The organism is Pseudarthrobacter sp. Pseusp20, assembly GCF_059492155.1.
This window is the reverse complement of record NZ_CP168521.1, coordinates 1,975,999-2,091,341: the sequence shown is the minus strand read 5'-3', so window position 1 is coordinate 2,091,341 and position 115,343 is coordinate 1,975,999. Positions and strand designations below refer to the sequence as shown.

The 115,343-nt window shown below is 67.4% G+C and carries 95 protein-coding genes and 1 pseudogene (2 of these 96 only partly in view); 33 read left to right on the top strand and 63 right to left on the bottom strand.

Going from position 1 to position 115,343, the window contains the following annotated elements; translation table 11 throughout:
- The 7 genes from ACEN9K_RS09655 to ACEN9K_RS09625 form a co-directional block, all read left to right on the top strand.
- Positions 1-693, top strand: the 3' portion of a protein-coding gene (locus tag ACEN9K_RS09655; protein WP_018770754.1) for a DUF6421 family protein. 675 nt of this gene lie to the left of the window's left edge; the window shows 693 of its 1,368 coding nt (coding positions 676-1,368); its start codon lies beyond the left edge, outside the window; it ends in the stop codon at positions 691-693.
- Complete coding sequence (locus tag ACEN9K_RS09650; RefSeq protein WP_495635598.1) at positions 690-1,436, top strand: SDR family NAD(P)-dependent oxidoreductase; 747 nt, start codon at positions 690-692, stop codon at positions 1,434-1,436. The genes ACEN9K_RS09655 and ACEN9K_RS09650 overlap by 4 nt, the downstream gene beginning before the upstream one ends.
- 58 nt (positions 1,437-1,494) lie before the next feature.
- Positions 1,495-2,592 (top strand): threonine aldolase family protein, encoded by a 1,098-nt coding sequence (locus tag ACEN9K_RS09645; RefSeq protein WP_018770752.1) that lies wholly within the window; start codon positions 1,495-1,497, stop codon positions 2,590-2,592.
- 58 nt (positions 2,593-2,650) lie between these two features.
- Positions 2,651-3,343 carry a DUF3000 domain-containing protein gene (locus tag ACEN9K_RS09640; RefSeq protein WP_056393644.1) on the top strand — a complete coding sequence of 231 codons (693 nt, stop codon included), beginning with the start codon at positions 2,651-2,653 and terminating at the stop codon, positions 3,341-3,343.
- A gap of 12 nt (positions 3,344-3,355) precedes the next feature.
- Complete coding sequence (locus tag ACEN9K_RS09635; protein WP_144599647.1) at positions 3,356-4,690, top strand: HRDC domain-containing protein; 1,335 nt, start codon at positions 3,356-3,358, stop codon at positions 4,688-4,690.
- 119 nt (positions 4,691-4,809) lie between these two features.
- Positions 4,810-6,084, top strand: coding sequence for a thiolase family protein (locus ACEN9K_RS09630; RefSeq protein ID WP_478221997.1), 1,275 nt, complete (start codon positions 4,810-4,812; stop codon positions 6,082-6,084).
- Positions 6,081-8,243: a 3-hydroxyacyl-CoA dehydrogenase NAD-binding domain-containing protein gene (locus ACEN9K_RS09625; protein WP_495635597.1), complete on the top strand. Its 2,163-nt coding sequence runs from the start codon at positions 6,081-6,083 to the stop codon at positions 8,241-8,243. The genes ACEN9K_RS09630 and ACEN9K_RS09625 overlap by 4 nt, the downstream gene beginning before the upstream one ends.
- Positions 8,244-8,283: 40 nt before the next feature.
- Here the strand turns inward: ACEN9K_RS09625 and ACEN9K_RS09620 are convergent, their stop codons facing one another.
- The 11 genes from ACEN9K_RS09620 to ACEN9K_RS09570 all read right to left on the bottom strand — a co-directional run bounded on the left by ACEN9K_RS09620 (position 8,284) and on the right by ACEN9K_RS09570 (position 23,484).
- Positions 8,284-9,975, bottom strand: coding sequence for an ABC transporter ATP-binding protein (locus ACEN9K_RS09620; protein ID WP_495635596.1), 1,692 nt, complete (start codon positions 9,973-9,975; stop codon positions 8,284-8,286).
- Positions 9,968-10,756, bottom strand: a complete 789-nt coding sequence (locus tag ACEN9K_RS09615; protein WP_495635595.1) for an energy-coupling factor transporter transmembrane component T — start codon at positions 10,754-10,756, stop codon at positions 9,968-9,970. The genes ACEN9K_RS09620 and ACEN9K_RS09615 overlap by 8 nt, the downstream gene beginning before the upstream one ends.
- A 10-nt stretch (positions 10,757-10,766) precedes the next feature.
- The gene (locus ACEN9K_RS09610) at positions 10,767-11,654 is read right to left on the bottom strand and encodes an ECF transporter S component (protein WP_134164364.1); all 888 of its coding nucleotides are present in this window, start codon (positions 11,652-11,654) and stop codon (positions 10,767-10,769) included.
- Between the two features lie 185 nt (positions 11,655-11,839).
- Positions 11,840-12,865: a nucleoside hydrolase gene (locus tag ACEN9K_RS09605; protein WP_134164365.1), complete on the bottom strand. Its 1,026-nt coding sequence runs from the start codon at positions 12,863-12,865 to the stop codon at positions 11,840-11,842.
- A 6-nt stretch (positions 12,866-12,871) separates the two neighbouring features.
- Complete coding sequence (locus ACEN9K_RS09600) at positions 12,872-13,849, bottom strand: aldo/keto reductase (protein ID WP_223994818.1); 978 nt, start codon at positions 13,847-13,849, stop codon at positions 12,872-12,874.
- 9 nt (positions 13,850-13,858) lie between these two features.
- Positions 13,859-14,419, bottom strand: coding sequence for a hypothetical protein (locus tag ACEN9K_RS09595; RefSeq protein WP_223994816.1), 561 nt, complete (start codon positions 14,417-14,419; stop codon positions 13,859-13,861).
- Positions 14,416-15,033, bottom strand: coding sequence for a DUF402 domain-containing protein (locus ACEN9K_RS09590; protein WP_495635594.1), 618 nt, complete (start codon positions 15,031-15,033; stop codon positions 14,416-14,418). Before ACEN9K_RS09590 ends, ACEN9K_RS09595 begins: the two co-directional genes overlap by 4 nt.
- Entirely contained in the window at positions 15,030-17,003 is a 1,974-nt protein-coding gene (gene dxs / locus ACEN9K_RS09585) for a 1-deoxy-D-xylulose-5-phosphate synthase (RefSeq protein ID WP_495635593.1), read from the bottom strand. Before dxs ends, ACEN9K_RS09590 begins: the two co-directional genes overlap by 4 nt.
- Positions 17,004-17,131: 128 nt before the next feature.
- On the bottom strand, positions 17,132-19,957 hold the full coding sequence (locus tag ACEN9K_RS09580; protein WP_056393627.1) for an aconitate hydratase: 2,826 nt from the start codon (positions 19,955-19,957) through the stop codon (positions 17,132-17,134).
- Between the two features lie 165 nt (positions 19,958-20,122).
- On the bottom strand, positions 20,123-21,511 hold the full coding sequence (locus tag ACEN9K_RS09575) for a class I SAM-dependent RNA methyltransferase (RefSeq protein WP_495635592.1): 1,389 nt from the start codon (positions 21,509-21,511) through the stop codon (positions 20,123-20,125).
- Positions 21,508-23,484, bottom strand: coding sequence for an APC family permease (locus ACEN9K_RS09570; protein ID WP_043425214.1), 1,977 nt, complete (start codon positions 23,482-23,484; stop codon positions 21,508-21,510). Before ACEN9K_RS09570 ends, ACEN9K_RS09575 begins: the two co-directional genes overlap by 4 nt.
- Positions 23,485-23,602: 118 nt before the next feature.
- On the opposite strand from ACEN9K_RS09570, the gene ACEN9K_RS09565 reads away from it, so the two are divergent.
- Complete coding sequence (locus tag ACEN9K_RS09565) at positions 23,603-24,277, top strand: potassium channel family protein (RefSeq protein ID WP_018770736.1); 675 nt, start codon at positions 23,603-23,605, stop codon at positions 24,275-24,277.
- Complete coding sequence (locus ACEN9K_RS09560) at positions 24,274-25,047, top strand: potassium channel family protein (protein ID WP_495635591.1); 774 nt, start codon at positions 24,274-24,276, stop codon at positions 25,045-25,047. Before ACEN9K_RS09565 ends, ACEN9K_RS09560 begins: the two co-directional genes overlap by 4 nt.
- A 78-nt stretch (positions 25,048-25,125) precedes the next feature.
- Here the strand turns inward: ACEN9K_RS09560 and ACEN9K_RS09555 are convergent, their stop codons facing one another.
- From ACEN9K_RS09555 to dut, 4 genes and pseudogenes are all read right to left on the bottom strand, one after another.
- Positions 25,126-25,893, bottom strand: a complete 768-nt coding sequence (locus ACEN9K_RS09555) for a DUF3159 domain-containing protein (RefSeq protein ID WP_018770734.1) — start codon at positions 25,891-25,893, stop codon at positions 25,126-25,128.
- Entirely contained in the window at positions 25,890-26,144 is a 255-nt protein-coding gene (locus ACEN9K_RS09550; protein WP_346656251.1) for a single stranded DNA-binding domain-containing protein, read from the bottom strand. Before ACEN9K_RS09550 ends, ACEN9K_RS09555 begins: the two co-directional genes overlap by 4 nt.
- Positions 26,145-26,244: 100 nt before the next feature.
- Positions 26,245-26,957 (bottom strand): annotated as a pseudogene (locus tag ACEN9K_RS09545) (DUF3710 domain-containing protein).
- Between the two features lie 107 nt (positions 26,958-27,064).
- Positions 27,065-27,583, bottom strand: coding sequence for a dUTP diphosphatase (gene dut, locus ACEN9K_RS09540; protein WP_018770731.1), 519 nt, complete (start codon positions 27,581-27,583; stop codon positions 27,065-27,067).
- A gap of 103 nt (positions 27,584-27,686) precedes the next feature.
- Here dut and ACEN9K_RS09535 point away from each other — a divergent pair, with 103 nt between their 5' ends.
- The 3 genes from ACEN9K_RS09535 to ACEN9K_RS09525 all read left to right on the top strand — a co-directional run bounded on the left by ACEN9K_RS09535 (position 27,687) and on the right by ACEN9K_RS09525 (position 30,363).
- Positions 27,687-28,175 carry a DUF3093 domain-containing protein gene (locus ACEN9K_RS09535; RefSeq protein ID WP_018770730.1) on the top strand — a complete coding sequence of 163 codons (489 nt, stop codon included), beginning with the start codon at positions 27,687-27,689 and terminating at the stop codon, positions 28,173-28,175.
- A gap of 150 nt (positions 28,176-28,325) precedes the next feature.
- Positions 28,326-29,648 carry a septation protein SepH gene (gene sepH, locus ACEN9K_RS09530; RefSeq protein ID WP_134164373.1) on the top strand — a complete coding sequence of 441 codons (1,323 nt, stop codon included), beginning with the start codon at positions 28,326-28,328 and terminating at the stop codon, positions 29,646-29,648.
- A 109-nt stretch (positions 29,649-29,757) separates the two neighbouring features.
- A complete protein-coding gene (locus tag ACEN9K_RS09525) occupies positions 29,758-30,363 on the top strand; it encodes a dihydrofolate reductase family protein (RefSeq protein WP_026265995.1) in 606 nt (201 codons plus the stop codon).
- A 39-nt stretch (positions 30,364-30,402) separates the two neighbouring features.
- Here ACEN9K_RS09525 and ACEN9K_RS09520 read toward each other — a convergent pair whose 3' ends face one another.
- The 5 genes from ACEN9K_RS09520 to ACEN9K_RS09500 all read right to left on the bottom strand — a co-directional run bounded on the left by ACEN9K_RS09520 (position 30,403) and on the right by ACEN9K_RS09500 (position 37,445).
- Entirely contained in the window at positions 30,403-31,914 is a 1,512-nt protein-coding gene (locus ACEN9K_RS09520; protein WP_495635590.1) for an HNH endonuclease signature motif containing protein, read from the bottom strand.
- Between the two features lie 97 nt (positions 31,915-32,011).
- Positions 32,012-32,743, bottom strand: a complete 732-nt coding sequence (locus ACEN9K_RS09515; RefSeq protein WP_018769693.1) for a thymidine kinase — start codon at positions 32,741-32,743, stop codon at positions 32,012-32,014.
- A complete protein-coding gene (locus ACEN9K_RS09510) occupies positions 32,736-33,974 on the bottom strand; it encodes an alkaline phosphatase family protein (protein WP_495635589.1) in 1,239 nt (412 codons plus the stop codon). Before ACEN9K_RS09510 ends, ACEN9K_RS09515 begins: the two co-directional genes overlap by 8 nt.
- Position 33,975: 1 nt before the next feature.
- Positions 33,976-34,719: a DUF5998 family protein gene (locus ACEN9K_RS09505; RefSeq protein WP_018769691.1), complete on the bottom strand. Its 744-nt coding sequence runs from the start codon at positions 34,717-34,719 to the stop codon at positions 33,976-33,978.
- A 41-nt stretch (positions 34,720-34,760) separates the two neighbouring features.
- On the bottom strand, positions 34,761-37,445 hold the full coding sequence (locus tag ACEN9K_RS09500) for a bifunctional acetate--CoA ligase family protein/GNAT family N-acetyltransferase (RefSeq protein ID WP_223994792.1): 2,685 nt from the start codon (positions 37,443-37,445) through the stop codon (positions 34,761-34,763).
- 77 nt (positions 37,446-37,522) lie between these two features.
- Between ACEN9K_RS09500 and ACEN9K_RS09495 the strand changes: the two genes are divergently transcribed.
- A complete protein-coding gene (locus tag ACEN9K_RS09495) occupies positions 37,523-40,042 on the top strand; it encodes a DNA gyrase/topoisomerase IV subunit A (protein ID WP_495635588.1) in 2,520 nt (839 codons plus the stop codon).
- 34 nt (positions 40,043-40,076) lie between these two features.
- Here the strand turns inward: ACEN9K_RS09495 and ACEN9K_RS09490 are convergent, their stop codons facing one another.
- Both ACEN9K_RS09490 and ACEN9K_RS09485 read right to left on the bottom strand, forming a co-directional pair.
- Positions 40,077-40,877, bottom strand: a complete 801-nt coding sequence (locus ACEN9K_RS09490; RefSeq protein WP_134164378.1) for an ABC transporter permease subunit — start codon at positions 40,875-40,877, stop codon at positions 40,077-40,079.
- Positions 40,867-41,847: an ABC transporter ATP-binding protein gene (locus tag ACEN9K_RS09485; protein ID WP_495635587.1), complete on the bottom strand. Its 981-nt coding sequence runs from the start codon at positions 41,845-41,847 to the stop codon at positions 40,867-40,869. The genes ACEN9K_RS09490 and ACEN9K_RS09485 overlap by 11 nt, the downstream gene beginning before the upstream one ends.
- A 67-nt stretch (positions 41,848-41,914) precedes the next feature.
- Here ACEN9K_RS09485 and ACEN9K_RS09480 point away from each other — a divergent pair, with 67 nt between their 5' ends.
- The gene (locus ACEN9K_RS09480; RefSeq protein ID WP_018769686.1) at positions 41,915-42,433 is read left to right on the top strand and encodes a DinB family protein; all 519 of its coding nucleotides are present in this window, start codon (positions 41,915-41,917) and stop codon (positions 42,431-42,433) included.
- Between the two features lie 30 nt (positions 42,434-42,463).
- Here ACEN9K_RS09480 and cydD read toward each other — a convergent pair whose 3' ends face one another.
- Genes cydD through ACEN9K_RS09465 form a run of 3 tightly spaced genes read right to left on the bottom strand, consistent with a single transcriptional unit; the run spans position 42,464 to position 48,596 of the window.
- Positions 42,464-45,913: a thiol reductant ABC exporter subunit CydD gene (gene cydD / locus ACEN9K_RS09475; RefSeq protein ID WP_495635586.1), complete on the bottom strand. Its 3,450-nt coding sequence runs from the start codon at positions 45,911-45,913 to the stop codon at positions 42,464-42,466.
- 1 nt (position 45,914) lies between these two features.
- Positions 45,915-46,964: a cytochrome d ubiquinol oxidase subunit II gene (cydB, locus tag ACEN9K_RS09470; RefSeq protein WP_495635585.1), complete on the bottom strand. Its 1,050-nt coding sequence runs from the start codon at positions 46,962-46,964 to the stop codon at positions 45,915-45,917.
- Positions 46,965-46,991: 27 nt separating this feature from the next.
- Positions 46,992-48,596: a cytochrome ubiquinol oxidase subunit I gene (locus ACEN9K_RS09465; protein ID WP_018769683.1), complete on the bottom strand. Its 1,605-nt coding sequence runs from the start codon at positions 48,594-48,596 to the stop codon at positions 46,992-46,994.
- Between the two features lie 263 nt (positions 48,597-48,859).
- On the opposite strand from ACEN9K_RS09465, the gene ACEN9K_RS09460 reads away from it, so the two are divergent.
- Positions 48,860-49,243, top strand: coding sequence for a BlaI/MecI/CopY family transcriptional regulator (locus tag ACEN9K_RS09460; protein WP_018769682.1), 384 nt, complete (start codon positions 48,860-48,862; stop codon positions 49,241-49,243).
- Between the two features lie 6 nt (positions 49,244-49,249).
- Positions 49,250-50,242, top strand: a complete 993-nt coding sequence (locus ACEN9K_RS09455; RefSeq protein WP_026265832.1) for a M56 family metallopeptidase — start codon at positions 49,250-49,252, stop codon at positions 50,240-50,242.
- A 90-nt stretch (positions 50,243-50,332) separates the two neighbouring features.
- Here the strand turns inward: ACEN9K_RS09455 and ACEN9K_RS09450 are convergent, their stop codons facing one another.
- Positions 50,333-52,441, bottom strand: a complete 2,109-nt coding sequence (locus ACEN9K_RS09450) for a DNA gyrase/topoisomerase IV subunit B (RefSeq protein ID WP_056389822.1) — start codon at positions 52,439-52,441, stop codon at positions 50,333-50,335.
- Positions 52,442-52,697: 256 nt separating this feature from the next.
- Here ACEN9K_RS09450 and ACEN9K_RS09445 point away from each other — a divergent pair, with 256 nt between their 5' ends.
- The gene (locus ACEN9K_RS09445; protein WP_018769678.1) at positions 52,698-52,919 is read left to right on the top strand and encodes a DUF7455 domain-containing protein; all 222 of its coding nucleotides are present in this window, start codon (positions 52,698-52,700) and stop codon (positions 52,917-52,919) included.
- 182 nt (positions 52,920-53,101) lie between these two features.
- Here ACEN9K_RS09445 and ACEN9K_RS09440 read toward each other — a convergent pair whose 3' ends face one another.
- The 4 genes from ACEN9K_RS09440 to ACEN9K_RS09425 form a co-directional block, all read right to left on the bottom strand.
- Positions 53,102-54,418 carry an RNA polymerase sigma factor gene (locus ACEN9K_RS09440; RefSeq protein ID WP_018769677.1) on the bottom strand — a complete coding sequence of 439 codons (1,317 nt, stop codon included), beginning with the start codon at positions 54,416-54,418 and terminating at the stop codon, positions 53,102-53,104.
- A 313-nt stretch (positions 54,419-54,731) separates the two neighbouring features.
- Positions 54,732-55,982 carry a DUF4192 domain-containing protein gene (locus ACEN9K_RS09435; RefSeq protein WP_026265831.1) on the bottom strand — a complete coding sequence of 417 codons (1,251 nt, stop codon included), beginning with the start codon at positions 55,980-55,982 and terminating at the stop codon, positions 54,732-54,734.
- A 107-nt stretch (positions 55,983-56,089) separates the two neighbouring features.
- Entirely contained in the window at positions 56,090-57,436 is a 1,347-nt protein-coding gene (locus tag ACEN9K_RS09430; RefSeq protein WP_495635584.1) for an MFS transporter, read from the bottom strand.
- A 51-nt stretch (positions 57,437-57,487) separates the two neighbouring features.
- On the bottom strand, positions 57,488-58,426 hold the full coding sequence (locus ACEN9K_RS09425) for a proteasome assembly chaperone family protein (protein ID WP_018769674.1): 939 nt from the start codon (positions 58,424-58,426) through the stop codon (positions 57,488-57,490).
- Positions 58,427-58,682: 256 nt separating this feature from the next.
- Between ACEN9K_RS09425 and ACEN9K_RS09420 the strand changes: the two genes are divergently transcribed.
- The 5 genes from ACEN9K_RS09420 to ACEN9K_RS09400 all read left to right on the top strand — a co-directional run bounded on the left by ACEN9K_RS09420 (position 58,683) and on the right by ACEN9K_RS09400 (position 64,814).
- Entirely contained in the window at positions 58,683-60,206 is a 1,524-nt protein-coding gene (locus ACEN9K_RS09420; RefSeq protein WP_495635583.1) for a leucyl aminopeptidase, read from the top strand.
- A gap of 268 nt (positions 60,207-60,474) precedes the next feature.
- The gene (gene lpdA, locus ACEN9K_RS09415; RefSeq protein WP_018769672.1) at positions 60,475-61,857 is read left to right on the top strand and encodes a dihydrolipoyl dehydrogenase; all 1,383 of its coding nucleotides are present in this window, start codon (positions 60,475-60,477) and stop codon (positions 61,855-61,857) included.
- 114 nt (positions 61,858-61,971) lie between these two features.
- Positions 61,972-63,732 carry a 2-oxoglutarate dehydrogenase, E2 component, dihydrolipoamide succinyltransferase gene (gene sucB / locus ACEN9K_RS09410; RefSeq protein WP_495635582.1) on the top strand — a complete coding sequence of 587 codons (1,761 nt, stop codon included), beginning with the start codon at positions 61,972-61,974 and terminating at the stop codon, positions 63,730-63,732.
- A 159-nt stretch (positions 63,733-63,891) separates the two neighbouring features.
- A complete protein-coding gene (locus ACEN9K_RS09405) occupies positions 63,892-64,245 on the top strand; it encodes a hypothetical protein (protein ID WP_134164385.1) in 354 nt (117 codons plus the stop codon).
- A gap of 140 nt (positions 64,246-64,385) precedes the next feature.
- Positions 64,386-64,814 carry an OsmC family protein gene (locus ACEN9K_RS09400; RefSeq protein ID WP_018769669.1) on the top strand — a complete coding sequence of 143 codons (429 nt, stop codon included), beginning with the start codon at positions 64,386-64,388 and terminating at the stop codon, positions 64,812-64,814.
- Positions 64,815-64,924: 110 nt separating this feature from the next.
- Here the strand turns inward: ACEN9K_RS09400 and ACEN9K_RS09395 are convergent, their stop codons facing one another.
- Positions 64,925-68,467, bottom strand: a complete 3,543-nt coding sequence (locus tag ACEN9K_RS09395) for a S41 family peptidase (RefSeq protein WP_134164386.1) — start codon at positions 68,465-68,467, stop codon at positions 64,925-64,927.
- A gap of 73 nt (positions 68,468-68,540) precedes the next feature.
- On the opposite strand from ACEN9K_RS09395, the gene ACEN9K_RS09390 reads away from it, so the two are divergent.
- Entirely contained in the window at positions 68,541-69,443 is a 903-nt protein-coding gene (locus ACEN9K_RS09390) for a TIGR01777 family oxidoreductase (protein WP_018769667.1), read from the top strand.
- Here ACEN9K_RS09390 and ACEN9K_RS09385 read toward each other — a convergent pair.
- A complete protein-coding gene (locus ACEN9K_RS09385) occupies positions 69,440-71,134 on the bottom strand; it encodes a serine/threonine-protein kinase (protein WP_495635581.1) in 1,695 nt (564 codons plus the stop codon). The genes ACEN9K_RS09390 and ACEN9K_RS09385 overlap by 4 nt on opposite strands.
- 127 nt (positions 71,135-71,261) lie before the next feature.
- Between ACEN9K_RS09385 and lipB the strand changes: the two genes are divergently transcribed.
- From lipB to ACEN9K_RS09360, 5 genes are all read left to right on the top strand, one after another.
- Complete coding sequence (gene lipB, locus ACEN9K_RS09380; RefSeq protein ID WP_495635695.1) at positions 71,262-71,939, top strand: lipoyl(octanoyl) transferase LipB; 678 nt, start codon at positions 71,262-71,264, stop codon at positions 71,937-71,939.
- A complete protein-coding gene (lipA, locus tag ACEN9K_RS09375; protein WP_134164389.1) occupies positions 71,936-72,955 on the top strand; it encodes a lipoyl synthase in 1,020 nt (339 codons plus the stop codon). Before lipB ends, lipA begins: the two co-directional genes overlap by 4 nt.
- Positions 72,956-73,041: 86 nt before the next feature.
- Positions 73,042-73,794 (top strand): DUF4191 domain-containing protein, encoded by a 753-nt coding sequence (locus ACEN9K_RS09370; RefSeq protein WP_018771547.1) that lies wholly within the window; start codon positions 73,042-73,044, stop codon positions 73,792-73,794.
- A gap of 160 nt (positions 73,795-73,954) precedes the next feature.
- Complete coding sequence (locus ACEN9K_RS09365) at positions 73,955-74,308, top strand: DUF3817 domain-containing protein (protein ID WP_018771546.1); 354 nt, start codon at positions 73,955-73,957, stop codon at positions 74,306-74,308.
- A gap of 102 nt (positions 74,309-74,410) precedes the next feature.
- Positions 74,411-75,301 carry a DMT family transporter gene (locus ACEN9K_RS09360; protein ID WP_134164390.1) on the top strand — a complete coding sequence of 297 codons (891 nt, stop codon included), beginning with the start codon at positions 74,411-74,413 and terminating at the stop codon, positions 75,299-75,301.
- 44 nt (positions 75,302-75,345) lie between these two features.
- Here the strand turns inward: ACEN9K_RS09360 and ACEN9K_RS09355 are convergent, their stop codons facing one another.
- Complete coding sequence (locus ACEN9K_RS09355) at positions 75,346-75,783, bottom strand: RDD family protein (protein WP_488314771.1); 438 nt, start codon at positions 75,781-75,783, stop codon at positions 75,346-75,348.
- A gap of 283 nt (positions 75,784-76,066) precedes the next feature.
- Here ACEN9K_RS09355 and glnA (ACEN9K_RS09350) point away from each other — a divergent pair, with 283 nt between their 5' ends.
- Positions 76,067-77,491 (top strand): type I glutamate--ammonia ligase, encoded by a 1,425-nt coding sequence (glnA, locus tag ACEN9K_RS09350; protein ID WP_018771543.1) that lies wholly within the window; start codon positions 76,067-76,069, stop codon positions 77,489-77,491.
- A gap of 275 nt (positions 77,492-77,766) precedes the next feature.
- On the opposite strand, the gene ACEN9K_RS09345 is transcribed toward glnA (ACEN9K_RS09350), so the two are convergent.
- From ACEN9K_RS09345 to glnA (ACEN9K_RS09335), 3 genes are read right to left on the bottom strand one after another with little or no spacing between them, the layout of a single operon-like run.
- Positions 77,767-78,312 (bottom strand): GNAT family N-acetyltransferase, encoded by a 546-nt coding sequence (locus ACEN9K_RS09345; RefSeq protein ID WP_268002929.1) that lies wholly within the window; start codon positions 78,310-78,312, stop codon positions 77,767-77,769.
- Positions 78,302-81,313 carry a bifunctional [glutamine synthetase] adenylyltransferase/[glutamine synthetase]-adenylyl-L-tyrosine phosphorylase gene (locus ACEN9K_RS09340; RefSeq protein ID WP_488314772.1) on the bottom strand — a complete coding sequence of 1,004 codons (3,012 nt, stop codon included), beginning with the start codon at positions 81,311-81,313 and terminating at the stop codon, positions 78,302-78,304. Before ACEN9K_RS09340 ends, ACEN9K_RS09345 begins: the two co-directional genes overlap by 11 nt.
- Before the next feature lie 9 nt (positions 81,314-81,322).
- Positions 81,323-82,663, bottom strand: coding sequence for a type I glutamate--ammonia ligase (glnA, locus tag ACEN9K_RS09335; protein ID WP_026266112.1), 1,341 nt, complete (start codon positions 82,661-82,663; stop codon positions 81,323-81,325).
- 276 nt (positions 82,664-82,939) lie between these two features.
- Here glnA (ACEN9K_RS09335) and panB point away from each other — a divergent pair, with 276 nt between their 5' ends.
- Positions 82,940-83,854, top strand: a complete 915-nt coding sequence (gene panB, locus ACEN9K_RS09330) for a 3-methyl-2-oxobutanoate hydroxymethyltransferase (RefSeq protein ID WP_495635580.1) — start codon at positions 82,940-82,942, stop codon at positions 83,852-83,854.
- 48 nt (positions 83,855-83,902) lie between these two features.
- Here the strand turns inward: panB and ACEN9K_RS09325 are convergent, their stop codons facing one another.
- Positions 83,903-84,067: a hypothetical protein gene (locus ACEN9K_RS09325; RefSeq protein WP_018771538.1), complete on the bottom strand. Its 165-nt coding sequence runs from the start codon at positions 84,065-84,067 to the stop codon at positions 83,903-83,905.
- Positions 84,068-84,189: 122 nt separating this feature from the next.
- Here ACEN9K_RS09325 and map point away from each other — a divergent pair, with 122 nt between their 5' ends.
- Positions 84,190-85,068 carry a type I methionyl aminopeptidase gene (map, locus tag ACEN9K_RS09320; protein WP_018771537.1) on the top strand — a complete coding sequence of 293 codons (879 nt, stop codon included), beginning with the start codon at positions 84,190-84,192 and terminating at the stop codon, positions 85,066-85,068.
- 108 nt (positions 85,069-85,176) lie between these two features.
- Positions 85,177-85,980 (top strand): polyphosphate--glucose phosphotransferase, encoded by an 804-nt coding sequence (gene ppgK / locus ACEN9K_RS09315; RefSeq protein WP_018771536.1) that lies wholly within the window; start codon positions 85,177-85,179, stop codon positions 85,978-85,980.
- A 51-nt stretch (positions 85,981-86,031) separates the two neighbouring features.
- On the opposite strand, the gene nrdR is transcribed toward ppgK, so the two are convergent.
- The 3 genes from nrdR to ACEN9K_RS09300 form a co-directional block, all read right to left on the bottom strand.
- Positions 86,032-86,535: a transcriptional regulator NrdR gene (nrdR, locus tag ACEN9K_RS09310; RefSeq protein ID WP_018771535.1), complete on the bottom strand. Its 504-nt coding sequence runs from the start codon at positions 86,533-86,535 to the stop codon at positions 86,032-86,034.
- A gap of 139 nt (positions 86,536-86,674) precedes the next feature.
- Complete coding sequence (gene hisD / locus ACEN9K_RS09305; RefSeq protein ID WP_495635579.1) at positions 86,675-88,048, bottom strand: histidinol dehydrogenase; 1,374 nt, start codon at positions 88,046-88,048, stop codon at positions 86,675-86,677.
- 4 nt (positions 88,049-88,052) lie between these two features.
- Complete coding sequence (locus tag ACEN9K_RS09300; protein WP_056389783.1) at positions 88,053-88,574, bottom strand: hypothetical protein; 522 nt, start codon at positions 88,572-88,574, stop codon at positions 88,053-88,055.
- A 126-nt stretch (positions 88,575-88,700) separates the two neighbouring features.
- Between ACEN9K_RS09300 and ACEN9K_RS09295 the strand changes: the two genes are divergently transcribed.
- On the top strand, positions 88,701-89,201 hold the full coding sequence (locus ACEN9K_RS09295; RefSeq protein ID WP_018771532.1) for a flavin reductase family protein: 501 nt from the start codon (positions 88,701-88,703) through the stop codon (positions 89,199-89,201).
- Positions 89,202-89,311: 110 nt separating this feature from the next.
- Here the strand turns inward: ACEN9K_RS09295 and dnaE are convergent, their stop codons facing one another.
- The 23 genes from dnaE to dinB all read right to left on the bottom strand — a co-directional run.
- Positions 89,312-92,872, bottom strand: a complete 3,561-nt coding sequence (dnaE, locus tag ACEN9K_RS09290; RefSeq protein WP_018771531.1) for a DNA polymerase III subunit alpha — start codon at positions 92,870-92,872, stop codon at positions 89,312-89,314.
- Between the two features lie 49 nt (positions 92,873-92,921).
- Positions 92,922-93,848: an RluA family pseudouridine synthase gene (locus tag ACEN9K_RS09285; RefSeq protein ID WP_495635578.1), complete on the bottom strand. Its 927-nt coding sequence runs from the start codon at positions 93,846-93,848 to the stop codon at positions 92,922-92,924.
- A complete protein-coding gene (gene lspA, locus ACEN9K_RS09280; RefSeq protein ID WP_495635577.1) occupies positions 93,841-94,413 on the bottom strand; it encodes a signal peptidase II in 573 nt (190 codons plus the stop codon). Before lspA ends, ACEN9K_RS09285 begins: the two co-directional genes overlap by 8 nt.
- A gap of 93 nt (positions 94,414-94,506) precedes the next feature.
- The gene (locus ACEN9K_RS09275) at positions 94,507-95,190 is read right to left on the bottom strand and encodes a DivIVA domain-containing protein (protein ID WP_056389772.1); all 684 of its coding nucleotides are present in this window, start codon (positions 95,188-95,190) and stop codon (positions 94,507-94,509) included.
- 176 nt (positions 95,191-95,366) lie between these two features.
- Positions 95,367-95,654, bottom strand: a complete 288-nt coding sequence (locus ACEN9K_RS09270; RefSeq protein WP_018771527.1) for a YggT family protein — start codon at positions 95,652-95,654, stop codon at positions 95,367-95,369.
- A gap of 134 nt (positions 95,655-95,788) precedes the next feature.
- Entirely contained in the window at positions 95,789-96,319 is a 531-nt protein-coding gene (locus ACEN9K_RS09265) for a cell division protein SepF (protein ID WP_018771526.1), read from the bottom strand.
- A gap of 90 nt (positions 96,320-96,409) precedes the next feature.
- Positions 96,410-97,162 carry a YggS family pyridoxal phosphate-dependent enzyme gene (locus ACEN9K_RS09260; protein WP_018771525.1) on the bottom strand — a complete coding sequence of 251 codons (753 nt, stop codon included), beginning with the start codon at positions 97,160-97,162 and terminating at the stop codon, positions 96,410-96,412.
- Complete coding sequence (gene pgeF / locus ACEN9K_RS09255; protein WP_495635576.1) at positions 97,155-97,844, bottom strand: peptidoglycan editing factor PgeF; 690 nt, start codon at positions 97,842-97,844, stop codon at positions 97,155-97,157. The genes ACEN9K_RS09260 and pgeF overlap by 8 nt, the downstream gene beginning before the upstream one ends.
- An 8-nt stretch (positions 97,845-97,852) precedes the next feature.
- A complete protein-coding gene (ftsZ, locus tag ACEN9K_RS09250) occupies positions 97,853-99,106 on the bottom strand; it encodes a cell division protein FtsZ (RefSeq protein WP_018771523.1) in 1,254 nt (417 codons plus the stop codon).
- Positions 99,107-99,290: 184 nt separating this feature from the next.
- Positions 99,291-100,238 (bottom strand): cell division protein FtsQ/DivIB, encoded by a 948-nt coding sequence (locus ACEN9K_RS09245; RefSeq protein ID WP_495635575.1) that lies wholly within the window; start codon positions 100,236-100,238, stop codon positions 99,291-99,293.
- Positions 100,231-101,607 (bottom strand): UDP-N-acetylmuramate--L-alanine ligase, encoded by a 1,377-nt coding sequence (gene murC / locus ACEN9K_RS09240; RefSeq protein WP_488314780.1) that lies wholly within the window; start codon positions 101,605-101,607, stop codon positions 100,231-100,233. The genes ACEN9K_RS09245 and murC overlap by 8 nt, the downstream gene beginning before the upstream one ends.
- Positions 101,604-102,704, bottom strand: a complete 1,101-nt coding sequence (murG, locus tag ACEN9K_RS09235; RefSeq protein ID WP_056389759.1) for an undecaprenyldiphospho-muramoylpentapeptide beta-N-acetylglucosaminyltransferase — start codon at positions 102,702-102,704, stop codon at positions 101,604-101,606. The genes murC and murG overlap by 4 nt, the downstream gene beginning before the upstream one ends.
- A 6-nt stretch (positions 102,705-102,710) precedes the next feature.
- Positions 102,711-104,045, bottom strand: a complete 1,335-nt coding sequence (gene ftsW / locus ACEN9K_RS09230; RefSeq protein WP_495635574.1) for a putative lipid II flippase FtsW — start codon at positions 104,043-104,045, stop codon at positions 102,711-102,713.
- Between the two features lie 2 nt (positions 104,046-104,047).
- Positions 104,048-105,625 (bottom strand): UDP-N-acetylmuramoyl-L-alanine--D-glutamate ligase, encoded by a 1,578-nt coding sequence (gene murD / locus ACEN9K_RS09225; RefSeq protein ID WP_495635573.1) that lies wholly within the window; start codon positions 105,623-105,625, stop codon positions 104,048-104,050.
- On the bottom strand, positions 105,607-106,716 hold the full coding sequence (gene mraY / locus ACEN9K_RS09220; protein ID WP_018771517.1) for a phospho-N-acetylmuramoyl-pentapeptide-transferase: 1,110 nt from the start codon (positions 106,714-106,716) through the stop codon (positions 105,607-105,609). Before mraY ends, murD begins: the two co-directional genes overlap by 19 nt.
- On the bottom strand, positions 106,713-108,176 hold the full coding sequence (locus ACEN9K_RS09215; protein WP_268002920.1) for a UDP-N-acetylmuramoyl-tripeptide--D-alanyl-D-alanine ligase: 1,464 nt from the start codon (positions 108,174-108,176) through the stop codon (positions 106,713-106,715). Before ACEN9K_RS09215 ends, mraY begins: the two co-directional genes overlap by 4 nt.
- Before the next feature lie 6 nt (positions 108,177-108,182).
- Positions 108,183-109,814: a UDP-N-acetylmuramoyl-L-alanyl-D-glutamate--2,6-diaminopimelate ligase gene (locus tag ACEN9K_RS09210; RefSeq protein ID WP_495635572.1), complete on the bottom strand. Its 1,632-nt coding sequence runs from the start codon at positions 109,812-109,814 to the stop codon at positions 108,183-108,185.
- A 96-nt stretch (positions 109,815-109,910) separates the two neighbouring features.
- Positions 109,911-111,716, bottom strand: a complete 1,806-nt coding sequence (locus tag ACEN9K_RS09205) for a peptidoglycan D,D-transpeptidase FtsI family protein (RefSeq protein ID WP_018771514.1) — start codon at positions 111,714-111,716, stop codon at positions 109,911-109,913.
- A 48-nt stretch (positions 111,717-111,764) separates the two neighbouring features.
- A complete protein-coding gene (gene ftsL, locus ACEN9K_RS09200) occupies positions 111,765-112,469 on the bottom strand; it encodes a cell division protein FtsL (protein WP_223994738.1) in 705 nt (234 codons plus the stop codon).
- Complete coding sequence (gene rsmH / locus ACEN9K_RS09195; RefSeq protein WP_018771512.1) at positions 112,466-113,458, bottom strand: 16S rRNA (cytosine(1402)-N(4))-methyltransferase RsmH; 993 nt, start codon at positions 113,456-113,458, stop codon at positions 112,466-112,468. The genes ftsL and rsmH overlap by 4 nt, the downstream gene beginning before the upstream one ends.
- Positions 113,459-113,625: 167 nt before the next feature.
- Positions 113,626-114,054, bottom strand: coding sequence for a division/cell wall cluster transcriptional repressor MraZ (gene mraZ, locus ACEN9K_RS09190; RefSeq protein ID WP_495635571.1), 429 nt, complete (start codon positions 114,052-114,054; stop codon positions 113,626-113,628).
- A gap of 343 nt (positions 114,055-114,397) precedes the next feature.
- Positions 114,398-114,769: an SCO2097 family morphological protein gene (locus ACEN9K_RS09185; RefSeq protein ID WP_018771511.1), complete on the bottom strand. Its 372-nt coding sequence runs from the start codon at positions 114,767-114,769 to the stop codon at positions 114,398-114,400.
- Between the two features lie 266 nt (positions 114,770-115,035).
- Positions 115,036-115,343, bottom strand: the 3' end of a protein-coding gene (gene dinB / locus ACEN9K_RS09180; RefSeq protein WP_051081447.1) for a DNA polymerase IV. It continues 949 nt past the right edge of the window; the window shows 308 of its 1,257 coding nt (coding positions 950-1,257); the start codon falls outside the window, past its right edge — the gene reads right to left on this strand; it ends in the stop codon at positions 115,036-115,038.

The following is a 115,343-nucleotide window of genomic DNA, read 5'->3' as shown; positions in this document are numbered from 1 at the left end:
GACCAGGACCTCACCGAGGCCACCTTCGTGATGTGGGACCTGATCCACGACCGGACGCATATGCGCGGGGACCTGCCGTTCGATCCGTTCATGATCAAGCAGCGGATGCCCTACTTCCTGTATTCGCTGGAAGAACTGCGCTGCGACCTCACGGCCTTCCGCGAATCGGTGCGGATCGAAAGGGACGACGACGCCGACCCCGACGCACGGCGGCACGCGAAGCTCGTACAGTACGCAATCATCTTCGACCGCATTTTCCGCTTCGCCATCACCGGCAGCCGGGTCCGCAACTACGATGGCCTGGGCGGCCAGCTCCTCTTTGCCTGGCTGCACCAGCACCACGTGCTGCACTGGACGGATACCCGGCTTACCATCGACTGGGATGAGGTGGCGGACGCCGTGATCGCCCTGGGTGCCAGCATCGACGAACTCTACTGGCGGTCCATTGACCGTCCCAAGACCGCCCACTGGCTGGCGGCCTACCAACTGGTTTCGGCCACCGTCACGCCCAACCCCGCCTCCGTCTGGGCCAAGGGCCCGGACGCGCTGCCGTTGGCGGGGACGCCCCGCGGACTCACGGACCAGGTGCTGGACGACGAGTTCCCGCTGTCCATGTTCTACGAGGCACTGGAGAAGAAGATGCGCCCAGTCATTGAGTCCACCGCCGGGATCACCGGCCGCTCCGCGCTGTGAGCAGCGCCGGTCCGGCCGGGGGCGCGCCCTCCGCCCGGCCGCTCACTGTCCTGGTGGCCGGCGGCAGCGGCGCGTCGGGAATCGCCGTGGCGCGGGCACTGGCCGCCGCGGGGCACCGGGTGGCCACGGCGGGCTCCGACCAGGCCCGGATCACGGAGGCAGCGCGGAAAGCGGGCGACGGCGTCAGTCCCTTTGCGTGCGACCTGGCGGTTTTGGCGGACGTCCGGCGGCTTCGCGACGACGTCACCGGCGCCTTGGGGGCGGTGGACGGCGTGATCCACCTGGTGGGCGGCTGGCGCGGGGCCAAGGGCATCGCGGACCAGTCCGACGACGACTGGGATTTCCTGGAACGCGGCGCCATCACCACGCTGCGCAACGTGTCACGCGTCTTTTTCGACGACATCGCCGCCTCCACGTCGGGAAGGTTTGCGATGGTTTCATCCACTGCCCTGGATCAGCCCGCCGCAGCGGTCGCCAGCTACGTGGCGGCGAAGGCCGCCGCGGAAACCTGGACCATGGCCATGGCCGATGGCTTCCGCCAGGCCTCAGGGAGCAGCGGGAGCCCGGCGGCCGCCACCATCCTGGTGGTCAAGGCGCTGGTGGACGATGACCTGCGCCGCGCCCATCCCGAGCGGAAATTCCCGGGGGCAACGGACGTAACTGACCTGGCTGCCGCCGTCGTCCGGCTTTTCACCACTCCGTCCGCCGAACTCAACGCCGCCCGGCTCCGGCTGGCGGACTGACCGCCTGTCTGGCTTTACCTGGCGTGGCAGTACCTAAACTGAAAGCGTGAGCAACCCTATGACCACCACAGCAGAAACCCGTGCGGCGCTGCGGCTGCATGATCCCAACGTGCGCGGATTTGCCTCCGACAACTACTCCGGGGTCCACCCGGAAGTCCTGGCAGCCCTTGCCGCAGCCAATGGCGGACACCAGGTCTCCTACGGCGAAGACGACTACACCGCGCGGCTGCAGGAACTGATGGTTGACCACTTCGGCCCAGGCATCGAATGCTTCCCCGTCTTCAACGGCACCGGCGCCAACGTCCTGTCGCTGCAGTCCCTGCTCCCCCGCTGGGGTGCCGTGGTATGCGCCTCCACCGCCCACATCAACATGGACGAGAACGGGGCACCGGAACGCATCGGCGGCCTCAAACTCCTGCACGTGCCCACGCCGGACGGGAAACTGACTCCTGAACTGATCGACCGGGAGGCCTGGGGCTGGGGTGACGAGCACCGAGCCCAGCCGCTCGCCGTCTCCATCACCCAGACCACGGAACTGGGCACCTGCTACACGCCGGAAGAAGTCCGTGCCATCGCCGACCACGCGCACGCCAGGGGCATGAAGCTGCACATGGACGGGGCGCGGCTGGCCAACGCGGCAGCCCACCTGGGCGTGCCCCTGCGCGCATTCACCCGGGACGCCGGCGTCGATATCCTCTCCTTCGGCGGCACCAAGAACGGGCTGCTCTTCGGCGAAGTAGTGGTGGCACTGAACCCGGAAGCCGCCCACGGCCTGGTCTACCTGCGCAAGATGGACATGCAGCTGGCCTCCAAGATGCGTTTCATGTCCGCCCAGTTCATCGCCCTCCTGGAAGGCGACCTGTGGCTGCGCTCGGCCGCACACGCCAACGCCATGGCCACCCGGCTGCGTGCCGCCGTCGACACCATTGAGGGCGTCCGGCCCACCCAGGAAACCGAATCCAACGGAGTCTTCGCCATCCTTCCCCCCGGTACGGCGGACCGTCTGCGGAAGTCCTTCCGGTTCTACGACTGGGATGAGGCGAAAGGGGAAGTCCGGTGGATGTGTTCCTTTGACACCACGGAGGAGGACGTCGATACCTTTGCTGCCGCGATCCGCCATGAGCTCCGGGAATACCGCGCCGGCCAGGCCGGGTGAGCGGCCGCCGACGGCGAGCCTTCCTGCCCCGGCCCGTCCCGCCCCGTAATCTGCCAAGGTGAACGCACTGGACCAGGTTCCCCCGGATTTTCTCCACGCCTTGGGAACCCTCAGGAAAGCCCGCTGCCGGAAGGAACTTCGCCTCGCGGAGATCCCAGCCCCCGCGCGGCTGGCACCCTTCGCCGTCGCGCTGGGCGCAGAGGTGATGGCACCGGGCGCCGCAACCCCGGCCACGCCGGTCCACGGACCTGCGGCCATGGCGTTTGCCGCCGCATCCGGAACGGCCGCCCCGGGACCGGCGGACGAGGACGAAACGGAGCTGGCCACCGGACGCTTCATCCTGCTGCACGATCCGGATGGCTCGGCGGTCTGGGACGGCGAGTTCCGGATTGTCACCTACATCCGTGCAGAGCTGGAACCGGAAATGGGCAACGACCAGATGCTGGGAACCGTGGCGTGGACCTGGCTGGTGGAGGCGTTGGAAAACCACAAGGCGGCATACCGGGCAGCCGGCGGCACCGCCACCCGCGTCCTCTCCGAAAGCTTCGGGACACTGGCCGGGCGGCCCGGGTCCATCGACATCGAACTCCGGGCCTCCTGGACGCCCGCTTCCTCCGACGTCCAGGCCCACCTTGAGGCCTGGTCCGACATGGTGTGCACGTTCGCCGGCCTGCCGCCGCTCCCCGACGGCGTCACCGCACTCCCACCCCGTCGGCGAAGCCAGCAGAACGGTTATGGGGCAGCCCGGTAAACTGGGGGCATCATGACCCCAAACATTCCGGAAAACACCACGGCCGGCGTCCCGGCTGCTGCTGCCGCATCCCACATCACGGTGGAGGGCTTTGACAGCCCCATCCCCGAAATCATCGACCTTGACTCCCCCCGGGACGGCGTTCCGCTGGTCATCGAAACTGCGTCCGGCCTGGAGCGGTGTGCCGCGGCCATTGCCGCCGGCACCGGACCCGCCGGCGTGGACGCCGAGCGCGCATCAGGTTTCCGCTACGGACAGCGCGCCTTCCTGGTCCAGATCCGCCGCGAGGGCGCCGGAACCTGGCTGATCGATCCCGAACCGTTCGAGAACCTGGACATCATCAACGACGCCCTGCGGGGCGTCGAATGGATCCTGCACGCCGCCACCCAGGACCTGCCCTGCCTTTCCGAGCTCGGGATGTGGCCGGACAAGCTCTTTGACACCGAACTCGCCGCGCGCCTGGCCGGGCTGCCCCGGGTAGGCCTGGCCGCCGTCATCGAGCAGCTGCTGGGATTCGGGCTTGCCAAGGAACACTCCGCGGCCGACTGGTCCACCCGGCCCCTGCCGGAGCCCTGGCTGCGCTATGCCGCCCTGGACGTGGAAGTCCTGACCGAACTGCGTGAGGAACTTATCGAGCTGCTGGAGGCGGACGGGAAACTGGAGTACGCCCAGCAGGAATTTGCGGCAATCCTCGCAGCGGGCATCGCTCCCCCGCGCGTTGACCCGTGGCGGAAGACCTCGGGCCTGCACCAGATCCGGGACCGCCGCCAGCTGGCCGCAGTCCGCGAACTGTGGCTGGAACGCGACTCGCTGGCGCAAAAACGCGATGTGGCACCGGGCCGGCTGCTCCCCGACTCGGCCCTCGTCGCCGCGGCGAAGGCCATGCCCGCCACCGTCCCACAGCTGCTCACCACCAAGGGGTTCCACGGGCGCGCTGCCCAGCGCGAAGCGCCGCGGTGGCTGCGCTGCATCGCGGCCGCCCGGGACCTGGAGGACCTGCCACCCCTGCACCTGGCCACCAACGCCCCGCCGCCGCCGCGGGTCTGGGCCGACCGCGATCCGGAAGCCGCTGCCCGCCTGGCCACGGCCCGGCCCCTGCTCCAGGCGAAAGCCGAGGAATTGAACCTCCCGCTGGAGAACCTCCTGACGCCCGACTACCTCCGGCGCGTGGCCTGGCGGCCGCCCGCGGACGTCACTGAAGACTCGATTTCCGCGGAATTGCGGACCCTGGGCGCCCGCCCGTGGCAGGTGGAACTCACGGCTCCGCTGATCTCCGCCGCCTTCCTGGACCCGCAGCCGCTTCCACCCAAGGAACCCAAACAGGCCGCTGCGGCGGCCGGCCAATAACCTTTTCGCGTCAGCCCTTGCAGGCTAAGTTACTCACGAGTAACATCGGTGTGACCGACGCCAGGTGAGTGCCGCACTCCGGCATGCGCCCGGCGCTACGTCTCGATGAGGAGTTACACGTGAGCCAGCACGGAAGCGGCGCATCCCCGCGCACTGTCCGCGACGTCGTCTTTGTGGACGGCATCCGCACACCCTTCGGCAGGGCCGGCGAGAAAGGAATTTACGCCGGAACCCGGGCCGACGACCTGATCGTGAAGTGCATCCGCGGCCTCCTTCGCCGCAACCCGTCCCTGCCTTCGGAGCGGATCGATGAGGTGGCCATTGCCGCCACCACCCAGACCGGCGACCAGGGCCTCACCCTGGGCCGGACCGCCGCGCTGCTGGCCGGTCTCCCCCGGACGGTCCCCGGCTTCGCCATCGACCGGATGTGCGCCGGTGCCATGACGGCCGTCACCACCACGGCCGGCGGCATCGGATTCGGCGCCTACGACGTGGTGGTTGCCGGCGGAGTGGAACACATGGGCCACCACCCCATGGGCTCCGGCGCCGACCCCAACCCCCGGTTCATGTCCGAGCGGCTGGTGGACCCGGCAGCCCTGAACATGGGAAACACGGCCGAGAACCTGCACGACCGCTTCCCCGCCATCACCAAGCAGCGCACCGATGCCTACGCGGTGGCCTCGCAGGACAAGCTGGCAGCCGCCTACCGGGACGGCAGGATCCAGCCGGACCTGGTTCCCGTTGCCGCCCGGAAGCCGGGCGAGGGCTGGACCGTCCACAGCAAGGACGAACCGCCGCGCCCGGGCACCACCATGGACGACCTGGCCGCCCTGCGCACGCCGTTCCGGGCCCACGGCCGGGTTACTGCCGGAAACGCCGCCGGGCTGAACGACGGCGCAACCGCCGCTGTCCTTGCCTCCTCCGAGGCCGCCGCAGAGCTGGGGCTGCCCGTGAAGATGCGGCTGGTGAGCTACGCCTATGCGGGGGTGGAGCCCGAGGTGATGGGCATCGGCCCCGTCCCGGCCACCGAGAAAGCACTGAAGAACGCCGGGCTGACCATCGGGGACATCGGCCTGTTCGAGATCAACGAGGCGTTCGCCGTCCAGGTCCTGAGCTTCCTTGACCACTACGGCATCGCCGACGACGACCCCCGGGTCAACCGGTACGGCGGCGCCATCGCCGTGGGGCACCCCCTTGCCTCCTCCGGTGTCCGGCTGATGATCCAGCTGGCCCGCCAGTTCGAAGAGGACCCCTCCGTGCGGTACGGGATCACCACCATGTGCGTGGGCCTTGGCATGGGCGGCACCGTGATCTGGGAGAACCCGCACCACCCCGACTACAGCGGAACCCCCTCCGGGAAGACCGCCGCCGTTTCCGAAGGAGCCATGGCATGAGCGCCGCAGATTACCGCAAGTTGGCGGACCTTTTCCCCAACGAAACCGTGACCCACTCCTATGTGCAGGACATCGCCCTGCCAGGCACGGCGGGCAGGCCCAGCCCGGGCACCTTTGCCCTCGTCACCCTGGACAACGACCTGGACCACACCAAACCCACCACCCTGGGCCCCAACACCCTGGTGGAGCTCGGCACCGTCCTGGAGGGCCTGCGCGACCGTGCGGCCCGTGGCGAGATTGTGGGCGTCGGTGTGACCGGCAAGCCGCATTACCTGGTGGCGGGCGCGGACCTCTCCGCCGTGAAGTCGCTGGAAAAGCGTGAGCACGGGCTGTGGATGGCACAGCTGGGCCACGACGTCTATGCAACCCTGGCAAACCTTGGCGTCCCCAGCTTCGCCTTCATCAACGGCGCCGCGCTGGGCGGCGGCCTGGAAATCGCCCTGCAGTCCACCTACCGCACGGTGTCCACGGGGGCGGGTGCCCTGGCGCTTCCGGAAGCCTTCCTTGGCCTGGTGCCCGGCTGGGGCGGCGTCTACATCCTTCCCCGCCTGGTGGGCCCGGAAAATGCCGTAAAGGTCATGATCGAAAACCCGCTCAGCAACAACCGCCCCCTCACCGGTGCGCAGGCATTCGGCATGGGCATCGCCGACGCCCTCTTCGAGCCTGCCGACTTCCTGGAACAGTCGCTGGCCTGGGCGGCCGGTGTCATCTCCGGTGAGGTGGTCCCGGAGCGGGCCAACGCCGTCGACCCTTCCTCCCCTGACGCGGCAACCCGCTGGGCCGCCGCGGTGGACGCGGGGCGGGCCTTCGTCGAGGCCAAGACCTCCAACGCCTCCCCAGCCCCAGCCAAGGTCCTGGACATCCTCGAGGCAAACCGCACCATGATAGCGGCGGAGTCCGCCGCGCTGGAATGCGACACACTGGCCGGGCTGATGCAGACGGATGAGTTCCGCTCTACCGTCTACGCCTTCCTCGACCTGGTGCAGAAGCGTGCCAAACGCCCGGCCGGCGCCCCTGACCGCAAGCTGGCCCGGCCCGTCACCAAGGTGGGCGTGGTGGGCGCCGGACTGATGGCCGGCCAACTGGCCCTGCTTTTTGCCCGCCAGCTGAAGGTGCCCGTGGTCCTGACCGACATCGACCAGGCGCGCGTGGACAAAGGCGTTGCGTACGTCCACGCCCAGGTGGACAAGCTGCTGGCCAAGCAGCGCCTAAGCCAGGACGCGGCCAACCGGACCAAGGCGCTGGTGACGGGCTCGGTGTCAAAGGACGCCTTCGCTGACGCCGACTTCGTGATCGAGGCCGTCTTCGAGGAACTGCACATCAAGAAGCAGGTCTTCGTCGAGCTGGAAGGCATCGTGGCGCCGGAGTGCATCCTGGCCACGAACACGTCCTCGCTCTCCGTGACGGAAATGGCCGCGGACCTGCAGCATCCCGAACGGCTGGTGGGCTTCCACTTCTTCAATCCCGTGGCTGTGATGCCGCTGCTGGAAATCGTGCGCGCCCCGCGCACGGACGATGCCGTGCTGGCCACCGCCTTCGAACTGGCCAAGGCGCTGAAGAAGAACGGCGTGCTGGTCAAGGATGCGGCCGCGTTCGTGGTCAACCGCATCCTGCTGAGACTCATGGGGGAAGTCACGGCGGCCTTCGACGAGGGCACCCCGGCGGAGGTGGCGGACGCCGCGTTGCGGCCCATGGGGCTGCCCATGACGCCGTTCACGCTGCTGGCCATGGTGGGCCTGCCCGTTGCGCAGCATGTCCAGGAGTCCCTGAACGCCGCCTTCGGCGACCGCTTCCCGGTCTCCGATAACCTCAAGAAGCTCATCGACAACAACGTCAAAGCACTGTGGGAGACCGCCCCGGACGGTTCGCGGACCATCCCCCAGTCCACGATTGAGCTGCTGTCCTTTGGCTCCAGCCCGTCCACGGCGGAGCAGGTGCTGCACCGCGTCCAGGATGCCCTGGCTGAGGAAATCGGCCTCATGCTGGACGAGGGCGTCGTCGCCGGACCCGAGGACATCGACCTGTGCATGATCCTGGGCGCGGGCTGGCCCATGTTCCTGGGTGGCATCACGCCGTACCTGGACCGGGTGGGGGCCGCGGAGCGGGTCAACGGCAGGCGTTTCCTGGCACCGGGCGTCGCGTCCCCCGCCGCAGGGTAACCGGCACCAGGCCGGCAGCCAGGACGGTGGGTGCTGCCTGTCAGGCCGGGGTCAGCCGGCCGCCGTCGAGCGTCAGGAGCCGGTGCGCCGCCGTCCGTGCGTAGCCCAGGTCATGGGTGACCAGCACGACGGCGGCGCCCGCCGCTGCTGCCGATCCGACGGCGGCGTCCAGCAGGGCCAGCCCGTCCCCGTCCAGTGCCACGGTAGGTTCGTCCAGCGCCAGGACGGCGGGCCTGCGCGCCAGGACGGTGGCCAGCGCCAGGAGGCGCCGGGCGGACGCCGGCAGCTCGGCGGGGTGCTCGTCGGCGGCCTCCGCCAGCCCCACGGCCTGAAGCGCCGCGGCGGCGCGGCCGGCAACCATGTCCCGGCCCACCAATCGCTCCAGCCCGAAGCTGACCTCCCGCAGTACGGTCCGTTCAAACAGCTGGTCGCGGGGCTGCTGGAACAACAGGCCCACGGATGCAGCGGTCCGTCCGACGGGGTCGCTTGAGATGTCGCTGCCGCTGACCAGGACAGTTCCCGCGGTGGGTCGCAGCAGCCCGTTGAAGTGCCGCAGGAGCGTCGATTTTCCGGCGCCGTTGGGCCCGGTGACCGCCACGATCTCCCCCGGGTGGACCTGCAGGCTGATGTCCTGCAGCACTGGGGTGCCTGTGTTCAGGCCGCCCGCCGGTGCCGCCCTGCCCCATCTTCTGCGGCTTTCTTTTCCGCGAACCTGCGGGTCCGGGTACGCGAAGGAGACGCCGCGGAGCTGCAGGGCAGCCGGCCCCGCCTGCCGGGCTGCAGGCCGCCTTGGCGGTACCGCGGACTCCGGCACGGCAGGACGCCTGATTGCCCGGGGCAGCACTGGCGGGACACCGCCATCGTTGGCATGCCCCGCTCCCATACCGGCGGGATGCCCCGCTGCCGTGACCATGCCCCCAGCCAGTACCACCCATGTGTCTGCGTCCAGGAGCAGGGGGTCGACCACCTGGCTGAGGATTACGATGGCGGTACCCCGCTTCAGCAGGTCCAGGACCAGGGTGGCAAGACCCTCCGCCCCTGCCGCGTCCAGGGAGGCGAAGGGCTCGTCCATGACCAGCACAGGAGGTCCGGCGATGATGGCGCAGCCGATGGCCAGCCGGCGGAGCTGGCCACCGGAAAGCGTCCCGGGGTCCTGGTCCAGCAGGCCCTGAAGTCCCAGCAGCCCGGCCGTGCGCTGCACCGCCGCCTGCATGTCACCACGCCCCGTACCGGCATTCTCCAGTCCAAACGCGAGTTCCTCCGCCACCGTGGCGCGGACGGTGGACAGCACGGCGCCGGGGTCCTGGGGGACAAAGCCCACGTGGCGGCCCCACTGGGCGGGATCGATCCGCGGGTCCCCCGCGCCGCCGGCAAACTCAAGGCGCGTGCCGGACAACTCAAGGAACCCTGCCAGCGATCCGTGGCCGCCCGGAGGCAGCCAACCGGCCAGCAGGCGGCCCAGGGTGGACTTCCCGCTTCCGGAGGCGCCCAGGATGGCCGTGAAAGAGCCCGGTGCAAGAGATATGGCGACATCCTGCAGGGCCGGGACCTGCCCGTCGTGGAAGGTGAAGTGCCGGATCCCGGCGGCCAGCACCGGCCTGCCTGACGTTGCCGCATCGCCGGCATTGCTGTCATTGCCCGCATTACTGTCATTGCCCGCATTACTGGCATTACTGGCATTGCCCGCATCACTGGCATTGCTTTGGCCGCGGGACACCATGGGCTCAGCCACCTGCGCCCGCCTGCACTACCCGGAGAACCACTGCCGCCAGGGCAGCGAGCACCAGCACGATGCGTACTGTCCGCTGCCGGCCGGAATCAGCCACCTCGCGGTAGCTGGTCCGCGGCCCGGTGTTGTTGAGTCCCCGGGCTTCCAGGGCGGCAGCACGGGTGCCGGCATCATCGATCAGGGAGAGGACCAGCGGAACGGCCTGCAGCCGGAACGCGCCCAGCCTGGACACCAGGCTGCGGGAGACCACCAGGCCGCGTGATTCCTGGGCCTGCCGGATCCGCTGCGCCCGGGCGGCGATGGCCGGCAGCAGGGTCAGGGTGGACGCCAGGACGAAGGCGAACCGGCCCTGTACGCCGCGGGCGGACAAGGCCGCCACGAGGTCGGGCACGCGGACGCTGAAGGAGAACAGCAGGAGGGCCAGGACCACGGCCGCCAGCTGCAGGAACCGCTGCCCGGCGAAGGCCAGGCCCTCCTGGGTGATACGGGCAGGTCCCCACTCTGCCAGGACGGTCCTGCCCTCCGGGAAGAACAGTCCGTGCAGCCACAGCAGCGACAGGCCAAGCGGGACCAGGACTGCCGCAGCCGCCGGGAGCACCCGCCGGGCCGTGCCGCCCGCCACGGACAGGCCAAGGCAGGCGGCAACCACGGCGAGGGACAGCGGCCAGGTGCCGGCCGCCGTCGTAATGGCCGCCGTGGCCGCGGCAGCCGTCAGCGACGTCAGCGGGTTAAGGCGTTCCCGCCTGGCCGGCGCTGCCGTCCTGCCTGCCGATGGTGCCGTCACAGCGTTGCGGTCAGCCCTTCCGTGCAGAATCCGGGGAGGTGCCCTGCGCGGGACCGTGCCCGGGCCCCTGTGCGGGAGCGTCAGCCGCGGCCTCCACGGGGGTGTTGCCGGCCAGGACCCGGTGGCGCCGCACGAAAGGGAACTGCAGGCGTGCCCTGCGGGGCAGCGCATAGACCAGGATGGCCACGACTGTGAACACGATGGCCTTGTCCATAGGGTCGGAGATCAGTGCCTGCTTGGTGATCGCGGCCAGGAGGGTGTCCCCCATGGCCCGGAAGGCGCTGACGATGGCCCCCGTGGCCACGCCGGAGGTGCCCCCGAAGACGAAGGCGGCCACCGGGGCGGACACCACGCCGGCGATGATTCCGGTGGCGAAACCGGCCACGGGAGCCAGGTAGAAGCGGCGGAAGAGGCCGTAGCGTGCTGCCAGCCCGGCCAGGCAGCCAATGAGCGCGGCGCCGGCTGCGAACGGAAGCACCGTGGGGTTGAAGAAGGACCAGACGATGCTGCTGAGCGCTCCGGTAGCGGCACCGGCGGCCGGGCCGGCCAGGACCGCGATCAACACCGTGCCGATGGCGTCGAGGTAGAAGGGAACCAGGGTGCTGCCAACGAACTGGCCGAGCACGATGTTCAGGACCAGGGCCACCGGAATGAGCACCAGGGTGGACGCGGGCAGCGTGGGCAGGAAGGCGACGATCAGCAGGACTGCGCCTGCCAGGAAGCCGGTGAGGGCGATCAGGGCCGATGCGCTGCCCGGACCTCCGGTGATGTCTGCCGGCTGGTTGAGCACCAGGTAGACATAGGTGGCCGCGATGGCCAGGGCGCCGAGGATCTCCAGCAGCCGGCGGCGGGCCGCCGGGCGTTCCTGGGACGGAAGCGTCAAAGAGGGCGATGACATGGGGAATGTTCCTTTGGGTGCAGGCAGTGGCCCGGCAGCGCCGGGCCGGAGTGTGGCTGCCTATGTCACCTCGGCAGCAGCCGACGGCAACTGCGCCGGGCCGGTCCGTGGCCCATTCTACCGGCCATCGTCCGGCAGCGTCCCGTGCCGGGTGGCCCGGTCATGACGGGTCCGCCCCTGCCCTGTCAGCCAACCCGGCGGGCCAGGCTTCCGATGGCGGACACGAGTTCGCGGAACGCCTGCTCCGGGTTGTTGCTGTCGACAATCCTGGCGTTTGGGGGTGTGCCCCAGAGCCCGCGGAAGTCGGCCACAGTGGTTCCCGCCAGGAGCGGCGAATCCGTTTCGACGTCCACGGTGGCGGTCCGCGCCGTGTACTCGAGCGTGCCTGCCGCGACTCCTGCGGCGAAGAAGTCGTGGACGTGGGCCAGGTATCCCTGGTCGTAGAGCCGGTGGAATTCAAAGTAGAACCGCAGGGCATCTGAAAGGTGCCTGATGAGGGTGTTGTCGGAGGTGCTGCGCCGCCCTTCCGGCTGTTCCGGGAGCAGCAGTTCGGGAACGCCGGCACCCGCGGCCCGGGCCAGCGCCGTGACGTGGGCCGGGTGCAGTTCCATGCGTTCGGTGGTGTCGAGGGAGCAGACGATGGGGAGTTTCTCCAGCGGCCTTCCCCGGTACGCGGCGTAGACCTCCTTGGCGGCGTGCGGATCCACGTGCGTGTTCCACTCGGCGGTGGGGGTGGTGTTGCCCTGGTGGTAGAAGGCGCCGCCCATGATTACTGCCTTGGCCAGTAGGTTGGGCAGTTCCGGTTCCTTGCGCAGGGCCAGGGCGAAGTTGGTCAGCGGTGCGGTGATGAGCGCGGTGAGCTCGCCTGGCCTGGCCCTGGCATGTTCGATCCAGAGGTCCACGGCGTCCCGGTCGCAGAGCCGCCCGGCGGGTTCGGGCAGCACGGCGTACCCGATCCCTTGCGGTCCGTGGGTCTCAGGGGTGGTGAGCAGCGGGATGGACAGGGGCTGGCGGGCACCAACCGCCACCTGGACCCCGGACCTGCCGCACAGTTCCAGCAGGGCCAGGGTGTTGCGGGCAACCTGGTCCGCGTCCACGTTGCCGGGAGAGGCCGTGACCGCCACGATCTCCGTGTCCGGGAGGGCGGCCAGGTAGGCAAGGGCCAGGGCGTCGTCGATCCCGGTGTCAACATCCAGGAGGTAGGCGGGCACGGCGGCCTAGAAGAGCGCGACCTTGGGCACTGCCGGGAAGATCCCGTCCAGGTCAGCCAGGTCTTCGGGCGTGGGGACCCAGTTCGCCGCTTCCGCGTTCTGCCTGACCTGCTCCGGCCTGGTGGCCCCTGCGATGACGCTGGCCACCGAGGGCTGGGCGGCAAGCCAGGAGAAGGCCACCTCGATTTCAGTCAGCCCGCGTTCCTTCGCGAAGGCGCTGAACCGGCCCAACTGGTCCCAGTCGGCGTCGTCCACCATGTTGGTGCGGGTGTGGCTGAGCCGGGACCCCTGCGGGGCATGGCCCGGTGAGTACTTGCCGGTGAGGAGTCCGTTGGCCAGCGGGAAATACGGCAGGACACCGAGCCCGAACTCCTCCGCGGCGGGCGTCACCTCAAGCTCGGCACGGCGGTCCAGGAGGTTGTAGTGGTTCTGGGTGGAGATGAAGCGGGCCGTGCCCAGTTCGCGGGCCACGTACTCCGCCTGGGCGATCTGCCAGCCGGAACGGTTGGAGTGGCCGATGTAGCGGACCTTGCCGCTGCGGACCAGGGTGTCCAGCGCCGCGAGGGTCTCATCGATGGGGGTCAGCGGATCCGGGGTGTGGAACTGGTAGAGGTCGATCCAGTCCGTGCCGAGGCGCCGCAGCGAGGCCTCCACCGCCTGGATGATGTAGCGCCGCGACCCGCGGGCGCCGAAGTCCGGCCCGCTGCCGCCCTTCATGTCCATGCCGAACTTGGTGGCCAGGACGACGCCGGAGCGCTTGTTTCCGAGGGCCTTGCCGAGCATGGTTTCGCTCAATCCGGGCTCCCGCCCATAGGTGTCGGCAACGTCGAAGAGGGTGATGCCGGCATCCACCGCTGCGTGGACGACGGCGTCCGTGGCGTCCTGCGTCTCGGTGGCGGTATTGGCGCGGCCAAGGTTGTTGCAGCCAAGGCCCACGGTGGAGACGGTCAGGCCGGATTTTCCAACGCGGCGGTAACTGGTCAAGGACGCCTCCTAGAGGGTGAAGTTGCTGGCGGGCTTGGCTGAGTGCTTGAGTTTGAAGTGGCCAGGGTCGCCGTAGGGGGCGGCGCCGATGCTGAGCTTGGTGAAGTCAAGGTCCTCGCCGCGGGCGCAGACTTTGATGGCGTTGACGGCCTTGTTCACGTCCGGGCAGAGGCAGAAGATGTTGAGCTTGTAGTCAGTGAATTCGGACCGCTCCACCGTGCCCAGGCCGCGCCAGGCGAGGTGGCTGATCAGGGCGTCCGTGGCCTTCTGCTCCAGGTAGCGGTCCCGGTCGGTGCCCTCCTTGGTCTTGAGCGCGAACTGCGCCACCACCCAGAACTGTTCCTCGGTGGGGATCTCGGCGTAGCCGTCCTCCGCGCACTGGGCTGCGAAGGCGTCCAGGAGGCCCTCCGCGGCAGCAGCATCCGGGACGTCGGTTTCCTCGGTTTTGCTCTGGTGCCCCACGGCGCCGAAGTTCATGACGAACTGGGAGTACTCCTCGTCGAACCAGGCCTCCCGGAAGTGGAGGGTGCCCTCGTCGTCGCGCTTGTAGACCCTGACAATGCCGCTCATTTACGTCCTTCTGTAAACCATTCGACGTCGGTGCCGTCGAATGGCGCCTGCTGTGCCTTCACGGCGTGGTAAAGCCCGTCCGCTGCGGCCTGGATGTCCTCAATCAGTTGCTGCGGGTAGCGCATGGAGACGCTGTGTTCGGCGAACTCGTCCTGGTCGTCGATGAAGACGCCGCGGTCAGCCGTCCGGATGACGTCCAGGTCCATGTCGATCACGTGGAACTCGGTCACCGCCGGCCGGATGTGTGTCCATTCGTGGCCCACCGCCAGGTCGATGTAGACCCGTACTCCCGCCGGATGCGCGGAGTCGTAGAACGTGGCCACCCAGTCACCCTCGCGCGGCACCAGCAGGACGGCGTCGGAGCGCGTGTAGAACGCGGCGCCGGGGCGGGAGCAGAACTCGTTGGTGCCCTGGAAGATCCACCACCCGTGCCGGTCTTCGCCCAGGTACCGGCCCGGCACCACCCAGTGGGCCTCGCCGTTCCACTTCCGGTTCCGGGAGACCACCAGCTGTCCCGGCTTTAGGCCGTTGGGAACGCGCGTGGTGGTGGTGTGCAGGACCGGTCCGGACTCCCCGGCGGGGCCGGGATACTTCAGCTCGTCCTCGTCCCTCACAGGATCGGGAGGCTGCCGGTGGTGGGGTGCTGCTGCCCGGGCAGGGGCCGCGCAAACGGAACCTTGGTTCCCAGGACCTGCGCAACGACGTCGTGAGTGATCTGCTGGGCGGTCAGCCCAACGCGCTCCAGCACCTGGTTGCGGGTGCCATGCTCCAGGAACTCGACGGGCAGGCCAACCTCGTTCAGGGCGGTGTCCACGCCTGCCGCCCGCATCTCCTGCCGGATGCGCGATCCCACGCCACCGGCGCGGACGCCGTCTTCGATGCAGATCACCAGCCGGTGGTGCGAGGCCAGCGCGATGATGGAATGGCGGACCGGGAGGACCCAGCGCGGATCCACTACGGTGGTGCTGATGCCCTGCGCCCCGAGCCGGTTGGAAACGTCGAGGGCCAGCTCGGACATCGCGCCGACGCTGACGATCAGGACGTCGTTCTCGGTGGAGCCGGAGGGGCGGCGGGCAAGGATGTCCACGCCGTCGCTCAGCCGCTCCAGCGCCTCGACCGCCGGACCAACAGAGCCCTTGGAGAAGCGGACCACGCTGGGGGCGTCGCTGATGGCCACCGCTTCGCGCAGTTCCTCCCGGAGCCGGGTGGCGTCGCGGGGCGCGGCCAGGTGGAGGCCGGGGACGATCTGGACCATGGCCATGTCCCACATGCCGTGGTGGCTGGCACCGTCCGGGCCGGTGACCCCCGCGCGGTCCAGGACAATGGTGACGCCTGCCTTGTGCAGGGCGACGTCCATCAGCAGTTGGTCGAAGGCGCGGTTCAGGAAAGTGGCATAGACGGCAACCACCGGATGCAGCCCGCCAAAGGCCATGCCGGCGGCCGCGGTGAGCGCATGCTGTTCGGCGATCCCGACGTCGATGACGCGCTCGGGGTGCTTGGCCGCAAATTTGTGCAGGCCCACCGGGATCAGCATGGCGCCGGTGATGCCGACAATGTCCTCGCGCTCGTCGGCGATGGCGGCGATCTCATCGGCGAAGACGGAGGTCCAGGACTGGGCGCCCCCACTGCCGGTTGGTTCGCCGGTCTCGGGGTCGATGATGCCGACGGCGTGGAACTGGTCTGCTTCATGGGCCCGGGCAGGAGCGTAGCCGTGGCCCTTCTCCGTCATGGCGTGGACGATGACAGGGCCGCCGTAGTTCCTGGCGGTGGAGAGCGCGTGTTCCATGGCCTGGAGGTTGTGCCCGTCCACCGGACCGATGTATTTCATGCCCAGGTCCTCGAACATGCCCTGCGGGGCCCACCAGTCCTTGATGCCCTTCTTCATGGCATGCAGGCTCTTGTAGGTGAACTGGCCCACCGGGCCGCCGTTCTGGAGTTTCTTCTTCCACCAGTCCAGTGCGCCCTCATACGCCGGCGCGGCGCGGAAGGAGTCGATGGTGGGGCGCAGGGAGGCAAGGTAGTCGGCGAATCCGCCGACGGTGGGTGCGTAGGAGCGGCCGTTGTCGTTGACCACGATGACCACGCGGCGCTTCTTGTCCGCGGCGATGTTGTTGATGGCTTCCCAGGCCATCCCGCCGGTGAGGGCGCCGTCGCCCACGATGGCGACGACGTGCCTGTCGCCTTCTCCCGTGAGCTGGCGGGCGCGGGAGATGCCGTCGGCCCAGGACAGGGAGGAGGATGCGTGGGAGCTTTCGACGATGTCGTGCTCCGATTCGGCCCGCGCGGGGTAGCCGGAGAGTCCGCCTTCCTGGCGAAGGGTGCTGAAGTCCTGGCGTCCGGTCAGCAGCTTATGGACGTAGGACTGGTGGCCCGTGTCGAAGACGATGCTGTCGCGGGGCGATTCGAAAATGCGGTGCACGGCCAGCGTCAGCTCCACGACGCCGAGGTTGGGTCCGAGGTGGCCGCCCGTCTGGGAAACGTTAGTGATCAGGAATTCCCTGATCTCCGAGGCCAGCTGTTCCAGCTGTTTCTCGGTCAACTCGTTCAGGTCCTGCGGATTCCGGATGGTGTCCAAGATTCCCAATGACCCCTCCTTCGGGTGGTAGACGTGCCGTTTAACTCTAACGCCTTGGCTTGGCTGCAAAGCCGAAGCCCCGGCTGGTCGGTGACCGGCCGGGGCTTCGGGAGGATGGTGCCTGCTGGCAGTTACCGCTAGTTGGCGGAGATCTGGCGCAGCACGTACTGCAGGATGCCGCCGTTGCGGTAGTAGTCCGCTTCACCCGGCGTATCGATGCGCAGGACGGCGTCGAACGACTTCGAGGAGCCGTCCTCGGCGGTGGCGGTGACCTTCAGGGTCTTGGGCGTGGTGCCCTCGTTCAGGGCAGTGACGCCCTCCACCGAGAAGGTTTCCGTGCCGGTCAGGCCCAGGCTGGCAGCGTTCTCCCCGGCCGGGAACTGCAGCGGCAGGACGCCCATGCCGATCAGGTTGGAGCGGTGGATGCGCTCGTAGCTTTCGGCGATGACAGCCTTGACACCCAGCAGGGCGGTACCCTTGGCGGCCCAGTCACGGGACGAACCGGAGCCGTACTCCTTGCCGGCCAGGACCACCAGCGGGGTGCCGGCTGCCTGGTAGTTCTGCGCGGCGTCGTAGACGTAGGCCTGCGGGCCGTCAGCCTGGGTGAAGTCGCGGGTGAAGCCACCCTCAACACCGTCCAGGAGCTGGTTCTTGATGCGGATGTTCGCGAACGTACCGCGGATCATCACCTCGTGGTTGCCACGGCGCGAGCCGTAGGAGTTGAAGTCCTTGCGCTCCACGCCGTTGGCCAGCAGGTACTGGCCGGCGGGGGTGTCGGACTTGAACGAACCGGCCGGTGAGATGTGGTCGGTGGTGACGGAGTCGCCGAGCTTCAGCAGCACGCGGGCGCCGGTGATGTCCTTGACCGGTTCCGGCGTCGCCTGCATGCCCTCGAAGTACGGGGGCTTCCGGACGTAGGTGGAGTTCGGATCCCAGGCGAAGGTGTCGCCAGCCGGGGTGTCCAGTGCCTTCCAGCGGTCGTCGCCGTCGAAGACGCCCTCGTAGCCCTTGGCAAACATTTCCTTGTCGATCGAGGAATCGATGACCTGCTGGACCTCAACGGGGTTGGGCCAGATGTCCTTCAGGAAGACGTCGTTGCCGGCCTCGTCCTTGCCGAGCGCGTCGGTCTCGAAGTCGAAGTCCATGGAACCGGCCAGGGCGTAGGCGATGACCAGCGGCGGGGACGCCAGGTAGTTCATCTTGACGTCCGGGTTGATCCGGCCTTCGAAGTTGCGGTTGCCCGACAGGACGGCGCTGACGGCGAGGTCGTTGGCCTGGATGGCCTCGGAGATCTCGGGTTCCAGCGGGCCGGAGTTGCCGATGCAGGTGGCGCAGCCGTAGCCCACGATGTAGAAGCCGAGCTTCTCCAGGTAGGGGGTCAGGCCGGACTTTTCGTAGTAGTCGGTGACAACCTTCGAACCCGGGGCGACTGAGGTCTTGACCCACGGCTTGGCGGTGAGGCCCTTTTCGACGGCGTTGCGCGCCAGGACGGCGGCGGCCAGCATGACCGAGGGGTTGGACGTGTTGGTGCAGGACGTGATGGACGCGATGGTGACCGCGCCGTGGTCCAGCTCGAACTCGCGTCCGTCAGCCATCTTCACGGGAACCGGGCTGGTGATCCGCCCGGCGCCGCCGTGGGCCGCCGAATACTTCGGCGGTTCGCGGTCGGTGTCGGAGACGTGGGTTCCGCCGGAGGTGAAGGACGGGGCGTCGGAGGCCGGGAAGCTCTCTTCGAGGGACTCGTCCAGGGTGCCCGCGTTGGCGTCATGGGACACGTAGTTCTTGAGGTCGTGGCGGAACTCGTCCTTGGCCTCGGTCAACTCGATGCGGTCCTGCGGGCGCTTGGGGCCTGCAATGGACGGGACAACGGTGGACAGGTCCAGCTCCAGGTACTCGGAGAACTTGATGTCGCGCGACGCGTCGTGCCACAGGCCCTGTTCCTTCGCGTACGCCTCCACGAGGGCGACGTTCTGCTCGGAGCGGCCGGTGAGGCGCAGGTAGTCCAGGGTGACGTCGTCGATCGGGAACATGGCAGCCGTGGAGCCGAACTCCGGGCTCATGTTGCCGATGGTGGCGCGGTTGGCCAGCGGCACCGCTGCGACACCCTCGCCGTAGAACTCCACGAACTTGCCCACCACGCCGTGCTTGCGGAGCATCTCGGTGATGGTCAACACTACGTCGGTTGCGGTGGCGCCGGCGGGGATGCTGCCGCTGAGCTTGAAACCCACAACGCGCGGGATCAGCATGGAGACGGGCTGGCCGAGCATGGCGGCCTCGGCTTCGATGCCGCCCACGCCCCAGCCCAGCACGCCCAGGCCGTTGACCATGGTGGTGTGGGAGTCGGTGCCTACGCAGGTGTCAGGGTAGGCACGCAGGACGCCGCCCACTTCGCGGGTCATGACGGTGCGGGCCAGGTACTCGATGTTGACCTGGTGCACAATGCCGGTTCCCGGGGGAACCACCTTGAAGTCGTCGAATGCGGTCTGGCCCCAGCGCAGGAACTGGTAGCGCTCACCGTTGCGCTGGTATTCGATCTCCATGTTGCGCTCCAGCGCGCCGGAGTTGCCGAAGGCATCGATCTGGACCGAGTGGTCGATAACCATCTCGGCCGGCGCCAGCGGGTTGACCCGCTTGGGGTCGCCGCCCAGTTCCTTGACGGCTTCACGCATCGTCGCCAGGTCAACCACGCAGGGAACGCCGGTGAAGTCCTGCATGATCACGCGTGCCGGCGTGAACTGGATTTCTGTATCGGGCTCCGCATTCGGATCCCAGCCTGCCAAAGCGCGAACGTGATCGGCAGTGATGTTCGCGCCGTCCTCGGTCCTCAGCAGGTTTTCAAGCAATACCTTGAGGCTGAACGGAAGGGCTTCTGCACCTTCAACGGAGTTCAACCGGAAAATTTCGTATTCGGTTCCGGCTACATTAAGTTTGCCTTTTGAACCGAAGCTGTCCACAGTGCTCATCGCAGGACTCCTCTCGCAACAGTTTCATCTTTGTCGCGCGGTTGACCGCCTGCTAGTTAGGACGCCCTAAGTAGTTACAGGGCCCGAAAATTGCACACGGCCGGCCGAGAATTCGGGCGCGACGTGGGACTACTACGGTCATCGTAGTCCAAAACCGCGGCCGCATCACGGAGCCGGAGCCAGCAGTGCCACGGTCTCAAGGTGGTGGGTGTGGGGGTACAGGTCGAAGGCCCGGAGGCCGGCGAGGTCCCACCCTGAGCGGCGGAAGTAACCCAGGTCACGGGCGAACGACGCCGGGTCGCAGGACACGTAGGCAATGGCCCGGGGCTGCGAGGCAACGAGTTGGCCGACGACGGCTTTCCCGGCTCCGGCCCTGGGCGGGTCAAGGACCAGGGCGTCGAAATTCCGCGGCTTCTGGCGCAGGACCCGTTCCACGCGGCCCTGGACCACCTCCACCTGCGGCGCGGAGTGCAGGTTTTTCCGGGCGTCGCGGCTGGCGCCGGGCGCTCCTTCGACCGAGAGCACGGACCCGGTCTCCCCCACTGCGTCGGCCAGGACAGCGGTGAAGAGCCCGGCTCCTGCGTAGAGGTCGGCCACCACGGCTCCGGGGTGGAGGAAGTCTCCATGCCGGAGGAATTCTGTGACAGCCCCCACAAGTGTCCCGGGCGCGTCGCGGTGGATCTGCCAGAAGCCCTCTCCGGTAACGCGGAAATCGTGTCCCTCGGCGGACTCCTGCACCCAGGTCCGGCCGCGGAGCTGTGTCACGTCACCGGTCAGCGCATCAAAGGCCGCCACGGAAACGTCCCCCGGCACTTCCGCAGCAATTGCCCTCAGCCGTTTGTCCTTTGTCCCGGGCGCGGGCGCAAGGAGCACCAGGGGCCGGGAAGCGTTGGCCGGAGCGGCCACCTCAACCCGCTCGATGCCCTGGAGGTCCAGGTCCCACAAGCGCAGCGCGTTGATGGCGCCGCTGGCCAGGGGCATCTCCCGCACCGGGATGATCTGGTTGGAACGGTGAGCGTGCATTCCCAGCCTGCCGCCGGGGGTGACCGAAAAGCTGGCCCGTGTGCGCCACCCAAGGCCGGTGCCGCCGTCGTACTTTTCCCCTACCGCCTCCACGCTGCCCGCCCAGGCGGCGGGCAGTTGCTCAAAGCCGGCCAGCCGGGTGAGCTGTTCGGCCAGGACATCCGCCTTGAGGCTGCGCTGCCGGGCCAGTGTCATGTGCCCGAACTCCGCACCCCCCACAGGCGGGTGGCCGTGGCCCCATGCCCGGCGGGAATCCGCAGGATGCCAAAAGTGCTCCACCCGGTCGGGGGAAGCCTCGAGCACCTCGATGACGTCCGCCCGCCAAAACTTGGCGTCGTCCGCTGCATCGGTCAGCCGGACCCGGACTTTCTCTCCCGGGATGGCGTGCCGGACAAAGATGACCCTGCCCTCATGCCGCGCAACACAGTGCCCGCCATGGGCCACGGGCCCGACGTCGAGGACCGCCTCTTCGCCTGCATGCCCGGCAGCGTCCGGTGCCTGCGGCGCGGCTGTTGAAGTTCTTGCGGTCACTGGACGTCCTGGAGGTTCTTTGCTTCTTCGGATGATTTGAGCTGCCACGGAACACTGGCCACCATGACTCCGGGTTCGAAGTGCAGGCGGGTCTTGATGCGCAGGGCGGTCTGGTTATGCACCAGCTGCTCCCACCACTTGCCCACCACGTATTCCGGGATGTAGACCACGATCAGGTCCCGCGGGGAGTCCAGGCGCATTTGCTTGATGTACTCCATGATGGGCGTGACCGTCTCGCGGTAGGGGCTGGCCAGGACGGTCAGCGGGACCGGGATTTCGAGCTTTTCCCAGTCGGCGATGGTGTGGGCCGTTTCCTCCGCGTCGATGTCCACCGTTATGGCGTCCAGCCGGGAGGGCCGGGACGCACGGGCGTAGGCCAGCGCACGCAGGACGGGTTTGCGGACGTGGGACACCAGCAGGACGGCGTGCACCCTGGTGGGCAGGGCCCGGGGTGAGGAGTCCTCATCCACCGCGAGTTCCTTGGCCACGTTGTCGTAATGCGCCCGGATGCTCCACATGATCAGGAAGAGGACGAACATGGCCAGGAGGGCGATCCAGGCGCCCTGTTCGAACTTGGTGATGAGGACGATGACCAGCACCAGCCCGGTCATGCCGAAGCCGATGCTGTTGATGGTGCGGGACTTCATCATCCGGCGCCGGACGGCTTTGTCCTTGGCAAGCTTCAGCTCGCGCCCCCAGTGCCGGATCATGCCGAGCTGGCTGAGGGTGAAGGAGATGAAGACGCCCACGATGTAGAGCTGGATGAGCTTGGTGACGTCCGCGTCGAACGAAATGATGAGCACCAGGGCGCCTGCCGCGAGGGCAAGGACACCGTTGCTGAACGCAAGCCTGTCGCCCCTGGTCCGGAGCTGGCGGGGAAGGTAGCCGTCCTGGGCCAGGATGGAGCCGAGGACCGGGAAGCCGTTGAAGGCCGTGTTGGACGCGAACACCAGGATGACGCCGGTGGCCGCCACCACGATGTAGAACGGGATGCTGCCCGGGCCGAAGATGGTCTGGGCAATCTGGCTGATGGCCGGGTTCTGGACGTATCCCTCCGGCAGCGGGTTCCCGTCGAGCAGGAATTCCGTGGCCGGATCCAGCACGATGTGGACCTTGGTGGCGTTGGCCAGGTAGATGATGCCGGCCAGCATCGCGGCGCCGATCACCCCCAGGAGCAGGAGGGTGGTGGCCGCATTCTTGCTCTTTGGGTGCCTGAAGTTCGGCACGCCGTTGCTGATCGCTTCCACGCCCGTAAGCGCTGCGGCGCCGGAGGAGAAGGCCCGGAGCAGCAGGAACGCGCCGGCCAGGCCCACCAGGCCCTGGTCGAAGCCTTCCGTGGGGACGATGGTGAAGGCCGCCGACGGCGCCTCCCCCAGCTGCCCCGTTGCGGCCTGGAACACGCCCACCGCGGTCATGCCCAGGATCGATGCCATGAAGATGTAGGTGGGGACGGCGAATACGCTGCCCGCTTCCTTGATGCCGCGCAGGTTGACCAGGGCAAGGATGACGACGCCGATGGTGGCGATGACGGCCTGCTCACCGTGCAGTGACGGTACAGCAGTGGTGAGGTACGCCGCTGCCGAGGACATGGACACGGCAACGGTCAGGACATAGTCCACCAGGAGGGCCGAGGCTACCGTCAGCCCGGCGTACTTGCCGAGGTTTACGTTGGCGATCTCGTAGTCGCCGCCGCCCGACGGGTACGCGTGGACGTTTTGCCGGTAGGAAGCGACAACGGTCAGCAGGACCACCATCACCGCCAGTCCCACCAGGGGCGAGATCGCCACGGCGCTCACACCTGCCAGGGCAAGGGTCAGGAGGATCTCGTCCGGCGCGTAGGCTACGGAGGAAAGGGCGTCGGAGGCGAAGATCGGCAGTGCGATCTTCTTGGGAAGCAGGGTATGGGCCAGCCGGTCGTTCCGGAACGGCCTGCCCACCAGCACGCGTTTGACGGCGTTCAGTATTGTCAACACCCCACAAAGCTAGTCTGAATCGCGGACGATGTCATGACGGGCCCCGGCCGGGCCTAACCAGGGCCGTGCCGGTAGAGTTCTAGCTGCACGATCCTGACTTACATATGGAGGAGATACGGTGGCGCATTTCGTGATCATGGGATGTGGCCGGGTGGGGGCAACGCTGGCGCACACGCTGGAGGATGCCGGACATTCCGTGGCCATCATCGACCAGGACGACCGCGCCTTCCGCCGGCTCCGCCAGGGCTTTACCGGACGGAAAGTCACGGGCATTGGCTTTGACCGGGACACCCTCAAGCAGGCCGGGGTGGGCGAGGCCTATGCCTTCGCCGCGGTCTCCAGCGGGGACAACTCCAACATCCTGGCCACCCGTGTGGCCCGTGAGACCTTCCACGTCCCGCACGTCGTCGCAAGGATCTATGACCCGGGTCGCGCCGAGATTTACCAGCGCCTTGGCATTCCCACCGTGGCGGCCGTCCGCTGGAGCGCCGACCAGGTGCTGCGCCGCATCCTTCCCGAACAGCACCTCGCGGGCGACTTCCGGGAGCCCTCAGGACGCCTGGTCCTGGCCGAACTGGACCTCGACGCCGGCTGGATCGGGCACCGCATCAGCAGCATTGAGAAGGCTGCCGATGTGCGCGTGGCGTACCTGACCCGCTTCGGCGAGGGCCTGCTGCCCGACGCCGGAACCGCCTACCAGGACGGCGACACCGTGCACGCCATGCTGCAGGTGGACCGCAGCGCCCAGATCGCCCAGATCCTCGCCAAAGCCCCCGCCAAGGAGTATCAGTGAAAGTCGTTATTGTCGGCGCCGGCAGCGTCGGATCGTCCATTGCCCGCGAACTGCTGGCGCACAAGCACGAAATCCTCCTTATCGACCTCAAACCGGAAGTGATCGGGCGCAGCGGCCTGCGGGGCGCCCACTGGCTGGTGGGTGACGCCTGCGAGCTCTCCACCCTGCAGGGCGCGAAGGTGGAAGACGCCGACGTGGTGGTTTCCGCCACGGGCGATGACAAGGTGAACCTGGTGGTGTCCCTGCTGGCCAAGACCGAGTTCGGGGTTGGCCGGACGGTGGGCCGGGTGAACAACCCCAAGAACGACTGGATGTTCAACGATTCATGGGGTGTCGACGTCGCCGTGAACACCCCGCAGCTGATGACGGCCCTGGTGGAAGAGGCAGTGGAGATCGGCGACCTGGTCCGGCTGCTGACGCTTCAGACGGGCGTGGCGTCGCTGGTGGAATTCACCGTCCCGCATGATTCGCACGTGATCGGCATGACCGTGGGCGACATCCACTGGCCGGAGGACGCCACCCTGGTGGCGATCCTGCGGGACCAGGCACCCATTACCCCCAGCCGCGACGACGTGATCGACGGAGGCGATGAACTCTTCTTCGTCACCACCATCGCCGCCGAGGACCGGCTGCGGGAGCTGCTTTCCTCCGCACCCGGCAGCATCGACACCGCCGGCATCAACGGTGGAGAGCAGGCGGGCGGCAGCGCCCAGCCGGCCACCCCCAGCGGATACGGCCCGGTCCCGGAGGACGACGGCTTCGACGGCTAGGTCCGCCGCTGCCCGGGGAGAGGCCGAGGGGGGCGGCCTGGCCGTCAGGCGGGCTGGTCTGTCAGGCGGCCTGGTCTGTCAGGCGGGCTGGTCTGTGCCGGCTTCAGGCTCCGCCGGGGCAGGCCGGGTCACCAGCCAGGCCACCCAGACGCCCAGGATGTACAGGGGGGCGCCCATAATGAGCCGTGTGGTGGCGAGGGCGGCCAGGCCGTCGGTGCCCATCAGGTAGAGGGGCACCTGCACAATGAGCCGGAGCGCCAGGACGCCCACGATGATCCAGGTGCCCAGGCGGTACGCCTTGACCCGGTCAGGTTCCTTACGCCATTCCACGCCCTCGTTGCGGATGAAGCCAAAGAGGAGCCCGGCCACGGGCCACTTCACGGCAATAGAGATGACCATCGCCAGGATGTAGGCGGCGTTGGTGAAGAAGCCGGGGAGGTAGAAGTCTTCGGCCTTGCCGGTGGTGTTGGCCAGCCAGGCGGAGATGCCGACGCCGACAATCCCGGCCAGGGCCTGGGTCAGAGGCCGCCGCTGTATCAGGCGGACAACGGTGAACACGGCTGCCGATGCCAGGGCGGCCACCAGTGACAGCGTGAGCTCGCGGGTGATGGTGAACGCCACCAGGAACACCAGGCCGGGAACGATGCTCTCGGCAATTCCCTGCACTCCCCCGGCGCTGCGCAGCACGTCCACCTGCCCGTCGTGGGTGCGGTGGAGTCCCGCTTTGGCGGCGTACCCGGCGGCGAGGCCGGCAACGGGCGATGGACCGGGAGCCTGCGGCCTGCCCTGCTGTTCTCTGCCCGGATGTGCAGGGCCGGACGGCTGTTCGGGCTCTTGCGCGGTCATTCGTTCTCCTGGCGGGACAGTATCTCGTAGCGGGGATTGAATATGGTGGGCATGTCTTCGCCCCGGGCCAGCATCCCCTCAACCCGGATCCGCGCGCCCGCTTCGATGCCCGGCACGCGGCGGCGGCCCACCCAGACGACACGGAGCCGGGGCGGCCTGCCCCGCTTCGGACCAGGGGCCGGACGTTCGGCGTCATCCTGGGACAGGATGGCACTGAATTCCGGGGTCCGGTCGGCAGGAACAAAGGTCACCGATTCAATGTGCCCCTGGCACATGACGCGTCCCTTGTCAGGAAGTTGCTCCAGTGGGGTGATCCGGCCGGACGCATGGACCGGGTTGTTGTGGGGAGACTCAGCCGATCTGGGTAATTTCGGGACCACGTTCGGGCTCCTCCAGGGTGGGCGCGGCGGGGGAGGAGTGGCGGAGGCGTCCTTCGGCAGCCTCAGCTGCAGGAGGTCCCGCGGGGGCATGGGGCTGTCGCCACGGACCACTACGACCTGCCGGAACAGTGCTTCGAGCGGTTCCGCGGCGGGGCGTTCCAGCGCCGCAGGTCCGCCCAGGACGCCGCGCAGGAACCAGCGGGGACCATCGACGCCGATGAACCGGGCCACGCGGTAGCCCTGGCTCCCGTCCGGGAGCCCGGCAGGCAGCTTGGCCACCAGCTCGGTACCGAAAGCCCCTTCCACCTCTTCAACCTGGCCGCCCTGCGCACCGACCGACTGGCCGATCTGTTCGCGGATCTCATCCCACAAGGTCTCGGTTTTGGGCGCTGCAAAGGCCTGCAGCTGGAGGCTGGAGCCGTCCAGGTCCAGGGTCACCGCCACCACGCGCTGTGTTGCCTCCTCGACTTCGAGGCGGAGCTGAAGGCCCTCGCTGGGCGTGATCAGCAAGGCACCAAGATCCACATAGCCGTCGCGGCTGCTGATCTCGGCCTCATCGAAGGGGCCGTCCTGGCGGCGGGCGGCGGTGGCGGATCCGCTTTCTTCGCCGTCCGCAACCGTGAGCTCGTCGGCCGGCTCTGCCGGCTCTTCACTCTTTGCTTTCCTGCCGAACCCAAAGACCATGGGTGACTCCTTAATTCTGAAAAAGTGCCAGTCCTGAAACCTGCCGGCGAAACTTTGGAGGTTCCGCCGTCGTGCATGCCGGCGTGGCTGCGGGTGCAGCCTAAAGGTCAGGCTCCGGGGACGCTGAACCCGCCGGTGGAACCGAAGCCTCCGGTGCCCCGCACGGATCCGCTCAGTTCGCTGACAGGAATGAATTGGGCGTGCTCCACCCGCTGGATAACCATTTGGGCAATTCTATCGCCGCGCCGGAGCTCAATGGGCTGGGACGAATCGGTGTTCAGCAGTGTTACCGAAATCTCGCCCCGGTAGCCCGCGTCAACGGTGCCGGGGGCGTTTACGATCGTCAGGCCATGCTTGGTGGCCAGGCCGGAGCGGGGGTGGATCAGCGCCACGAACCCATAAGGAAGGGCAATGGCCACGCCGGTGGGGACCAATTTGCGCTCACCGGGCATCAGGACCACGTCTTCGCGGGCGCGGAGGTCTGCGCCGGCGTCGCCCGGATGTGCGTAGGACGGTGCTTCCAGCTCAGGATCCAGCATCTTCAACTGGACCTGCAGGGTGGGAGCGGCGGTGGCGGGCAAGGCTGCGTCCGGGACAAGGTCTACCGTGGCGGGATGATCAGTCACAGTCACTCACTCTAACCCGCGCCCCCAAATCACTCCTAGGGAGGCCGGGCCGCAGAGCCTGTCCCAAGGTGAAATAGCCGGCCAAAGGTGGAAAGCTTGGGCTATGCCCGATTCAAGCTCGCCTGCGTCCGTTCCCAGCACACCCTCTGCCGGGACACCTGTTGTCTACAGGGAGAAGCTGTGGCCCAACGCCTGGATCTGGATCATCGCGGCCGGCGTCTCCGCAGCGGGCATCCTGGTTTTCGCCCCCATCAGCATGGCGGCAGGCTACACCGCGGCATTGGTGCTTTTCGCCATCATCGCGGTCCTCCTGGTTGTTTCCACCCCCGTCATTTCGGTCACGGCTGACACCCTCACCGTTGGAAGGGCCACCATCGAACGCCGTTTCGTCGGCGCTGTGCAGCAGTTCAAGGCCGGGGAGGCGACCGCGGAACGGGGCACCCGGCTCAACGGTCTCGCCTACCTGTGCATCCGCGGCTGGATCGATCCCGTCGTAAAAATCGAGATCACGGACCCCGCCGACCGGACCCCCTACTGGCTCGCCTCAACCCGCCATCCGGACCAGCTGACGGCAGCCCTGACGCGGCACTGACGCCGCCGGGGCCGCCGGTCCTTGCGCCCGCACGCACCTTTCGGGCCTGCTTCCAGCGGAAAATGACGGCGCGCCCTGCTCCTTGAGCCAATTCCCCGCCGCCGGGTGGCAGAGTTTCGATTGATAGTAATGCCAGGGTGGAGGATTTGTATGCAGGATCTACGGCTTGTAGGCGTGCACGACGACGGGACGCATCTCCTGTTAAGCGGGCCCGGCGGCGAGATGTTCCAGCTGCCGATCGATGAGGCCCTCAGGACGGCCAGCCGGTCCACGGCCAGGCCGCGGACGGAGAGGCCGGCCGTTCCCATGTCCCCCCGGGACATCCAGGCACGGATCCGTGCCGGTGCCACGGCTGCGGACGTCGCCGAGCTGTCCGGGATGCCGCTGGCCAAGGTGGAGCGTTACGAGGGCCCTGTCTTGGCGGAGCGCGAATATGTTGCCCAGCAGGCGCGGAAAGTTGAAGTCGCGGCGCCTTCCCCCGGCCACGACGTCTACCGGTCCGCCTTCGGCGACAACCCGGCAACGCTGGACGACATGGTGGCCCACCGCCTGTCCGCCCACGGCATCGACCCTTCAACCGTGGAGTGGGACTCATGGCGGCGCCAGGACGGTACCTGGACTGTCTCAGCAAGCTTCGAGGCCAAGCCCGGGGGTACCTCGGGAATCGGCGAAGAACCTCCTGCACTGTGGACCTTCAGCCCGGCACGGAAGTCCCTGCAGAACACCAACCGCTGGGCGCAGCAGCTGAGCGAACTTGAACCGCTGGACGGGCCCGTTCCTGCCCGCCGCCTCACCGCGGTTTCCGACCGCCCCTTTGATTTCGAGACGGACGCGGATGCGTCCAGGACGTCGCCGGCCGGCCAGGGAGTGCCCGTGCAGGATTCCGGCAAGGAATCCGACGGACTCCTTGACATGCTCCGCTCCCGCCGCGGCCAGCGCCTGGGCGTGGATGAGGATTCCGACGACGCACTGGCGCTGCTGCTGACCCATGGCGTGCCCGCTGCCCACCCGCGCCCTTCCGAAGTGGCGGCTGAACCGGAGGCCGGGGAGACGGAACCACAGGATGACCAGCGGGATGCGCCGGCAGCCCAGGGCGACTCCTTCATCAGGCGCAGGGACACCAGGCCTTCCATGCTGTCGAGGCTCAGCATCCTTCCGCCGCACCGTGACAGCCACGATGATGCGCTGCGGCTTCACGACGGCGTCAGCACCGACACGAGGGAAATCACCATTGCGGCGTCCCCGCAGAAGCCCGCCGGTCCGACTCCCGGGGCTGGTTCCGGAACTTCCGGCGGCGCCGGGCTGGACGAGCTGCTGGGCAGCAATCCCCGCCGCCCGGCGGCGAAGCAGGAAGACGCTTCCCCCTCCACCGGACAGCTGCCGGAGACTGAGGCGCCGGAACGGCCCGCACGGCCCAAGCGGTCCAGCGTGCCGTCCTGGGACGAAATCGTTTTTGGCACGCGGAGCGACTAGAAGCTCCCTCCCCGCACCGATGATGGCATTGGCCGCGTTACGCACGGGCGCGTGCTAGGCTCCCCACCACACGGCCGCTTCACATAGCGCAATCACCAGGAGGTCTGCGGTGCCGGACACAACCTGCCACATGTCCATCTCCCTGGACGGTTTCGTCGCCGGGCCGGACCAAAGCCGCGACAACCCCTTGGGTAGACGCGGCATGGAACTGCATGCGTGGCACCTGGGCGACCCCCGGGCCAACGACGCCGACAAGGTGGCCAGCGAATGGCTTATGCGCCCGCGCGGCGCTTATGTGATGGGGCGGAACATGTTCGGCCCGATCCGCGGAGACTGGGACGGGGAATGGAGCGGTTGGTGGGGACCCGAACCGCCCTACCACGCGCCAGTGTTCGTCCTCACGCATCATGCCCGCGACTCCCTCCAGATGGAGGGCGGGACGACCTTCCATTTCATCACCGACGGCTTCGATGCCGCCTACGCTGCCGCCCGTGACACCGCCGGGGACAAAGGCGTGGACATCGCCGGCGGGGCGTCTACCGTCCGGCAGGCGCTGATCGCGGGAGTAATCGACGAACTCACCCTCGACATCGCGCCGGTGCTGCTCGGGTCAGGGGAACGGATTTTCGACGGCGTTGAATCCTTCGGCTTTGAACCCGCCGAAGTGCTCCACTCGCCGCTGGCAACGCACATCCGCTATCGCCGCGTACACTGACGGCCGCCACGTTCACGTACGGCGACATGCTCCAAAGGCTCAAGCGCTGAGGTATTCCTGAAGTGCCTCTTCGAGGAGGCTTCGTTCGCCGGGCAGGAATCCTGGCGGCCACTTTGGTGGTTCCCAGTCCTGGTGTTCGCTTGTGTAGTGGCGGCCTGTGGGTGAGGTCCAGCCGGGTGGTTTGTTTGTGCTGGCCGGGGTGGGTTTCCAGGCGGTGGTGTGTCGGAGCCTGTGGTGTTTCGGGCAGGGCTGTCCCAGGTTGCTGATTCCGGTGGTGCCGCCGTGGTGCCAGGCGAGGAGATGGTCGGCCTCCGTGTCCAGGGAGGTGTTGCTGCAGCCCGGGAACGGGCATTTCCCGTCCCGCATCCGCAGCCAGGCCCGCATCGCCCTGGGAACCCGGTAACTCTTCCGGCCGATCTCCAACGGCGCCCCGTCCCGCGGGTCCACCAACACCCGGTAAAACGAGGCCGCCCCGTCCGCGACCAGTCGCCGCGCCATCGACGCCGGCACCGGACCATACCCGTCCAGCATCGCCGGCTCATCGGTCAGGCCCATCAGCGCGAACACCGGAACCGTAACCAGCACCTCGGCGCGGACCGGCGACGGCTGGTGGCCAGTTCCCGATGCGGCGCTATCAGTGCCACCGGCACCGGCGCCCGGCCGCGCAGCAGCCAGGGCGCCGGCAGTGGCACTGGCACTGGCACTGGCACTGGTGAGGCTGGTGCTGCCGCCCCGGGTGTTGCCGCTGCCGAGGATCGCTGCGGCGAAACTGTCGGCCCGCAGCTGGGGCATGGTCCTGTCCTCGCCCGGCCCTTGCAGGCCCCGTGCGGCAACGGTGAGCCGGTTCCACCCGGCCATGGCCTGGTCCGCGGGCAGGTACGCGCCCAGCCACGCCATCCCGTCCCGGTCCGGCCGGAACTCCACCCGCCGCTCCGCCACACCCCTGGCGTGCCGCTTCTCGATCGATTCGGCGTGGTGGCGTTCCCGCCAGGTCCGGGCCTTGACCCGGAACCGGTGCGCCGGCAGCTCCCCGGCAGGGCAGCCCCGGGCGGCATCCTGTGCTTCAGGGTCCAGGAAATGCGCCTCCAACGCCGCCGCCCCCACCGCATCAAGGCTCGCCGTTTCGTCGCCCATCACCACCGCGTGCTGCCAGGACAGGGTCCCGGACTGCAACGCCTCCAAAGTCCGCGGCAATGAAACAGTCAGGGCATGGGAAGTGGCCAGGAACGACGCCGCCGCCCGCGGACCCAACGCCAGCACGCACCCGATCTCCGCCGCGACCGCCATCTCCTGCGCCACCACCGGCACCTCCGGCCCCGCCACAGCATGCGCAGCCTCCGCATACCCCACCGCAGCCTTCGCCTTCACCCCCGCAACCCGCGCCTCCACCTCCCGGGCCCCTGCAAGAATCTCCAAGCACCCATCCGCCAAACCGGCCAGCGGATCAACATCCGCGAACGCCTCCAGACCCGCCCCATCCACCTCAGCCTGAAGCACAGCAAGGGCAGTACGGATCTCCTCGAACGCCCTCACCACCGCCGCCTTCCCCATAAACCCATCATGGCAAGGGGGTCCGACAATCAGAGCTGGCCACCTCAGTTTCAAGGGCAGCCCCGCTTCAGGGGTTTCTTTGACGAAGAGGGTGGGGCTAAGCCCCTCGGCTCCCGCCGGGTCCGCCGGAACCGCGCCAGAGGCAGGCGTCGACGTCGAACGGCAGCAACTGGTCCTGCTGGGCCATCAGGTTGGCGCCGTGGGCCGTCACCCGCCGCATGAAGTGGCGCCGGCACAGCGTTTCGTAGCCCACTACGGGTACATGCCCGGCGTCCGGGGCGGCGGCAGCCTCAACCACCATGTCCACGTCACCCACCACCACCTGCGCGCCCTCGGTGACCATGACGCCGTCGACCGTCCTGGCGTTGTGCGTTGCACGCCGCCCGCACCAGCACAGCGCCTCCACCTGCAGCACCTGAACCCGGTCGGCAAGCTCGATGAGCCGCTGCGAACCCGGGAACAGCCTGGTGCGGAAGTCGGCCGTGATGCCGAAGGCAAAGACGTCGACGTCGATTTCGTCCACCACCTTGGCCAGCTGCTCCACCTGCTCCGGGGAGTAGAACTGGGCCTCGTCGCAGATCAGGTAATCCACACGCTGGCCCTGGGTGCGGCGAAGCATGACTTCTTCCCAGAAGTCGGTGCTGTCCAGCACCTCCACGGCGTCCGTCTCCAGGCCCAGGCGGCTGGAGATCCGGGACTCTCCGGCGCGGTCGTTGCGGCTGAAGCGGACGCCGCCGCGGCCACGGGCCCGGTGGTTGTAGTCCATCTGCAGCGCCAGCGTCGATTTGCCGCAGTCCATGGTGCCGGAGAAGAAGATGAGTTCAGCCACGCCGGCGGTTCCTTCCTTCGGCGGTGAAGCAGAGCAGCGGGACCTCCCGCTCCGCCTTCGTCAGCGAGCCGTGCTGGCCCACCACTTCCATGGCGGTGGGCCGCATCCGCCGGCCGTCATAAAGTGCGACGGCGTCACGCGCCGCGATCATCACGTCACCGATCCTGCCCGCAACAGCGGGACGGACGTCACCAAAAAGTCCCCCGGCAACGGCTTCCTGGCGCGTAAAGGCCCATACCCGGTCGCCGAACCGCGCCTTCCAGGCGGCAAGCAAACGTTCCGCTGCCCCCGCACCGGCTTCCAGGTCCGCCTCCTCCAGATACAGGTGCACCATCCGCGGTTCACCGGCCGTATGGCGCACCCCGTCCACCAACCCGGGGTCGGTGGAGAAATCAATCCGCTGGGATTCCGGGACGTCCAGCATGCCGTGGTCTGCGGTGAGCACAATGGTGGTGCCGGCGGGAAGGGTGGAGTTGAGCCGTTTGACGGTGGAATCGAGCTCCTCCAGCTGGTGTTCCCACTGCTCGGAACGGCAGCCGTGGCGGTGGCCCGCCTTGTCCAGTTCGTTGACGTAGAAGTACATGAGGGACGGGCCGGAGGTCGCCATGGCCTCGGCCGCGGCCGCGGTCCGCGCATGCGCGGTTATCCCGGAGATGAACCTGCCGCCCCGCAGCGCGGCGCGGGTCATGGGCGAGCCGTCGAACTGGGAGAGGCTGACGGTGCTGACGTCCACCTGTTCGGCGATCTGTTCAAACACCGTGGGGAAAGGCTGCCAGATGGACGGGTCGACGCCCGGATCCCAGTTCCCCAGCAGATTGACCACCTTGTCCTGGTCAGGGTCCAGGACGTCGTAGCCCACCATGCCGTGCTGGCCCGGGGCAAGTCCGGTTCCAAAGCTGGACAGCGCCGCCGCCGTGGTGGAAGGGAAGGCGGAATCCAGCCACACGGGGACCTCGCCCTGCCCCGCCTGGATCACGGACCGCAGGAAGGGCGTGTGGGCCGCCTTTTGCTTCAGCAGGTTCCTGCCCAGGCCATCAGCCAGTACAACGCAGACCCGGGACGCGTCCGGTAGCCCAAGCGTATTGGTAAAGCCCACCACGCCGAGGCTTGCCGCGGCGCTGGTGAGGACTTCAGCCACGGAACGCTGTCCGTAGGCGGGAGGGGCTGGAAGGTCGGGCGTGCGGCCGATGGTTGGGGTTTCCTGGATGGCGCGGTGGCGGTCTTCCGGCATCTCAGCGCTGCTGGTGCCCGCGGCTGAGCCGGTTTCCGAACACCCCGGACCGCGTCCGCGGACCCATGGACTGGGCATGGGTTACGGGAGCCGCGGAACCGGTGTTGACCGCCCGCAGGGCCCTGGCGAAGAGCTTGGCGTCCTGCACTGCCTGCAGCCCGTCTGCCTCCGCGCTGATGCGGAGCACGATGTCTTCCTGGGCGATGGTTCCGGTGTAGCCGTGGTCAGCTTCGCACTGCGGATCGCCGCAGCTGGCCGGACCCATGTCCAGTCGCTGGCCACCGGACCATGCAATGGACAACGTGAGTTCCCGGACGGGGTCGGAGGGCTTGTAGTTCTGCGGCTGGGCGTACATGTAGCTCAGGACCACGGACCGGATCTGGGCCACGGGAACGGACTCGGTGGAGATCTGGGCGACGATCTGCTCCCCCGCCTCGTCCAGTTGCTGGTCATCCACGTGGGTGATCACCAGCATGTCCGCGGTGAGGACCAGCACGGTGATGTGGCGGCGCACCTCTGCCCGGTCGAAGTGGGTTTCCAGGTGCACCAGGTGGGCCACGCAGTCCCGGCCGTCCAGTGCGTCGTCGACGACGTCGGAGACCAGGCGGGGGTAGAAGCCGGCCTTCTGCAGCGCGTCTTCCAGGCTCTGGCCCTGTGTTCCGTGGTTGTGTGAGCTGTGCTGGCGGAGTGCCTGGTTTTCATTGCCGGGCGTTTCGGGCGCCGAAGCGGGAGGCTGGAAGCTCATGCCCCCATTTTCACAGATCGTCCGGTCACTTGCTAACCGCGTCAGCCCAGCATGGCGCGGCGGGCACTGTCCGTGCGCTGCGCGGCGTTGCCGATGCGTACATCAGCGGCGAGGATGGTGGCCCCGGCGGTGCCGCACAAAACCGGGTTGAATTCCACCAGCGCGATCTCCGGGTGGTTGTCCTTCATCCAGGCCAGCCTGGCGGCCAGGTCCTCCAGCGCAGGGACGTCGACAGCCGGCAGGCCCTGGTAGCCGAAGAGCTTCCGGGACGCCCGCGGAGCTCGGATGAAGTCGTGCACATCCGCCGCGGAGAGCGGCGGAACCCGGTGTGACCAGTCGTCCAGGAGGTTGACGGCGTCGCCGGCGAGGCCGAAGGAAATGACCGGGCCCAGCAACGGATCCTCGATGGCACGGAAGGTGCAGGCCTGTCCCACCGGCGCCATCGCCTGTACTTCCAGGGCGGGATCACCGTAGGCCGCGAGCGCGCGCCGCATCTGCACCACGTTTTGGCGCAGTGATTCGGCGTCCTCAATGCCAAGCCTGACCCCGCCAAGGTCAAGCCGGTGCCGCAGCGCGGGGTCGGTGGTTTTCAGCACCACCGGCCAGCCCAGCGCATCTGCCGCTGCCACGGCCTCGTCCGGTGTGGTGAATCCTGCAGAGGGCAGGACCGGGATGCCGTAATGCTTCAGCAGCGAAGCAGCCGCGGCCGGGTCCAGCTGATTGAGCTGGTCGCCCGTGACGTCCCCGAGCAGGGCGTCCAGCTCGGCCTCCGCCTTGCGGGGGTCGCAGCCGGCGGGTTCGACGAAATGCCCCTGGTCACGGCCGGCCCACTCCGCATAACGGACCACGGCCGCGAGCGCGGCCACGGCAGCCCCGGGGTTGGAAAAGCAGGGGACGGTACAGCCCTCCGCTCCCACCAGGCCCTCCACGTTGATGGCGGGGTCCAGGATGCCGGTGAAGGCGGCCACCACCGGCTTCCCGGCAGTAGCTGAACATTCGGCCAGGACCTGCGCCACCGCGTCGGCGGTCAGCCCTCGGGCAGGCAGCAGCGCGGCGACGGCGGCGTGCACGGCATCGGAGGCCAGGGCGTCAAGGAGGGCGGTCCGCAGTGCGGGCAGGGCCACCGACTGGCCGGCATCAAGGTCCAGTCCCGAAACCACCCGGGCAACGCCCAGCCCGTGCGCGGCGGCACTGTCCGCCACCACGTTGCCCAGCGCCTGGGAATTGCTGAAGATGGCGACGTCGGCTCCGGCGGGCAGTGGCTGCCCGGACACCACCTGCGCCACATCCACCAGCTGTTCCACGGTTTCCACGCGGATCACGCCCGACTGGCGCAGCATGGCATCCAGCGCCCCGGCCGGCGCCTGGGTGGTCCGGACGGCATGTCCGGGCGGCAGACGGAGCCCCATGGTGTCCGACTTGGCCACGATGACCGGCTTGGTGCGGGCCAGGCGCCGTGCGATCCGGGAGAACTTGCGCGGGTTGCCGATTGACTCCAGGTAGAGGCCTACGGCGGAGGTGTCGGCATCGTCTTCCCAGTACTGCATCATGTCGTTGCCAGAGACATCCGCCCTGTTGCCTGCCGAGAGCAGGCTGGACAGTCCCAGCCGACGCCGGGCCGAGGCGGCGTAGAGCGAGACGCCGATGGCGGCCGACTGGCTGAACAGGCCCAGGCCGCCGCGCAGCGGCATGGTGGGCGCCATCGACGCGTTCAGCGACACGTCCGGGTGAGTGTTGGCGATGCCCAGCGACGCCGGGCCGATCACCCGCATCCCGCTGGCCCGGGCCTGGCGCACCAGGGCGCGCTGCCGCAGCAGGCCCCGCTCGCCGTCGTCGGCAAAACCTGCCGAGGCGATCACAACGCCCTTGACGCCCGCTGCCGCGCACTCCGCCACGACGCCGGCCACTTCCTCGTAGGGAACGGCGATGATTGCCAGCTGGACGGGCTCGGGGACTTCGGAGAGCTTGCCGTAGGACATCATCCCGGCCAGTTCCAGCGCCTCCGGGTTGATGGCGTACACGGACCCGTGGAAGCCGCCCTCGATGATGTGCTCCAGCAGTTGGTACCCCACGGTGCCCCATTTGCGGCTGGCACCGATGACCGCAACGGACGACGGCGCCAGCAGGTCCCGGACGCTCCTCGCCTCGGCGCGGTGCTCGCGGGATTCCATGACGGCGCGCGATTTTTCGGTGGGGTCGATATTGAACTCGAGGCTGACGACGCCGTCGTCGAAATGGCGCTTGACGTCGTAGCCGGCGTCGGAGAAGACCATCAGCATCTTGCGGTTTTCCGGCAGCACCTCGGCGCTGAAGCGGCGGATCCCGTTTTCATGCGCGGCGGCGGCAAGGTGCTCCAGCAGGATGGAGCCGATTCCCCGGCCCTGGTGGGCGTCGGAGATGTTGAAAGCAACTTCGGCCTCCGTGGGATCGGCAAGCCGGTCGTAGCGGCCGATGCCGACGATTTCGCCGCGGATGGTGATGACGAACGCCACCCGGTCCTTGTAGTCCACTTCGGTGAAGCGCTTGAGCTCCTTGGCCGACAACCTGGCCTTGAACGCAAAGAAGCGCATGTAGATTGAATTCTGCGACTGTCCGGTGTGGAAGGCCTGCACGGCGTCCGCGTCCGACGGATGGATGGGCCGGAGATGCGCTGTCCCGCCGTCACGCAGGACGACATCGGCTTCCCAATGTTCCGGATATTCGCCGTCCCCGGGCTGATCCACCATAGGCTTAGCCTAGCCAAAAACTATCGCAGCACACCCCCAAGGCTGCACAGTAACCCCAGAAGGACTCACCAAACCCCATGGCCCGCCGCCAAAGTTCCAAGCCCATCGTGGAGAGCGACTACACGGAAAACATCGTCGATATCGATGTCACGTCCGAAATGCAGGGCTCCTTCCTGGAGTACGCGTACTCGGTGATCTACTCCCGGGCCCTCCCGGATGCCCGCGACGGGCTGAAGCCGGTACAGCGCCGCATCCTGTACATGATGAGCGACATGGGGCTGCGCCCGGACCGGGGCCACGTCAAGAGCGCCCGCGTGGTGGGCGAAGTCATGGGAAAGCTGCACCCCCACGGCGACGCCGCCATCTACGACGCCATGGTGCGCATGGCGCAGGATTTCTCGCTGCGACTGCCGCTGATCGACGGGCACGGCAACTTCGGATCGCTCGACGACGGCCCGGCAGCACCCCGCTATACGGAAGCCAGGCTGGCTGCGGCCGCCCTCACCCTCACCAACCACCTCGACGAAGACGTGGTGGACTTCGTCCCCAACTATGACAACCAGCTGACCCAGCCGGACGTCCTTCCCGCCGCCTTCCCCAACCTGCTGGTCAACGGCGCCACCGGCATCGCCGTCGGCATGGCCACCAACATGGCCCCGCACAACCTGGTCGAGGTCATCTCCGCCGCCCGGCACCTCATCGCGCACCCTGACGCAACCCTGGCCGACCTCATGCGGTTCGTCCCGGGCCCGGACCTGCCCAGCGGCGGCCGGATCGTCGGCCTGGACGGCATCCGTGACGCCTATGCCACCGGCCGCGGCTCGTTCAAGACCCGGGCCAAGGTGGAGGTGGAACAGCTCTCCGCGCGCCGCACCGGCCTGGTGGTCACCGAACTGCCGTACATGGTGGGCCCGGAAAAGGTGATCGAAAAGATCAAGGATGCCGTCAACGCCAAGAAGCTGACCGGCATCAGCGACATCGTGGACCTGACGGACCGCAAGCACGGCCTGCGGCTGGTCATCGAGCTCAAGAACGGCTTCAACCCGAACGCGGTGCTGCAGCAGCTGTACCGCTACACGCCGATGGAGGACTCCTTCGGCATCAACAACGTCACCCTGGTGGACGGCCAGCCGCAGACGCTGGGCCTGGTGGACCTGTTGCGTGTCTACGTCGACCACCGCATCAACGTCGTCCGGCGCCGGACCGCCTTCCGGCTCGGGAAGAAGAAGGACCGCCTGCACCTGGTGGAGGGCCTCCTCATCGCCATCGTGGACATTGACGAGGTCATCCAGATCATCCGCTCCTCGGACGAGGCCGCCGCGGCCCGCGAGCGGCTGATGTCCATCTACGACCTCACCGAAATCCAGGCCAACTACATCCTGGAACTGCGCCTCCGGCAGCTGACCAAGTATTCCCGGATCGAGCTGGAGAAGGAGCAGGACGAGCTTCGCCGCGAGATCGCGGAGCTGGAGGCGATCCTGGGCTCGGAGGAACTGCTGCGCACCGTGGTTTCCGACGAACTGGGTGCCATTGCCGAAGACCACGGCACCCCGCGCCGCACCGTGCTGCTGGAGTCCGAGGCCGTGTCCCCCACCGTTGCGTCCGCCGAACTTGCCGGGGCCAACGGGAAGAAGGGCAAGGCCGTGCCGCTGGCACTGGAGATCGCGGACGACCCCTGCTGGGCCATCCTCACCGCGTCCGGCCAGATAGCCCGCACCGGCAACCAGGAGCCACTGGCCGAGGCAGGGCCACGGAGCAAGCATGATGTGTACACCTCAGTGGTTAAGACGTCGGCCCGCGGCGAAATCGCCGCCGTCACGTCGCTGGGCCGCATGCTCCGGCTGCAGGTCATGGACATGCCGGTCCTGGCGCCGGTGGCCGGACTGCCCAACCTGGCGGGCGGCGTCCCCGCAAAGGATTTCCTCACGCTGGTGAAGGGCGAAACCCTGGTGGCGTTCGTGCGCCTGGATGAGGTCCTGGCCATCGGCACCGCCCAAGGCGTGGTGAAACGCGTCCAGCCGGACTACCCGCTGAACCGGGAAGACTGGGAAGTCATCACCCTCAAGGACAAGGACACCGTGGTGGGCGTGGCTCCTGCCGGTGACGATGCCACCGAACTGGTGTTCCTCACCAGGGAGGCCCAGCTGCTGAAGTTCCCCGCCGCCGCCGTCCGCCCGCAGGGGCGTACCGCCGGCGGGATGGCGGGCATCAAGCTCGCCGCAGGTGACCAGGTGATCTTCTTCGGCGCCGTCCAGCCCAAGGACGAGGCCGCCGTCGTGGTCACCATCGCCGGGACCAACGGCGCCCTGCCGGGCACGGCCCCTGGCACCGCCAAGGTCACAGCCTTCTCCGAGTATCCGGCCAAGGGCCGTGCCACCGCCGGAGTCCGGTCGCACCGGTTCCTGAAGGGTGAGGACATGCTGCTGCTGGCCTGGGCAGGGCACGGCCCGGCCAAGGCTTCATCCGCTGCCGGGGTGGCCCGGTCGCTGCCGCAGGAGCATGGCCGCCGCGACGGCTCCGGCGTCCCGCTCTCACAGGCCGTCGAAGCAGTGGGCCCGGCCATGGCATGGACGGACGGACCGGCAGCCGGGGAATAGCCGGGCGCCACGGGCGATGCCGCGCGTCCGGCGCTCAGCCCGCTATGTCCCTGCGCCGGAAGCCGGCAACGGCAAGCCCCAGCAGCACGGCAACGGTGGCAGCGGACACCAGCACGCTGTCCCAGGCCACGCCCTGCCGCAGGGGGTCATGGGCAACGTACTGGAAGAACGGCGACACCTTCTGGATGCGGTCGAAGGCATCCACCAGCGGCGCGAGGGCGTTGACGATGTAGGCGAGGACGGCCAGCACGGCCGGAACACCCCGGCTGAGGCCGGTCCGTCCGGTCCCTGCTGAAAGGGCAAGGGCAAGGGTACCGAAAACGACGCCCAGCAGCGCTAAATGCAGCATGGCGGCAGCCACCTTGCCGGCCGGAAGGACCAGGTCCACCATGCTGCCCTCCAGCACCAGCGATATTCCCAGCACGGCGGCCAGCAGGAAGGTGCCCAGCACCATGGCCAGGAACTTGTCCACCACCACCCGGCCCCGCCCCACGGGGTTGGAAAGCAGCAGGTCCATCGTGTGCCGGTCCTCTTCCCCGCCGATGGCGCCCGCGCCGGAACTGATGGCATAGATCAGCACCGCAATCGGCCCCATGAAGGACAGCAGCTCCACCTGGATGTATCCGGTGGGAGTGGACATGTCGGCGCTGGAGGTGGCGAAAAGCGAGCGGAACGCCTCCGGCATCTGCTCGATGAAGCTGCTGATGGAGGGCTGTGACTTCACCGCGGGCCAAACGGCCGCGTACGTTGCCACGATGAGTGCCAGGGAGACGGCCCACGCCACCAGCAGCCTGCCCTGGTCCCGGAGCGTCTTCAGCAGGACGTTAGCCAGCATGGCGCGCCGCCGTTCCCGCGCCGGCGAGGCTGGCGCTGCCCGGTCCGTCCATTCCGTAGTAGCTCAGGAACGTCTCTTCCAGCGGCGCTTCAGAGCATTCGAAGTCCACCACCTCCCGGGCGCTGACCAGCTTCAGCAGCGCATCCAGGGCCGCCTGCGGCGCATTGCAGCTCAACGTGGTCCCATCCACCAGCAGGTCCCGCACGCCGGGCACGCCGGCGAACTCCGCCGCGGACACCTCCGCCGCGAAGCGGGCCCGGACCCGGTGCAGTGAACGTGCGGCGAGGTCCTGCAGCCGCTCCACCGCCACCAGCTGTCCCTGGCGCACCACCCCGATGCGGTCTGCCACGCGCTCCACCTCGCCCAGCACGTGGGAGGAAAACAAGGCGGAGCCGCCCTCGGCAGTATGTTCACGCAGGATGGAATGGAAAACCTGCTGCACCAGCGGGTCGATTCCGCTGGTCGGCTCGTCCAGCACCAGCAGCCGCGGCCGCGACATCACCGCCAGGACCACGGCGAGCTTCTGGCGGTTGCCGCGGGACAACGTGCGTGCGGGCCGGCCCAGGTCCAGCTCCAGCCGGGCCGCCACCTCGGCCGCCCGTTTGCCATCGTCCCGGTGCCGGAGGTGGGCGCAGTAGGCCACGTGCTGGCTGCCGGTGAGGCGGTCGTAAAGCGCCGGCTCACCTGGCACGTAGCCCACCAGGCGGTGGACGTCCCGGGACTGCCGCCAGGCGTCCAGTCCCAGCACCGACGCTGTACCGGAGGTAGGCCGCAGCAGCCCCATCAGGAGCCGGATGGTGGTGGTCTTGCCTGCCCCGTTGGGGCCCAGGTAGCCGAACACCTCGCCCGGCCCAATGGTGAGTGTCACGCCGTCGAGCGCAGTGTTGCGGCCGAACCGCTTGGTCAGGCCCGCCAGCCGCACCATGCTTTCGGCACCGCTTTCCGCACCCCCGCGCTCTTCCGGGCTCATGCGGCAAGGCTATGCCGGGCGCTGCACGGGTCCCAGAGTCTTTCGGCCCACCGCTTAGACTGCTCCCATGCCTATCGTTCCTGATGAAAAGGACTGGACCTGGGTCCTGTCCCGCCCCTGCCCGGAATGCCATTTCGACGCTTCCAGCGCCACCCCGGCAACGGTACCGGGAAGCATCGAAAGCCTGATCCCCCGGTGGCTCGCCGTCCTGCGCCGGCCGGACGCGGCGCAGCGCCCCGATGACCACACCTGGTCCGCGCTGGAGTACGCGTGCCATGTGCGGGACGTTTTCGCGCTGTTCGACCAGCGGCTGAACCTGATGCTGGCAGAGGATGACGCCCGCTTCGAGGATTGGGACCAGGACCGGACCGCCATCGAGAAGGACTACGCCAACGCCGATCCGGCCGAGGTGGGCCGCGAACTGGCGGCGGAAGGACACCAGGCCGCCGAGTCCTTCGCCGGAGTCCATGAGGACGACTGGGGACGCAAGGGGCTGCGCAGCAACGGCTCGCAGTTCACCGTCCTCACGCTGTCCCAGTACTTCCTGCACGACGTCGTCCACCACCTTCACGACGTCAGCGGCTAAAGGCGCAGGCACGCCGGGGACCGTCCCGCCTTAGTGGGAAGCGGCCAACGATTCCCGGGGTTGTCCGGCGAAGGCCGAAAGATCCAGCCTGGCGTCGCCGGCCTTGATGTCAGCGGGATTGTGGGTAACCAGCACCACGGTGCGGTCCCGGAGTCCCGTGCGAAGGTCCGCCAGCATGGCTGCCGCCGATTCGGCGTCCAGGTGGGCAGTGGGCTCATCCAGCAGGATCACCTCCGCACCGGTCAGCAGGGTCCGCGCCACGGCCAGCCGCTGGCGCTCGCCGCCGCTCAGGAAGGCACCGCCGGGACCGATCCGGGTGTCCAGGCCCGCCGGCAGCCGGGCCACCAGGCCGGCAAGTCCGACGGCGGCCAGGACAGACTCCAGCTCGTCGTCCGCCAGGGTTGGTGCACCGTTCCCGGACGGCCGGCCCAGCATGAGGTTGCCGCGGATGGTGGAGTCGAACAGGTGTGCCTCCTGCGGACACCACGCCGCCCGGCCGGTGACCAGCGCCCGTCCCGCGGCCGGCGGCAGGAAGCCAAGCAGCACCGAGAGCAGGGTGGACTTTCCCGACCCCGATGGTCCGGTGACCGCCAGCCAGCGCCCGGGACCTGCCACCGCGAACACGCCGGAGAAGACCGGGACGTCTCCGGGCCAGGCCGCGGCCAGGTCCACCAGTTCAAGGCCCGGAGTGCCGCCGGCGCGGCCGGGAACGGACTGCAGCCCAGCAGACACGTCGAGGCGGCCGTCAAGAGCGCCCGACTCCCCCACCCGGCGCATCACGGCACGGAGCGCGGGGAACTGGCGGACCGCCGTCGTCATCGCTGCGTAGGGTTCCACCAGTGCCAGCAGCAGGAGGACCACCACGGCTGCCGTGGCCGGGGCAACCTGGGCCGCAAGGACCCCGGGAGCCGCCAGCCATGCGGCGGCCAGTGCGGCGGTGCCGCAGGCGGCGGTGGCAACAGCGTGTCCCAGCCCGTCGGCCCAGGCTGAGCGCTGGGATGCGCGCGTGGCGTCGCGGTCCTCCGCCAGCAGCGCCTCAAGCACACGGGCTGCCACGCCGTTTGCGTGCAGTTCCGCCCTGGCGTCCAGGGCTGCCGTCACGCGGCGCAGGACCCCGGAGCGCAGGGACTGCTCGGCGTTGGCGGATTTGCGGTCTCCCCACAGGGCGGCCGCGGGTGCCAGCAGCAGGCCGCTGATGGCCGCGCCGGCCACTGCGGGAAGGGCCGCCGGCACCAGCACGCCGGTGGCAGCCACGGCCAGGACGGAAACCGCGAGCGCGGTGAGGGGTGGCAGGACCACGCGTGGAAGGAGGTCGCGGACCGTGTCCACATCGTCGATGACCGTCCCCAGCACGTTGCCGCCCTGCAGGAGCCGGCGCAGCGACAGCGCCCTGCGGCTCAGAGATTCCCAGAGCCGGCCGCGCAGGCGGGTGAGCGCGGCGAAGACGGCATCATGCAGCAGCAGCCGCTCCCAGTAGCGGAAAACGGCCCGGCCGATGCCGAAGAACCGGACGCCGACGATCGCCGTCAGCAGGTAGAGAATGGGCGGCTGCTCGCTGGCCCGGATGATGAGCCAGCCGGAAAGGCCGGAAAGCGCGACGGCGAAGACGGCCGCCAGGGTGCCCACGACAGCAGCGGCGGCGAACCTGCCCCGCACCGGCGCCAGGAGGGCCGCCAGGAGGCGGGCCGCGCCTGGGGCAGCGCGAACGCTTGGGCTGACGGACCCGCCGGTGCCGGCTTCCGCCGCGTCGTCAACGCGTGCGCTGACATTGCCGGCGGAAGCGGCGTCGGCAGAGCCGGGTTGGGTGGAGCCGCTTCTCCCGGGGCCGGGCAGGATGCCGGTTGCGCCGCCGCCGTGGTGCGGTGCTGCGGCAGCCCGGACCGCCGGCACGACGGGCACCAGCAGGTCTGCGAGCCGGCGGGTGCGCTGGTTGTGGGCCACCAGGATCACGGTGGCCTGGCCGCGGAGCCGCCGGATGGCCTCCTCCACAATGAGTGCGGAGGCGTCGTCCAGGTGTGCCGTGGGCTCGTCCAGCAGCAGGAGGGTGGCACCGGCCTCGATCCTGGCCAGTCCGCGGGCCAGTGCCACGCGGCGCAGCTCGCCCGGGCTCAGCTCCGCCTGGTGCTTCGCTGCCAGGTGGGCGGCTCCGGCCCTCTCCAGGCAGCGGCGGGCAGTCTCTTCGCCGGTAAAGCGGTCGGGGCCATGGGTGGGGTCCGGCGAGAGGTACAGCAGCACCTCCTCCAGCACGGTTCCGGCCACCATGACGGGATGCTGCGGCACCCAGGCTACGGAACTGCGGTCCAGGCCGCTGATGGATCCGGTGATGCCCGTCCCGTCACCGGCGCCGATGGTTCCGGCCAGTACGCCCAGGACAGTGCTCTTGCCGGCACCGCTGGGTCCGTCCAGGGCGGTGATCCGATCCTGGGGGGCGGTGAAGGTGAGGGGGCCGACGGCGGCTCCGGACCGGCCGGCGTAGGTCACCGTGAGTCCGGTGACCTCGAGTGGGCCACCGGGCCTGCCGGCCCTGGCCGCCGGCAGGGGTATCGCTTCGGCCGCGCCGGTCACGGCGGCTGTTTCCGCGAGTGCCACCCGGCCGTCGTCGCTGGCGTGGTGGGCGGTGCCCAGTTCCCGCAGCGGAAGGTAGCAGTCCGGTGCCAGGAGCAGCGCCAGCAGGCCGGCCTCCAGCGGCATGTCGCCGTGGACCAGCCGGACGCCGATGAAGACCGCCACCACGGCGACTGAGATGGTGGCGATAAGTTCCAGGGCCAGGGCGGACAGGAATGCGGTCCGCAGGGTGCCCATGGTGCGGGAGCGGTACTCTTCGGAGATTTCTTCGAGGGCCTTGCGCTGGGCGGTTGCCCTGCCCAGTCCCACCAGGACCGGCAGGCCCTTGGCGAGCTCCAGCATGTGTGCGGACAGCCGGGCCAGCGACGCCTGGGCCTGGCGGACGCTGTCCTCGGTGTACCGGCCGATCAGCACCATGAACAGCGGGATCAGGGGCACCGTGAGCACAATGACCAGCGCGCTCACCCAGTCCGCGAAGAGGATCCGTGCCCCCAGCAGCAGCGGCACGGCGGCGCAGTTGACCAGCGCGGGAAGGAACTGGGTGTAGTAGCTGTCCAGGGCGTCCAGGCCGCGGGTGGCCAGCACCGCCAGGCCGCCGTCACCCGGCCCGGAGGACCGGACGCCCGTGCGCAGGGCACGCCCCAGCAGTTCTGCCCGGAGTTCTTCCTTGACCCCCAGCGCCGCCCGGCGGCCCGCGACGGCCTGGCCCCAGACGGTCAGGGAGCGGAGGACGACGCCGGCGAGCCCGGCGGCGAGCTGGGTTGCCCAGTCCGGGTTTCCGGCCACGAGTCCGGCCAGGACGGAGGCCACGGCCTGGCCGATCAGCACCAGGGAAAGCGCCTTGAGCGCGGCCAGGACGCCCAGCCAGTAGATTGCTGAACGGGTGGCCGGACCGGAGGGAAAGGTTGGCCGCACGTCAGCCCTTGGTGGTGAACGCCCTGGCGGCCACCGCCGGGAGGAAGCTGTGGGCTTCCGGGATGTGGGCGGCGCTGACGCGGCGGCGGAAGACCCAGTAGGTCCAGGCCTGGTAGGCGATCACCAGGGGAAGGCCAAAGGCTGCCACAATGCTCATCAGTCCCAGGGTGTAGTCCGAGGAGGAGGCGTTGGAGATGGTGAGGTCAAACGCGCTGTCCAGCGTGGAGGGCAGCACCACCGGGAACACGGCCCCGAAAATGGACGCCGTGCCCAGCACCAGGAAGGCGCCCAGGGCCAGGAAGGACCGGCCTTCGGAGCCCTTCCGGGCCAGCAGCCAGGCAGTAACGGCCGCAGCAACGGCCAGGACGACGGCGGCCCATGTCCAGGGTTTGCCGTCCATGAACTGGATGGCGAGGGCCCACGCCGCGATAGGCAGCAGCAGGGCCGGCAGGAGCCGAACGAACCACTGGCGGGCGCGGTGCCGTACCTCCCCGTCGGTCTTGAGGGCGAGGAACGCCAGCGCGTGGAGCAGCGCGAACCCCACCACGGCGATACCGCCCAGCAGGGCGTAGCCGCTGAACCAGGCCATGGGGCCGCCTTCGCGGTCGCCGTTGGCGTTCAGCGGAAGGCCGGTGGTGGTGAGGGCCAGTGCGGCGCCCACGCCGAAGGCGGCAAAGAAGGAACCCAGCGCGATGGCCCAGTCCCACCGGTTCCGCCAGCTGTCCGTGTCCACCTTGCCACGGTATTCGAACGCCACCGCCCGGAAGATCAGTGCCAGCAGGACGACCAGCAGCGGGAGATAGAGCGCGGAGAACAGCGACGCGTACCAGAGCGGGAAGGCTGCGAAGGTGGCGCCGCCGGCGGTCAGCAGCCACACCTCATTGCCGTCCCAGACAGGTCCGATGGTGTTCAGCAGCACCCTGCGCTCGGTGTTGTCGCGGGCGAAGAGCTTCATCAGCATCCCCACGCCCAGGTCGAAGCCCTCCAGGAAGAGGTAGCCGGTCCACAGCACCGCGATGGCGATGAACCAAATGGTGGGAAGCAGTTCCATTGTTTGTTTCCTCTGCTTGGTTTCGGGCTAGTAGGCGAAGGCCAGGACGTCGTCTGCGTGTTTCGCGTCCCCGGGGCCGCCGGGTCCCGGGGTGGCGTCCTCGTTCTCGTCCACCGGCGCGTGGACCAGTTCGGGCATTGCGGAGACCACGCCGCCGCGGATGTACTTGACCAGCAGCTTCACCTCCACCACCAGCAGGACTGCGTAGACGGCCGTCAGGGCCACCAGCGAGGCGATCAGTTCCCCTGCGGAGACACCCGGCGATACGGCGGCGGCGGTAAACATGAACACCTGGTCGATGCCGCTGGGATCCGGGTTGGGCGCCACGACGAACGGCTGGCGGCCCATCTCGGTGAAGATCCAGCCGGCGGCATTGGCGCCGAAGGGGGCCAGGATGCCAAAGACTGCCAGCCGCATCATCCAGTGCGACTCCGGCACGGTCCCCTTGCGGGTGAGCCACAGCGCCACCAATGCTGCCAGGGCGGCGAGTCCGCCAAATCCGATCATCATCCGGAATCCCCAGTAGGTGACTTCCATGACGGGCACGTATTCGATTTCCTGGCCGGCCCGCTCACCGTAGATGGGGTTGTCCGGCAGGTTGGTCCCGTAGTTGGCCTTGTACTCGGGCAGCAGGCTGTTGACGCCCTTGACCTCGGTGGTGAAGTCGCCCTTGGCAAGGAAGGACAGGATGCCCGGAACCTCGATGACGGCCACGACGTCGTCGCAGTTCCTGGACCCCACGTTTCCGACGCTCAGGACGGAGAAACCGGTGCCGTCGTGGCAGGCCGCCTCCGCGGCGGCCATCTTCATGGGCTGCTGCTGGAACATCAGCTTGCCCTGCAGGTCGCCGGTGACCGCGGTGCCGGCGAAGGAGATCATGGCCACCACGGCGCCGATCCGCAGGGACCGGATCCATACGCTGTGGTCTGTACGGTCACGGCCGGGGATGCGGACGTCTTCACCGGGGATGACCTTGCCGTCGGCACCCACCGTGTCAACGCCGTCGTGCCGCCTCCGCCACAGGTGGTACCAGGCGATGCCCAGGAGGAAGCCGCCGGCCACGGCCAGGGCGCCGAACAGGGTGTGCGGGACGGCCACGAGCGCGGTGTTGTTGGTGAAGACGGCCCACGCGTCGGTCATGACGGGCCGGCCGTTGATCATTTCCACCCCTACCGGGTGCTGCATCCAGCTGTTGGCCACGATGATGAAGTAGGCGGAGAGGGCCGATCCAATAACGGCCACCCAGAGGCAGGCAAGGTGGATGGCGGGCTTTAGCTGCTTCCAGCCAAAGATCCACAGTCCCAGGAAGGTGGACTCGACGAAGAAGGCAAGGAGGGCCTCGAGGGCCAGCGGGGCTCCGAAGACGTCACCCACGAACCGGCTGTACTCGCTCCAGGCCATGCCGAACTGGAATTCCTGCACGATTCCGGTGGCCACGCCCATGATGAAGTTGATGAGGAACAGCTTTCCCCAGAACTTGGTCATGCGCAGGTACTCGGGTTTGCCGGTGCGGTACCAGGCGGTCTGGATGACGGCCACCACCAGGCCCAGGCCAATGGTCAGCGGCACCATCATGAAGTGGTAGACGGTGGTGATGCCGAATTGCCAGCGTGCGATTTCCAAGGCGTCCATGGCAGTCCCTACTGTTTAGCCAATGTAGTTTTCTACGCTTTGTAGAACTGTAACTTCTACAAAGTGTAGAACATTGGCAGTGGCGGGCGAAAACCAATCGCCCTCCCCTAGCATGGCGCGGCAGGGGACGGCGCGCCACATGTTCTACCCGATGTAGAACCCGGGCGGTTTTCGGGGTAGATTTGGTTATGTAGTTGAACAACCGCGCGACGTCACCGGGCGCCTTAGAATGCGCGGTGCGGGGAAACAAAAGGAAAAGTGAAATGGCTAGTCTTGGTGAACTGGAACGGGCAGTCATGGACCTGCTCTGGGCGGGCCAGGAAGCGGCTACGGCCAATACCCTGAGGGATCAGCTGGCGCGCACGTCCGCGGCGCAGGGCGGACCGGGCCACGAAGGCAAGGAACTGGCCGTCACCACGGTGCTCACCGTACTCTCCCGCCTGGAAAAGAAGGGGCTGGTGGAACGCGAACGCGGAACCCGCCCGCACCGGTACCAGGCCGTGTCCAGCCGCGCGGACCACACCGCCGAACTCATGCATGAGGTCCTCGGATCAGCCCCGGACCGCGAGGCCGTCCTGGCCCGCTTCATCGGGTCCGTTTCCGAAGGTGAAGCCGAGACGCTGCGTAAACTGCTGGGCCACCTCTAGCACACCATGTTCTGGGCCTCATACCTGCTGGCGGTCCTGGCGATAATCCTGGCCTGGCCGGTGCCAATTCTCCTGTCACGGGCCCAATGGCCGGCAAGGTCGCCGTTCACGGCCATGCTGCTGTGGCAGGCGATCGCGCTCGCGGGTGGACTCTCCATGATCGGCGCCATGCTGGTCTATGGCCTGGAACCAATCGGTGACAACCTCATCGCAGGGCTTCGCGCGCTGGCGGGAATGGTGCTGTTCAATGCCCCCACCACGGCGTTGGGCTTTTGGCATATCTTCGCACTGTCCACTGCTGCCCTGCTGACGGCCCACCTGGTGTTCACGCTGCTGCTGACGTACTACAAGATCCAGCGGCAGCGGCGCCGGCACCGTGAACTGCTCGCACTGTTGGCCTCCCCATCGGCCCAGGATGCCGGGACGCTGGTGATCAGCCACGACTCCCCCGTCGCGTACTGCCTCCCGGGGGGCGCCCGCTCCGTGACCGTGCTGTCGGACGGCCTAATGGCCGCCCTCGAACCGGACGAGCTGCGGGCCGTCCTGATTCACGAGAACGCGCACCTCAGCCAGCGGCACCACCTGCTGCTCTGGGCCTTTGCCGCCTGGCGGCAGGCCCTCCCGTGGCTGCCCACCACCCGGCTTGCACAGGAATCGGTCAACTCCCTGATCGAGATGCTGGCCGACGACGTCGCACTGCGGACGGAGAGCAAGGCCACCCTCATCAAGGCGATAGCCATCGTTGCCAGCGGGTCGACCGGAAACGCGGGCGCCGGCGACATCCGCCCGTCCTCGCCCTCGTTGGCCCTGTCCGGGCTGGAGTCGGCGTCGGGCGGACCGGGCTCGGACGCGGTCAGGACCGCGGCCTCCCGGGTCAGCCGCCTCCTGACCCCCCAGCCCCAGCTTCCTGCGGCCGTCCGCAGCGCCGTGTTGGCCGGGTCCGTCCTGCTGCTGGCGCTGCCCACGGCACTGCTGGTGGTTCCGGGGCTGCTGGGCTGACGCCGCCGTCGCGCTTCAACCCGGCGGGTGGGCTTGTCAAAGCCCCGGGATCGCCGAACCCATCCCAGCGCCCGGCGACCCTGCGCCCGGTCAGGCGTCGATGCGCTCCCGGTCCAGGCTGGACGCGCCGGCGATGATGAAGTCCTTGCGCGGGGAGACGTCGGAGCCCATCAGCAGGTCGAAGATCTCCTCTGCCTGCTGCGCGTTTTCGATCCCCACCTTGCGCAGGGTGCGGTGCCGCGGGTCCATAGTGGTCTCCGCCAGCTGCTCGGCGTCCATCTCCCCAAGGCCCTTGTACCGCTGGATCGGCTCCTTGTACCGCTTGCCCTCCTTGGCCAGGCGGGCCAGCAGGACGTGCAGTTCGGCCTCGGAGTAGGTGTAGATCATCTCGTTGGCCTTCTGGCCGGCGTTGATGACCTCCACCCGGTGCAGCGGCGGAACCGCGGCAAACACCCTTCCCTCCACGATCATGGGCCGCATGTAGCGGAAGAACAGGGTCAGCAGCAGGGTCCGGATGTGGGCGCCGTCAACGTCGGCGTCAGTCATGAGGATCACCTTGCCGTACCGGGCCGCATTGATGTCGAAGCTGCGGCCGGACCCCGCGCCCACCACCTGGATGAGCGCTGCACATTCGGCATTGGAGAGCATGTCCCCCACCGATGCCTTCTGCACGTTGAGGATCTTGCCGCGGATGGGCAGCAAGGCCTGGAAGTCGGAGGACCGGGCCAGCTTGGCGGTGCCCAGCGCGGAGTCGCCTTCCACGATGAACAGTTCGGAACGTTCGACGTCGTCCGTCCGGCAGTCAGCGAGCTTGGTGGGCATCGAGGACGTTTCCAGCGCGTTCTTGCGCCGTTGGGTCTCCTTGTGCACGCGGGCCGAGATGCGGGACTTCATCTCGTTGACGATTTTTTCCAGCAGCAGGGCCGACTGGGCCTTGTCGTTCCGGTTGCTGGAGGACAGTTTGGCGGAGATCTCCCGCTCCACCACCCGGGCCACGATGGCGCGCACGGCGCTGGTGCCCAGGATCTCCTTGGTTTGGCCCTCGAACTGTGGTTCGGCGAGCCGTACGGTCAGGACCGCGGTCAAGCCGGCGAAGATGTCGTCCTTTTCGATCTTGTCGTTGCCGGCCTTGAGTTTGCGGGCATTGGTTTCCACGGCTTTCCGGAAAGTCTTGACCAGCGCCTGCTCAAACCCTGACTGGTGCGTGCCGCCCTTGGGGGTGGCGATGATGTTGACGAAGCTTCGCACGGTGCTGTCATAGCCGATGCCCCAGCGCAGTGCCACGTCCACTTCGCAGTCACGTTCGACCTCGGCCAGCTGGCTGTGCCCCCGTTCGTCAAGGACCGGGACGGTCTCCTTGAACTTCCCTGATCCATGCAGCCGCCACACGTCGGTCACGGCCGGGTCCGCGGCCAGGAACTCGGCGAATTCGGAGATGCCGCCGTCGTGGTGGAAGACCTCCTCGTGCGGGCCGGCTTCCCCCGGGGTTCCGGGGAGCTTGCGCTCATCCCGCACGGTGAGCTTGAGGCCGGGCACCAGGAAGGAGGTCTGGCGTGCGCGGGCAGCAAGGTCCTCGTAGGAGAACTTGGCATCCGGGGTAAAGATCTGCCGGTCCGCCCAGTAGCGGATCCGGGTCCCGGTGACTCCGCGCTTGGCCTTGCCCACAATGTCCAGTACCGAGTCATCGACGAACGGAGTGAACGGCGCTGCGGGGTCCGGGCGGGACCCGGTGTCCTTGAAGCGTCCGGGCTCGCCGCGCCGGAAGGACATCCGGTAGGTCTTGCCGCCGCGGTCCACCTCGACGTCCAGGCGCGACGAGAGGGCGTTGACCACTGACGCTCCAACGCCGTGCAGGCCGCCGGAGGCGGTATAGGAGCCGCCGCCGAACTTGCCGCCGGCGTGCAGCTTGGTGAACACCACTTCGACGCCGGTGAGCCCCGTCTTAGGTTCCTTGTCGATGGGGATGCCGCGGCCGTCGTCGTGGATCTCCACGGAGTTGTCCGCGTGGAGGATGATGCGGATGTCGTGGCCGAACCCGGCAAGCGCCTCATCCACGGAGTTGTCGATGATCTCCCAGAGGCAGTGCATGAGGCCGCGCGAGTCCGTTGAGCCGATGTACATGCCCGGACGCTTGCGGACGGCTTCGAGGCCCTCCAGTACGGAAAGGTGCCGGGCGGTGTACTCAGAGCTTGGTGCCACTGGTGATGAACTCCTTCAGGGACGTTGAAGCGGCGCTGGGACCGCACCTTCTAGGGTAGTCGGCGGCAGCGGCGACAGCCGTCTGCCACACCCGCAGCGCCTTGTGCGCCGCGCCACCAGCCTCCGTGATCCGCGGAACTGGGCAATTCTTGACCTAACCTTGCGGATACGCGGACAGCGAACTTGCCCCATCCTTGCGATGGATCGGATACGAATACTGGTTATATAGATGTACTGATCTACTAAGGAGGCCGACATGACAACAGCAGTGGCAGACCGCACACTAAACGCACTCGACCGGTGCGACCGTTGCGGAGCTCAGGCATATGTCCGGGTTGTACTCGAGTCCTCCGGCGGTGAGCTGTTGTTCTGCGGCCACCACGCCCGTGCAGTGGAGGCGACGCTCAAGCCGTTGAGCTCCGGCTGGCACGACGAGACGGGAAAGCTTCACGAGAAAGCTGCCGTGGAAATCGACTAGATGAGGCATCGGTAACAACGAACCCTGCGGGGCCTTTCCACCACGGAAAGGCCCCGCAGGCGTTTAACGGGCCCCGCAGGCCTTTAGCCGCACGGAGGGAGCTCGTAAACAGACAGGGGCCGTTCCGGAATCCACCGTACAGTGGGTTCCCGAACGGCCCCTGTTTTGTCGTGCGGAAGAGGTTAGTCCAGGTAGTCCCGCAGCACCTGCGACCGGGAGGGGTGCCGGAGCTTGGACATGGTCTTCGACTCGATCTGGCGGATCCGCTCGCGGGTGACGCCGTAGACCTTTCCGATTTCGTCTAAAGTCTTCGGCTGTCCGTCAGTCAGGCCAAAGCGCATGGCAACCACGCCGGCCTCGCGTTCGGAAAGGGTGTCCAGGACGGAGTGCAGCTGTTCCTGCAGGAGGGTGAAGCTCACGGCGTCAGCCGGAACAACGGCTTCCGAGTCCTCGATCAGGTCGCCGAATTCGGAATCGCCGTCCTCACCCAGGGGGGTGTGCAGCGAAATCGGCTCGCGGCCGTACTTCTGGACCTCGACCACCTTTTCCGGCGTCATGTCCAGTTCCAGTGCCAGTTCTTCGGGCGTGGGTTCGCGGCCCAGGTCCTGCAGCATCTGGCGCTGTACACGTGCCAGCTTGTTGATGACCTCGACCATGTGCACCGGGATACGGATGGTGCGGGCCTGGTCGGCCATGGCGCGGGTGATGGCCTGGCGGATCCACCAGGTGGCGTAGGTGGAGAACTTGAAGCCCTTGGTGTAGTCGAACTTCTCCACGGCGCGGATCAGGCCAAGGTTGCCTTCCTGGATCAGGTCCAGGAACAGCATGCCGCGGCCGGTGTAGCGCTTGGCCAGCGAGACCACCAGGCGGAGGTTGGCTTCCAGCAGGTGGTTCTTGGCGCGCTTGCCGTCGTGGATGATGAATTCGAGTTCACGCTTGTACTTCGGATCCATGGAGCCGTCGTCCGCGGCGATCTTTTCCTCGGCGAACAGCCCGGCCTCGATCCGCAGCGCAAGGTCGACTTCCTGCTCCGCATTGAGCAGCGCCACCTTACCGATCTGCTTCAGGTAGTCCTTGACGGGGTCGGCCGTGGCGCCGGCAGACATAACCTGCTGCACGGGCGCGTCGTCGTCGTCTGCATCGGAGTAGACGAAGCCCTTGCCGCTGCCGGCGGCACCCTTGACGGGGTCGGCGTCGACGTCCTCTGCTGCGTCCGGACCTTCGAGGACGATGTCGTCGAGGTCTTCCTCGACGTCTTCGACCTCGTCCGGGTCAACGTCACCGGCGGCGGACTTTCCCGCAGCCTCGGCTGCGGCCTTGGCGCCGGGCTTGGGCCCACGCTTCTTGGGCTCGCGCTTGCTGTCGCCTGCAGCCTCGCCGGCCGAAGCCTTGTTGGCTGCCCGCGTAGCTGCCCGCTTGGCATTGGTCGCGGCCTGCTTCTCCTCAGGGGACAAGACATCCTGGGCGGCGGAATCCTTCTTCGTGGAAGACGGGGTCACAGAAAACCTTTCTAGCGGTGGTCTGTGGAATCACCATACGGGCAACACCACTATGACCCTGTCAAGTCCGTGGTGGAAACCAAGCACCACCACGGCCGGCAGAGTCACTTAAGACAACTCCCGGAGTGGCTGTAATGTTCCCTTGCGGGGACGCTTACAAGCACTCGATACACGGACCCAACCGGGTCTCGGCATCCATTGTCTCACGATTTGCCCGGATCCAACCTCCCCTGCCGCCATCCGTTACGGCTGCCCCGGCGGGCCCGGCCCGGCCGGGGCATGTCCGGCCGGCTTCACGACGCTCGGGTCCGGCTCACAGCGTCTCCTTCTCCCCAGCAGGATCCTTCGGGAACTTTTGCCAGGCCGCCTCCTTCCGGGCGGCCCAGCCACAAAGCGTCCCCCTGCCCACGATATCCAGCAGGAGCTCGGCAAGCCGGTACTCCGGTTCAAGCTCAAGCGCCCGGCCCAAGTGGGCAGCCGCGTAGGAGCCGCGTCCCCGGGACCAGGCCACCCATCCTCGGAGCGTGAGCGCTGCGGCGGCCGGGTGTCCGCCCAACACTGCCAGGTGCCCCAGAATCCGGTCCAGCGCGTCCAGTCCGGCCCAGTCCGGCGCGGCCGGCGCCAGGCCCATGAGGACCTCGCCATAGCCGGCAGGAACAGCGCCGGAAGCGGCACCGCCCGCCCGGCGCTGCTGCCGGCCGGCGAATCCCGGCGGAGGCAGCAACGGCAGCGCCACTGCGGAAACGTCGCCCCCGTCCTCGGAAAGGACGCCGAACTGTTCTGCGCCTGCCTCCGCGGCGGCCCGTCCCGCCGCAGCCATCACGAGCAGGGCGTCGCGCCAGGTGGGAACGAGCAGCGTGGCGCGCAGGAAGGCGTCCCGTTCAACGTCCGGAATCCACTGCCCGTCATGGCTCCGCTCCAGCAGCAACTCCCAGAAGTCAAGCACCGCGTTGAACTGTGCCCTGCTGCGGGACTGCCCGCCGAGCTCGTCCTCCCAGCCGGCCTGTGCCTCAAGGACGGCCGCCAGGTGCATGGCGGGGACCGGGGCTTCCGGCTGGCTCCCCGCTCGTGGCGCGGGTCCAATGCTGCTGCCCCGGTACACCATCTCCGTATTCAGCATGCTGTCCCTGATCTCCTGCACGGGACGTCCCGGAAGCGGGCAGCAGGAGGCGTCGCTGCACAGGGCGTCCCGCCAGTACTCATCGCCCACCAACCAGGCATCGCGGACAGGCATCCCGGCCTGGTCCAGGGCACGTCGCACCGTGTCGACCAGGAGGTCGTAGGCGGATGGCGGTCCCATTCCGGCGTCGCTGGTGAAGACAGCCAGCAAAGAGCCGTCAGCGTCCTGGTCTGATTCAAGGTAGCGCCGGACGGCACGGGCAAACGCGGCGGGGTCGGCCTGGTTCGCCGGGCCCGGAAGGTCAAGCCGGAGTGTGGCTCCGAGCGTGGTGCCGTGCAGCGTCATGGCCACCAGGCTGGCAGCTGGCCAGTACCCGAGCGAATGCGGAATGAAGCCAAGGATGTCTTCCGGGCCGCGCACTATTAATCGTTCTGAACCTGTCATGGCTCCAGCATTCGCCGCCGGCGGGGGCGCGGGCAGTGGCCAGTCCGGCTATGTGGGTAACCGGTGCCGTGGAGGAAGAGTGCGGGGAACCCGCGAACGGGAGTGGCTCAGTCGTCCGTGGGCGTCGGCTGGCGGCGGCGGGCCAGACTTTCACGGCGCTGCCGGGCGATGGCGCTGCGCAGCGGCGGAACCACGATGCCCTGGGCGGCCATTTGCCGGCGGACCTTCCGGCGGGAGGCCAGGATGGCTGCGGCACCAATCCCCAGGAGCAGGAACTGGACGCTCAAAGCCAGCCGGAAGGGTGCCAGGCCGTAGAGCACCCCCTGTGAAAACCCGGTGGCGTTCAGGACGTCGAGCACAAGGCCAATCAGGAAGATGGAGACCAGGGCAGCGATGAAGCCACCAACGTTGACAATGCCGGTGGCAGTGCCGATCCGGTGCGCGGGGTTGAAGGTCCGCGCGAAGTCGAAGCCGATCATGGAACCGGGGCCGCCGATTGCGAGCACCACCACCAGGCCTGCCAGCAGCCACAGCGGAGCGCGCCCGGGCAGCAGCAGCACCGCGGCCCATGCCGTGGCGGTGGCGCCGGCGATCAGCAGCACCATGGTGGAACGGCGCAGTGGATGGCGCGAAACGAAGCGCCCGATGAACGGGCCCACTGCCATGGCTGCGGCAACGTACAGGGCCATCAGCGCTGCGACGGTGGCTGTGTCCAGGCCCTGGCCCGAGATCAGGAACGGGTAGCCCCACGTCATGGCAAAGACGGTGCCACTGAACTGGATGGTGAAGTGGCTCCACATTCCCAGCCGGGTTCCGGGCTGGCTCCAGGCACGGGCCAGTGAGGCGCCGGTGGCCTTGAGCCCCTGCCGGGCGTGCGGCCGTTCGGTCCCCGGTGGGACATCCTGCAGGAGCAGGAGTACCAGCACGACGGCGAGTGCGGACATTCCTGCCAGCATCAGGAAAGCGGGGGTCCAGCCGGACAGGTGCAGGACCAGCGCGAAGGGCAGGACACTGAACAGCTGACCCAACTGGCCGGACATGCCGGTCAACTGCGTGACCAGGGGGACGCGGGCGGGGGCGAACCACAGCGGGATGAGCCTGATCACCGAGATAAAGGTCATGGCGTCGCCGGCGCCCACCAGGACACGGCCAAGGACTCCCCCGGGGATGCTCTCGGCGAAGGCCAGCTGCACCTGTCCGAGTCCCATCAGGACAGCGCCGCCTGCGATCATGGCACGCGAGCCGAACCTGTCCACCAGCAGGCCCACCGGGATCTGGAGCCCGGCGTACACCAGCAGCTGCAGGACGGTGAAGAAGGAGATGGCGGACGCCGTGGCGTGGAACCGCTCCGTGGCCTCGAGCCCCACCACGCCGAAGGAGGTCCGCTGCGCCACGGCCACCAGGTACCCGAAAATTCCAATGGTCCAGATAAGCCAGGCGCGGGGAGCAGTCACCAGTTCATTATGCCCGGCGCGCGCCCGCAGCCCGGAAGCCGTGACGTCCCGCTACTGCCCCGGGTTCTCCCTGGCCAGGTAGGCCTCCACGGCGGCACCCAGGTCGTCGGCGTCGGGAAGCTCGTCGTTCTCGTTGGCCAGGAGCGACCGGCGGACGATGCCGTCGGCCTTCTCGTCGTAGCGTGTCTCGAGGCGGGAGACCACCTGCTGGACCTCCTCGGACGCCTCGATCTGCTGGGCAATCTGCCGGCTGACCTCGCGCCCGGACTCACGGAGCCGGTCGGTGGGCAGCATCAGGGACGTTGCGGCGCCAAGGTATTCCAGGCCGGCGACGGCGGCGGTGGGGTACTCGGCCTCGGCGAGGTAGTGCGGGACGTGGATGACGTAGCCGGCAACATTGCGGCCCGCCTCCACGAGGCGCAGCTCCAGGATGTGGCCAACAGCGGCGGGAACTTCAACGGTGGGCTTCCACACGGAGATGCCCTCGATCAGCTCAGGCCGGTTCCCGTGTACCGTCACGCCCACGGGCCGGGTGTGCGGCACGGGCATGGGGATGGAGTGGATCCATGTGACCAGGTTGACGTCCAGCTTTTCCACGATGTTCACCACGGCACGGGCAAACCGTTCCCATTGCAGGTCAGGTTCGAAGCCGGCCAGGAGGAGGAATGGCTTCCCCAGCCCGTCCACCAGTCGGTAGAGTGCCAGCCGGGGCTCCTGGTAGTCCTGGATGTGGTCTTCCACGAAACTCAGGTGCGGCCGGCGGGACCTGTAGTCAATCAACTGGTCCGCATCGAAGACCGCCACGGGCTGGGCGTCGAGGGTGTCCAGCAGCTCGGCGTTGATCTGCTTCACCACATGGCCGGCGTCGGCGAACCCGGTGAAACCCATGACCAGGTTCAGCCCCTGCAGCTCCGGGCTGTGGAACAGCTCGATGTTGCTGGCATAGAGCGCGTCGGGGTCCAGCAGGGAGCCGGAAATCCGTTCAAGCACGGCGTGTTCCTTTCAGGGGTACGGGTGGACATCATTCATAACGCCGCAGGGGCACCCGGCATTCCGGGCCGCGGTGTGGCGCACGTCTCAGGAAATTCTGTCGCTCCGCAGGGGAACGGCTACGATCGGAACTGGCCTGCCAGGCGGGCTTGCAACCACCCGGGCACCGTCCAGAACGGCCGGATCCGGGCCACCATGGCAGAGCGCCCAACATGCATCCCTGCCCGATCGTTTCGAGAATTGAGGACTCATCCCTGTGGTCAAGAATACTGAAGTCAACCTTAGTACCGTCTCGCGGGACCTTAAGAGGAACCCCAGCGATGCCGTGGTGATCGGGGTGGGGCAGGGAAGCGACGGGCCCGTCCTGCTGGACAACCCGCTGACGGCGAAGTCCGCGGAGGCCCTGGCTGACTCCCTCAAGGCACTCGGAGTTACCGGCGCGGCGGACCAGCTGGTCCGCCTCCCGGGACTGCCCGAAACCGGCGCCGGCATCCTGGTCCTCGCCGGAGTGGGAAAGGTGCCGGAAGGCACACCGCTCACCGGTGAGGCACTCCGCCGGGCAGCGGGATCCGCGGTCCGGCAGCTGGCCGGCCTCGCCACCGTAACCCTGGCGTTCCCGACGGCGACGGTGCAGGATGTCGCGGCCGTCGCCGAGGGTGCCGCGCTGGGCGCCTACGCCTTCACCGAGTTCCGGTCTTCCACGGACGGGCTCAAGGATCCCGTCCGCAATGCCGTCATCTTCACGGAACTGGCAGGCAGCACGGACCTGGGCGCCGCACTGAAGCGGGCAGGACTGGTGGCCAAAGCCGTCAACGCGACCCGCTCACTGGTCAACACGCCGCCGAGCCACCTTTACCCGGAGTCCTTCGCCGAGGCCGCCAAGGACCTTGCCAAGGGCCTCCCCGTCAAGGTCACCGTCTGGGACGAGAAGCGGCTTGAGAAGGAAGGCTTCGGCGGCATCATGGGCGTGGGCAAGGGCTCCACCCGCCAGCCGCGGCTGGTTAAGGTGGAGTACTCCCCCGCCAAGGCCACCGCCAAGGTTGCGCTGGTCGGCAAGGGGATCACGTTCGACACCGGCGGCATCTCCCTCAAGCCGGCCCTGAACATGGGCGACATGAAGAGCGACATGGCGGGCGCCGCCGTCGTACTTAATACTGTTTTGGCCCTTGCCGGCCTGGGCCTGCCCGTGAAGGCGACCGCCTGGCTGTGCATCGCGGAGAACATGCCGGGCGGCGGCGCGTCGCGCCCGGCCGATGTGCTGACCATGTTCGGCGGCAAGACGGTTGAAGTCCTCAACACCGACGCCGAAGGCCGCTTGGTCATGGCGGACGGCATCGTTGCAGCCAGCCGCGAATACCCGGACGCCATCATCGACGTGGCCACGCTGACCGGCGCGCAGCTCATCGCCCTCGGCAACCGCACTGCCGGTGTCATGGGCTCGGAAAGCGTCACGGGCGCCCTCAAGGCGGCGGCCGACCGCACCGGCGAACTGGTCTGGCCCATGCCCCTGCCGGAGGAGCTGCGCCCCAGCCTGGATTCCCAGGTGGCGGACCTGGCCAACATTGGCGAACGCCACGGCGGCATGATGACCGCTGCTGTGTTCCTTCGCGAATTCGTGGGTAAGGACAAAGCGGGCGAACAGATCCCCTGGGCGCACATCGATATTGCGGGGCCGTCCTTTAATAACGGCAGCCCCTACGGCTACACCCACAAGCAGGGCACCGGATGCACTGTCCGTACCCTGGTTGCCTACGTGGAGGACATCCTGGCCGCGGCCTGAGCAAACTGCCTGGGTCACGGGCTCCAGGCCCCATGCCGCGCGGCCCTGCGGTGCAGTGATTGCTGTGCCACAGGGCCGCGTGACACTGGACACAAGCGCTCCACAAACGCAGCGCCAAGGTGGAGCATGGATAGGTGGTTCGCTAAGGTGAACCACGGTAGTCACAAATGCAAGAGAGTTGCCCTGCTGACATAATCACGGCAGTGCAAGTTCCAAGACCAGATGATGCGCGCAGAACGCGTCATCGTTCACGCGAGGGAGCGTTTTAGTGGCCGATCAGGCAACTGCGCAAGAATTCGACATCCTGGTACTCGGTGGCGGCAGCGGCGGATACGCTGCGGCGCTGCGTGCGGTACAGCTCGGCCTCACCGTCGGCCTCGTGGAGAAGGGCAAGCTGGGCGGCACCTGCCTCCACAACGGCTGCATTCCCACCAAGGCCCTGCTGCACTCCGCAGAGCTGGCCGACCACGCCCGTGACTCCGCCAAGTACGGCGTGAACGTCACCCTGGACGGCATCGACATCAACGCCGTCAACGCGTACAAGGACGGCATCATCGCCGGCAAGTTCAAGGGACTGCAGGGACTCATCAAGTCCAAGGGCATCACCGTCATCGAGGGTGAAGGCAAGCTGCAGGGCACCGACACCGTCGTGGTGAACGGCACCGCGTACAAGGGCAAGAACATCGTCCTGGCCACCGGTTCCTACTCGCGCACCCTTCCCGGCCTGGAAATCGGCGGCAAGGTCATCACCTCCGACCAGGCCTTGACCATGGACTTCATCCCCAAGAGCGCCATCATCCTGGGCGGCGGCGTCATCGGCGTCGAGTTCGCCTCGGTCTGGAAGTCGTTCGGCGTGGACGTCACCATCGTCGAAGGCCTGCCCTCCCTCGTTCCCAACGAGGACGCAACGATCGTCAAGAACTTCGAGCGCGCCTTCAAGAAGCGCGGCATCAAGTTCTCCACCGGCGTCTTCTTCCAGGGCGTTGAGCAGAATGACGACGGCGTCAAGGTCACCCTGGTGGACGGCAAGACCTTCGAAGCCGACCTGCTGCTGGTCGCCGTCGGCCGCGGCCCCGTCACCGCCAACCTGGGCTACGAGGAGGCCGGCGTCACCATCGACCGCGGCTTCGTCATCACCAACGAGCGCCTGCACACCGGCGTGGGCAACATCTACGCCGTAGGCGACATCGTCCCCGGCGTGCAGCTGGCCCACCGCGGCTACCAGCAGGGCATTTTCGTGGCCGAGGAAATTGCCGGCCTGAAGCCCGTGGTGGTCGAGGACATCAACATCCCCAAGGTCACCTACTCCGACCCCGAAATCGCCACCGTTGGTTACACCGAAAAGGCTGCCAAGGAAAAGTTCGGCGAAGACCAGGTGCAGACCCAGGAATACAACCTGGCCGGCAACGGCAAGAGCTCCATCCTGGGTACCTCCGGCCTGGTCAAGCTGGTCCGCCAGAAGGACGGCCCCGTGGTGGGCGTCCACATGATCGGCGCACGCATGGGCGAGCAGGTTGGCGAGGCCCAGCTGATCGTGAACTGGGAAGCCTACCCGGAGGACGTGGCCCAGCTGGTGCACGCCCACCCCACCCAGAACGAAGCCCTCGGCGAAGCGCACCTGGCACTGGCCGGCAAGCCGCTGCACGGCTAGTTTTCCGCAGCATTACCAGGCCCGGTGCACCCGGTCGTCCAGACCGGGTGCACTAGGCTTCCAACAAGGCAGCAATCATTCGCACTAAAGATCAATAAGGAGAACGGGGACGACATGTCTGAATCCGTTAACTTGCCCGCCCTCGGTGAGAGTGTCACCGAAGGAACCGTCACCCGCTGGCTCAAGCAGGTAGGTGACCGGGTAGAGGTGGACGAGCCGCTGCTCGAAGTCTCCACCGACAAAGTAGACACTGAAATCCCCTCTCCTGTAGCTGGCGTGATTGAAGAAATCCTGGTCGCTGAAGACGAGACCGCCGAGGTGGGCGCACCCCTGGTACGCATTGGTGACGGCTCCGGCGGCGGTTCCGCCCCAGCCGGGGAAGCTCCCGCTGCGACACCGGCCCAGGAAGCTCCCGCTCCTGCGGAGGCGCCTTCCACCGAGGCACCCGCTCCTGAAGCCCCGGCCCAGGCACCTTCCGCACCGGAGGCACCGGAGGCACCCGCCGCAGGCGGCGGCGAAAGCCATGAAGTAACCCTCCCCGCACTGGGCGAAAGCGTCACCGAAGGCACTGTCACCCGATGGCTCAAGGCCGTTGGCGACCAGGTGGAGGTCGACGAGCCCCTGCTGGAAGTCTCCACGGACAAGGTGGACACCGAGATCCCGTCCCCGGTTGCCGGCACGCTGCAGGAAATCCGGGTCAATGAGGACGAGACCGCTGAAGTCGGTTCCGTGCTGGCCGTCATCGGCTCCGGCGCTGCCGCTGCTCCGGCTCCCCAGGCTGCACCGGCCCCCGCCGAGGCTCCCCGGCAGGAAGCCCCCCAGCAGGAAGCTCCGGCTGCCGCCCCGGCCCCCGCAGCTCAGGCACCCGCCCAGGAAGCGCCCAAGGCAGCCCCCGCTCCCGCTGCAGTCCCTGCAGCCCAGGAGGCCGCACCGGCCAACGGGTCCGAATCCGGCTACGTCACTCCCCTGGTCCGCAAGCTGGCCAACCAGCACGGGGTGGACATCACTTCACTGTCCGGCACCGGCGTCGGCGGCCGCATCCGCAAGCAGGATGTCATCGCCGCCGCTGAAGCCAAGGCGGCTCCCGCTGCCGCACCGGCCGCAACCCCTGCCGCATCCGCACCGGCCGCATCGGCTGGAGCTGCCTCCTCGCTTCGCGGCACCACCCAGAAGGCTCCCCGCATCCGCCAGGTCATTGCCCGGCGCATGCGCGAGTCCCTGGAGATCTCCACCCAGCTCACCCAGGTCCACGAGGTGGACATGACCAAGGTCGCCAAGCTGCGCGCCAGGGCCAAGAACTCTTTCCAGGCCCAGAACGGCACCAAGCTGACGTTCCTGCCCTTCATCGCCAAGGCCGTGGCCGAGGCCCTCAAGCAGCACCCCAAGCTCAACGCTGCCTACGACGAGGACAAGCAGGAAATCACCTACCACAACGCCGAACACCTGGCGATCGCCGTCGACACTGACAAGGGCCTGCTGGTTCCGGTCATCGCAGACGCCGGCAACCTGAACCTTGCCGGCCTCGCCGGCAAGATCGCCGACGTTGCCTCCCGCACCCGCGACGGCAAGATCGGCCCGGACGAACTGTCCGGCGGCACGTTCAGCATCACCAACATCGGCTCGGTGGGCGCGCTGTTCGACACCCCGATCATCAACCAGCCGCAGGTGGGCATCCTGGGCACCGGCGCCATCGTCAAGCGGCCCGTCGTGGTTGCTGACGAAAACGGCGACGACTCGATCGCCATCCGCTCCATGATGTACCTGTCCCTGACGTACGACCACCGCCTGGTGGACGGTGCCGACGCCGGCCGGTTCCTCCAGACCCTGAAGGCACGCCTCGAAGAAGGCGCTTTCGAAGCGGACCTGGGGCTCTAGCCTCCGCAGCAATACGACAACGGCGGTGCCGGCATGGGTGGGAAACCTCCCGCAGCCGGCACCGCCGTCGCGGTTTAACCAACGCAGCCGCCTGCGCCCGGAGCCCCCGTGCGCGTGGCTTTGCTACGGGCCGTAGAACTGACTGGCTAAGCTGGAGCCATGAATATTCTCTTCAACATCCTGGTTTTCCTGCACGTGGTGGGAGCCGCCATGATCGTGGGCTACTGGATCGCCACGATGCGGACGCCCACCGTGCACCCCCGCCAGCGTGACGGCGCCTTCCTGCAACTGCTGACCGGCATCGCCATGATGGGCATCCTGCCGTTCCTGCCGGACAAGGATCCCAACTACGCCAAGCTGGGCATCAAGTTCGTCATCGCCGTCGTGGTCGCCGTCCTGGCTGTCATTGGGACACGCAAGGCCAAGAACGGCCAGCCCGTCTCCACCGGGCTCGCCCATGGCGTGGGCGGGCTGGCCCTGGTCAACATCGCCATCGCCACCATCTGGCAGTAACCGCTCCACCCCGGGGGCCCCGGTCATAATCCTCTGAGAGCGGACAATCCGTGCACAGGAGGTGCCTGGTCCCTAGGATGGAAAACGGTGGGTCCGGCCGCGGGTGCCGGGCCCGGATCGAATCGACGCTGAGGAGAGACATGGCTACAACACGCAACGCCCACACGGTATGGACCGGAAGCCTGACCGAGGGCTCTGGCAACACCACCCTGGACAGCTCCGGCCTGGGCACCTTCGATGTCACCTGGAAGGCGCGCACGGAGGCTGCCGGCGGAAAGACCAGCCCCGAAGAGCTGATCGCTGCAGCCCACTCCGCCTGCTTCTCCATGGCCTTCAGCCACGAACTCAGCCAGGCGGGATTCACGCCGGAGGAGGTCAACACCAGGTCCGAGGTTGGCTTCCAGCCCGGCACCGGCATCACCGGCAGCCACCTGACCCTGGAGGCCCGCATCCCCGGCATCTCGCAGGAAGACTTCCAGCGCATTGCCGAAGCCGCCAAGAAGGGTTGCCCCGTGTCCCAGGCCCTGGCCGGCATCGAGATCACCCTGGACGCCACCCTGCAGTCCTAGGCCACGCCGGCCTTGAGCGCATGATCTGAGCGCCACCGTCTGCACAACGCAAAGGCCCTGCCTTCCGGGCAATCCCGGAAAGGCAGGGCCTTTGCTGTTGCCGGTGAAGGCTAGCTCTCCTGCCGGCGGGCGGGCAGCGGAGCGGGCTTCAACCGGCGGTAGCCGGAACGCGCCGGCGGCCGGTCGGTCGGCAGTTCCTGGATCATTTCCTTCAGCGCCCCAATGCCGTACTCCAATTGGGGATCGCGCCCCGCGGCGTAGGCGTGCGGCGGGAAGGTCACTTCGATGTCCGGATCAACGCCGTAGTTCTCCACGCTCCACCCCACGCCGCCGCTGAACCAGTTGGCATAGCGGGGCTGGGTGACGCCGGTGCCGTCCGCCAGCGCGAACCGGTTGTCGATGCCCACCACACCGCCCCACGTACGTGTTCCGATGACCGGGCCGATGCCACGCAGCTTCGAGACCTGGGTGATGATGTCGCCGTCGGACCCGGCAAACTCGTCCGCGAGGATGATCACGGGCCCCCTGGGTGCGTGGTGGGGGTAGGTCCGCGGCTTTTCCCCGCGCGGCATGCTCCATCCGGTGACCTTGCGGCCTATCAGTTCCGCGACGAGCTGCGATGTGTGTCCCCCACGGTTGCGGCGGACATCGACGATCAGGCCGTCAAGAGCTGTTTCCGTATCGAGGTCGCGGTGCAGCTGCGCCCAGCCGTTGGCCATCATGTCCGGGATATGCAGGTAGCCAAAGGTTCCGTTGGACGCTTCCCGGACGGTGCGCCGGTTGCCGGCAACCCATTCCTGGTAACGCAGCCGCTCCTCATCCTTGATGGGCACGACGGCGACCCGGCGCTGGGTGCCTTGGGCACCGCCGTGCCCCGGGCCGTTGAGGAGGGTCAGCTCCACGGCACGGCCGGCCGCTCCCACCAACTGCATGGCCGGGGTGACGGCTCCGGACAACGGGACGCCGTCAATGGCCAGCAGGATGTCTCCCGCCTTGGCCCCAACCCCGGGCCTGGTCAGCGGGGAGATGGCAAGCGGGTCGGAGGACTCGCCGGCCAGGATGCGGCTGATTTCCCAGCCGTGGGCGGTGTGCGCCAGGTCTGCGCCCAGCCTGCCCTGTCCCCGGCTGCCGCGTTCGGTAACCGGAGCGGGGCGCACGTACGCGTGCGATGTCCCCAGCTCGCCGTGCAGTTCCCACAGCAGGTCCACCAGGTCATCGTGGGAGCCCAGCCGCCCGACCAGGGGCCGGTAGCGGGCGTGGATGGATTCCCAGTCCTGCCCCGCCATGTCCTCGGTCCAGAAAAAGTCCCGCTGCAGGCGCCAGGCTTCATCGAACGCCTGTCCCCAGACGCTGAGCGGGTCCATCAGGACGCGGATCCGGCCCAGGTCCACTTTGACTGCCTTGCCGGAGTCCTCGTCCGCCTTGGCGTCAGAAGGCACCACGGTGACCTGTTTGTCGGAAACCAGTACCACCTTGCTGCGGTCGCCGGAGAGCCGGTAGCTGTCCACGGCGTCCACCAGGGTGGTCTGCCTGCGCCGTCCGATGTCGTACCGGACCAGGCTGGGGCTGGCGTCCTTGTCCTCCTGGCTGGCCTTTCCGTCGCCGGTCACGCCGGCCAGGGCTGAGTCGAGCCAGAGGAGGGCGCCGTCAACGGCCTTCAGCGAGCTGTAGTTGCCCTGCGGCACGGGAACGCTGATGACGCGGTGCGCCAGGCCCTCCGCGTCCACGTGCACGGCAGGCACGGCATCATCCCGTGCTTCGGCGCCGGCTGTGGCATCCGCGTCCGTTGTGGTTTCCGGCCCGGCGCCCGCGGGATCAACGGAAGGGCCAAAGGGCGACGGCGTCTCCGCGGCGAGTGCCACGAGGTACGGCTTGATGGGGCTGGGGAAGGAGAGGTCGAACGAATGTCCGTCGTACACGGGATCGAAGCTGCGGTTGGACAGGAAGGCGAGGAACTTTCCGTCCGGGGTGAAGGCGGGCGAGGCGTCGCGGAAGCGTCCGTCGGTCACGTCCACCGGTTCGGCATCGAGCTGGTCAACGGTGGCCAGGCGCAGCCGGCTGCGCGAGCCAAAGGACGTGACCGGTTCAGACCAGGCCAGCCAGCGGGAGTCCGCCGACCATGCCAGCTCGGAGATGCTGCCTTCGCCAATGCTGGCCACCCGCGAGAGATCTCCGCTGCGGGTGTCCAGGACGTGCACGTCGCCAAACGAGGTACCCAGGGCAACCCAGCGGCCGTCGGGGCTTGCTTCCAGCGAACTGGCGCGTGACGGCGTGGGGACGGTGATGCCTGGTTCTGCCGCGGGTTCCTGGGCGTCGGCCGCGGGGGCCGGGGCCTGCGGTGCAACATCTGCCTGCTGTTCGTCGTCCGCGGGCACGTGGACGGCCCCTCCGGACAGCACTGCCGCGCCGGACGCGGGAACAGGCTGCGGCAGGCTGACCGTTTCCGGCCCTGCCGCGCCGTCCTGTGCCGTATCGGCGGGAGCGGGATTTTCGGAATCGGGAGTTTCAGAAATTGCGCCGGCCTTGCCGCCGCTTGCCGGCGCGTGCCCGGCGCCGTGCGGTACTGGAGCGGCAATGTCCTTGATATGCAGTGCCTCCACGCCGTCGTGGTCCGCGATGTAGGCGATGCGGCCATCCCCCAAGGGCCGGGGAAGCCGGGCCCGCACTCCCGGGGTGGCCTCGATGATGCGGGACGGCCCGTCCTTGTGCCGCAGCCAGTGGATGGTTCCGTGCGACTCCACCGCGCTGGCGGCCCCCGCCGCATCCGGCGCCACCGCGCCCAGGTGCTTGACGGCATCAAGGAGGGCGGGACGCCTGGTCTGCGATGCCGAGCCAAGGGTGATGTCCAGCTTTACAGCCTCCGAGCCAAGATCATTCAGGACCCAGAGTTCGCCGGCTGATTCGAAAATGACGCGCTTGCCGTCCGAGGCGGCGTGCCGGACGTAAAAGTCCTGGTGGTCGGTGTGGCGCCGCAGGTCCTGTCCGTTGGGAAGGACCGAGTACAGGTTGCCGTAGCCTTCGTGGTCGGACAGGAAGGCGATCCGGCCGTCCACCCACAGGGGATCGGTGAGGTTGCCGTCAACGTCCGGCAGCAGCCGCTCGAACTCCCCGTTGCCGTCGCGGTCGATCCACAGTTTTCCCGCCGTCCCGCCACGGTACCGCTTCCACCAGGCCGGTTCGCGGGACAGCACGCTGGCCAGCACCACGGGACGTTCGTCGCCCACCTCGGGGCCAAATGCAACGGATTCCACCGGCCCGTAGGGGAGCTCCTGCGCCCAGCCGCCCTCCAAAGGGACACTGTATGCGTGGGTGTGCCGGCTTTCGGCCTGGCGGAAGGCGCTGGTGACCACCACCGAACCGCCGGCAGTGAATCCCTTGACCTTCGTGGTGCTGTGGCCAAAGTAGGTGAGCTGGCGGTACCCGCCGCCGTCGACCCGTGCCGACACAACTTCCGGCGCCGTTCCCTGCACAACCGTCCAGACCAGGCGCTTGCCGTCCGGGGTGAAACGCGGGTTGCGGGCAGGAAGCTGGAGCGACGAGACGCGCCACGCGCGGCCGCCGTCCAGGGGCGCAATCCACACGTCGTCCTCGGCCACGAAAGTGACCAGATCGCCGTGCAAATGCGGGAAACGGAAGTAGCTCGAAGAGGTCATCGTTCGATCATAGTCAACCCCTCCCCTGCGCCGCGGGAGGTACACAGCCCTTGCTGCCGTGGTGAGATGGACCATGCATATCGTCATGGCCGGCGCCTCCGGGCTCATCGGCAGCTCCATGTCCGCAGCCTTCCGCAGTGCCGGCCATTCGGTGGTGTCCCTGGTCCGCCGGCCGCCTGCCGGTGCCACCGAAATCCGCTGGGATCCGGCGGCCGGTGTCCTGGACCCCGGCGTCCTTGCCGGGGCAGACGCCGTCGTCAACCTCGCAGGTGCCGGAATTGGCGACAGACCCTGGACGCGGAAGCGGGTGGCGGAGCTGTTCAGTTCCCGGCTGGGGCCCACCAGGACACTGGTGCAGGCCATGGCACAGCTGGATGCCCCGCCGGCAACCTTCATCAGCCAGTCGGCGTCCGGCTTCTACGGCGACGCCGGCAATACTGTCCTGCGTGAAGACGCACCCGCCGGTTCCGGGACTTTGGCGCAGATCTGCGTTGAGTGGGAGCAGGCTGCGCTGATGGCGCCGGCAGGGGTACGCGTGGTGACGCCCCGCACCGGGGTGGTGTTCAGCCGTTCCGGTGGCGCGCTGGGAAAGCTGCTTCCACTGCTGCGCCTGGGAGTTGGTGGTCCGTTCGGCAACGGCCGCCAGTTCTGGCCCTGGGTAACGCTTCCGGACGTTACGGCCGCCTTCCTCTTCCTCCTCGAAACACCGGTCTCCGGCGCGGTGAATGTGAACGCGCCGGAGCAGGCGAACGTCAACACGATCGTCGCGGCGCTGGCCCACGCCCTGCACCGGCCCGCCATACTCAGGGTCCCGGCCCCCGTGCTGCGCACGGTGATGCCGGGCCTCGGCGAGGAATTGCTGCTGCACAGCCAGCGGATGGAACCGGCAGTCCTGTCCTCGGCCGGATTCCAATGGCAGCACGGGCGCCTGGAAGACGCCGCCCGCTGGGTGGCCGGCCAGGACCCCGCCGCCTAGCCCGGCCCTTCCCCGGACGCGCGGACCGCCAGAATGTCGCTGACCCGCCATTGGCCGTCCACGAACACCAGGACCAGCCGAAGCCGCCGTTCCGGGCTGGGAGCCCCCGCTGCCAGCACAGCACCCGCCGCATCGAGTGTTTGGTACCCGGAGGTGGCCGATGTCACCGCCAGCACCGCCCGGTCCGGGGTCCCGCCGACTTCGGCCGCCACCCCGGACAGCGTGCTGGTAAATCCGGCGAGGCGGTGCCCGGAAGGGTGGAGTTGGCCGGCGATGCGCTCGTCGGCGGCAGCTGCAGGTGACCCGGCGGCGTTCACGTCCCCCAGCAGCTCCAACCTGCCTGCTCTGAAGGCATAATCCCGCAGTGCCGCCAGCCCCTGCACGGCAACCACGGGATCAGTAGCCCTTGCCCGCTGCCGGGCCTCGTCAACGGAACCAACCGCTTCCGTCCCGCCGGCAACAGTCCCGGATGCGGCTGCGGACACCGGCGGCCGACCGGCTGCGGGACCATCCGGCCCCGCCCCCTGGCCGGCGGCCGCGGACAACCACCATATTCCGGCTGCCAACGCAGCAACTGCCGGCATGACTGCACTCACCACCACCCGAGTGCCCCGGCCGGCAACAGTCCCATCCGCGTGCCTTCCGCGCGGCGCAGGCGCCGCGTTTGACGGCGGCAGGGCGCTTGACTGCGGCAGGGCGCTTGACTGCGGCAGGGCGGTGTTCGGCGCCGGCACCGGCCGCGCTGGCCAGCGCCAGGTTTCCATCCGGCGGCGCATGCCCTGGAGTTTCATGCGAAGGCTGCCGCCCTTGGACGGACCGGGAACGTGCCGCCGTGTCAGCAGCTCTGGCAGGACGGTGGGATGGACGGCATCGGAGAGGTCCACCGGCTGGGGTTCGGCGCTGCGGTAAACGGCCGCGGCCAGCGACACCGCGTCAGGGCGCAGCCTCCGGTCCTCGTTCAGTCCTGCTTCCAGGGCAGCCGCCAGATCCTTGGGGACACCTGGAACCAGGAGGGACAACGGCGGACGATCGGCAGTGCGGCCGGGCACCTCACCCGTGAGGCAGAACCAGCCCAGGGCCGCCGCGGAGAACACATCGCGTCCTGGCTGGAGGCCGGCGCGGACGGCGTCCACGGGGGAAGGATCCAGGAATCCGCCAGTTCCAAAGGTCGCCGCGCTGCCCGGGTCGCCGAGCATCCTGGCGACGCCGAGGTCGGAGAGCATGGGCTTGCCCTGCCCCGTGAACAGCACGTTCCCGGGCGAGACATCCGAGTGCGTGAAGCCTTTTCCATGCAGGTAGCCCAGGGCCTGGAAGATGGGAGTCAGGACGGTAACCGTCTCGCCTACGGTGAGCCTGCCACGGGCAGACACCAACTGGGCCAGCGAGCCGCCGGCGGCATAATCCATGGTCAAGGCCGTACCGCCGCCGGGCCCTGCCACCCGGACCACGTCGTGCGCCGTGATGAGGTGCTGGTGGTCCAGGACCGACAGGATCCGGATCTCCCGCCGCACATCCTCTTCGCTGACGGCCGTGCTGCCCAGGGACCGGCGGCCTGCGCCGCGGAAGCATTTGAGCGCGCAATCCCTGCCGGTCCTTTGTTCCCTGGCCAGCCACACGTCGGCACTGCCGCCCCGGCCCAGCAACCTGCCGACGTCATAACCGGGAACCTCCGGCGCCTGTGCATCGTCCATACTGCATGTCTAGTCGAGTTTCGGCCCTGCTGCAGAAGTTATCCACAGGCGTGCCCGCCGCGGTCACAAAGCGGGGCGCCGGTGAGCTTGGACACTAAACCGGGCCGGTGCGGCTGCGGGGTCTAAGCTGGATGCCATGACTCTTGAGTTTTCACAGCTGGGTCTTGCCCCTGACTTCGTTGACTACATGGAAGGCTGGGACGCCCAGCGCGAACTCCATGACAAGGTTGTCGCCGGAGCTGCACCCAGCACAGTCCTGCTTCTGGAGCACGCCGCCGTCTACACGGCCGGCAAGCTGACCGAGGACCATGAGCGGCCGTTTGACGGTACGCCGGTGGTTGCGGTGGACCGTGGCGGCAAACTCACCTGGCACGGGCCGGGCCAGCTGATTGCCTACCCCATCCTGAAGCTTAGGAACCGCGCAGGCATCCGGGATTACGTGGAGCGGCTGGAAGACATCATGATCACGGTCATGGCGGACTATGGCATCAAGGCCGAACGCATCAAGGGCCGGGCCGGCGTGTGGATCAAGGCTGACGCCAAGGGCCCCGACCGCAAGATCGCGGCGATCGGCATCCGGGTCCTGAACGGCGTCACCATGCACGGCATTGCCATCAACTGCAGCAACGACCTGGCACCCTACGGCCAGATCATCGCCTGCGGCATCACCGACGCCGGCGTGACCACCATGTCCCTGGAAACAGGCCGGGACATTCGGCCCGCGGATATCGTGGACCGTTTCGTGGAGGAATTCCACAAGCATGAAGAAGCATTGGTTTCGAGCCCTGAAGGAGCTCTACTGTGACATTGGCACCTGAAGGCCGGAAGATGCTGCGGATTGAGCAGCGCAACGCTGCGGTCCCGGTGGAACGCAAACCGGAGTGGATCAAGGCCAAGGTCCAGATGGGCCCGGAATTCGTCGGCCTGAAGAACCTGGTGAAAAAGGAAGGCCTGCACACCGTCTGCGAAGAGGCCGGCTGCCCCAACATCTTCGAATGCTGGGAAGACAAGGAAGCCACCTTCCTGATCGGCGGCTCCGAATGCACCCGCCGCTGCGACTTCTGCCAGATCGACACCGGCAAACCCTCACCCCTGGACCGGTTCGAACCCACCAAGGTGGCCCGCTCCGTCCAATCCATGCAGCTGCGCTACGCCACCGTCACCGGCGTCGCCCGCGACGACCTGGAAGACGAAGGCGTCTGGCTCTACGCCGAAACCGTCCGCAAAATCCACGAACTGAACCCCGGCACCGGCGTGGAACTGCTCATCCCGGACTTCTCCGGCAAACCCGAGCACATCAAGGCCATCTGCGACTCCGCCCCCGAGGTCTTCGCGCACAACGTGGAAACCGTGCCCCGGATCTTCAAGCGGATCCGCCCCGCGTTCCGCTACGACCGCTCCCTGGACGTCATCACCCAGGGCCGGAACCTGGGCATGGTCACCAAGTCCAACCTCATCCTGGGCATGGGCGAAACCCGCGAAGAAATCAGCGAAGCACTCCGCGACCTCCACGCCGCCGGCTGCGACCTGATCACCATCACCCAGTACCTGCGCCCCTCCGAGCGGCACCTGCCCGTGGACCGCTGGGTCAAGCCCCAGGAATTCGTGGACCTCCAGCACGAAGCCCAGGAAATCGGCTTCCTCGGCGTCATGTCCGGCCCCCTGGTCCGCTCCTCCTACCGCGCCGGGCGGCTCTGGGCCACCGCCATGCGCAAAAAAGGCCGCGACATCCCCGCCGAACTCGCCCACATCGCCGACGGCATCCAGGACTCCGGCACCACCCGCCAGGAAGCCGCCACCCTCCTGGCAGCACATTCCTGACCTCCTGCCATGAACTGGCCAAGGGCCGGACGCCGGAAGATTCCAGCGTCCGGCCCTTGGCTTTTGTCACGTAGAATTGAGGCACTATGGCGAAATCCCCTGACTCCAGCAACTCCACCCCGTCTGGCTCAAGCGCGGTGAAGCGCGGCCTCTTCACGCGCAAGCCGAAGGAAGCAAAGGCCAAGAAGCCCAGCAGGCTTAAGCAGATCGGCGAGGTCTTCACCATGACCCGCCGCCACGACCCCATGGTTCCGTGGCTGATGCTGCTGGCGTTCCTGGGCGTTGTGGCGGTGAGCTTCCTGGTGGGCTTCTGGCTGGACAACTGGATTACCGGCCTGATCATCGGCATTCCGCTGGGCCTGCTGGCGGCCACCTTCATCCTGTCCCGCCGGGCCGAACGCGCCGCCTTTGCACAGATCGAAAACCAGCCCGGCGCCTCCGGCGCTGCCCTGGGCACGCTCCGCCGTGGCTGGATCACCGAGGAACAGCCCGTGGCGGTCAATCCGCGCACGCAGGATGCCGTGTTCCGCGCCGTGGGCCGGCCCGGCGTCGTCCTTGTCAGTGAAGGCCCCGCCCACCGCGTGAAGCCGCTGCTCGATGCTGAGCGCAAGCGCCTGGCGCGCATCCTGCCCAACGTTCCTGTGCACACCATCCAGACCGGGCACGGCGAAGGCCAGGTGCCGCTGAGCCAGGTGGCCAAGCACATGGGCAAGATGAAGAATGAACTGACCAAGCTGGAAGTCAGCACCGTGTCCAAGCGCATCGCCTCGATGGGTACCCGGCTTCCCATTCCCAAGGGCATCGATCCCTACAAGGCCCGTCCCAACCGCGGACGCTAGCTGGTGGGAACGCCCCGGTACCGGCACTGCCGGCCGGGGCGTTTTTTCTTGCGCCCCAACCGCTTGCCTGAACCGCTAGCCTAAACCGCCTGCGCGCCTTAACGGCGCACCCCTTCCCCCACTGCCGGACCCAGACATCCACCCATGACAGGACGTGACCATGAACCCCAGGACAACCGTGATCCGCGCCTTCCGTATCCTCGCAGTGGCCGAGGCCTGCAGTTGGGCCGCGCTCCTGGCCGGGATGTACTTCAAATGGATCGCCGGAACCACTGAGCTTGGCGTCCAGGTGGCGGGACCTGTGCACGGCGCGCTGTTTGTCGGCTATGGGGTTGCCGCGCTGATGCTGTGGCGGGTGCAGCGCTGGCCCTTCATGGTGGCTCTGCTGGCGGGCGTCTCCGCCGTCTTCCCGTTCGCCACCCTCCTTTTTGAGCGCTGGGCCGGACGGCGCGGTTTCCTCAGCGCCCCGGGGGCAGAAGCGCCTGCCGCTGAACTTGCGTCCAGCCGGGCGTAGGCGGACGCATCACTGACCGTGGACTCCTCTGATGCAGGACTGCAGGCACAGCCGTCAGCCAAGGGAGGGCCGTCCTCCCCACGCGCCCAGGGCCGTAAGCGAATGGTCGCGGTCCTCTCCCTCCTGGGGGCGACGCTGTTCTGGGCCGGCAACTATGTGGTGGGTGCGGGCGCCGTCCAAAGCATTGAACCCCTGAGCCTGGTTCTCCTGCGCTGGGCCATCGCACTGGTGCCGCTACTGGTGATAGCCCGGCTTGTGGAGCGGCCAGACTGGCGGTCGGTCCTGGCCGCCTGGCCGTGGCTTCTCGCGCTCAGCGTGTGCGGGCTGCTCGGCTACAACCTCCTGCTGTATGTCGCCCTGCAGCACACCGATGCGTTCAACGCCTCGCTGATCAACGCCTTCAATCCCGCTCTCATCACGCTGGCTGCCGCCGTTTTCCTGCGCGAACGGCTGACACCGTTGTCGGTCGCCGGCGTCCTGTTGGCCCTGGCCGGCGTCCTGATCGTGATCAGCGGAGGGGATGCCGGCAGGCTGCTCTCCGCCGGTTTCGGAACCGGCGAAGTCCTGATGGTGGGCGCCGTGGTTGTCTGGACGGCGTACACAGTCATCGGCCGCCTGGCCCCCAAAATCCCGCCGATCACGGCCACAGCTGTCCAGGCAGCGGCAGCGGTGGCCCTGCTGGCCCCGGTCCGCTTCCTGACAGGCGGACTGGCCCTCCCCTCAACCGGCAGCGCGCTGGCGTCCCTGCTGTTTATCGCCGTCTTCCCGTCGGTGCTGTCCTACCTGCTCTGGAACCGCGCCCTGACGGTCCTGCCCACCGGTGGCGCAGGGGTGTTCCTCAACCTCATCACGGTCTTCACAGCAGTCCTCACCATCCTCGCCGGGCACGTCCATACAGCGGCGCAACTGGTGGGCGGCGCCATCGTGATCGGCGGCGTGGTCATCACCAACGCGCCGGCCCTCCGCCGGCAGCGCGCAAGGACCGGAAAGTGAACGGCTAAGGGAATCGGCGGACGCGCAGAAGGGGCACGCGGTGCTCAGCGGCGGATGAGGAGCGTGTTCATTGCCTTGTCGTGAAGGCCGCGCTGATCCGGATCAGAGATCACGGCGGGGATGACCAGGCAGAGCAGCGCGGCCCTCACCAGGGCCGCGAGGGGTCCGGGGGTGCCGCCTCCCGGCTTCACCACGGCGATGCCCATGACCCGGTGCCCGATGCTGTATCCGAGTGTTCCCACCAGCAGGATCTGCTCAATCGCGAAGACCGCCAGGGTGGCCCAGGAGTCACCGGCAAAGGCAAAGTTGCTGATCAGCAGGGCGATCCCCCAGTCGATGCAGATTGCTGCGATCCTGCGGCCCGCCCGGGCAATGGAGCCCGGACCGGACTCCGGAAGGCCCAGCCGCTCCCCCGGATATTTGGAAATACCGGAGGTGTCCGGTCCGCTGAGCCAGGACCCAATGTCTTTGCGATCTACCACCGTCCAAGCTTACCGATCCCCGGCACGGCGGCGCGCCCACAGTGTGGATAGGACTCGACCACAGTGTGGACGGAAGATAGCGTGGTCATAGCAGGGCATTCTGTAACCTGCCCGAAACAAAGCGGACACGGACGGGAAATGCCGCATCCATAGTCTGTTAGCAGTTTCAAGCAATCCCCCGGCAGGTACGCAGCAGGGAAAACCCCGCGTTCTCCCTGCTTTTGGATTGCGCTGGATCATGTGGCTTGCATGCCAGATATTTACATATGCGTTAGGAGCATAGATGTTCAAGACTGCGGACGAAGTCCTCAAGTTCATCAAGGACGAAGATGTAAAGTTCGTCGATATCCGCTTCACCGATCTTCCGGGCGTCCAGCAGCACTTCAACGTCCCCGCCAAGAGTGTTGACGCTGATTTCTTCGTCAACGGCCAGCTCTTCGACGGTTCCTCCATCCGTGGCTTCCAGGGCATCGCCGAATCTGACATGCAGCTGATCCCGGACGTCACCACCGCGTTCCTGGACACCTTCCGCATGGAGAAGACCCTCGCGCTGAACTTCTCGATCGTCAACCCGCGCACCGGAGACCCGTACCACCGCGATCCCCGCGGCGTAGCCGAGAAGGCTGAGGCCTACCTGGCTTCCACCGGCATCGCCGACACCGCGTTCTTCGCCCCCGAAGCTGAGTTCTTCGTGTTCGACAACGTCCAGTACCAGTCCTCCCCGCAGGGCAGCTTCTACAAGATCGATTCCGAGGAAGCCTACTGGAACACCGGCCGCGAGGAAGAAGGCGGCAACCTCGGCTACAAGACGGCCGTCAAGGGCGGTTACTTCCCGGTTGCTCCCCAGGACAAGCAGGCTGACCTGCGCGACGCCATGTGTGTTGCCCTGGACGAAGCCGGCCTCGAGGTCGAGCGCAGCCACCACGAAGTTGGCTCCGCCGGCCAGGCTGAGATCAACTACAAGTTCACCACCCTGACCCACGCTGCGGATGACCTGCAGAAGTTCAAGTACGTCATCAAGAACACCGCTGACGCGTGGGGCAAGTCGGTCACCTTCATGCCGAAGCCGGTCTTCGGTGACAACGGCTCCGGCATGCACTGCCACCAGTCGCTCTGGAACGGTGGCGAGCCGCTGTTCTACGACGAGAAGGGCTACGCCGGCCTGTCCGACACCGCCCGCTGGTACATCGGTGGCCTGCTCAAGCACGCCTCCGCCGTCCTGGCCTTCACCAACCCCACGGTGAACTCCTACCGCCGCCTGGTCAAGGGCTTCGAGGCTCCGGTCAACATGGTGTACTCCCAGGGCAACCGCTCTGCCGGTATCCGTATCCCCATCACCGGTTCCAACCCGAAGGCCAAGCGCATCGAGTTCCGCGCTCCGGACCCCTCCTCCAACCCGTACCTGGCGTTCGCTGCGCAGCTGATGGCCGGCATTGACGGCATCCGCAACCGCATCGAGCCGCCGGCTCCGATCGACAAGGACCTCTACGAGCTCCCTGCCGAGGAAGCCAAGGACATCCCCAAGGCTCCGGGCACCCTGGAGGAAGCACTGGAGGCCCTGCGCGAGGACAACGAGTTCCTGCAGGCCGGTGGCGTCTTCACCCAGGACCTGATTGACACCTGGATCGAGTACAAGTACGAAAACGAGATCCGCCCGCTGTCCCTGCGCCCGAACCCCTACGAGTTCGAGCTCTACTACGGCGTCTAGTTCCAGCCCTGCCCAGCAGGAATCCTGAACAGTAAAAGGCGGCCACCGGTGATGAACCGGTGGCCGCCTTTTGCGTTGCCCGTTCCTTCAGTGGCACGGGCGGCAGCTGTTAGGTGGGGGCCCGGCTCCAGACGTGCTGAGACCGGGAGCCGGCCCCCCTGACGAATGCCCCCCGGAACGAAGACTGTCCAGCCTTCCCCCCAACAAGGTTGGAGAACACCGCCAATCCACATGATCGGGCAAACGCTTGCTAAGCGCAATGCCGGTACGGAGAGTTACGCCGGTACCGTTGCCGAAAAGCTGCGGAACATGGTTCGTTGGGGCCCTGCCGGCCCGCCGGTATACGGTCCCGAGTCGACGAAGCCGGCGCGGCGGTAGGCGGACAGGCCCGCAGGGTTTTCCTGGTTGACGGACAGTACGACGCCGGACTCGCCAGTTTGGTGCCGCGCGGTGAGCTTGCGTCCGGCCTCCACAGCGGCGGCGGCAGCGAGCGTGCCCATGCCCCTGCCCTGGTGGGGCCGGTCGATGAGGAACCCGCGCAGCAGCCATGCTGAGTGGTCGTCAGGCCAGCCTGCAAGCGTTGCCGCCCCGGACTGCAAGGTCAACAGGCCGACGGCGCTGCCTCCGGCCTCGACCACGTACGGCCGTCGTGATTCTTCCGCCAGTCCCGCAAGGGCCATCCGCAGCGGGTCGCCGACGAAGCGGTCCTGGCCCGGCACCAGCGACATTTCCGCGATGGCGCCCAACTGGATGGCGCGGGCGTCCGAATCAAGGTCCCGCAGCGGGACCAGCCAGACCCACGGCGCTGGTTCAGTGCCCATAGAAGAGGCGTTCAAAGACTGCCCTGGCCCGACGGCTCACCCTCAGGTAGTCCTCCTCCAGCGCGGCGGCGCGGCCCGGTTCATAGCCGCACCAGCGAGCCACAGCCTCGAGATCGCGGCGCGAGGAGGGCAGGACGTCCGAGGCCTTGCCGCTCCAGATGACATTGGCTGACCGGATACGGCTGGCAAGCCGCCAGGCCTCGGCGAGGAGCCGGGCATCGGCGCCGTCCAACAGGCCCAGTTCCGCCGCGGCTGCCAGGGCCTCCAGGGTGGAGGTGGTCCGGAGCTCCGGATGCTTACCGGCGTGCTGGAGCTGCAGCAGCTGCACCAGCCACTCGACGTCGCTGAGGCCGCCGCGGCCCAGTTTGAGGTGGCGTGCGGGGTCGGCGCCGCGCGGCAGCCGTTCGGACTCCACCCGCGCCTTGACGCGCCTGATTTCGCGCACGTCCTGCTCCGAGACGGACTCCGGGTACCGGATGGGATCGATGAGCCTGATGAAGTCAGCGGCCAGGGCGTCATCGCCGGCCATGGGGCGTGCCCGCAGCAGGGCCTGCGCTTCCCAGATCAGGGACCAGCGGCGGTAGTACTCGGCGAACGAGTCCAGGGAGCGCACCATGGCCCCGTTCTTGCCCTCGGGCCTGAGGTCGGCGTCCATCTGCAGGACACGTTCCGCCATGATGGCAGGCTTCAGCGGCTGCGTGAGCAGGCTGGATACCTTGGCAACGATGCGGGCGGCCTGTTCCTGCGCCTCCGCTTCGGAGAAGCCCGGCAGTGCGCGGTGGACGTACATGACGTCGGCGTCGGACCCGTAGCCGATCTCGCGGCCGCCCTGGCGGCCCATGGCCACCACCAGCACCGTGGTCTTGAGCGGGCCGCCGGCGGAGACAATGCCTTCTGCCACCCGCAGGGCACCCAGGACGGCGGCGCGGTCCGTGTCGGCCAGCGCCCCGCCTACCCGTTCCTGGTCCAGGAGGCCGGCGGAATCAGCGATGGCGATGCGCAGGATTTCGCGCCGCCGGATCAGGCGGATCAGGCGCATGGCGCTTTCCGGGTCCGCGTGCCGTGCCATCTTCGCGGTGATTTCCTGCCACTGGGCCTCGAAGCCCAGCGGCACCAGGTCCTTGTCCTGTCCCAGCCAGGCGACGGATTCCGGCGAAACTTCCAGGAGGTCTGCGATCAGCCGCGAATTGGAGAGCATGTGGCACAGGCGCTCGGCCGCGGCGTTGGAGTCCCGGAGCATGCCCAGGTACCAGTGCGTGGTGCCCAGGGCCTCGCTGACGCGGCGGAAGGCAAGAAGGCCGGCATCCGGGTCCACGCCTTCCGCGAGCCAGTCCAGCAGGATGGGCAGGAGCTGGCGCTGCAGGGCGGCCCGGCGGCTTACCCCGGCCGTCAACGCCTCAATGTGGCGCATTGCCCCCTGGGGGTCCCGGTAGCCGAGGGCAGCCAGCCGTCCCTGCGCTGCCTCGGGCGTGAGCCTGGCGTCCTCGCTGCTGAGCTTGGCCGCGGTGTTCAGCAGCGGCCGGTAGAAGATGCGCTCGTGCAGTTCACGGACGGAACGCTTGGTGCGCTGCCATGCGGACAGCAGGGAGTCCGGGCTGGGCCGCTCGTTGGAGAAGGGGCCCAGCACGGCTTTGGCCAGTGAGCGCAGCGCAGGCTCCGCCACGGGCATCAGGTGGGTGCGGCGCAGCTGGAACAGCTGGATCCGGTGTTCCAGCAGCCGGAGGTAGCGGTAGGCGTTGTCGAAGGCGGCAGCGTCGGAACGGCCGATGTACCCTCCGGCTGACAGCGCGGCGATCGCGGAGGTGGTGTCCCGCCGTCGTAATGTCTCATCCGCCTTGCCGTGCACCAGCTGGAGCAGCTGGACAGTGAATTCGACGTCACGCAGGCCGCCCCGCCCCAGCTTGATCTGGCGCTGCTCCTCGGCGGCCGGGATGTGCTCGGTGACCCGGCGGCGCATCGCCTGGACGGACTCGACAAAGCCCTCGCGGCCGGCCGAGTTCCAGATCAGCGGCGCCACGGCGTCCTCGTAGGCGCGGCCCAGGGCGGCATCACCGGCGATGGCACGGGCTTTGAGGAGCGCCTGGAATTCCCAGCTTTCCGCCCACCTGGCGTAGTAAGTCTCGTGGGAGGCGAGGGTGCGGACCAGCGGCCCCGATTTGCCTTCGGGCCGCAGGTTCGCGTCCACCTCCCAAAGTCCCGGCTCCCTGGCCACTGATGAAATGGCCCGCGAGATCCCGCTCGCCAGTGCCGTGCCGATGGTGTTGGCGTGGGCGTCCTCCAGGCTGCCGGCGTCCACCACGTAGATGACGTCGACGTCGGAGATGTAGTTCAGCTCCCGGGCGCCGCATTTGCCCATGCCGATCACCGCAAGGCCGACGTCGGCCACATCGGCAGCGCTGTGCTGGTCCGCGGCCTCGGCCCGGGAGACGGCGAGGGCAGCCTCGATGGCGGCAGCGGCAAGGTCCGCCAGTTCACCGCCCACCGATGGCAGGAAGTCCAGCGGATCCGCGGCGCACAGGTCCTTGACGGCGAGATCGACAAGTCCCCGCCGGTAGGCGGTGCGCAGGGCGGCATAGGCGTCCACGCCGGTAACGGCGGCCACGGGACGGGCCGCCCGGGGGTCGGCCCCCACGGATTGCAGGAGCGTGGCGCGCAACAGCCCCGGGTTGGCCGGCAGTGGCTCGGGACTGGCGCGGACCTCGAAGGCCTCCAGGTGCTCGGGGTGCCGGATGAGGAACTCCCCCAAAGCCTCCGAGGCCCCCAGGACCCGGTACATCGGTTCGCTGGCCTCCGGCTCGGCGTCCGCCAGCTCCCGCAGCTGCGGGTGCTTTTCGATCAGCCGGACCAGGGACTGCAGCGCGGTATCCGGACTGGCCGCAAGGTGCAGCCCGGCAAAGAGCCTGTCCTGGTCCAGGCCCTCGAGTTCGCGCGCGGAAAGGAACCGTTCGCCCTTCTCCAGGTCGCTGAATCCGGCCGCGATCAGGCGGCGTGCCAGGCTCACGCCTGGCACCTAGAGGATGCCGAGGTTGCGCTGCAGCTCGTAGGGCGTCACCTGCAGCCGATAATCCTGCCATTCGGCGCGCTTGTTGCGCAGGAAGTGCTCGTAGACCTGCTCGCCCAGGATCTGCGGCATCAGCTCCGAGTCCTCCATGGAGCGGATGGCGTCGTGCAGGCTTGCCGGCAGCGGATCGTGGCCCATGGCGCGGCGCTCGGCCGAGCTGAGCGACCAGACGTCGTCCTCAGCGGCTGCCGGCAGCTCGTAGCCTTCCTCAATGCCCTTCAGCCCTGCACCGAGCAGGACGGCATAGGCAAGGTAGGGGTTGGCCGCGGAATCGATGCCGCGGTACTCGATGCGGGCGGACTGGCCCTTGCCCGGCTTGTACAGCGGCACGCGGACCAGGGCGGAACGGTTGTTATGCCCCCAGCTCAGGTAGCTGGGAGCCTCGCCGCCGCCCCACAGGCGCTTGTAGGAGTTGACGAACTGGTTAGTGACTGCCGTGAACTCGGGGGCGTGCTTGAGGATGCCGGCAATGAACTGGCGGGCCGTCTTGGACAGCTGGAACTCGGCACCTGCCTCGAAGAACGCATTGCTGTCCCCCTCGAACAGCGAGAAGTGCGTATGCATTCCGGAACCGGGGTGGTCGGTGAACGGCTTGGGCATGAAGGTGGCGTAGGTTCCCTGCTGCAGGGCCACCTCCTTGATGACCGTGCGGAACGTCATGATGTTGTCCGCGGTCTGCAGTGCGTCGGCGTAGCGAAGGTCGATCTCGTTCTGGCCGGGACCGCCTTCGTGATGGCTGAACTCCACCGAGATTCCCACCGATTCCAGCATGGTGACGGCGGTGCGGCGGAAGTCCTGGGCCACGCCGCCGGGAACGTGGTCGAAGTAGCCGCCCTCATCCACCGGCACGGGTGCGCCGTCCGGACCCGGCTCCTGGGACTTGAGCAGGTAGAACTCGATCTCGGGATGCGTGTAGCAGGTGAAGCCCATGTCCGCGGCCTTGGCAAGGGTCCGCTTGAGGACGTTGCGTGGATCAGCGGTGGAGGGCTCGCCGTCGGGAGTCAGGATGTCGCAGAACATGCGTGAGGTCTGCTCCGTCTCGCCGCGCCACGGCAGGATCTGGAAGGTTGCCGGGTCCGGCTGCAGCAGCATGTCCGATTCGAAGACGCGGGCCAGGCCCTCAATGGAGGAACCGTCGAAGCCGAGGCCTTCCTCGAACGCTCCCTCGACTTCCGCCGGCGCCAGCGCCACGGACTTCAGCGAACCCACGACGTCGGTGAACCACAGCCGCACGAAACGTACGTCGCGCTCTTCGATCGTGCGCAGGACAAATTCTTGCTGGCGGTCCATGATGGCCTCTTCTCCGGTCAACGTTCATGCTCCGGGGCCCGCGCAAAGGGGAAAGCCGGCAGCAGTTCATCATCACTGTACTAATCATTCGGCGCCGATGCTTGAGCCTGCGCCGTGCGTAACACAGCATTAACCTGTTCGGCCGCCCAGGCCGCCGCCCGCCCGGGTCTCCAGCGCCCTTTGGCGCCCGTCCAAAGCGCCGCTATGACGCTAATCACCTTTGACCGGCGCCGCCCGCGGTAGCTAGGACGCCGGGTACCGCACTACGCTCATCCCATGGCCTCCAGCAAGAGCTCCGACTCCAGCGCGTCCGCAGAAGTACCCGCACCTTACGGAAGCGGCCCGGGCACACCGGCCGCGGCCGCGGCTGCGGCCCCGGCCCCGGCGGAACGGAAGCCGGCAAAGGTCCGCATCCACCACCTGCAGCAGGCCAAGAACGACGGCACCAAGTTCGCCATGCTTACCGCGTACGAGCAATACACGGCCGAGATCTTTGACGCAGCCGGCATCGAGGTGCTCCTGGTTGGCGATTCGGCGTCGAACAACGTGTTCGGCAACGAGACCAGCCTTCCGGTGACCGTGGACGAACTGCTCCCCCTGTGCCGGGCCGTCGCCAGGACCGCCAAACGCGCCCTGGTGGTGGCGGACCTTCCGTTCGGCAGCTACGAGGTCAGCGCCGAACAGGCCGTGGCCGCCGGTGTCCGTTTCCTGAAGGAAGGGCTGGCCCACGCCGTGAAGATCGAGGGCGGGAAGTACTACGCTCCAACGGTCCGGGCCATGGTGCAGGCAGGCATTCCGGTCATGGCCCATATCGGCTTCACCCCCCAAAGCGAACACGCCCTGGGCGGGTACCGTGTCCAGGGCCGCGGCGACGATGCCCGGCGCCTGATTGACGACGCCGTCGCGCTGGCGGACGCCGGGGCGTTCTGCGTGCTGATGGAGATGGTGCCTGCCGAAACAGCGGCGGCGGTCGACGCGGCAGTGAGCGTTCCCACGGTTGGCATCGGTGCCGGCAAGGCGACGACCGGCCAGGTGCTCGTGTGGCAGGACATGGCCGGCCTGCGGGGCGGCCGGATGGCCAAGTTCGTCAAGCAATACGCGGACCTGCGCAGCACATTGCTCGACGCCGCCACCGCCTATGGCGAGGACGTCCGGTCAGGCCAGTTCCCCGGCCCGGAGCACTCGTTCTAAACCCGCCCGGGTAAGCCGGCTGCAGCGAGGCCGGACGCACCCAACGGGTCAGTCGTCGTCGCCCTTTTCCCAGGCCTCGTTGCGCGCTTTGACCTTTTCCAGGGCGTGTTCGGCTTCCGCCCGGGTCTGGTAGGGCCCAATGAGCTGGCTCCAGTCCGACATCCGGTCCTCTTCCACCTCGTGGGTCTTGATGTTGAACCAGTACTCAGTCATCGTTGCTCCTCGTTCCGGCGACAGGGAAAGCCGGGGGTGATCCACGTAACACAAACACTTACGCGTGCCCCCCGCCGCTTGTCGGTTGTTAAGCGTTCTGTGGTGCCTTATATGATCAATCTATGCCTTCCCTTGCCTCGACTGCACCCATTGGCACCCTGACCCCGGGTACCGTGAGTCCGCAGCGTCCCGTCCCGGCGTCCATCCCCCGTCCGGAGTATGTCGGCAAGCCCGCCCCGGCCAAGTTCACCGGTTCCGAGGTCAAATCCGCGGAGACCATCGAGAAGATCCGGATTGCCAGCAGGATCGCGGCCCAGGCCATCGTTGAAGTGGGCAGGCACATCCAGCCGGGCGTCACCACGGATGAGCTGGACAAGGTGGGCCATGAGTTCCTGCTGGACCACAACGCCTACCCGTCCACGCTCGGTTACCGCGGATTCCCCAAATCGCTCTGCTCGTCCTTGAACGAGGTCATTTGCCATGGCATTCCGGACAGCACGGTGGTCCAGGACGGCGACATCCTGAACATCGACATCACTGCCTACATCAACGGCGTCCACGGCGACACGAACTTCACCTTCCTGGTGGGGGACGTTGACGAGGAATCACGGCTGCTGGTGGAGCGCACCAGGGAGTCGCTGAACCGCGCCATCAAGGCCGTGGCGCCCGGACGCGAGATCAACGTCATTGGCCGTGCCATCCAGTCCTACGCCAAGCGGTTCGGCTACGGCGTGGTGCGCGACTTCACCGGCCACGGGGTTGGCGAGGCATTCCACACCGGGCTGATCATTCCGCACTATGATGCCGCGCCTGCGTACAACACGGTGATCGAGGCCGGCATGGTGTTCACCATCGAACCGATGCTCACCCTGGGCACCGTGGAGTGGGACATGTGGAGCGACGACTGGACCGTGGTCACCCGGGACCGTCGGCGCACCGCACAGTTCGAGCACACCCTGCTGGTCACCGAGACCGGCGCCGAAATCCTCACCCTCCCGTAACCCGGCCATGCCCGCACGGGCATGCTGCCGGCGCAGACCGGACACCTGTTACCGGCCGCGCAAGCGGCCCCTTTTCCTGCCCGCCCCTGTCACACGAACGGAATCCCATTGGCCAAGAAGGACGAAAAACCGCACAAGAACGCACCGCTGATCGGCATCGACATCGGTGGCACGGGCATCAAGGGCGGCATTGTCGACCTGAAGAAGGGCAAGCTCCTGGGTGAGCGCTTCCGTGTGCCCACGCCCCAGCCCGCCACCCCGGAGGCTGTGGCCGAGGCCGTGGCCCTGGTGGTGGCCGAGCTTTCTGCGCGCCCCGAGGCTCCTGAAGCCGGCTCTCCCGTGGGCGTGACGTTCCCGGGGATCATCCAGCACGGCGTGGTCCATTCGGCCGCCAACGTGGACAAAAGCTGGCTGGACACCGACATCGATGCCCTCCTTACCGCGCGGCTGGGCCGTCCCGTGGAGGTCATCAACGACGCCGACGCCGCCGGCCTGGCCGAAGCACGCTACGGTGCCGGCGCCGGCGTGTCCGGCACGGTCCTGGTCATCACCCTCGGTACAGGCATCGGTTCGGCCTTCATCTTCGACGGCAAACTGGTCCCCAACGCCGAGCTGGGCCACCTTGAAATTGACGGCTTCGACGCCGAATCCAAGGCATCCGCTGTGGCCCGGGAACGGGACGGGCTGTCATGGGACGAGTACAGCGTGCTGCTTCAGCGCTACTTCTCCCACGTGGAGTTCCTGTTCTCGCCGGAACTGTTCATCGTGGGCGGCGGAATCTCGAAGCGCGCGGACGAGTACCTTCCCAACCTCAAGCTCCGCACCCCGATTGTCCCGGCTGTCCTGCGCAACGAGGCAGGCATTGTGGGCGCCGCCCTGGAAATCGCCCTGAAGCACAAGCTGGCCAAGTAGGAGTGGTGCCGGTGGCGGCTGCGGCTTCCCCTCCGCTGCCGCCACCGGAGTCTAGAGGGGGCTCTTCTCGGAGCTCTTGGCGTTGCCGGCCGGGCCTTTGGCGTCCTCTTCGGCCTCGTGGCGGAGCAGGGCGATAGCAGTTTCGAAATCCTCAAGGGACTCGAATGCCTGGTACACGCTCGCAAACCGCAGGTACGCCACCTTGTCGAGTTTCTGCAGTGGTCCAAGGATCACCAGGCCCACCTCGTGGGCATCGATTTCGGCGGCACCGGACGCCCGGATTTGTTCTTCGACTTCCTGGGCCAGCATGGCGAGGTCATCCTCGCTCACGGGGCGCCCCTGGCAGGCCTTGCGGACTCCGTTGATGACCTTGCTGCGGCTGAAGGGTTCGCCCACCCCGGACCGCTTGATCACGGAGAGGCTGGTTGTTTCGACGGTGGTGAACCGGCGGCCGCATTCGGGGCACTGCCGGCGCCGGCGGATGGCTGAACCGTCATCCGCCATCCGGCTATCCACCACGCGGGAATCGGGGTTGCGGCAGAACGGGCAGTACATGTCGTTCCCCCCTTTTCGCTTGTGGTGTGCAAGATTCCTTGGAAGCCATCAGCACCGCCGGGGGCAATGCTGTGGCGCCTCCCAGTTTACGGGCACATGTGGGGTAATAACAATCCTGTAATTACTACATGTAGTGGTGTCACCCCTGGCCGGGGAACCGCACCGTGACGGCGTCGCCGTGGGCGGGAAGGTCCTCGGCCCGGGACAGGCTCACGATGTGCCCGCTGACCTCTGCCAGGGCTTCCCGGCTGTAGTTGACCACCTGGATGGCGCGCAGGAAGGTGGTGACGTTCAGGCCCGAGGAAAAGGCGGCGGTGCCGCTGGTGGGCAGCACGTGGTTGGAGCCTGCGCAGTAGTCGCCCAGGCTCACCGGGCTGTAGTCGCCGACGAAGATTGCCCCCGCATTGCGGATCCGTGCAGCCACGGCTGCGGCATCGCGGGTCATGATTTCCAGGTGCTCGGCGGCGTAGGCGTCGCAGGCAGCGATCCCCTGCTCCAGTCCGTCCACCAGCACGACGCCGGACTGCGGGCCGGACAGCGCCTCCCGGACCCTGGCCGAGTGTTTGGTTGCAGCGGCCTGAAGCTCCAGTTCAGCGCGCACGGCCGCGGCCAGCTCTTCCGAATCGGTGATCAGGACCGATGCGGCCTTGGGATCGTGCTCGGCCTGGCTGAGCAGGTCTGCGGCAACCAGCGCCGGCTGGGCGGAGTCGTCTGCCAGGATGGCGATTTCCGTGGTTCCCGCCTCGGAGTCGATTCCAACAACGCCCTTGACCAGCCGTTTGGCCGTGGCGACGAAGATGTTCCCGGGCCCTGTCACCACATCGACGGGCTCCAGCGCGGGACCGGCCGGTGAGGCTTCGACGCCGTACGCGAAGGCGGCGATGGCCTGCGCACCGCCGATGGCATAGACCTCGGTGACGCCCAGCAGCGCCGCTGCGGCCAGGATGGTGGGGTGCGGCAGGCCGCCGAACTCCTTCTGCGGCGGTGAGGCCAGGGCAACGGATTCCACGCCTGCCGCGAGTGCGGGCACGACGTTCATGATCACCGATGAGGGATACACGGCAAGGCCGCCGGGAACGTACAGCCCCACCCGCGCCACGGGGACCCAGTTCTGGCTGACGACGGCGCCGTCGCCAAGTTCGACGTCCACGTTGCGGGGGCGCTGGGCGTCAGCGAATTTCCGTGCCCGGCTGATCGATTCCTCCAGCGCCGCCCGCACCTCCGGTTCCAACTGGGCCAGCGCTGCGTCAATCGCCTCCCTGGGGACCAGCGGGTGGCCCTGGGCCACGCCGTCGAACCTTTCCGCCAAGTCCGCCAGCGCCGCAAAGCCGCGCTGCCGGACGGCGGAGATGATCTCCAGGACCTTTTCTTCGGCATCCGCCACGGTCTGGCCCTTGGCCCGGGGAACGGCGGCGCGCAGGGCTGCGAGCGTCAGGTTGCGGCCGCGAAGGTCGACGGTGCGGAAATCGACGGCGGCTGCCGCGGGGGCGGGAAACTCCGGGAAAGTGGTCACCGGACTATTTTACGGGGCTGTTCGCGCCTGCCTGTTCCGTCCCCTTCTCCCGGGGCTTCCTGCCCGCCCCGCCGAACAGTTCCAGCACGAAGACCGACATTGCCGTGGCGGCAGGCCACAGCAGCAGCACCGGCCACGCCCGGAGGGAAAAGGCGATGCTGGCGTTCGCCGACGCATCAACAGCAGGTCCCAAGAGCCGGCCTGCAAAAACCCCGGTCCCCCAGGCGAGTACACTCCCTGCCAGCGCTCCGGCAAGGCCGGTCAGCAGGGCCGCCTGCGGGTCCGCACGCCTGCCATCCGCCAGGAACACGGCCAGGAGGCAACCGGCCAGCACCAGGATCCCTGCCAGGGTGAGGTCGCGCGGAAGCCACACCAGGGGAACCGTGCCCGACGCCAGGGCGGGATCCCGTGTAACCAGGTTCAATCCGCCCGGCGCCAGGAGCCACCACAGGATGCCTGCCGGAATTCCGGCCGCCGCCGGAACCAGCAGCAGGGACCAGGGCAGCCGCCGTGCGGAGTTTGTCATGCATCACACCTTAACAAAGGTTCCTGCCAGGTGATCCGGCCACGCAGTGCGTGCGGCTGTTCTCCGCCCCGGCCGCGGGCCAATAGGCTTGGAGGAAGAGTTACACCACTTAGTGCAGGAGTTCCGGTGACCGACAGCAGCGAGCCGTTCGAGCAGACGTTCAGGGAGATGTTCCGCCGCCACGCCGCGGGCGTTGCCATCATCACCGTGAACTACCAGGACGAGCCCTACGGCTTCACCGCCACCTCGGTGGCGTCGCTGTCCGCCAAGCCGCCCCGGTTCACGTTCAACATGGCACGCAGTTCAAGGTCCTGGCCGGCCGTGGCCAACACCCAGTACCTGGGTGTGCACATGCTGGGGCTGGAGAACCAGGAACTGGCCGCCCGCTTTGCCCGCCCGGGCAACCGCTTCGAAGGCAACCACTGGGAGATCGGTCCGCACGGTGTGCCCATTCTGAAGGACGTCGCAGGGTGGCTGATCGGCGAGGTGCAGATGCGGCTCTCCTTCGAGAACAACGCGGTGGTGGTGGTCCAAGTGGTGGACGGCCAGGTGGGCGGCGAGGGATCACCCCTGCTGTACCACGGCGGCGCCTACGGGCAGCCCATGCCGCTGGATTACGAAATCTAGGCGCGGCACGCAGCCCCACCCCCGCCCCCAGCCACGCACCCGGGCAGGGCACGACGGCGGCAGGTGCCGGCCGCCGTCGGCTGTTCCTTTGTCAGGCGTCCAGGCAGGGGTCAGGCGTCCAGGCAGGCGGGGCCCAGCAGGACCTTCAGGTCGCCGAACAGCGACGGGCTGGGGTTGACGCGGAGGTGGACCGGCAGGCCCATGATTTCCGTGCGGGTGTCTCCCTGCAGGTGCAGCCGCACCTCCGAATTGCCCCGGTGGGTGCGCAGCACATCGCCCAGCTCGGTGACCACGGCCTCGGTGGCCTTATGGGTGGGCATGGTGATCACCAGGGGCCCGTTCAGCCCTTCGCTGAGGTCCGGGACGGACAACTCCATGCAGTTCAGGGTGATGGCGCCGTCGTCGCGCTTCTGCAGCCGGCCCTTGACCACCACGATCAGGTCCTCGGCGAGGACGGAGGCGATGGGCCCGTAAACCTGCCCGAAGAACATGACCTCGATCGAGCCGCCCAGGTCTTCGACCTCCGCCCGGGCGTAAGCGTTGCCGCTGGCTTTGGCGATGCGCCGGCTCAGCGACGTGATCATGCCCGCGATGGTGATGATGGCGCCGTCCTGCGGACCGTCCTCGCCCAGAATAGTGGTGATGCTCATCTCGGCGTGCTGGGCCAGAAGTCCCTCGAGGCCCTGCAGCGGATGGTCCGACACGTAGAGTCCCAGCATGTCCCGCTCGAAGGAGAGCTTGTCCTTCTTCTCCCACTCGGGCAGGTCCGGAATCTCGATGCTCAGGGAGGACGACTCCGAACCCGCTTCCTCGAATCCGGCGAAAAGGTCGAACTGGCCAATGGCCTCGTTGCGCTTGAGGGTGATGACGGAGTCGATCGCCTCTTCATGGATCATTGCCAGGGCACGGCGGTGGTGGCCCAGTGAGTCGAACGCCCCCGACTTGATGAGAGATTCGATGGTCCGCTTGTTGCAGACCACGGCCGGCACCTTCATCAGGTAGTCCTTGAACGAGGTGAAGGCGCCCTCGCTTTCGCGGGCGGCCACCATGGCCTCGACGGCGTTGACGCCCACATTGCGGATGGCACCCATGCCAAAGCGGATGTCGTTCCCCACCGGAGTGAAGTTCAGGGCAGACTCGTTGACGTCCGGCGGAAGGACCGTGATGCCCATGCGCCGGCACTCGTTGAGGTAGATGGCCGATTTGTCCTTGTCATCGCCCACCGAGGTCAGCAGGGCCGCCATGTATTCCGGCGCATAGTGCGCCTTGAGGTACGCGGTCCAGTAGGAGATCACGCCGTACGCGGCGGAGTGCGCCTTGTTGAAGGCGTAGTCGGAGAAGGGCAGCAGGATGTCCCAGAGGGTCTTGACGGCCTCCATGGAGTAGCCGTTGTCCTGCATGCCCTGGGAGAAGCCCGCAAACTGCTTGTCCAGCTCGGACTTCTTCTTCTTGCCCATGGCGCGGCGGAGGATGTCCGCCTGGCCCAGGGAATAGCCTGCCAGCTTCTGGGCCACGGCCATGACCTGCTCCTGGTACACAATCAGGCCATAGGTGCCGCCGAGGATTTCCTTGAGGGGTTCCTCGAGTTCCGGATGGATGGGGATCACTTCCTGGATCCCGTTCTTGCGCAGCGCGTAGTCGGTGTGCGCGTTGGCGCCCATGGGGCCCGGACGGTAGAGCGCCAGGACGGCGGAAATGTCTTCGAAGTTGTCAGGCTTCATGAGCTTGAGCAGCGACCGCATGGGACCGCCATCGAGCTGGAAGACACCCAGGGTGTCGCCGCGGGCCAGGAGTTCATAGGACTCGGCATCGTCCAGCTCGAGGTTTTCCAGGTCCAGCTCGATGCCCCGGTTCATCTTGATGTTCTCAAGGGCATCGGAAATGATCGTCAGGTTCCGCAGGCCCAGGAAGTCCATCTTGATCAGGCCAAGGCCCTCGGACGTGGGATAGTCGAACTGGGTGATCACCTGGCCGTCCTGGAAACGGCGCATGATGGGGATGACGTCGATGATCGGGTCGGAGGACATGATCACGCCGGCCGCGTGCACGCCCCACTGCCGCTTCAGGCCTTCAATGCCCAGGGCCGTCTCGAAAACCTTGGCGGCTTCGGGGTCGGTGGCAATGAGCTGCCGGAAGTCCCCCGCCTCGCTGTAACGCTTGGCTTCCGGGTTCTGGATGTCCGCCAGCGGGATGTCCTTTGCCATCACGGCCGGCGGCAGTGCCTTGGTCAGCTGCTCGCCCATGCTGAAGGGGTAGCCAAGGACACGGGAGGAGTCCTTGAGGGCCTGCTTGGTCTTGATGGTGCCGTACGTGACGATCATGGCCACGCGCTCGTCGCCGTACTTCCGGGTCACATAGTCGATGACCTCGGAACGGCGCCGGTCATCGAAGTCGACGTCGAAGTCGGGCATGGAGACGCGGTCCGGGTTGAGGAACCGTTCGAAGATCAGTCCGTGGCGCAGGGGGTCGAGGTCGGTGATGCGCATGGCGTAGGCCACCATCGAGCCTGCACCCGAACCACGCCCGGGGCCCACCCGGATGCCGTTGTTCTTGGCCCAGTTGATGAAGTCGGCAACCACCAGGAAGTAGCCCGGGAAGCCCATGGAGGTGATGACGCCGAGCTCGTAGTCAGCCTGCTTGCGGACCTCGTCCGGTATGCCGCCCGGGTAACGGTACTTCAGGCCCTTGTCCACTTCCTTGACCAGCCAGGAGGTTTCGTCCTCGCCGGGCGGGCAGGGGAACCGCGGCATGTAGTTGGCATCCGTGTTGAAGGACACCTCGCAGCGCTCGGCGATGAGCAGGGTGTTGTCGCATGCCTCCGGATGGTCGCGGAAGAGCTCCCGCATCTCCTGGGGGGATTTGAGGTAGTAGCCGCTGCCGGAGAACGCGAACCGCGAACCGCCGTTGTCATAGGTGGGTTCCAGCAGCGTGGAGCCGGACTGGATGGCCAGCAGCGCCTCGTGTGCCTTGGCGTCGTGCTCGTGGGTGTAGTGGAGGTCATTGGTGGCCACCAGCGGCAGGTTCAGGTCCTTGGCCAGCCGCAGCAGGTCACCGGTGACGCGCCGTTCAATGTCCAGCCCGTGGTCCATCAGTTCGCAGAAGTAGTTGTCCGCGCCGAAGATGTCCCGGAATTCGGCCGCTGCTTCCAAGGCTTCGCGGTACTGGCCGAGCCGGAGCCGGGTCTGGACCTCACCGGAGGGGCATCCGGTGGTGGCGATCAGCCCTTCCGAGTAGGTGTTCAGCAGTTCGCGGTCCAGCCGGGGCCACTTGCCGAACACCGAGTCAAGCGAGGCGATGGACGAGGCCCGGAACAGGTTCCGCATGCCCACGTTGTTGTAGCTCAGCAGCGTCATGTGGGTGTAGGACCCACCGCCGGAGACGTCGTCCTTGCGCTGGGATTCGTCGCCCCACCGGACGCGTTCCTTGTCCGTCCGGGCGGTGCCGGGGGTTACGTACGCCTCGACGCCGATGATCGGCTTGATGCCCTTGTCCGTGGCCTTTCGCCAGAAATCGAAGGCACCGAACAGGTAGCCGTGGTCCGTCGTGGCGAGGGCAGGCATGCCCAGGCGCTCGGTTTCGTCGAACAGCTCCCCCAGCCGGGCAGCTCCATCCAGCATGGAATATTCGGTGTGGGTGTGCAGGTGGACAAACGAATCTTTGCTGGAACTCACCGCACCATTCTAAGCGCTGCCGCTTTGCTGCTCCGCCAGGAGGCCCGTGTCAGGCCTGTCCCGATTCGAGTACTTCCAGTGCGTAAGCCAGGTCCTGGGGGTAGTCGCTGGTGACCGTGACACGCTCCCCCGTCACGGGGTGGTCGAATGACAGTGCGCGGGCGTGCAGCCACTGGCGGGTAAGCCCAAGGGTGGCGGCAAGGCGGGGGTCGGCGCCGTACGTGAGGTCGCCGGCGCAGGGGTGGCGGAGTGCGGAGAAGTGGACCCGGATCTGGTGGGTCCGCCCGGTTTCAAGGTGGACCTCCACCAGGCTGGCCTTGCCGAATGCCTCCAGGACCTCGTAATGGGTCACCGAGGGGCGGCCATCCTCGATTACGGCAAAACGCCAGTCATGCCCGGGGTGGCGTCCGATGGGGGCGTCGATGGTCCCGGTCAGGGGATCGGGAAGGCCCTGCACCACCGCGTGGTAGACCTTGTCCACCGTGCGCTCCTTGAAGGCGCGTTTCAGGGCTGTGTAGGCCCGCTCGGACTTGGCCACGACCATCACGCCGGAGGTCCCGACGTCGAGGCGGTGGACGATTCCTGCCCGCTCCGGGGCACCCGACGTGGAGATGCGGTACCCGGCGGCGGCCAGGCCGCCTACCACTGTGGGCCCCACCCAGCCGGGCGAGGGATGGGCGGCCACGCCCACGGGTTTGTCGACGACGACGAGATCGTCGTCGTCGAGCAGGATGTTCAGGCCTTCCACAATCTCCTCCACGACTTCAAGCGGGTCACGCCGCTCCGGGACGGTGACGTCCAGGACGTCCCCGGCCACGAGTTTTGCCGACTTTCCCAATGCCTTGCCCCGGTTCAGGACGTGGCCCTCCGCCAGCAGGGACGCGGCCACGGAACGGGATACCCCCAAAAGGCCGGCCAGCCCGGCGTCAGCCCGCGTCCCGCCGTATTCGTCAGCCACCACAACGCGCTCAGTCATGGGCGGTCTTTTCCTTGTGCGCGTTCCCCATCCGGGTTCCGTCCAGCGCGATTCCGCGGATGGTCAGGAGGCAGATGATGGCGACGGCGGAGACGACGGCCGAGTCGGCGATGTTGAAGATGGCGAAATTGGGCAGCTGGATGAAGTCCACCACGTGGCCCATGCCGAAGGACGGTTCGCGGAAGAGCCGGTCGGTGAGGTTGCCCAGGGCCCCGCCGAGCAGCAAACCCAAGGCAAGGGACCACCACGCAGAACCCAGCCTGCGCACCTGGAAAAGGATGGCGACGGCCACGGCGGCCATGATGATGGAAAACACCCACGTGACATTCTCACCAATGGAAAACGCGGCACCCGAATTCCGGATGAAGTACCAGTGCAGGAGGGGCGGCAGGACGGGAATCCGCTCCCCTTCCACCATGGTGGAAGTGACCCAGAGTTTGGTCAGCTGGTCCAGGACGTAGGCGAAAACCGCGAACCCGGCGAACAGGGACAGCAGCACTGCCCGGCGCGGGCGTGGTGAGGGTGGGACAGGGCGTGCCGCATCCGCAGCGAGTTCGTCAGTCATGGTGCTTTCAATTCGTGGTGCTGGGTCTCAATGCCAAAAGCCGGTGGCCGAGGAATCCTCAGCCACCGGCTTTCAGAATACGTGCTGCCAGACTTAGTTGGCTTCGCTGACTTCCGGGGTCGCTACTGAGCCGCGGGCATCCAGGTCGCGGAGCTGGCCCTCGATGTAGGCCTTCAGGCGTGAACGGTAGTCGCGTTCGAAGCCGCGGAGCTGCTCCACCTTGCGTTCCAGGACGGAGCGCTGCTGCTCCAGCGCGCCGAGGATCTTGCGGGACTTCTCCTGGGCGTCGTTGACGAGGCTGCTGGCTTCGATCTGCGCTTCGGCGATGATCTTGTCCTTCTGGGCCTGGCCGTCGGCGACGTGGCGGTCGTGCATCTGCTGCGCCATGGCCAGCAGGCCGGCAGCGGATTCAGCGGAAGGAGTGGCCACGCCTGCAGGGGCGGCCGGTGCGGCGGCAGCCGGGGCAGCCGGCTGGATGTCCTTCTTCTTGGCTTCGGCAGCCTTCGCCTCGGCCTCAGCCTTTTCACGGGCCTCGTCCTTGTCGGCCTTGACCGGCGCGGGGACCTTCTCCACCACGGGGGCGGCAGCTGAGCTGGCCGGAACACTCGAACCTGCTTCGGCGAGCTTCTTGCGGAGCTCGTCGTTTTCCTGGTTCAGGCGGCGGAGTTCAACGACGATTTCGTCCAGGAAGTCGTCAACCTCGTCCTGGTCATAGCCCTCGCGGAACTTGGTGGGCTGAAAGCGCTTGTTGACAACGTCTTCTGGCGTCAAAGCCATCTGGTCACCTCACTGGTCTGGTTAGTCAGTAGGCCTTCCGGCCGTCAAAACTACGGTACCTAAATTTGGTCTGCTTACTCTAATTCAACACTGCGGTGTCAAACGCGAGGTTTCTTCGCTTTACACTAGCTGTTCCCGGGGGGAACACCTTGCATTGCCCGGCCCTGGTGGGTAAATCAGGCCAGTCCCCTGGTGACGCTCATCGCAATGCTGACGCCGATGAACAGGATCAGGAAGCCCAGGTCCAGGGAGACGCCGCCGAGCCGGAGCGGCGGAATCATGCGCCGCAGGCCCTTCAGCGGCGGGTCGGTAATGGAATACACGGCGTGCGCCACCACCAGAGCCGCGCCCCGGGGCCGCCAGTCCCTGGCAAACATCTGCACCCAGTCGAACACCAGGCGGATGATGAGGGCGACAAAGAACAGCAGCAGGGCGAGATAGAGAAGTCCGAAAACAATTCCCATGACTTATTTCATATCTCCATGTTCGTGCGGCCCATCCATCGTGGCGGCCGGGATCGTACTGCCGGTGTCTTGTCTATTTCAGCACAGATGCCAGACAGGTGTCCCTGCCTGGCATCTGTGTGCAGCCTCTGCGCTCAGCTTTGGTTGAAAAAACTGGCCTGCGTATCGCTGGCCTTCTTGTCGTCACCGATCACTTCAACGTAGGACGGTGAGAGCAGGAACACCTTGTTGGTCACCCGCTCAATGCTTCCCCTCAGGCCAAAGACAAGTCCGGCCGAGAAGTCCACCAGGCGCTTGGCATCGGCCTCACCCATGTCCGTGACGTTCATGATCACCGGAATCCCGTCCCGGAAACTCTCACCGATGAGCTTGGCATCGTTGTAGGAGCGCGGGTGGATGGTAGTGATCTGGCGAAGTCCAGTGTTCTCTTCGCGGCTGGAAGCCGCACGCTTAATGGGGGTCACAGGGGCGCGGTATTCCTCTTCAGGGGCGTAGGACGCCTCGCGGCTGACTTCGCGGACCGGCGCCGGAGCGCGGCGTTCCTCGCGGTCAACTTCCATCGGTTCGTCCTCATCCTTACGTGTGGTCGTTTGCTCGGGCTCGTAATGCTCATCGCCGTCGGCGAGCCCAAGATAGATCATTGTCTTGCGCAGAGCGCCGGCCATGGTCGACTCCTAATCGTGTCCCGTAAGCGGGCCGCCCAATGATTTGACAGCACTGGAGTCCCCCGCCCATCACTTCCAATAGCTCCGACGCTACCCCACGGCGGGACGGGAACCGAGAACATCCGAACCGATTCGCAGGTGTGTCGCCCCGAACTTGATGGCCGCCTCCAGGTCCTGGCTCATGCCTGCCGATATGGCAGTGGCGGAGGGGTAGTCCGCAGCCAGCCGGGCGGAAATTCCCGCGAGCTGTTCGAACGCCGGCTCAGGTGGCGCGCCCAGCGGGGCAACTGCCATCACGCCGGCCAGGTTCAGGCCTTCCGACCCGGCGATCCGTTCTGCCAGGAGTGGCACGTCGGTGGGGTCCGCACCGCCGCGGTGCGTGCCGCCGTCGTGCTCAAGGCTGACCTGGATGAAGCAGTCCAGGGGTGCCCGCCCGGTGGCGTCCATTTCGTGGCGAACCGCCTTGGCCAGCGCCTCCACGAGCTGGGGCCGGTCTACGGAATGGACGGCGGAGGCATAGCGGGCCACGGACTTGGCCTTCTTGGTCTGCAGTTGGCCAACGAAATGCCACGTCAGGTCCAGGTCTGCCAGCTCGAGGGCTTTGGCGGCAGCCTCCTGGTCCCGGTTCTCGCCCACATCCGTAACTCCAAGGGCGGCCAGGCGCCGGATATCGTCCGCGGGGTGGAACTTCGTGACCACGATCAGGGAGGGCAGCCTGTCCCCGCGGCCGGCGCCCGCAGCCGCGGCTGCGATGCGCTTCCGTACGGCGGCAAGCCGTTCCGCAAGTTCGGCACTGCGCGAGTCATCCGCACTGCCGTGCCCGGTACCTGCAACCTCAGTCATGGCACCAGACCAACCCGGCAAAACGGCCGGTATTGCGGTCGCGGCGGTACGAATAGAGCGTTTTCGTCTCAAGGGTGCAGCCCCCTGCGTATTCCACGCCCACGCCCGCACCCTCGAGCTGGCTGCGCGCACCGGCAGGAAGGTCCAGGGCAGGTGTCCCCCAGGACGTGGTGCTCCGGGCGGCGGGGACCACGGCAGCCACCTCATCCCGCAGTGCTGCAGGAACCTCGTAGCAGGACCCGCAGATTGAGGGTCCCAGCCAGGCCCGGATCCGTGACGCGCCAAGGGACTGCATGCTGTCCACGGCGGCAGGAAGGACACCGTTTGCGATGCCCGGGCGGCCGGCGTGCACCGCGGCAATCACGGGCCCGGCCGCGGACTCCCCGGCAAGCAGCACCGGAATGCAGTCCGCAACCATGACGGCCAGCGGAAGTCCGCGGGACACCATGGCGTCGGCTTCAGGGCCGGGAGACTCCGCTTCCATCAGCGCCACGCTGGTCCCGTGGACCTGGTTCATGAAGCGGAGCGCCCGGGGCGCGACTCCGATGGACCGCTCCAGGCGTGCCCTGCGCTCCAGGACGGCAGCGGGATCGTCTCCTACATGCAGGGCAAGGTTTCCCGCATGCACGTCGGTGAATGCGGCCGACACCCCGGGGAGGATGTCGGCGCGCCAGTGGAACAAACCGGTGCCTACTTCAGGAAGTCGGGGACATCCAGGTCATCCGGGTGGGTGCCGGTCAGGTCCGGCTCCACGACGGAGGGCAGGTCGACGTCGAAGCCCGAGTCAGCGGGGACGGCAGCGGGGCGCTGCTGCCCCCAGTTGCTGAGTCCCGCGGCACCAACACCGGCGTGGATCGGCTGGACGTTCTGCTGGTGGTTTCCGTTGCCCTGGTGGTTTCCGTTTTGGGGGTGGGCAGAGGCGGGCGCCGCGGCAGGGGCAGCGGGCCGCTGCGGGGCGGTCTGCGGCTGGGACTGGTCCATGGAGGGCGAGGTGGCCTTGACGTCGTCGAATCCGGCAGCGATGACCGTGACGCGTGCTTCATCGCCCAGGGCATCGTCGATGACGGCACCGAAGATGATATTGGCCTCGGGGTGGGCCACTTCCTGGACCAGCCGCGCAGCCTCGTTGATTTCGAACAGGCCAAGGTCCGAGCCGCCCTGGATGGACAGCAGGACGCCGTGGGCGCCGTCGATGGACGCTTCCAGCAGCGGCGAGGCGATGGCCAGTTCGGCCGCCTTGACGGCGCGGTCTTCGCCACGGGCGGAACCGATGCCCATGAGGGCCGAGCCGGCACCCTGCATGACGGACTTGACGTCGGCGAAGTCCAGGTTGATCAGGCCGGGCGTGGTGATGAGGTCGGTGATGCCCTGGACACCGGACAGCAGGACCTGGTCCGCGGAGCGGAAGGCGTCGAGCACGGACACGTTGCGGTCGCTGATGGACAGCAAACGGTCGTTGGGGATCACGATCAGGGTATCCACCTCGTCGCGCAGGGCGTCGATGCCGGCCTCGGCGGAACCGGCACGGCGGCGGCCCTCGAAGGTGAACGGGCGGGTGACCACGCCGATGGTCAGGGCGCCGAGCGAGCGGGCAATGCGGGCGACGACGGGCGCGCCGCCGGTACCGGTGCCGCCGCCTTCACCGGCGGTGACGAAGACCATGTCGGCGCCGCGCAGGACTTCCTCGATCTCGTCCGCGTGGTCCTCGGCGGCCTGCTTGCCCACCTCGGGATTGGCGCCGGCGCCCAGGCCCCGGGTCAGTTCCCGTCCGACGTCGAGCTTCACGTCGGCGTCGCTCATGAGCAGGGCCTGGGCGTCGGTGTTGATGGCGATGAATTCAACACCCCTGAGGCCGACCTCGATCATGCGGTTGACTGCGTTCACGCCACCGCCGCCGATGCCGACGACTTTGATGACGGCCAAGTAATTCTGCGGAGCTGCCACGTTACGTGTCCCTTGTTCGTGTCTTATTGCGAAAACTGATGGAGAGCTTGAAGCCTGCAACCTTAACCTTCGAGTTGAAGGTTATAGTTATGTCAAGTAACTCTTGTCTGTGACGGTATTTCCTCTGGTTCCCACATTCAATAACCGGGTCCGCGTGTCGGATTAATACCGGGAAAGAAAGCGCTCAGCGCGTCACGGGGTGCCGGGGCACACTGACATCGTAGACCCTGACCGGATTCTTGGGATCGGCCGGAGCCTTGAGGAGGGCGGCCAGGACCTTGGCCTTGAGTTCCTTCTCGGAGGCGTTGCCCCACACGATGGTCTGGCCGTCCACCAGCTTGAGTTCAACGGCGTCCACGGACTGCGCGGACGCGTTCGAGAGCTTCGCCAGCACGTCGGCCGGCAGGGCCCCCAGGACGGCGGCGGTGGCGCGGAACAGGTCCTGGCCGATCGCGCCGGCGCCGCCGTCGATCACCGGCAGCGACGCCGACGCCGGATCGTCCGTGGTAGCCAGCTGGACGCCGTCGACGTCCACCAGCTGGTACTGCTCCCCCTGCTTGACCAGCGCCACGGGCACCCGCTCATGCACTGCGACGGCGAGGGTGGACGGCGGCCGTGCCTCGACGGACACGGACTTGACCTGGATCAGGTTGTCCAGCAGCCTGCGGACGTCGTCGTCACTGATCTGCGGCAGCGGCTTGCCGCGCAGGGGCTCCAGCGCAGCCTGCACCTGGGCCGGGTTGAGCAGCCGCGTGCCTGTCACCGAGACGTTCTGCAGGGCAAGGACCGGTGAGTAGACGGCTCCGGCCAGCAGCCCGGCCACCAGAACCAGCACCGTTCCCACGGCGAGGAGGATCTTCTTCCGGCGGCGCCGGCCTTTGGGCTCAGGGAACGCAAGGACTGTCGCGCCGGAGGCCTGCTGTTCCTTGGCCGGATTGGAGGGCGCCTGGTCCGGGACGCTGCGGGACGCCGTAATCACGTCGCCGCTGCCACCGGCTGCGGGGGTCGGGGAAGATGCGGCCCCCTTGGGGGCATTGTCACCTGCGTTGTTCGCGGCGGTTTTCCCGGAGCCGGGATCGGGCCGCCTGTTGCGGGCGGCCGGGGCGTAGGTGGGGCGTCGGGAGCTAGGCACTCAGTGCCTCCACAATTTTCGGGCCGTAGGCTGTGACGTCGCCGGCGCCCACGGTAAGGACAACGTCCCCGTCCGCAGCGGCCCGTGCCAGGGTGCCTACGGCGTCGTCGGCCGTGACCAGTCGACCGCCCTCCGTGAGGTGGTCCGCGATGAGCTGGCTCGTGACGCCCGGGATCGGGTCTTCCCTCGCCGGGTAGATGTCCAGGACCAGGGCGGTATCGGCCAGGTTCAGGGCATCGGCGAACTCTGCCGCGAATTCACGGGTCCGGGAAAACAGGTGCGGCTGGAACAGGACATGGACCTTGTGGCCGCCTGCCACCGAGCGGGCTGCGGTGAGGGCGGCGCGGACCTCCGTGGGGTGGTGCGCGTAGTCGTCGAATACCCGCACGCCCCGTGCCCCACCTTTGAGCTCAAAGCGGCGGGATGCGCCGGAGAAGCGGGCCAGGCCGGCGGCCGCGGCTGTCGCGTCCACCCCGAGCTCGAGGGCCACCGCAAAGGCGGCTGCGGCGTTCAGCGCGTTGTGCCGTCCGGGCACCTGCAATGACAAAGGGAACCGCGCACCGCCGGCGGATATGGCAACCTGCCCCGGGCCGCCGTCGTCCAGCCTGACGTCCGCCGCATCACCGGTGCCGTACAGGACCACCCGTGTGTTGCCCCGCGCCCGGGTCCGCTCGGCCAGGGCCAGGGCTCCGGCGTCGTCGGCGCAGGCCACCAGGAGGCCGTCAGCGGGCAACAGGGCCGTGAAGCGGTCGAACGACTCGTAGACGGCTTCAGCGGTGCCGTAGTAATCAAGGTGGTCAGGTTCCACGTTGGTGACGACGGCGATGCGGGGCCGGTAGTTCAGGAAGGAGCCGTCGGATTCATCAGCCTCGGCAACGAAGATGCCGGACGTACCATGCGCAGCGTTCACGCCGAGTGCGGGGATGTTGGCGCCGACGGCAAAGGACGGATCCAGGCCCGCCGCGCGGAGCAGCACCGTCACCATCGAGGTGGTGGTGGACTTGCCGTGTGTTCCAGCCACTGTTACCACGGTGTCGTCGCCCATGGTGGCTGCCAGGGCCTGGGACCGGTGCAGCACGGGCAGTCCCGCCTTCCGCGCCGCGGCGAGCTCGGGGTTGTCCCCGCGGATGGCCGAGCCCGCAACCACGGTCTGCGCGTCGGCCAGGTTTCCGGCGGAGTAGCCGACGGCGATGCGCGCCCCGGCCGCGGCGAGGTCGGCCATGACGGGCAGGTCCTTCGCATCGGATCCGCTGACCGGGACTCCGCGCGCCACCATGATGCGGGCCACGGCGGACATGCCGACTCCCCCGATGCCGATGAAGTGCACCTTTCCCAGGGATTCCAGCCGGGGGGTGTTGTGGGGGCTCATGCAGATACCGCTTCCAGGACAAGACCAGCCATGCGCTGGTCGGCATTTCGGATTCCGAGCCGGTAGGACTTGGCTTCCATTTCGGCCAGCCGTGCTTTATCGGTGACCAGCGGGATCAGCTCCCGGGCAACCCATTCCGGAGTGAAGTCACGGTCGGCCACCAGCACTGCTCCGCCTGCGGCGACCAGGCCGGCCGCGTTCAGCGCCTGTTCCCCGTTTCCGATGGGCAGCGGCACCAGGACCGCCGGGACGCCGACTGCGGCCACTTCGCTCACCGTTGCCGCTCCCGACCGGGCCAGGAGAAGGTCGGCCGCGGCATAGGCAAGCTCCATGCCGTCGATGTACTCCACCTGCCGGTAGCCATCCGCAGCGAGGGGTTGGCCCGTTTGGTCCAGGACTGTCTTGCCGCGGCCGGTGATGTGGAGGGTCTGGATACCGGCGTCCGCAAGGTGGCCAACGGCGGCGGCGATTGTCCGGTTGATGCTCTGGGCGCCGGAGGAACCGCCGGTGACGATCAAGGTTGGCTGCTGGGGATCGAGCCCCAGCGCCTCGCGTGCGGCGGTGCGGGCGCTCTTCCGGTCCAGGCCGGAAATCTCCTTCCGCATGGGCATGCCCACGTGCACGGCATTGGGCAGCGGGGTGCCCTCGAAGGCCACGGCAACCCGGCCCTTCAGGAAGGCCCCCACACGGTTGGCCAGTCCCGGACGGGCGTTGGCTTCATGGATCACCACGGGGATCCGGCGCTTCCGCGCCGCCAGGTACATCGGCGTGCACACGTAACCGCCTACGCCCACCAGGACATCGGCCTGCGCCCGGTCCAGGATGGCGCCGGCCTGGCGGACTGCGCCGGCCAGCCTGGCCGGCAGGCGGAGCAGGTCTGCGGAGGGCTTGCGCGGAAGCGGCACGCGGTCGATTGTGGCCAGCTGCACGCCGGCGGCCGGAACCAGCCGGGTTTCCATGCCTGAGGGCGTACCAACCGCCAGGATGGCGGCATCCGGGGCTTCGCTCCGGAGGGCGGCGGCGATGGCGAGCAGCGGGCTGATATGGCCCGCCGTTCCGCCGCCGGCCAGGACAATGGAAGGGTGTGTCGCAGTCATTTGGGGTCAGGCACGCTTTCTGGAATTCTTTGGTTGGTTCTGTTTCCGCCCTGGCCGGGCCTTGAACTTCAGCATCCGTTTGGGCCGCATGGCCGGAGCCATCTGCTCCCGCGCCAGCGAGAGGACAACGCCCACGGCGCACAGTGACATCAGCAGCGCCGAGCCACCGTAGGAAATGAACGGCAGCGGCACGCCGATGACGGGCATCAAACCCGTGACCACGGACATGTTCACGGTTGCCTGGCCCAGCAGCCAGACCATGATGGTGCCGGCCAGGACCCGGTGGAACATGTCCTCCTGTGCCACCACCACGCGGTAGATGGCGGCACCCAGGATGGCAAAAAGGACCAGGACGACGACGGTCCCCACCAGGCCGAGTTCCTCGCCAATGATGGCGAAGATGAAGTCGTTGTGGGCTTCGGGGATCCAGCTGTACTTTTGCCGGCTCTGCCCCAGGCCCACACCCAGCCAGCCGCCGGAGGCAAGGCCGTACATGCCGTTAGTGGCCTGGTAGTTGGCGTCGATGCCGTCGGCGCAGGACTGGCCGGTCCACCACGAGGTGATGCGGCACATGCGGTTGGAGCTGGTGATGGCCATGACAGCGGTGCCGGCAGCAGCGATGATGCCGGCGATGCCGAAGAGGTAAAGCGGAACACCTGCGAAGAACAGTGCGGCCGCCATGATCATCATGATGATCATGGCGGTGCCGAGGTCGTTGCCCACCAGGATCAGCACGATGACGATGGCTGCCATGGGCACGGCGGGGACCAGCACGTGCTGCCACCGGCTGAGCAGTTTGCCCTTCCGGGCCAGCACCGCTGCCAGCCACAGGGCAAGGGCGAGTTTGGCCGCTTCGGAAGGCTGGAAGGTGATCCCGCCCAGGTCGATCCAGTTCCGGTTGCCGTTGACCTCGTCTCCCACCACCTGCACCAGGCCCAGGAGCAGCACGGCAACACCCACGGCGGGCCATGCGAGGCGCTTCAGCCAGACGACGTTGATCCGCGAGAGCACGAACATGGTGAAGATGCCGATCGCTGCGAAGATCCCCTGTTTCAGGGCGTCCCCGTAGGGGGACTTGCCGGCAGCGATGGACTCAACGCTGGAGGCGGAGAGGACCATCATGATCCCGATAGCCGTCAACGCAAGCGTGGCGCCGAGGATGAGGTAGTACGTGGAGCCGTTCCGGGACGTGCCTGTTCCCTCCAGCGCCGACCAGAACCGGCGGTAGATGGTCCGCAGCTTCGCGCCCGCCGCAGCAGGCTGCCGGGTGGCCGTGGAGCCGGGGCGTGGCTTGCCACCCCGCGGCTTGCCACCCTTCGGCCGGGTGGGCGTGCTGACCATCGTTACTCCTCGCCGGTCTGGGCCTTCCCTTCCACCAGCTCGCGGACAGCGTCGATGAAAGTACCACCACGGTGAGCGTAGGAAGAGAACTGATCCATGGAAGCAGCTGCCGGCGCCATCAGCACGGTGTCGCCGGATTCGGCGAGCCGTGCCGCTGACGCAACGGCCCGGGACATCACCTGTTCTCCGTTGCCGGTGGAACCGGCGGAAGTGCCACCGGGCGCCGAAGCAGTCTGCACTCCTTCAGTCTCGCCTGCCCCCGGCTCGATCACCGGGACATCGGGCGCGTGTCGCCGGAGGGCCTCCCGGAGCTGGGAGGAGTCCGTTCCGATCAGTACCACGGCCTTGAGCCGGGCTGCGTGGTCCCTCACCAGGTCGTCGTAGCTCACGCCCTTGGAGAGGCCGCCGGCGATCCAGACCACGTTGCTGAAGGCCGACAGGGATGCGGACGCCGCATGCGGGTTGGTGGCTTTGGAGTCGTTGACCCAAAGGACGCCGTTCAGGCGGGCTACAGGCTGGATCCGGTGGTCGCCCGGGACATAGTCCAGGATGCCTTGGCGGACAGCCTTGGCGTCCACACCGTACGCGCGCACGAGGCCGGCGGCGGCCAGGGCATTGGCAACCATGTGGCGCGGAGCCAGCGGACCAAGGTCGGTCATTGAGGCCAGCTCGGCAGCGCTGTTCCTGCGTTCCTCAATGAACGCCCGGTCCACCAGTAGTCCTTCCACCACTCCGAGCATGCTGACCGCGGGAGTGACCGTCGTGAAGCCCACAGCGCGGCAACCCTCCACCACATCCGCGTTTTCCACCATGCGTTCGGTTTCCACCTGCTCCGCGTTATAGATGCAGGCCTTTTGGGTTCGCTCGTAGACCTTGGCCTTGTCGGCGAGATAAGAGTCGTAGGAACCGTGCCAGTCCACGTGGTCTTCGGCCACATTGAGGCAGACGCTGGCTACCGGCGACACGGATTCCGCCCAGTGGAGCTGGAAACTGGAGAGTTCGACGGCGAAGACGTCGTACTCCACGGGGTCCCGCAGGGCATCGAGGATAGGGGTGCCGACGTTTCCCACCGCGATCGCCTTGAGCCCGGCGGCACGCAGCATCGATTCGGTGAGTCCAACCGTGGTGGTCTTGCCGTTGGTGCCCGTGATGGCAAGCCAGTCGGCCGTCTTCCGGCCTTCCCGGGTGCGCACCCGCCAGGCTAGTTCGACGTCGCCCCAGACGGGAATGTGTGCCCGGGCCGCGGCAGCCAGCAGGGCCTGGTCCGGGCGCCATCCGGGTGACGTCACGATCAGTTCGGGTAGTTCGCCGTCGATGCGGGGTATGTGGGTGACGGCGTCCGGTCCCAGCAGCACGTCGGCGGCGCCCACGATCTTCAGGGTGTCGGCATGGGCCCGGGCCGTGTCGCTGGTGGCAGCATCCACCACCACCACGCGTGCACCGAGTTCGATCAGCGTGTCTGCGGCGGCGAAGCCGGATACTCCGATGCCGGTCACGACCACGCGGAGGCCGGCCCAGTCGGAGTCCCAGGAGACAAGATTTGCCAGGCGGGGGGAAACGGTCACAGCAGAACAACCCATTCAGCGTAGAAGATGCCAAGCCCGACAGCGACGAAGAGGCCGCCCAGGATCCAGAACCGGACCACGACGGTGACTTCGGCCCACCCCTTCAGCTCGAAGTGGTGCTGCAGCGGCGCCATCTTGAACACGCGCTTTCCGCCGGTGGCTTTGAAGTAGCCCACCTGGATGATGACGGACAGGGTGATCAGCACGAAGAGGCCGCCCACAATGCCGAGCAGGAGCTCGGTCCGGGAAAGGATGGCAAAGCCGGCCACCGCTCCGCCAATAGCCAATGACCCGGTGTCGCCCATGAAGATCTTGGCCGGCGAGGTGTTCCACCACAGGAAGCCCACCAGGGCGGCGCTCAGGATCGCCGCCAGCAGGGCCAGATCAAGGGGATCCCGGACCAGGTAGCAGCCACTGCCGGCTTCCCGGGGCGAGCCGCAGGCCTGGTTGCTCTGCCATATGCCCATGAGGGTATATGCACCGAACACCATGATCGAGGCTCCCGCGGCAAGGCCATCCAGGCCGTCCGTGAGGTTCACGCCATTGGTGGCGGCGGTGACGATCAGGTTGGACCAGATGACGAACAGGATGGCGCCGAGGACGGTTCCGCCGAAGGCGAGGTCGAGCCATGGCAGGTCGCGGACCAGCGAAATCTTCGTTGACGCCGGCGTCAGGCCCGCGCTGTTGGGGAAGTTCAACGCCAGGATGGCGAAGATGATGCCGACGGCTCCCTGGAGGATGAGCTTCGCCTTGGCGTTGAGGCCCAGGCTCCGCTGCCGCGAGATCTTGATGAAGTCGTCCAGGAATCCCACCAGGCCCATTCCGACCATGAGGAACAGCAGGATCAGTGCCGAAGCGGACGGCCCGGGCGAATCCGGGTTCATCATCAGCATGATGAGGTGCGTTAGCCCGTAGCTCAGCAGTACCGCGGCTACGACGACGGTTCCGCCCATGGTGGGCGTTCCACGCTTGGTGTGGTGCGACGTCGGGCCGTCGTCGCGGATGAACTGGCCGTAGCCGCGGTGCACCAGGAGGCGGATGAAAAGGGGGGTGCCCACCAGGGCGAAGAGCAGGGCCAGGCCTGCGCCGATCAGCAGAGCAATCACAGCAGAGTGCTCCTTTCGTCGGCAGGGGTCGGGGTTGGGGGTAATGCTATCCGATCGCCCAAATGCCGAAGCCCGACACTGTTGGAGGACTTGAACAGCACCAGGTCACCCGGCTGGAGTTCGGTGTCCAGGATGTCGTGGGCCTCCTCAACGGTTTCGGCAAAGAGGCATTCGTCGCCCCAGGACCCTTCCTGCACGGCGGAGACGTAGAGCGCCCGCGCCTCCCGGCCCACCACCAGCAGCCTGGAAATGTTGAGGCGCACCACTTGGGTGCCCACGGCGGTGTGCTCGCGGATGGAGTCATCCCCCAGTTCCAGCATGGCTCCGAGGACCGCCCAGGTGCGGCGGCCGCGGCCAAGGTCGGCCAGCGTGCGGAGGGCTGCGCGCATCGATTCGGGGTTGGCGTTGTAGGCGTCGTTGATCACGGTGACGCCGTCCGGCCGCTCCGTGCGTTCCATGCGCCAGCGGCTGGCGGCGGCCTGGCTGCTCAGCGAAGCTGCGATGTGGTCTGCCGGTACTCCGGCGGCCCATGCGGCAGCCGCGGCTGCCAGCAGGTTTCCAGTGTGGTGCGCTCCGATAAGCCGGCTGGCCACGTGGCGGGGAGCACCGCCGTCGGGCAGCTGCAGGTCGAATTCTGGGCTGCCGCCGGCGTTGGTGTCGGCATTCAGGGACTGCACCTGGGCGTCCCGGTGTCCGTCGGCGGAGAAGCCGAGGACCTTGGCCGGGGTACGGCTGCGCATGGCGGCGACGCGTTCATCATCGAGATTGATGATGGCGGTGCCGGCGGCGGAAAGGCCCTCAACCATCTCGCCCTTCGCCTGCGCTATGTTTTCCACGCCCCCGAACTCGCCGGCATGTGCTGTTCCGACTGCCAGGACCACTCCGATGTCCGGCTTGACCATCTCCGCGAGGTAGCGGATGTGGCCGATGCCCGTGGCTCCCATCTCGATCACAAGGTAGCGGGTGTCCGTGTCCGCCCGGAAGACGGTCAGCGGAACGCCCACCTCACCGTTGTAGGAGCCCTGCGGCGCCACGGTGTTGCCCTGTCCGGCCAGGATGCCGGCCAGCAGGTCCTTGGTGGTGGTCTTGCCGGCCGAACCGGTGATCCCCACGACGGTAAGCTGCTCCCCCGCTTCTGAGCGGGCGGAGCGGATCCGCCGGACGGCTTCGGCGGCAAGGGCGCCCATTGCCAGGACTGCATCCTCAACCACGACCGCCGGGTAGGCAGTGCCTTCCGGCGCCTCGACGGTGCGCTCGACGAGTGCCAGGACGGCGCCCGCTGCAAAGGCAGCGTCGATGAAGTCGTGGCCGTCGGCGTTCTCGCCCGGCTTTGCGACGTACAGCGAACCGGGGGTGGCTTCGCGTGAATCCGTCACCACCGAGAGGGGCGTAATTTCGGGATCGGCGTCCAGGCGCCCGCTGGTGATTTCGGCGATTTCCGCCGCAGTAAATGCAATCATCTCGGTCTAGGACTCTATCCGGTCGTCGTGGAGAACGTTGAATCCCCTGGCTGTCAAGGCGCTGCGCAGCTCCACCCTGTCGTCCAGGGCGAGGTTCACACCCTTCACTTCCTGCCAGACCTCGTGGCCGCGGCCTGCCACCAGGATGGTGTCCTGCGGCCGCGCCAACGCTGCGGCGTGCCGGATGGCCTCGTCCCGCGGAAAGACCTCAAGGATGTCAGCCTGCAGGGATTCCTTTTCCACGGCCTCCCGGGCACCGCCGAGCACGTCAGCCCGGATGGCTGCTGCGTCTTCGTCGTGCGGGTCGTCATCGGTGATGATCACGGTGTCAGCAAGCCGGGCGGCAATGGCTCCCATGGCCGGCCGCTTGCCCTGGTCCCGCTGGCCTGTGGCGCCGAAGACAACGATCAGGCGGGAGTCCGGTTCCGGCGAGCGGACTGCCTCCAGGGCCCGCGCCAGGGCGTCGGTGTTGTGCGCGAAGTCCACCACGGCGGCGGGCTGCTCGGCGACCAGCTGCATCCGTCCCGGCACGGCCACGGTGAACGGGTCGCTGCTGTCCAGGGCGGCCTGGAGGTCGGGGACTTCCACCCCGGACGTGAGCACCATGAGCGTCGCCAGGGCCGCGTTGGCAACGTTGAAACTGCCGGGCAAACCGGTGTGGATGTTCAGGACGGCGCCGGCCGGCCCGGTCAGGGTGAAGTCGGTACCGAGCCCGCGCGGCGAGGCAGCGCTGACCGTCCAGTCCGCGGCGGCCTGGCCGCTGGTGCTGAGCGTGGTGACGGGCACCTGGGTGGTGGCGGCCAGGCGCCGTCCCCACTCGTCGTCGACCGTCACCACGGCAGCCCTGGCGCGCCCCGGTGTGAAGAGTTCGGCTTTGGTGGCGAAGTAGCCGTCCATGGTGTGGTGCAGGTCCAGGTGGTCCTGGGTGAGGTTGGTGAATCCGGCGACGTCGAAGAGCAGGCCATCCACCCGCTGGTACGAGATGGCGTGGGAGGACACCTCCATGGCTGCGGTGTCGAGCCCGCGTTCGTGCATGAGGGCGAGGAGCCCGTGGACTTCGGGCGATTCCGGCGTGGTGAGGAGGCTGGGGATCGGCTCTGCGCCGGCCAGGATCTCGATGGTGCCGATCAGGCCCGGCTGGCGGCCCAGTGCACGCAGCAGGGAGGTGATGAAGTAGGTGGTGGTGGTCTTCCCGTTGGTCCCGGTGACGCCGAAAAGCTGCAGCGGGCGGCCGTCGCCGGACTGGCTCCGGTAAATCATGGCGGAGAGGGGGCCCACCTCGTTGCGCGGATTGTCGACGACGAGCACGGGCACGGGCGTGTCCGCGGACAGGGCAAGCAGGCGCGCCCCGGCCTCGTCCGTGAGGACGGCGGCAGCTCCGGCCCCGATGGCATCCGTGGCGAAGTCAGCCCCGTGCCTGCTTGCCCCGGTGAGGGCCACATACAGGTCGCCGGGCTCCACGGTGCGTGAGTTGATCGAGATGCCAGTGATTTCCACGTCGGCGGCGGGGGCGGGGACGGCTACGCCAACGGCCTGTCCGACGGCGGCCAGCGGCACGGCCGCTACGGCTGCAGGCCGGAAGCGGCCCGGCGTGTCGTCCCGGGCCGTGTCGTTGCCGGGCGTGGTGAACTCTGACAAGGGGATCTCCGATGGTGCTAGTGCGTGCCCGGCATGGTTCGCGCCGGGCACTGTGATGCGCTGGATGCTGCTGGTACTTCCGGCGTGGCGCAGCTGCTACTTGGCGTACTGCGGCATTCTGGCCGGCTGGCCGGTGGAAGGCTGGACGTTGTAGGTCCGCAGCGTCTGGCTCATGACGGACCGGAACACCGGTCCGTTGGTGATGCCGTAGATGCTGCCCTTCGGCCGCTGGAGCACCACCTCCACAATAAACCGGGGATCATCCATCGGCGCCATTCCCACGATGGAGGCCGTGTACCCGCAGTAGCCGGACTTGCCGTCGTCGCACGGTGATTCGGACGTGCCGGTCTTGGCCCCAACGCGGTAGCCGTCGATCCCGGCGTCCTTGATTTCGCCTTCGGTGACAGCGCTTTCAAGGATGTCCTGGACCTGTTGGGCCGTGCTTTCGGAGACAATCTGCCGCGACGGCTGGGCCGGCACTTTCTCCTCGGCGCCGTCGGGGGAAATGTAGGAATCGATCAGCCGCGGCTGCAGCATGACGCCGTTGTTCGCGATGCTCTGGTAGGCACGGACTGTCTGGAGGGTGGACTGCGAAACGCCCTGCCCGAACAGGACGGTGTACTGCTGGCGTCCGTCCCATTGGTCCGCCGGCGTGAGGATGCCCGATGCCGTAGCGGGAAGTCCGATGTCCGGTGCCTCGCCGATGCCGAACTTCTTCAGCCAGTCGTAGCGTTGTTCCTTGCTGAGCCGCTGTCCGGCCATAACCGTTCCGGTGTTCATGGAGTAACCGATGATGCCGGCCAGTGTCCGTTCCTCGGTGCCATGGGCAAACGCGTCGCTGAAGGTCTGGCCGTCCACGGTGTAGGTGGGTGGAATAGTGAAATGGTCCAGGGGGCTGGCGAGTCCCTCGTCGATGACGGCTGCAGCGGTCATCATCTTCTCCACCGAGCCGGGCTCATAGGCGGCCGTCACGGAACGGACGCCGCGGTCCTTGGCCGCCACCAGCCCCGGGTTGTTGGGGTCCGGGGAGTTGGTATCGGCCAGGGCCAGGAGGTTCCCGGTCTTGGCGTCCATCACAATGATGACGCCCCATTCGGCACTGAGTTTGTCCGCCTGGCTCTGGATGGCCTGCTGGGCAAAGTACTGAAGATCGGAATTGAGCGTGAGTTTGACGTCCTTGCCGTTTTGCGGCGGGGTCAGCTCGTCAAGACCCACCGGGATGCGGAGCCCGTCGGCACCGATCTCGAACAGGCGCTTGCCGTCTTTGCCCTTGAGCTGGTCGTCCTGGGTCTGCTCGATGCCTGCCTGGCCCGTGGTGCCGTCCTGGAGGAAGCCCACAACTCCCCCGGCCACGGCGCCGTTGGGGTAGACGCGTTTGCTGACGCCCTCGGCCACGATGCCGGGCACCTGGAGCTTGGAAATGCGGTCCTCGACGTCGGGCTTTACGTCCTTGGCCACAATGTAATAGGGCTGTTCCCCCGTCACTGCGTCACGGACCGCGTTTGAGTCCATGCCCAATGCCGCGGCAAGTTCTGAGATCGCCTGGTCGCGGCTGACGTCCACCAGTTTGTCGTGGCCGTCGGCCTGGGGCTCGAGGCGTTTGTAGGCGTCCGTTTTGGTGTTGACGCGCTGGTCCACCACGATGTTGTACCGGATCACGCTGTTGGCAAGAACGGTGCCGCGTGAGTCCAGGATGCTGCCGCGCTCGGCCGGAAGGATCGCCGAGGTCATCCGGCTGTTCAGTGCCGCTTCGGCCATGCCGCCGACGTCAAGCCCCTGGACCAGGAAGAGCTTCCCGCCCACCACCAGCAGGAGCGTGAGCATGACGCCCAGTCCCAGTCGCAAGCGCTTGGTGGCGTTGGGTTCCTTGCTTTTTCCTGCTTTGCCGGTCGTCTCCGCCACCGTGATATTCCTTGCTGCTCGACGCTGCTGCCTGACCTGCCTGCTGGCCTACTGTCCGGGGACCTTCTGCTGGGGCGCCGGAACAGAGCCGCCGTGAAGCTCGGGCGCCGGAGTTGCCGCGGCAGCCGCAGCGGCTGCGGCAGCCTGCGCGGCAGCGGCCTGGGCAGCAGGGGCCTGGGCAGCGCCGGCGGAGGGAGCGGCGGCAGGAGCCTTGCCGGTATCTGCCGTCCTGGCCTTGTCCGCCGTGTCACCCTTGGAGGCAGGCGGCACAATAAGCTGTCCGGCCACCGCCGGCGATGGGATAACGGCTCCCGCTGCTGCGCCCTTGACCGCAGGCGTGGCCTTTCCTGTCACTGACAGCGTGGACAGGTCGATCTGGCCCTTGACGGTGGAGGCCACCATTCCCAGTTCGGTGGCCTTGGCCGCCAGGTTCTGCGGGGCCTCGAAGTTCTGCACCTGCTGGGTGAGGTCCTGGTTCGTCTTGGTCAGCGTGCTCTGCTTGGCACGCAGTTCCACCAGCTGGTACTGGGCGGTGGACACCGAGATATTCAGGACCAGCACCGCCATCAACGCCACTGCGAGCATGGCAAAGCAAAGGACGACGAACGGCGCCCGGCGTTTCCGCGGCGCAGTGCGGACCACGGAAAGCGGGGTGCGGCCCTTCCGTCCACCGGCGGGGTCGGCCGCGCGCCGGGTGTCGGCCGCCGAACTGCCTGAGACAACGGGAAAGTTCTTGACGGCGGCGGTGCTCATGCAGCTCTCCTGGCTCTGATTCGTTCTGCCGCGCGGAGCCTGGCGGAGGCAGCGCGCGGATTTTCGGCGATTTCGACGGCGGTGGGCACCTCGGTGCCTTTGGTCAGGGTCTTGAGTTCGGGCTTGTGTTCTTCCAGCTCAACGGGGAAGCCAAGGGGAGCGGAAGACTTGGAGCGGGCCTGGAGAACGCCTTTGACGATTTTGTCCTCCAGGGAGTGGTAGGACATGACCACGATGCGGCCCCCGATAGCCAGGGAGGCCACGGCGGCGGGGACGGCACGCTCCAGGACGTCGAGTTCCTCGTTGACCTCGATCCTGAGGGCCTGAAAGGTCCGCTTGGCAGGATGTCCACCGGACTTCGCTGCAGAAGCGGGAACCACGGAACGGATCTGCTCCACCAGTTCGCCGGTGGTGGTGAACGGTTTGATGGCCCGTGCCGCGACGATCCTGTTGGCAATCCGTCCGGCGAACTTTTCCTCGCCCCATTTGCGGATAATCCGGACCAGGTCCTCTTCGCTGTAGGTATTGACCACGTCCGCCGCGGTCTGGCCCCGGCTGGTGTCCATGCGCATGTCCAGGGGCGCGTCAAATGAGTAGGCGAAACCGCGTTCACGCTCATCCAGCTGCAGGGAGGAAACACCCAGGTCCATCAGGATCCCGTGCACTTCAGCCACACCGAGGTCCTCCAGGACGTCCTGGATCTCGTCGTACACCGCGTGGACCAGGTCGATCCGGGCGGCGAACGGAGCCAGCCGCTCCCCCGCCAGGGAGAGTGCTTCCTCGTCACGGTCAATGCCGATGAGGTGGAGGTCGGGAAACCGCTGGAGCATCGCCTCGGAATGACCGCCCATGCCAAGGGTGGCGTCCACCGCGATGGGGGTCTCGCCGCGGAGCCTTGCTGCTTCGAATCCCGGTGCCAACAAATTGATGCACCGGTCGCGAAGGACCGGCACATGGCGTTCGGACGTGGGCTTGGGTTGATCGGTCATGCCTGGTCCTTTCCCGCCGTCGTTGTCACCTGCTGCTTCTGGGACCAGATCCCCATCCGTGCCTACCGTTCCGCCCGCCTGGCTCCGGGGAAGGTGAGCCAGGTTGGCAGCCGGTGGGCCGGCTGGAGATCTCATCCAAGAAGCCACCTGCCGCCCCGCTCCGGAATTCAGAGAATGCCCGGAATGGGATCGTCAGTTTCGGAAAAGGCTGTTTCCTTCTCCGCAAGGTATTCATTCCAAGCCTGGGCGTCCCAGATCTCGGCGCGGGTACCGGCGCCGATGACGGCAAGTTCCCTTCCGAGTCCTGCATACTCCCGGAGCGCCGGTGGAATGGTCACGCGCCCCTGCTTGTCAGGTACCTCGTCAGAGGCTCCAGAGAGAAATACGCGGATATAGTCACGTGCCTGCTTGGAGGAGATTGGCGCCTCCCGCATTTGCTCGTGGACCCGTGCAAATTCCTTCTCGCTGAAGACGTAGATGCAACGTTCCTGGCCCCTCGTGAGCACCAGGCCGCTGGCAAACTCCTCGCGGAACTTGGCGGGGAGAATGATCCGTCCCTTTTCATCCAGACGCGGCGAGTGTGTGCCCAGAAACACTGGCCCACCGCCTGTCCGTAGTCAGGAACTGCACATCCCCTAATGTTGCAACCACCCTCTTATGTCCTCCACATTACTCCACTTTCCACCACAGTCAACGCGAAACTGCCATGTGAGCAGGTAATTTATGGGAAATGGCCCTTGAAATGGCGCGGAATCCAGGCCGTGGTGGAAAGTGGAGGACTTTTTGCTCAGGGCGGGGCGAACTGGAGTCCCAGGGCCGCCCGGACGGCGGAATTGCCGTTAAACACGAAAAGACCCGCCGCAGCGGGTCTTTTCGTGCAGTCCCCCTCCTCGAGGGGGAGAGAAATGGAGGAGCCTGGTACCCGGAGGTCCCGGCTGTTTAGGGTTCACCCCTGCGGCGCTCGTCCCAGCGCTCTTCGAGGTTGCTCATGAAAGAACTGCGCTGCTTGCCCGGTTTTCCGCCGCCGGCCTTTGACGCGGCCGTCCCGCGGGAACTGCGCATGGTGGCGAAGTACACCCCACCGCCCATCACCACGAAGCCCAGGACGCCGACAAAGATGTTCTGGAGGGTGACCCCCACCAGTAGCAGGAAGACGCCGGCAAGTGCGCAAAGGACCCCAATAACCACATGCCTCGTGGACCAGGAACGTCCCGGGTCCGAACCCATTGAGTTCGCGAACTTCGGGTCGTCCTCGTGAAGCTGCTTCTCAAGCTGCTCAAGCAGCTTCTGTTCGTGCTCCGACAGCGGCATCACGACCTCCTTTTGTAGGCCAACGTCCGGGCTGATCCCAGCCACTACTTCTACTTCCCTTGAAACGCCTGCTGTTGCTGGAAAGTTCCCGCCTGGCCGACAGTGGCCAGAACAGGAACGCAGCACGCGTACGCGGGAGCGGGAGCATGTCCAAGAGGGTCCGGCAGTAAGTCCATTCACTCGAAAACTATGTATCTATAAGGATAGATTGTTGAGGGCTGATCTGAAAGACGGCAATGACTTTGCCGGACCCCTCCGGCGGGCACTCAGGCGGGGCGCTGGGAACTGTCTCCCGGCCGGCTTTCGTGCTCCATCAGGCGGGCCGGCAGGACGGATTTGCTGCCGAATTTGCGCGTCACCTCGTCCAGCGCCTGCTCGGCTGCCCGCCAGTTGTCATCCCTGCGGTCGATGCTCAGCTGGAGCGAGGTCCTTGCAGCTTCCTCCAGCTGCTCAGCCCTTACTCCCACCAGCCGCACAGCCATGGCCCGGGTCCCGAGCGACTCCAGGAGCTGGATGACCACTGCGTAGATCAGCTGGGCACTGTCCACCGGAGTCTGGACTGTCCTGCTGCGCG

Bases quoted from the DNA above. Each gene is read 5' to 3' on its own strand.
- ACEN9K_RS09645 (WP_018770752.1), top strand. From the start codon at position 1,495: ATGACCACCACAGCAGAAACCCGTGCGGCGCTGCGGCTGCATGATCCC.
- ACEN9K_RS09635 (WP_144599647.1), top strand. From the start codon at position 3,356: ATGACCCCAAACATTCCGGAAAACACCACGGCCGGCGTCCCGGCTGCT.
- ACEN9K_RS09625 (WP_495635597.1), top strand. From the start codon at position 6,081: ATGAGCGCCGCAGATTACCGCAAGTTGGCGGACCTTTTCCCCAACGAA.
- ACEN9K_RS09610 (WP_134164364.1), bottom strand. From the start codon at position 11,654: ATGTCATCGCCCTCTTTGACGCTTCCGTCCCAGGAACGCCCGGCGGCC.
- ACEN9K_RS09595 (WP_223994816.1), bottom strand. From the start codon at position 14,419: ATGAGCGGCATTGTCAGGGTCTACAAGCGCGACGACGAGGGCACCCTC.
- ACEN9K_RS09580 (WP_056393627.1), bottom strand. From the start codon at position 19,957: ATGAGCACTGTGGACAGCTTCGGTTCAAAAGGCAAACTTAATGTAGCC.
- ACEN9K_RS09555 (WP_018770734.1), bottom strand. From the start codon at position 25,893: ATGACCGCGCAAGAGCCCGAACAGCCGTCCGGCCCTGCACATCCGGGC.
- ACEN9K_RS09535 (WP_018770730.1), top strand. From the start codon at position 27,687: ATGCCCGATTCAAGCTCGCCTGCGTCCGTTCCCAGCACACCCTCTGCC.
- sepH (WP_134164373.1), top strand. From the start codon at position 28,326: ATGCAGGATCTACGGCTTGTAGGCGTGCACGACGACGGGACGCATCTC.
- ACEN9K_RS09520 (WP_495635590.1), bottom strand. From the start codon at position 31,914: ATGGGGAAGGCGGCGGTGGTGAGGGCGTTCGAGGAGATCCGTACTGCC.
- ACEN9K_RS09510 (WP_495635589.1), bottom strand. From the start codon at position 33,974: ATGCCGGAAGACCGCCACCGCGCCATCCAGGAAACCCCAACCATCGGC.
- ACEN9K_RS09505 (WP_018769691.1), bottom strand. From the start codon at position 34,719: ATGAGCTTCCAGCCTCCCGCTTCGGCGCCCGAAACGCCCGGCAATGAA.
- ACEN9K_RS09500 (WP_223994792.1), bottom strand. From the start codon at position 37,445: ATGGTGGATCAGCCCGGGGACGGCGAATATCCGGAACATTGGGAAGCC.
- ACEN9K_RS09495 (WP_495635588.1), top strand. From the start codon at position 37,523: ATGGCCCGCCGCCAAAGTTCCAAGCCCATCGTGGAGAGCGACTACACG.
- ACEN9K_RS09490 (WP_134164378.1), bottom strand. From the start codon at position 40,877: ATGCTGGCTAACGTCCTGCTGAAGACGCTCCGGGACCAGGGCAGGCTG.
- ACEN9K_RS09485 (WP_495635587.1), bottom strand. From the start codon at position 41,847: ATGAGCCCGGAAGAGCGCGGGGGTGCGGAAAGCGGTGCCGAAAGCATG.
- ACEN9K_RS09480 (WP_018769686.1), top strand. From the start codon at position 41,915: ATGCCTATCGTTCCTGATGAAAAGGACTGGACCTGGGTCCTGTCCCGC.
- cydB (WP_495635585.1), bottom strand. From the start codon at position 46,964: ATGGAACTGCTTCCCACCATTTGGTTCATCGCCATCGCGGTGCTGTGG.
- ACEN9K_RS09465 (WP_018769683.1), bottom strand. From the start codon at position 48,596: ATGGACGCCTTGGAAATCGCACGCTGGCAATTCGGCATCACCACCGTC.
- ACEN9K_RS09460 (WP_018769682.1), top strand. From the start codon at position 48,860: ATGGCTAGTCTTGGTGAACTGGAACGGGCAGTCATGGACCTGCTCTGG.
- ACEN9K_RS09455 (WP_026265832.1), top strand. From the start codon at position 49,250: ATGTTCTGGGCCTCATACCTGCTGGCGGTCCTGGCGATAATCCTGGCC.
- ACEN9K_RS09445 (WP_018769678.1), top strand. From the start codon at position 52,698: ATGACAACAGCAGTGGCAGACCGCACACTAAACGCACTCGACCGGTGC.
- ACEN9K_RS09435 (WP_026265831.1), bottom strand. From the start codon at position 55,982: ATGACAGGTTCAGAACGATTAATAGTGCGCGGCCCGGAAGACATCCTT.
- sucB (WP_495635582.1), top strand. From the start codon at position 61,972: ATGTCTGAATCCGTTAACTTGCCCGCCCTCGGTGAGAGTGTCACCGAA.
- ACEN9K_RS09405 (WP_134164385.1), top strand. From the start codon at position 63,892: ATGAATATTCTCTTCAACATCCTGGTTTTCCTGCACGTGGTGGGAGCC.
- ACEN9K_RS09400 (WP_018769669.1), top strand. From the start codon at position 64,386: ATGGCTACAACACGCAACGCCCACACGGTATGGACCGGAAGCCTGACC.
- ACEN9K_RS09395 (WP_134164386.1), bottom strand. From the start codon at position 68,467: ATGACCTCTTCGAGCTACTTCCGTTTCCCGCATTTGCACGGCGATCTG.
- ACEN9K_RS09390 (WP_018769667.1), top strand. From the start codon at position 68,541: ATGCATATCGTCATGGCCGGCGCCTCCGGGCTCATCGGCAGCTCCATG.
- ACEN9K_RS09385 (WP_495635581.1), bottom strand. From the start codon at position 71,134: ATGGACGATGCACAGGCGCCGGAGGTTCCCGGTTATGACGTCGGCAGG.
- ACEN9K_RS09370 (WP_018771547.1), top strand. From the start codon at position 73,042: ATGGCGAAATCCCCTGACTCCAGCAACTCCACCCCGTCTGGCTCAAGC.
- ACEN9K_RS09365 (WP_018771546.1), top strand. From the start codon at position 73,955: ATGAACCCCAGGACAACCGTGATCCGCGCCTTCCGTATCCTCGCAGTG.
- ACEN9K_RS09360 (WP_134164390.1), top strand. From the start codon at position 74,411: ATGGTCGCGGTCCTCTCCCTCCTGGGGGCGACGCTGTTCTGGGCCGGC.
- glnA (WP_018771543.1), top strand. From the start codon at position 76,067: ATGTTCAAGACTGCGGACGAAGTCCTCAAGTTCATCAAGGACGAAGAT.
- ACEN9K_RS09345 (WP_268002929.1), bottom strand. From the start codon at position 78,312: ATGGGCACTGAACCAGCGCCGTGGGTCTGGCTGGTCCCGCTGCGGGAC.
- glnA (WP_026266112.1), bottom strand. From the start codon at position 82,663: ATGGACCGCCAGCAAGAATTTGTCCTGCGCACGATCGAAGAGCGCGAC.
- panB (WP_495635580.1), top strand. From the start codon at position 82,940: ATGGCCTCCAGCAAGAGCTCCGACTCCAGCGCGTCCGCAGAAGTACCC.
- ACEN9K_RS09325 (WP_018771538.1), bottom strand. From the start codon at position 84,067: ATGACTGAGTACTGGTTCAACATCAAGACCCACGAGGTGGAAGAGGAC.
- map (WP_018771537.1), top strand. From the start codon at position 84,190: ATGCCTTCCCTTGCCTCGACTGCACCCATTGGCACCCTGACCCCGGGT.
- nrdR (WP_018771535.1), bottom strand. From the start codon at position 86,535: ATGTACTGCCCGTTCTGCCGCAACCCCGATTCCCGCGTGGTGGATAGC.
- ACEN9K_RS09300 (WP_056389783.1), bottom strand. From the start codon at position 88,574: ATGACAAACTCCGCACGGCGGCTGCCCTGGTCCCTGCTGCTGGTTCCG.
- ACEN9K_RS09285 (WP_495635578.1), bottom strand. From the start codon at position 93,848: ATGACTGAGCGCGTTGTGGTGGCTGACGAATACGGCGGGACGCGGGCT.
- lspA (WP_495635577.1), bottom strand. From the start codon at position 94,413: ATGACTGACGAACTCGCTGCGGATGCGGCACGCCCTGTCCCACCCTCA.
- ACEN9K_RS09275 (WP_056389772.1), bottom strand. From the start codon at position 95,190: ATGGCTTTGACGCCAGAAGACGTTGTCAACAAGCGCTTTCAGCCCACC.
- ACEN9K_RS09270 (WP_018771527.1), bottom strand. From the start codon at position 95,654: ATGGGAATTGTTTTCGGACTTCTCTATCTCGCCCTGCTGCTGTTCTTT.
- ACEN9K_RS09265 (WP_018771526.1), bottom strand. From the start codon at position 96,319: ATGGCCGGCGCTCTGCGCAAGACAATGATCTATCTTGGGCTCGCCGAC.
- ACEN9K_RS09260 (WP_018771525.1), bottom strand. From the start codon at position 97,162: ATGACTGAGGTTGCAGGTACCGGGCACGGCAGTGCGGATGACTCGCGC.
- murC (WP_488314780.1), bottom strand. From the start codon at position 101,607: ATGAGCCCCCACAACACCCCCCGGCTGGAATCCCTGGGAAAGGTGCAC.
- murG (WP_056389759.1), bottom strand. From the start codon at position 102,704: ATGACTGCGACACACCCTTCCATTGTCCTGGCCGGCGGCGGAACGGCG.
- ftsW (WP_495635574.1), bottom strand. From the start codon at position 104,045: ATGGTCAGCACGCCCACCCGGCCGAAGGGTGGCAAGCCGCGGGGTGGC.
- murD (WP_495635573.1), bottom strand. From the start codon at position 105,625: ATGGGTTGTTCTGCTGTGACCGTTTCCCCCCGCCTGGCAAATCTTGTC.
- ACEN9K_RS09215 (WP_268002920.1), bottom strand. From the start codon at position 108,176: ATGATTGCATTTACTGCGGCGGAAATCGCCGAAATCACCAGCGGGCGC.
- ftsL (WP_223994738.1), bottom strand. From the start codon at position 112,469: ATGAGCACCGCCGCCGTCAAGAACTTTCCCGTTGTCTCAGGCAGTTCG.
- rsmH (WP_018771512.1), bottom strand. From the start codon at position 113,458: ATGACCGATCAACCCAAGCCCACGTCCGAACGCCATGTGCCGGTCCTT.
- ACEN9K_RS09185 (WP_018771511.1), bottom strand. From the start codon at position 114,769: ATGCCGCTGTCGGAGCACGAACAGAAGCTGCTTGAGCAGCTTGAGAAG.